This is a genomic window from Vibrio sp. 03-59-1 (assembly GCF_013114135.1).
In the GTDB taxonomy this organism is placed as follows: domain Bacteria; phylum Pseudomonadota; class Gammaproteobacteria; order Enterobacterales; family Vibrionaceae; genus Vibrio; species Vibrio cortegadensis.
This window is the reverse complement of record NZ_VTYA01000005.1, coordinates 173,014-275,742: the sequence shown is the minus strand read 5'-3', so window position 1 is coordinate 275,742 and position 102,729 is coordinate 173,014. Positions and strand designations below refer to the sequence as shown.

79 protein-coding genes, 1 tRNA gene and 1 riboswitch (1 of these 81 only partly in view) are annotated in these 102,729 nt (G+C 42.6%); of the genes, 49 read left to right on the top strand and 31 right to left on the bottom strand.

Annotation, left to right across the window (positions count from 1 at the left end; all coding sequences use genetic code 11):
* Together F0249_RS07485 and F0249_RS07480 are read right to left on the bottom strand one after the other, a co-directional pair.
* Positions 1-183: helix-turn-helix domain-containing protein (locus F0249_RS07485; RefSeq protein ID WP_171756258.1), on the bottom strand; the 183-nt coding region annotated here is incomplete at its 3' end.
* A 365-nt stretch (positions 184-548) separates the two neighbouring features.
* Positions 549-1,829 carry a sodium:proton antiporter gene (locus F0249_RS07480; RefSeq protein WP_136994215.1) on the bottom strand — a complete coding sequence of 427 codons (1,281 nt, stop codon included), beginning with the start codon at positions 1,827-1,829 and terminating at the stop codon, positions 549-551.
* A 190-nt stretch (positions 1,830-2,019) separates the two neighbouring features.
* Here F0249_RS07480 and metH point away from each other — a divergent pair, with 190 nt between their 5' ends.
* Positions 2,020-5,697: a methionine synthase gene (gene metH, locus F0249_RS07475; protein ID WP_136994214.1), complete on the top strand. Its 3,678-nt coding sequence runs from the start codon at positions 2,020-2,022 to the stop codon at positions 5,695-5,697.
* Between the two features lie 63 nt (positions 5,698-5,760).
* Here metH and lysC read toward each other — a convergent pair whose 3' ends face one another.
* A complete protein-coding gene (lysC, locus tag F0249_RS07470; protein ID WP_171756263.1) occupies positions 5,761-7,134 on the bottom strand; it encodes a lysine-sensitive aspartokinase 3 in 1,374 nt (457 codons plus the stop codon).
* A 99-nt stretch (positions 7,135-7,233) separates the two neighbouring features.
* Positions 7,234-7,410: riboswitch (Lysine riboswitch) on the bottom strand.
* 165 nt (positions 7,411-7,575) lie between these two features.
* Between lysC and F0249_RS07465 the strand changes: the two genes are divergently transcribed.
* Entirely contained in the window at positions 7,576-8,694 is a 1,119-nt protein-coding gene (locus tag F0249_RS07465; protein ID WP_171756257.1) for an alanine--glyoxylate aminotransferase family protein, read from the top strand.
* Positions 8,695-8,751: 57 nt separating this feature from the next.
* On the opposite strand, the gene F0249_RS07460 is transcribed toward F0249_RS07465, so the two are convergent.
* From F0249_RS07460 to F0249_RS07445, 4 genes are all read right to left on the bottom strand, one after another.
* Positions 8,752-10,518, bottom strand: a complete 1,767-nt coding sequence (locus tag F0249_RS07460) for a PglL family O-oligosaccharyltransferase (protein ID WP_171756256.1) — start codon at positions 10,516-10,518, stop codon at positions 8,752-8,754.
* Positions 10,519-10,609: 91 nt separating this feature from the next.
* Positions 10,610-13,435, bottom strand: a complete 2,826-nt coding sequence (gene uvrA / locus F0249_RS07455; protein WP_171756255.1) for an excinuclease ABC subunit UvrA — start codon at positions 13,433-13,435, stop codon at positions 10,610-10,612.
* A gap of 140 nt (positions 13,436-13,575) precedes the next feature.
* The gene (gene galU, locus F0249_RS07450) at positions 13,576-14,448 is read right to left on the bottom strand and encodes a UTP--glucose-1-phosphate uridylyltransferase GalU (RefSeq protein ID WP_113799620.1); all 873 of its coding nucleotides are present in this window, start codon (positions 14,446-14,448) and stop codon (positions 13,576-13,578) included.
* Positions 14,449-14,555: 107 nt separating this feature from the next.
* A complete protein-coding gene (locus F0249_RS07445) occupies positions 14,556-15,206 on the bottom strand; it encodes a LuxR C-terminal-related transcriptional regulator (protein ID WP_136994211.1) in 651 nt (216 codons plus the stop codon).
* Positions 15,207-15,479: 273 nt separating this feature from the next.
* On the opposite strand from F0249_RS07445, the gene F0249_RS07440 reads away from it, so the two are divergent.
* From F0249_RS07440 to F0249_RS07305, 28 genes are all read left to right on the top strand, one after another.
* Positions 15,480-16,028: a single-stranded DNA-binding protein gene (locus F0249_RS07440; RefSeq protein WP_017051191.1), complete on the top strand. Its 549-nt coding sequence runs from the start codon at positions 15,480-15,482 to the stop codon at positions 16,026-16,028.
* A 195-nt stretch (positions 16,029-16,223) separates the two neighbouring features.
* The gene (csrD, locus tag F0249_RS07435) at positions 16,224-18,218 is read left to right on the top strand and encodes an RNase E specificity factor CsrD (RefSeq protein ID WP_171756254.1); all 1,995 of its coding nucleotides are present in this window, start codon (positions 16,224-16,226) and stop codon (positions 18,216-18,218) included.
* 11 nt (positions 18,219-18,229) lie between these two features.
* Positions 18,230-19,672, top strand: a complete 1,443-nt coding sequence (locus F0249_RS07430; protein WP_171756253.1) for an MSHA biogenesis protein MshI — start codon at positions 18,230-18,232, stop codon at positions 19,670-19,672.
* 35 nt (positions 19,673-19,707) lie between these two features.
* On the top strand, positions 19,708-20,328 hold the full coding sequence (locus F0249_RS07425; protein ID WP_136994218.1) for a type 4a pilus biogenesis protein PilO: 621 nt from the start codon (positions 19,708-19,710) through the stop codon (positions 20,326-20,328).
* Positions 20,321-20,647 carry an MSHA biogenesis protein MshK gene (locus F0249_RS07420; RefSeq protein ID WP_113799608.1) on the top strand — a complete coding sequence of 109 codons (327 nt, stop codon included), beginning with the start codon at positions 20,321-20,323 and terminating at the stop codon, positions 20,645-20,647. Before F0249_RS07425 ends, F0249_RS07420 begins: the two co-directional genes overlap by 8 nt.
* Positions 20,648-20,682: 35 nt before the next feature.
* Positions 20,683-22,332, top strand: a complete 1,650-nt coding sequence (mshL, locus tag F0249_RS07415; RefSeq protein ID WP_113799646.1) for a pilus (MSHA type) biogenesis protein MshL — start codon at positions 20,683-20,685, stop codon at positions 22,330-22,332.
* An 18-nt stretch (positions 22,333-22,350) separates the two neighbouring features.
* Entirely contained in the window at positions 22,351-23,196 is an 846-nt protein-coding gene (locus F0249_RS07410; RefSeq protein WP_017051185.1) for an ExeA family protein, read from the top strand.
* Positions 23,193-24,371 carry a lipopolysaccharide assembly protein LapB gene (locus tag F0249_RS07405; RefSeq protein WP_171756252.1) on the top strand — a complete coding sequence of 393 codons (1,179 nt, stop codon included), beginning with the start codon at positions 23,193-23,195 and terminating at the stop codon, positions 24,369-24,371. The genes F0249_RS07410 and F0249_RS07405 overlap by 4 nt, the downstream gene beginning before the upstream one ends.
* Positions 24,361-26,085, top strand: a complete 1,725-nt coding sequence (locus F0249_RS07400) for a GspE/PulE family protein (protein WP_113799602.1) — start codon at positions 24,361-24,363, stop codon at positions 26,083-26,085. Before F0249_RS07405 ends, F0249_RS07400 begins: the two co-directional genes overlap by 11 nt.
* Positions 26,086-26,093: 8 nt before the next feature.
* On the top strand, positions 26,094-27,317 hold the full coding sequence (locus F0249_RS07395; RefSeq protein ID WP_113799600.1) for a type II secretion system F family protein: 1,224 nt from the start codon (positions 26,094-26,096) through the stop codon (positions 27,315-27,317).
* A 1-nt stretch (position 27,318) separates the two neighbouring features.
* On the top strand, positions 27,319-27,777 hold the full coding sequence (locus F0249_RS07390) for an MSHA biogenesis protein MshF (protein WP_113799599.1): 459 nt from the start codon (positions 27,319-27,321) through the stop codon (positions 27,775-27,777).
* Between the two features lie 79 nt (positions 27,778-27,856).
* Entirely contained in the window at positions 27,857-28,432 is a 576-nt protein-coding gene (locus F0249_RS07385; RefSeq protein ID WP_113799597.1) for a prepilin-type N-terminal cleavage/methylation domain-containing protein, read from the top strand.
* Between the two features lie 35 nt (positions 28,433-28,467).
* Positions 28,468-28,956 (top strand): type II secretion system protein, encoded by a 489-nt coding sequence (locus tag F0249_RS07380; RefSeq protein WP_171756251.1) that lies wholly within the window; start codon positions 28,468-28,470, stop codon positions 28,954-28,956.
* Positions 28,957-29,100: 144 nt separating this feature from the next.
* Positions 29,101-29,646: a prepilin-type N-terminal cleavage/methylation domain-containing protein gene (locus F0249_RS07375; protein ID WP_171756250.1), complete on the top strand. Its 546-nt coding sequence runs from the start codon at positions 29,101-29,103 to the stop codon at positions 29,644-29,646.
* On the top strand, positions 29,643-30,227 hold the full coding sequence (locus tag F0249_RS07370) for a prepilin-type N-terminal cleavage/methylation domain-containing protein (protein WP_171756249.1): 585 nt from the start codon (positions 29,643-29,645) through the stop codon (positions 30,225-30,227). The genes F0249_RS07375 and F0249_RS07370 overlap by 4 nt, the downstream gene beginning before the upstream one ends.
* Positions 30,227-30,973: a PilW family protein gene (locus tag F0249_RS07365; protein ID WP_171756248.1), complete on the top strand. Its 747-nt coding sequence runs from the start codon at positions 30,227-30,229 to the stop codon at positions 30,971-30,973. The genes F0249_RS07370 and F0249_RS07365 overlap by 1 nt, the downstream gene beginning before the upstream one ends.
* Positions 30,963-31,391 (top strand): MSHA biogenesis protein MshP, encoded by a 429-nt coding sequence (locus tag F0249_RS07360; protein WP_171756247.1) that lies wholly within the window; start codon positions 30,963-30,965, stop codon positions 31,389-31,391. Before F0249_RS07365 ends, F0249_RS07360 begins: the two co-directional genes overlap by 11 nt.
* A gap of 3 nt (positions 31,392-31,394) precedes the next feature.
* Positions 31,395-35,843: a DUF6701 domain-containing protein gene (locus F0249_RS07355; RefSeq protein WP_171756246.1), complete on the top strand. Its 4,449-nt coding sequence runs from the start codon at positions 31,395-31,397 to the stop codon at positions 35,841-35,843.
* Between the two features lie 173 nt (positions 35,844-36,016).
* On the top strand, positions 36,017-37,060 hold the full coding sequence (locus tag F0249_RS07350; RefSeq protein WP_017051173.1) for a rod shape-determining protein: 1,044 nt from the start codon (positions 36,017-36,019) through the stop codon (positions 37,058-37,060).
* Between the two features lie 65 nt (positions 37,061-37,125).
* A complete protein-coding gene (mreC, locus tag F0249_RS07345; protein WP_171756245.1) occupies positions 37,126-38,082 on the top strand; it encodes a rod shape-determining protein MreC in 957 nt (318 codons plus the stop codon).
* Positions 38,072-38,560: a rod shape-determining protein MreD gene (mreD, locus tag F0249_RS07340; protein ID WP_017051171.1), complete on the top strand. Its 489-nt coding sequence runs from the start codon at positions 38,072-38,074 to the stop codon at positions 38,558-38,560. Before mreC ends, mreD begins: the two co-directional genes overlap by 11 nt.
* Before the next feature lie 4 nt (positions 38,561-38,564).
* On the top strand, positions 38,565-39,134 hold the full coding sequence (locus F0249_RS07335) for a nucleoside triphosphate pyrophosphatase (RefSeq protein WP_017051170.1): 570 nt from the start codon (positions 38,565-38,567) through the stop codon (positions 39,132-39,134).
* A 20-nt stretch (positions 39,135-39,154) separates the two neighbouring features.
* Positions 39,155-40,624 (top strand): ribonuclease G, encoded by a 1,470-nt coding sequence (gene rng, locus F0249_RS07330; RefSeq protein WP_017051169.1) that lies wholly within the window; start codon positions 39,155-39,157, stop codon positions 40,622-40,624.
* Between the two features lie 10 nt (positions 40,625-40,634).
* On the top strand, positions 40,635-44,510 hold the full coding sequence (locus F0249_RS07325; protein ID WP_171756244.1) for a YhdP family protein: 3,876 nt from the start codon (positions 40,635-40,637) through the stop codon (positions 44,508-44,510).
* Between the two features lie 38 nt (positions 44,511-44,548).
* The gene (locus tag F0249_RS07320) at positions 44,549-45,364 is read left to right on the top strand and encodes a carbon-nitrogen hydrolase family protein (RefSeq protein WP_171756243.1); all 816 of its coding nucleotides are present in this window, start codon (positions 44,549-44,551) and stop codon (positions 45,362-45,364) included.
* 17 nt (positions 45,365-45,381) lie between these two features.
* The gene (tldD, locus tag F0249_RS07315; protein ID WP_017051166.1) at positions 45,382-46,827 is read left to right on the top strand and encodes a metalloprotease TldD; all 1,446 of its coding nucleotides are present in this window, start codon (positions 45,382-45,384) and stop codon (positions 46,825-46,827) included.
* A 284-nt stretch (positions 46,828-47,111) separates the two neighbouring features.
* A complete protein-coding gene (gene rapA / locus F0249_RS07310) occupies positions 47,112-50,021 on the top strand; it encodes an RNA polymerase-associated protein RapA (protein WP_171756242.1) in 2,910 nt (969 codons plus the stop codon).
* Positions 50,022-50,145: 124 nt separating this feature from the next.
* Positions 50,146-50,883: a pseudouridine synthase gene (locus F0249_RS07305; protein ID WP_171756241.1), complete on the top strand. Its 738-nt coding sequence runs from the start codon at positions 50,146-50,148 to the stop codon at positions 50,881-50,883.
* 71 nt (positions 50,884-50,954) lie between these two features.
* Here the strand turns inward: F0249_RS07305 and F0249_RS07300 are convergent, their stop codons facing one another.
* The 4 genes from F0249_RS07300 to argR form a co-directional block, all read right to left on the bottom strand.
* Positions 50,955-51,395, bottom strand: a complete 441-nt coding sequence (locus F0249_RS07300; protein ID WP_136994197.1) for a universal stress protein — start codon at positions 51,393-51,395, stop codon at positions 50,955-50,957.
* A gap of 93 nt (positions 51,396-51,488) precedes the next feature.
* On the bottom strand, positions 51,489-54,068 hold the full coding sequence (locus F0249_RS07295; protein ID WP_171756240.1) for a TRAP transporter permease: 2,580 nt from the start codon (positions 54,066-54,068) through the stop codon (positions 51,489-51,491).
* A gap of 284 nt (positions 54,069-54,352) precedes the next feature.
* Positions 54,353-55,321 carry a TAXI family TRAP transporter solute-binding subunit gene (locus tag F0249_RS07290; RefSeq protein WP_171756239.1) on the bottom strand — a complete coding sequence of 323 codons (969 nt, stop codon included), beginning with the start codon at positions 55,319-55,321 and terminating at the stop codon, positions 54,353-54,355.
* A gap of 324 nt (positions 55,322-55,645) precedes the next feature.
* On the bottom strand, positions 55,646-56,116 hold the full coding sequence (gene argR, locus F0249_RS07285; RefSeq protein ID WP_017051160.1) for a transcriptional regulator ArgR: 471 nt from the start codon (positions 56,114-56,116) through the stop codon (positions 55,646-55,648).
* Between the two features lie 356 nt (positions 56,117-56,472).
* Here argR and mdh point away from each other — a divergent pair, with 356 nt between their 5' ends.
* On the top strand, positions 56,473-57,408 hold the full coding sequence (mdh, locus tag F0249_RS07280; protein WP_171756238.1) for a malate dehydrogenase: 936 nt from the start codon (positions 56,473-56,475) through the stop codon (positions 57,406-57,408).
* Positions 57,409-57,592: 184 nt separating this feature from the next.
* Here the strand turns inward: mdh and ispB are convergent, their stop codons facing one another.
* Positions 57,593-58,564, bottom strand: a complete 972-nt coding sequence (ispB, locus tag F0249_RS07275) for an octaprenyl diphosphate synthase (protein ID WP_017051158.1) — start codon at positions 58,562-58,564, stop codon at positions 57,593-57,595.
* Positions 58,565-58,832: 268 nt separating this feature from the next.
* Between ispB and rplU the strand changes: the two genes are divergently transcribed.
* The 6 genes from rplU to folA all read left to right on the top strand — a co-directional run bounded on the left by rplU (position 58,833) and on the right by folA (position 62,719).
* Entirely contained in the window at positions 58,833-59,144 is a 312-nt protein-coding gene (rplU, locus tag F0249_RS07270) for a 50S ribosomal protein L21 (protein ID WP_017051157.1), read from the top strand.
* A gap of 19 nt (positions 59,145-59,163) precedes the next feature.
* The gene (gene rpmA / locus F0249_RS07265; RefSeq protein WP_017051156.1) at positions 59,164-59,421 is read left to right on the top strand and encodes a 50S ribosomal protein L27; all 258 of its coding nucleotides are present in this window, start codon (positions 59,164-59,166) and stop codon (positions 59,419-59,421) included.
* A gap of 230 nt (positions 59,422-59,651) precedes the next feature.
* Positions 59,652-60,824 carry an Obg family GTPase CgtA gene (cgtA, locus tag F0249_RS07260; RefSeq protein WP_017051155.1) on the top strand — a complete coding sequence of 391 codons (1,173 nt, stop codon included), beginning with the start codon at positions 59,652-59,654 and terminating at the stop codon, positions 60,822-60,824.
* A 124-nt stretch (positions 60,825-60,948) separates the two neighbouring features.
* Complete coding sequence (locus F0249_RS07255) at positions 60,949-61,716, top strand: threonine/serine exporter ThrE family protein (protein ID WP_171756237.1); 768 nt, start codon at positions 60,949-60,951, stop codon at positions 61,714-61,716.
* Complete coding sequence (locus F0249_RS07250; protein ID WP_029203212.1) at positions 61,698-62,195, top strand: threonine/serine exporter family protein; 498 nt, start codon at positions 61,698-61,700, stop codon at positions 62,193-62,195. Before F0249_RS07255 ends, F0249_RS07250 begins: the two co-directional genes overlap by 19 nt.
* 38 nt (positions 62,196-62,233) lie before the next feature.
* Positions 62,234-62,719 carry a type 3 dihydrofolate reductase gene (gene folA, locus F0249_RS07245; RefSeq protein WP_171756262.1) on the top strand — a complete coding sequence of 162 codons (486 nt, stop codon included), beginning with the start codon at positions 62,234-62,236 and terminating at the stop codon, positions 62,717-62,719.
* A gap of 69 nt (positions 62,720-62,788) precedes the next feature.
* Here the strand turns inward: folA and apaH are convergent, their stop codons facing one another.
* From apaH to lptD, 6 genes are all read right to left on the bottom strand, one after another.
* Positions 62,789-63,592 (bottom strand): bis(5'-nucleosyl)-tetraphosphatase (symmetrical) ApaH, encoded by an 804-nt coding sequence (gene apaH, locus F0249_RS07240; RefSeq protein WP_017051151.1) that lies wholly within the window; start codon positions 63,590-63,592, stop codon positions 62,789-62,791.
* 20 nt (positions 63,593-63,612) lie between these two features.
* Positions 63,613-63,993, bottom strand: coding sequence for a Co2+/Mg2+ efflux protein ApaG (gene apaG / locus F0249_RS07235; protein ID WP_017051150.1), 381 nt, complete (start codon positions 63,991-63,993; stop codon positions 63,613-63,615).
* 71 nt (positions 63,994-64,064) lie between these two features.
* Positions 64,065-64,880 (bottom strand): 16S rRNA (adenine(1518)-N(6)/adenine(1519)-N(6))-dimethyltransferase RsmA, encoded by an 816-nt coding sequence (gene rsmA, locus F0249_RS07230; protein ID WP_171756236.1) that lies wholly within the window; start codon positions 64,878-64,880, stop codon positions 64,065-64,067.
* Positions 64,877-65,869 carry a 4-hydroxythreonine-4-phosphate dehydrogenase PdxA gene (pdxA, locus tag F0249_RS07225; RefSeq protein ID WP_017051148.1) on the bottom strand — a complete coding sequence of 331 codons (993 nt, stop codon included), beginning with the start codon at positions 65,867-65,869 and terminating at the stop codon, positions 64,877-64,879. Before pdxA ends, rsmA begins: the two co-directional genes overlap by 4 nt.
* A complete protein-coding gene (surA, locus tag F0249_RS07220; protein ID WP_171756235.1) occupies positions 65,869-67,158 on the bottom strand; it encodes a peptidylprolyl isomerase SurA in 1,290 nt (429 codons plus the stop codon). Before surA ends, pdxA begins: the two co-directional genes overlap by 1 nt.
* A gap of 74 nt (positions 67,159-67,232) precedes the next feature.
* The gene (gene lptD / locus F0249_RS07215) at positions 67,233-69,575 is read right to left on the bottom strand and encodes an LPS assembly protein LptD (protein WP_017051146.1); all 2,343 of its coding nucleotides are present in this window, start codon (positions 69,573-69,575) and stop codon (positions 67,233-67,235) included.
* Between the two features lie 152 nt (positions 69,576-69,727).
* On the opposite strand from lptD, the gene djlA reads away from it, so the two are divergent.
* Together djlA and F0249_RS07205 are read left to right on the top strand one after the other, a co-directional pair.
* On the top strand, positions 69,728-70,573 hold the full coding sequence (djlA, locus tag F0249_RS07210) for a co-chaperone DjlA (protein ID WP_017051145.1): 846 nt from the start codon (positions 69,728-69,730) through the stop codon (positions 70,571-70,573).
* 13 nt (positions 70,574-70,586) lie between these two features.
* Positions 70,587-71,123: a DUF924 family protein gene (locus tag F0249_RS07205; protein WP_171756234.1), complete on the top strand. Its 537-nt coding sequence runs from the start codon at positions 70,587-70,589 to the stop codon at positions 71,121-71,123.
* A 31-nt stretch (positions 71,124-71,154) separates the two neighbouring features.
* Here the strand turns inward: F0249_RS07205 and F0249_RS07200 are convergent, their stop codons facing one another.
* The 5 genes from F0249_RS07200 to leuA all read right to left on the bottom strand — a co-directional run bounded on the left by F0249_RS07200 (position 71,155) and on the right by leuA (position 76,854).
* A complete protein-coding gene (locus tag F0249_RS07200) occupies positions 71,155-71,934 on the bottom strand; it encodes a DUF547 domain-containing protein (protein ID WP_171756233.1) in 780 nt (259 codons plus the stop codon).
* 151 nt (positions 71,935-72,085) lie between these two features.
* Complete coding sequence (leuD, locus tag F0249_RS07195) at positions 72,086-72,688, bottom strand: 3-isopropylmalate dehydratase small subunit (RefSeq protein ID WP_171756232.1); 603 nt, start codon at positions 72,686-72,688, stop codon at positions 72,086-72,088.
* A 12-nt stretch (positions 72,689-72,700) separates the two neighbouring features.
* Complete coding sequence (leuC, locus tag F0249_RS07190) at positions 72,701-74,116, bottom strand: 3-isopropylmalate dehydratase large subunit (protein ID WP_017051141.1); 1,416 nt, start codon at positions 74,114-74,116, stop codon at positions 72,701-72,703.
* Between the two features lie 15 nt (positions 74,117-74,131).
* Positions 74,132-75,223, bottom strand: coding sequence for a 3-isopropylmalate dehydrogenase (gene leuB / locus F0249_RS07185; RefSeq protein ID WP_113799557.1), 1,092 nt, complete (start codon positions 75,221-75,223; stop codon positions 74,132-74,134).
* Between the two features lie 83 nt (positions 75,224-75,306).
* The gene (gene leuA, locus F0249_RS07180) at positions 75,307-76,854 is read right to left on the bottom strand and encodes a 2-isopropylmalate synthase (protein WP_113799555.1); all 1,548 of its coding nucleotides are present in this window, start codon (positions 76,852-76,854) and stop codon (positions 75,307-75,309) included.
* Between the two features lie 650 nt (positions 76,855-77,504).
* Between leuA and F0249_RS07175 the strand changes: the two genes are divergently transcribed.
* The 8 genes from F0249_RS07175 (at position 77,505) to F0249_RS20395 (ending at position 90,735) form a co-directional block, all read left to right on the top strand.
* Positions 77,505-78,155: a TetR/AcrR family transcriptional regulator gene (locus F0249_RS07175; protein WP_017051138.1), complete on the top strand. Its 651-nt coding sequence runs from the start codon at positions 77,505-77,507 to the stop codon at positions 78,153-78,155.
* Positions 78,155-79,495, top strand: coding sequence for an efflux RND transporter periplasmic adaptor subunit (locus tag F0249_RS07170; protein WP_136994192.1), 1,341 nt, complete (start codon positions 78,155-78,157; stop codon positions 79,493-79,495). Before F0249_RS07175 ends, F0249_RS07170 begins: the two co-directional genes overlap by 1 nt.
* Positions 79,492-82,605, top strand: a complete 3,114-nt coding sequence (locus tag F0249_RS07165; RefSeq protein ID WP_171756231.1) for an efflux RND transporter permease subunit — start codon at positions 79,492-79,494, stop codon at positions 82,603-82,605. The genes F0249_RS07170 and F0249_RS07165 overlap by 4 nt, the downstream gene beginning before the upstream one ends.
* A 493-nt stretch (positions 82,606-83,098) precedes the next feature.
* The gene (leuO, locus tag F0249_RS07160) at positions 83,099-84,058 is read left to right on the top strand and encodes a transcriptional regulator LeuO (protein WP_017051135.1); all 960 of its coding nucleotides are present in this window, start codon (positions 83,099-83,101) and stop codon (positions 84,056-84,058) included.
* Between the two features lie 198 nt (positions 84,059-84,256).
* A complete protein-coding gene (locus F0249_RS07155; protein WP_171756230.1) occupies positions 84,257-86,065 on the top strand; it encodes a long-chain fatty acid--CoA ligase in 1,809 nt (602 codons plus the stop codon).
* Between the two features lie 458 nt (positions 86,066-86,523).
* A complete protein-coding gene (locus F0249_RS07150; RefSeq protein ID WP_017051133.1) occupies positions 86,524-88,245 on the top strand; it encodes an acetolactate synthase 3 large subunit in 1,722 nt (573 codons plus the stop codon).
* Between the two features lies 1 nt (position 88,246).
* Positions 88,247-88,741 (top strand): acetolactate synthase small subunit, encoded by a 495-nt coding sequence (ilvN, locus tag F0249_RS07145; protein ID WP_017051132.1) that lies wholly within the window; start codon positions 88,247-88,249, stop codon positions 88,739-88,741.
* A gap of 134 nt (positions 88,742-88,875) precedes the next feature.
* Positions 88,876-90,735: a diguanylate cyclase gene (locus F0249_RS20395; RefSeq protein WP_171756229.1), complete on the top strand. Its 1,860-nt coding sequence runs from the start codon at positions 88,876-88,878 to the stop codon at positions 90,733-90,735.
* A gap of 477 nt (positions 90,736-91,212) precedes the next feature.
* Here F0249_RS20395 and F0249_RS07135 read toward each other — a convergent pair whose 3' ends face one another.
* The gene (locus tag F0249_RS07135) at positions 91,213-91,875 is read right to left on the bottom strand and encodes an FCD domain-containing protein (RefSeq protein WP_171756228.1); all 663 of its coding nucleotides are present in this window, start codon (positions 91,873-91,875) and stop codon (positions 91,213-91,215) included.
* 173 nt (positions 91,876-92,048) lie between these two features.
* A complete protein-coding gene (gene pykF, locus F0249_RS07130) occupies positions 92,049-93,458 on the bottom strand; it encodes a pyruvate kinase PykF (protein WP_017051129.1) in 1,410 nt (469 codons plus the stop codon).
* Positions 93,459-93,888: 430 nt separating this feature from the next.
* Between pykF and F0249_RS07125 the strand changes: the two genes are divergently transcribed.
* Both F0249_RS07125 and glmS read left to right on the top strand, forming a co-directional pair.
* A complete protein-coding gene (locus tag F0249_RS07125; RefSeq protein ID WP_017051128.1) occupies positions 93,889-94,650 on the top strand; it encodes a DeoR/GlpR family DNA-binding transcription regulator in 762 nt (253 codons plus the stop codon).
* A gap of 109 nt (positions 94,651-94,759) precedes the next feature.
* Entirely contained in the window at positions 94,760-96,592 is a 1,833-nt protein-coding gene (gene glmS, locus F0249_RS07120; RefSeq protein WP_017051127.1) for a glutamine--fructose-6-phosphate transaminase (isomerizing), read from the top strand.
* 241 nt (positions 96,593-96,833) lie between these two features.
* Here glmS and nagB read toward each other — a convergent pair whose 3' ends face one another.
* The 6 genes from nagB to dnaG all read right to left on the bottom strand — a co-directional run.
* On the bottom strand, positions 96,834-97,634 hold the full coding sequence (nagB, locus tag F0249_RS07115) for a glucosamine-6-phosphate deaminase (RefSeq protein ID WP_171756227.1): 801 nt from the start codon (positions 97,632-97,634) through the stop codon (positions 96,834-96,836).
* A 454-nt stretch (positions 97,635-98,088) separates the two neighbouring features.
* Positions 98,089-98,364 (bottom strand): hypothetical protein, encoded by a 276-nt coding sequence (locus tag F0249_RS07110; protein WP_017051125.1) that lies wholly within the window; start codon positions 98,362-98,364, stop codon positions 98,089-98,091.
* A 242-nt stretch (positions 98,365-98,606) separates the two neighbouring features.
* Positions 98,607-99,683, bottom strand: coding sequence for a TRAP transporter substrate-binding protein (locus F0249_RS07105; protein ID WP_113799526.1), 1,077 nt, complete (start codon positions 99,681-99,683; stop codon positions 98,607-98,609).
* Positions 99,684-100,055: 372 nt separating this feature from the next.
* Positions 100,056-100,131, bottom strand: a tRNA-Ile gene (locus tag F0249_RS07100).
* A gap of 174 nt (positions 100,132-100,305) precedes the next feature.
* Positions 100,306-102,159, bottom strand: coding sequence for an RNA polymerase sigma factor RpoD (rpoD, locus tag F0249_RS07095; RefSeq protein ID WP_113799515.1), 1,854 nt, complete (start codon positions 102,157-102,159; stop codon positions 100,306-100,308).
* Positions 102,160-102,258: 99 nt separating this feature from the next.
* On the bottom strand, positions 102,259-102,729 hold the 3' end of the coding sequence (gene dnaG / locus F0249_RS07090; protein ID WP_171756226.1) for a DNA primase. It continues 1,275 nt past the right edge of the window; only the last 471 of its 1,746 coding nucleotides appear in the window; its start codon lies off the right edge, out of view — the gene reads right to left on this strand; the stop codon is at positions 102,259-102,261.

Below are 102,729 nucleotides of genomic sequence, written 5' to 3'. Positions count from 1 at the left end.
TTCTTCCAAAAAAAGGCGAACCCATTTATTCACACTAGTACGACTGACTTGCAGGTCTTTCGCTATTTGAGTGCGGGATTTTCCTCGCTTAAAGTGCTCAAGAGTCAGTAATCGCATTTTCATTTGAATGGTTTTTTGTTGGCTCACAAGTTTTTTGAAATCAGTATTATCAAGGCTATCCATAGCAATAACCCGTAAGATGGCGACGCCCTAATTAGATCATATTTTTTCTCCAATTGGTATTAGGATGTTTCGAACGAGAAGTGATCCACGAAAAAACCATATGCTCAAGCAGGTAATAGATAGAATTAGGGTGGTAATGTTTATCAAAATGCTCAAGAGCCAGTAATCGTATTTTCATTTGAATGGTTTTTTGTTGGCTCACAAGTTTTTGAAGTCAGTATTATTAAGGCTATCCATCAATCGTTATTACAATAGTCTGGTAGCCTTAATTAGAGAATAAATTACAATTAGTGAATGTAGTGGAGTGTTTAAATTTATTCACGAACATGGTTTTTACAAAAGATCCAATCTCCATTGCATAATCATTACACGTTATTTTTCTCTTCTTTTTTCGCTTTCTCTATTAGTGGTGTAATCGTTGATCCCTGAATTAGAATTGAGAAAACAACAACGGCATATGTCATGACAAGTAGAATCTCTTTAACATCTATCATTTTATCTGGAATGACCATTACGCCCGATGGAATGGATAGTGCCATTGCAAGCGCAAGCCCTCCTCTGAGTCCACCCCAAGTCAGTATTTTTATCGACCATCGATTGTAAGTTCGAAAGCGACGAAAGCCTAAGTATGATATCCACACACTCAAATAACGACTGACAAGAACAAGTGGGATAGCGAATATCATTAAGAGCCAATCTTCTTGGTGAAATTCAAAAAGTAGCATCGACATACCAATTAATAGAAATAACACGCCGTTTAAAAACTCATCGACGAGTTCCCAAAAGTGATCGAGATGTTCTTCACTCTCTTTCGAAAAACCAATGTAGCGTGTCCAGTTGCCGATCATAATTCCAGAGACAACCATAGCAAGCGGCCCTGAAACGTGTATAACATCGGCAAATACATAGCCAGCCGTTGGGATGCCTATAGTCAGTAGCAGCTCCATAGAGTGATCATTAGTAGAACTGATGAGGTAGTGAAAAAGAAGACCTAAGGCGAAACCGTAGATTATGCCACCCAGCCCTTCTTGGATAAACAGCATGGTGACACTTCTAGCTGTTGGTTGTTCTGTGCCAAAAGCAATAGTGAATAAAGTGACAAAAATAACCAAACCAAAGCCATCATTGAACAGCGATTCGCCCTCGATCTGAGTTGATATCCGCTTTGGCGCATCAAGCTTTTTCACTATAGCTAACACAGCGATAGGGTCGGTTGGAGATATTAGTGATCCAAACAAGAGGCAGTAGACTAAGTCAAAATCAATTCCAAAGAGTTGACAGAATGTATATAGAATGAAGCCAATGAAAAATGTGGAGAATAATGTAGCACCTAACGCTAATGTCGTGATTTCCCACTTTTGATCTTTTAGATTCGGAAGTTTTATCCCCAAACCTCCTGCAAATAATAGAAAGCCTAAAATGCCCTTAAGTAGGAAATCTTCAAAGTTGATGGTTGCCATCGTATCTGTGGCGACTTCTGTTAATTGAAACCAATCATTTTGTCCTGCAATAATGATAAGCAAAGATAACATTAGAGCGCCAGCTGTTATGGCAATGGTGGTTTGCATCTTTCCTATCTTGCTGTTTATAAAAGCAATCATCATCGCAGCAGCGGATAAAAAGCAAAGAGTGTAATAGACAGACATTCACGGACCTATTTGTAACAAAATATGAATAATATTTTCAGCGGATAAAGCCCAAATAGCAAACAGTTTTTGTTAATGCTCTGTGAAGTTATTAGTTTCTTCTGAACAAGAATAAAGGAGTTATAGACGTCTAGATTTCTACTTTTTCTGTGATAGGATATTAGAACAACTAAAGGAATGAGGTGGTATTGTGGGAAGCAATATAAGAAAACAGATAGAAGCTCAACTTAAGCAGAGGATTTTGCTTATTGATGGTGGCATGGGAACTATGATCCAGGGCTACAAACTCGAAGAACAGGAGTATCGAGGGGAGCGTTTTTCTGAGTGGCATTGCGATCTGAAAGGAAATAATGACCTATTAGTACTTAGCCAACCTCAAATTATTAGTGAGATACATCATCAGTACCTAGAAGCGGGTGCTGATATTTTAGAAACTAATACCTTTAATGCGACGACCATTGCCATGGCTGACTATGACATGGAATCGCTGAGTCGAGATATTAACTTTGCTGCGGCTAAACTCGCTCGAACTGCAGCTGACGAATGGACTAAAAAGACACCTGATAAGCCGCGATACGTGGCAGGTGTATTAGGTCCAACTAACCGAACTTGTTCCATTTCGCCAGATGTGAACGATCCTGGCTACCGAAATGTTTCTTTTGATGAATTAGTAGAAGCTTACTCTGAATCGACGCTTGCCTTGATTGAGGGAGGGAGCGATCTCATCCTGATTGAAACTATATTTGATACTCTGAATGCTAAAGCATGTGCATTCGCGGTTGAAACGGTTTTTGATGAGTTAGGTTATTCGCTTCCTGTCATGATCTCAGGAACTATAACAGATGCATCTGGGCGTACTTTATCAGGACAAACTACAGAAGCTTTTTACAACGCACTAAGGCATGTACGACCTATATCGTTCGGTTTGAACTGTGCTTTGGGGCCAGATGAACTTCGCCCCTATGTTGATGAATTGTCGCGTATTTCTGAATGTAGTGTTTCTGCTCACCCTAACGCAGGCCTCCCTAATGCATTTGGCGAATATGATTTGTCACCAGAAGACATGGCTGAACATGTCAAAGAATGGGCTCAAAGTGGATTTTTGAACCTTATTGGTGGCTGTTGTGGCACAACGCCTGAACATATTCGTCAGATGGCTCAGGCTGTGGAAAATATTACGCCAAGAGCTTTGCCAGAGCTTCCTATTGCTTGTCGACTTTCTGGTTTAGAACCTTTAACTATTTCCAAAGAATCATTGTTTGTTAACGTTGGTGAGCGTACCAATGTTACGGGTTCTGCTCGCTTTAAACGTCTGATTAAAGAAGAACTTTATGATGAAGCTCTAAGTGTTGCGCAGGAACAAGTTGAAAATGGTGCCCAAATTATCGATATCAACATGGATGAAGGAATGCTTGATGCCGAAGCGTGTATGGTTCGCTTCCTTAATTTATGTGCTTCTGAGCCCGAGATATCCAAAGTCCCAGTGATGGTTGATTCCTCTAAATGGGAAGTGATTGAAGCCGGACTTAAATGCATTCAGGGTAAAGGTATTGTTAACTCGATCTCTCTTAAAGAGGGCAAAGAAAAGTTTGTAGAGCAAGCCAAGCTCGTTCGTCGCTATGGTGCTGCTGTGATTGTTATGGCATTTGATGAAGTTGGGCAGGCCGATACACGTGAACGTAAAATAGAAATTTGTACTAACGCCTATAACATTCTTGTCGATGAGGTTGGCTTTCCACCTGAAGACATTATATTCGATCCCAATATCTTTGCCGTTGCGACAGGGATTGATGAGCATAATAACTATGCGGTCGATTTCATTGAAGCGGTCGGTGATATCAAACGAACACTTCCTCATGCCATGATCTCTGGTGGTGTTTCAAACGTCTCATTTTCATTTCGCGGTAATAATTACGTTCGTGAAGCTATCCATGCTGTATTTCTATATCACTGTTTTAAAAATGGTATGGATATGGGAATTGTTAACGCAGGCCAGCTTGAGATTTACGACAATGTCCCTGAAGATTTACGCGAAGCAGTTGAAGATGTAGTCCTAAATAGAAGAGATGATTCGACAGAGCGTCTATTAGATATTGCGACAGAATACTTGGAGCGGGCTGTAGGAAAAGTTGAAGATAAGTCAGCACTTGAATGGCGAACTTGGCCTGTAGAGAAACGTTTAGAACACTCTTTAGTCAAGGGGATCACTGATTTTATTGTCGAAGATACTGAAGAAGCCCGAACAAATGCGAGTCGTCCTATTGAAGTGATAGAAGGCCCATTAATGGATGGGATGAACGTGGTTGGTGACCTCTTTGGTGAAGGGAAAATGTTCTTGCCTCAAGTGGTTAAGTCAGCCCGAGTGATGAAGCAAGCCGTTGCTCACTTAGAGCCTTTTATCAATGCATCAAAAGAAGCGGGAAGCACGAATGGTAAAATTCTTCTCGCAACTGTAAAAGGAGATGTTCACGATATCGGTAAAAACATTGTAGGGGTTGTGCTGCAGTGTAATAACTATGAAATTATCGATTTAGGAGTAATGGTTCCTTGCGAAAAAATACTGAAGGTCGCCAAAGAAGAGAATGTCGATATCATCGGATTATCAGGTTTGATCACGCCTTCGCTTGATGAGATGGTACACGTGGCAAAAGAGATGGAACGACAGGGATTTGATTTGCCACTATTGATTGGCGGTGCGACAACGTCAAAAGCACACACCGCAGTTAAAATTGAACAGAACTACAATCAGCCAGTTGTCTATGTCAACAACGCTTCTCGTGCGGTTGGGGTTTGTACTTCTTTACTCTCTAATGAACTAAAACCAGCCTTCATTGAAAAGCTTGATCTAGATTATGACCGAGTTCGAGACCAGCATAATCGCAAAACACCACGAACGAAACCTATTACACTTGAAGAAGCAAGAGCGAATCGAGTTGAGATTGATTGGCAAGCTTATACACCGCCAGCACCTAAAAAACCGGGAGTCCATATTTTTGATGATGTGGACATTGCCACACTGAAAGATTACATCGACTGGACGCCATTTTTTATGACGTGGTCATTGATGGGGAAATATCCTGCAATTCTTGATCATGAAGAAGTTGGTGAAGAAGCGAAGCGCTTGTATCAAGACGCGAATGAGTTACTTGATCGGGTAGAACGAGAAGGATTGCTCAAAGTTCGTGGTATGTGTGCACTTTTCCCTGCAAATAGTGTTGATGATGACATTGAAGTGTATTCAGATGAATCACGCACTGAAGTCTTAGATATCTTGCATAACTTACGTCAACAGACGGCTAAACCGAAAGGGTTTAACTACTGCCTGTCTGATTACATTGCACCAAAATCGAGTGGTAAAGCGGATTGGATTGGTGGCTTTGCGGTGACGGGTGGCATTGGGGAGCGTGAACTGGCTGACGATTATAAAGCTAAAGGCGATGATTATAATGCCATTATGATTCAAGCTGTGGCTGACCGTTTAGCTGAAGCTTTCGCTGAATATTTGCATGAGAAAGTACGTAAGGATATTTGGGGTTATGCGGTTGATGAGAATTTATCGAATGATGAATTGATCCGTGAAAAATACCAAGGGATCCGACCTGCTCCTGGTTATCCAGCATGTCCTGAACATACAGAAAAAGGGACATTATGGACGTTGATGAATGTAGAAGAAGCGATTGGTATGTCATTGACGTCTAGCTATGCAATGTGGCCGGGCGCGTCGGTTTCGGGAATGTATTTCTCACACCCTGATTCTCGCTATTTTGCGATTGCGCAGATCCAACAAGATCAAGTGGAAAGCTATGCCGATCGTAAAGGGTGGGATAAGTTGGAAGCCGAAAAATGGCTTGGGCCTAATATCAATTAGAAAAGTGTCTTAATAAAATGCCCGCTGATCATCAGCGGGCATTTTTGTTCGTGGTCGTATTAATTATGACTCTTCAAATAACTCTTGATGGAGTTTTTGAATGGCGCTTTTGGCAACCGACTCGTGGAGTAAGAAGCATAGATTATGCGGGCTGGCACCGTAACAAATCATGCGTAAATTAAAATCTTCCAGCGTGCTGAATACCTGTTTCGCGTATCCTTTACTTTCACTCATGTTATTACCAATAAGGGCAACAAGGCAGAGGTTGTGCTCTACATCGACGGTGCACAGTGCTTCAAGTTCTTGTTTTACAATGCTTGGTAATTGAGGTGCTCCGCCTGCGGTATCGGTTTGATCAAGAGTGAGAGAGACACTTACTTCAGATGTGGTGATTAAATCAACAGAGATTTTATGCTTAGCTAGAATCTGGAAAACATCGGCCAGAAAGCCGTAAGCATGAAACATGTTTGGGCTGCGCAGTGTCACCATGGTTTGATTGCAGCGTAACGCGAGAGCCCTAAAAAGAGGTGCGCTGGCGACCTCTTGACGAATCCATGTCCCTCCTTTCTCTGGTTCTTTTGAGGATCCAACAAAAACGGGGATCTGGTGTCGCAATGCAGGTAATAAAGTTGAAGGGTGGAGGATCTTGGCCCCAAAATTGGCCATTTCAGAGGCTTCACTAAAACTAATTTCTGGAATTGGGGAGGCTTTTTGCGCAATACGAGGATCTGTAGTGTAGATACCTGGGACATCTGTCCAAATTTCTAAACCTGATGCTGAAACTGCTTCAGCAATAAGAGCTGCACTATAATCACTGCCTCCTCTTCCAAGTGTAGTAGTTTGGCCGTTTGAGTCAGATCCAATGAAGCCTTGAGTGACAACAACATGTTCTTGGCAAAGAGGAGAGAGCTTCTTACTTGCGAGTGAGGAAATGATGTCTAATTGAGGTTCTGCTTTTCCAAACGCACTATTAGTTTTTAGTATTTCGCGAATGTCAAACCTTACTGCATGAATTCCACGCTCTCGCATTAGTTGAGTCAAAATGTGCGTCGACATTAACTCGCCACAAGCGACAAGACTATCGGTGAGTCTCGCGGAAGGCTGAGATGCCGATTCTTCAGCCAAACTTGCAACATCACTCAATATGGTATCGATTGATGGTTTAATCGACTGAGCGTCAGTTAATTGATTAAGTATTGCTTTGTGAATCTTATCAATCTTATTAATCAACTCTTGGCGACGTGTTGATTCGGTAACGCCATTCGCTAATTCAACTAATAGATTCGTCACGCCAGAACACGCACTGCTGACGATGAGTTTAGTGTTTGGGTTGTTTTCTACAACTGCAGCACAACGGCTCATTGCTTCAAAGTTAGCGACACTTGTCCCGCCAAATTTTGCAACGTTAAAGGAACCAGCTACATTCAATGTGCTCACGATATATCTCCCACGACTTCCTGATAAATAATTACGGATTGGTAATCCAACATCCAATGTTTGAAGAGAGAATTGAGCAGAGGCAATAATAGAATAGAACACCTCAGAAGCTCCTCATCAGATAGAACTGATGACAGTCGAAGGGATTCAGCCCGTTCAACCGACAACTCAAAGCCACAACTTTGAATTACCTCGGCATTGCTCCCCATGAATGGTTTGTATTGGAGTTGAGGCTCCACAAAACATCTGCCTGGGCAATGCTCCTCTTCTGCTAGATAGCTTAGACATTGAACGTTTTTAGGGAAGAAAAGTCAATTACTATGCATAAAATAAATTTAACATTTTTGTGACACTGGTTTGACCTCATACTTGAGTCGAATTGTTGTTCGCTGAAAATTCGATTAACCTATTCACTCATATAGCCATTCGCAAGGAGCGTTTATGCCAATTCAAAGTTTTTTTCCACCACATCGAACATTGATGGGGCCGGGACCATCGGATATCTCACCGCAGGTCTTACAAGCGCTTAGTCGTCCAACTGTTGGTCATCTTGACCCACTTTTTATTCAAATGATGGATGAACTTAAACAACTACTAAAGTATGCCTTTCAGACTGAAAATGAGTTCACTATTGCTGTTTCAGCTCCAGGTAGTGCGGGCATGGAAGCTTGCTTTGTTAACCTCATCGAGCCAGGCGATAAAGTGATTGTTTGCCGCAATGGAGTGTTTGGCGAACGAATGCGTGAAAATGTGATCCGTTGTGGTGGTGAAGTAGTCCTAGTGGACGATGAATGGGGTAAACTCGTTTCCATTGGTAAAGTTGAGCAGGCATTAGTTGAAAACCCGGATACGAAGGTTCTCGCTTTTGTCCATGCGGAAACGTCCACAGGAGCATTGAGTGATGCTCAAGCGTTAGGTAAGTTAGCAAAAGATTACGGTGCTTTAACGATTGTCGATGCTGTTACCTCTTTAGGTGGTGTGCCTTTGCTGGTGGATGAATGGCAGTTAGACGCGGTTTATTCAGGAAGCCAAAAGTGTCTGTCTTGTGTTCCTGGCCTATCCCCTCTGACTTTCTCTGCTAAAGCCATTGAAAAAATTGAATCGAGATCAACGCCGATTCAGAGTTGGTTTCTTGATCAAAGTTTAGTGTTGGGCTATTGGAGCGGAGAAGGAAAACGTAGCTATCACCACACGGCACCTGTCAATAGTTTGTATGCACTGCATGAAGCGTTAGTGTTGCTACAAAATGAAGGACTTGAGCAAGCTTGGAAGCGTCATAAACAGATGCATGAAAAACTGAAAATTGGCCTTGAGCGACTGGGTTTCACCTTTGTGGTTGATGAAGCGAGCAGATTACCTCAGCTTAATGCCGTGTTTATCCCAGAAGGTATTGATGAAGCGGCGGTTCGAGGGCATTTATTGAATGAGTATAACCTTGAGATTGGTGCTGGCCTTGGCGCTTTGGCGGGTAAAGCTTGGCGAATTGGTTTGATGGGTTATGCTGCACGCAATGAAAATGTGTCGTTATGCTTACGAGCGTTAGAAGAGTCGCTGACTTAAGCTGTATTGAGTTAGTGCGATTTAAAATGGCGAGCTATTAACTCGCCATTTTTGTGTCTATTGTTTCGCTGCAGGAGATTGAGAGACGGCTGACGATGGCGGAGTGTATTGAACCTTCGAGAAGTCTTTATTTGGAAACAAGAAACGAGCTTCAGCCCTGACTTGCTCAGCTCTACTTGGGTCGCTAAGCCCCTGATAAGCCAAAATAAGATTGCTGTAGAAAGCTGGACGCGGCTTGGTTTTAATAATATCTAAAGACCAAGATACATATGGTTTTATCAAAGCTGAATCTTCTGTGTATAACCCAATATTGAGATAAGTGCTGTAAACATCCCAATCAAAACGGTCCTTCCAAACTACGGGGTTTGTGACTTGCTTTAAAATATCAGGATCTTTGGGAGCTGAACGTTCAAATTGAGTCAGTATGTAGTTAGTGTGCAAAGCACTGAGCATATAAAAACTGGTCAGAATTGGGATAACCAAGCTCAAGACTCTGAATAATGTTTTACTGATTACTGAAAAAGGCTGAGTTTTATATTTGGATACGCGTTGATCAACCCAAAAAATGAGAATAATGAAAATCAGCCAATGCGCGGCTGAATGGTAAAACGGATATTCTAGCTGGGAGTGCAATACAATGGGAATAAATAGTGCGAACAGTGCCAGCCTTGTGCCTCGTTTTGCCGTATAAATTCGTGACAACACAAGCATTGCGGCAAGTAAAATACCAATAACTGGAACAACGCCACCTTCGACACCCCATAATAATAGTTCATTATGAGGGTGATCCATCGCTGGCAGGCCAGGAGCATAACCTTTGTTTAATTGATGCTGCCTTGCGGTATACAAAATATATTGGGATTCAAACTCACCATAGCCGTAACCAGTGAATGGCTTCTCTATCACCATATCGAGTGCTTGCGGAAAAATATAAGTTCTTGCTGTTTCTAAATCTGCTTTTGCGGTGATTACATCTCCAGTATCTTCAGACTGAATTAGCATTACACCGAGAACAAGGCCAATCAATACGGATATGCACCAACCAACGCAGCGTTTTAATGTGGAGAAGCGGTAAAGATAGGGAAGAATACATATCGTTCCGACAATTGCGCCTAACCAGCCAGTTCTTGACGCCAGTGCAATGAGTAGAGGAACGGTTAAAGACGGAACAATATAAAGCAGAGCGACTTCATTTAGTTTTTTGTTGTACTTGTGTGGCTGCGTAGTAATAAGGTAACCAGATAGAATCAGCCCTGTAGCCAGAAAACTGGCCATAACATTGGGTTGCTGGAAAATACCATATGGACGATTCGATAGAGTGTTATAACCAAAGATATTTCCCGGTTCTAACAGAAGGTATTGGTATAACCCAAAAATAGATTGGATCACGACAGCAAGAACGATAAGCCAGAGCAGTCGCTGTTTATGACGATTACTAAACATGAATTGCTGTAAGATCACAAAAAATATGAAGCCAGCCCAAAGGCCAAGTAAGCGATTACTAACACTTTCAATATTCGCATTGAGATAAAAGATAGGCACGGTTAGCAGAATGCAGCAAACAAACAAGCCAATGGTTAGCTTTGAATACCTTAGGACTCGATTGGTCGCAAGTTGGTAGAGCCCAATGGCCATGCTGAAACTAAACGCTATCCATGTGGTCGGGTTGAAAGATAGTGCTAACCCCGAACCTCCAGGGTTTGGCATGAAAAAGTGCATTGCCAATAAGAAAACGACACCTAGGGAGAGTGTGAAGATACGGTTCAAAGGAGCATTGACCATTTTCGTTTCTAATTGTGTTCCGCCTACATGCAATGTGGCCATAATGCTTTTATTCCAATCAATAAGAAGAAACCAACCGTCGCTTACTTATTATTAAGATAAGCGACTATTGCTCTTACTTTACCGTTTTTTTCTATTTCAACATAGGCTTAAGAAAGCGTGCAGTGTGTGAACCTTCGACTAGGGCGACATTTTCAGGTGTGCCTTCTGCAACAATTTCTCCGCCGCCTTGGCCGCCTTCAGGTCCAAGATCGACAACCCAGTCAGCAGTTTTTACCACATCTAAGTTATGCTCAATGACTACTACCGTATTACCTCGGTCTCTAAGGCGATGTAAAACGGTCAATAGTTGTTGAATATCATGAAAATGAAGGCCTGTTGTTGGCTCATCAAGAATATAGAGTGTTTTACCTGTATCTCGTTTAGAAAGTTCACGGGCTAGCTTGATACGCTGTGCTTCACCGCCAGACAGTGTCGTTGCCGCTTGGCCTAATCGAATGTAAGACAAACCAACATCCATTAGCGTTTGCAGTTTACGAGCAATAACGGGTACGGGTTCAAAGAACTCGCGTGAATCTTCAACCGTCATATTGAGCACTTCATCGATGCTCTTTCCTTTATATCTAACTTCCAGAGTTTCTCGGTTGTAGCGTTTACCGTTGCATATATCACAAGGAACATAGACATCAGGTAAAAAGTGCATCTCGACTTTGATAACGCCATCGCCCTGACATGCTTCGCAGCGACCGCCTCGGACATTAAAACTGAACCGTCCGGGCTTATACCCTCGGGAACGTGATTCTTGAGTCCCTGCGAACAGTTCTCGAATTGGGGTAAAGATCCCCGTATAAGTCGCAGGGTTAGATCGAGGCGTTCTTCCTATTGGGCTTTGATCAATATCGATGACTTTGTCGAAGTGTTCCAGCCCTACAATTTTCTTATAAGGCGATGGAACAGCCGTTGTTGCGCCATTTAATTGCGTGTGGGCGATTTTAAAGAAAGTATCATTGATTAGCGTTGATTTACCTGATCCTGAAACACCAGTAATACAAGTGAATAAGCCAGCTGGGATGGAGAGATCGACAGATTTTAGATTGTTCCCCGTAGCCCCTAAAAGTTGAACGGTTTTCTTAGGATCCATTGGTGTTCTTTCTACTGGTATAGGGATCTCTTTAACACCGCTGAGATATTGGCCTGTGAGAGAATTTGGGTTGGCAATGATCTCATCCATCGTGCCTTCTGCAACCACTTGTCCGCCATGAACACCAGCTCCAGGGCCGATATCAATGACATGATCAGCGCATCTAATTGCATCTTCATCATGCTCAACCACAATCACGGTATTACCTAGATCTCGTAAGTGAACCAGAGTTTTTAACAGACGTTCATTGTCTCGTTGATGTAGTCCAATAGAAGGCTCATCGAGAACATACATGACGCCCATTAATCCGGCACCAATTTGACTTGCAAGACGAATACGCTGTGCTTCACCACCAGATAATGTTTCAGAGCTACGAGAAAGGTTCAGATAATTTAAACCGACATTGACTAAGAAATGCAGGCGGTCGTTGATCTCTTTCATCACCTTATCTGCAATTTGAGCTCGTTGACCAGTGAGTGAAAGGTTTTGGAAAAAGTCCATCGCTTCGCTGATACTCATCTCAACGATTTCTGGCAGGGGAGTATCATTTAAGAATACATTACGCGCTTCAACTCTTAAGCGAGTGCCATGACAGCTTGAGCATGACTTGGTGGAGATGTATTTCGCGAGATCTTCACGAACCGAGTTGGATTCAGTATCGCGATATCGGCGCTCAAGTGTATTGAGTATGCCTTCAAAAGGATGGCGTTTTACTCGAATATCGCCTCGATCGTTGATGTACTTAAACTCGACTTCAGTGCGACCGGAACCTGACAAAATAATATCGCGAGTTTTCTTTGGCAGGCTTTTAAATGGAGCAAAGAGATCAAAGCCAAAGTGTTCTGCGAGAGAGTTCAGCATTTGGAAGTAGTAATAGTTTTTCTGATCCCAACCTTTTATCGCACCTTCGGCAATACTTAAGCTGTCATCTAAGATCACCCTGCTAGGATCAAAATATTGTTGTACGCCTAATCCGTCACAAGTCGCACATGCCCCTGCGGGGTTATTAAAAGAGAATAAGCGGGGTTCAAGCTCTTGCATGCTATAACCGCATTGAGAGCAGGCAAAGTTAGCAGAGAAAACAATATCTTCTTGAGTATCGTCATCCATCCAAGACACGGCAACAATACCGCCAGAAAGCTCCAATGCTGTTTCGAAAGATTCCGCTAAACGTTGCTTAAGATCATCACGAACTTTAAAGCGATCAACGACCACTTCAATGGTGTGCTTTTTATGGAGCTCCAGCGTTGGAGGATCGGTAAGATCACAAGTTTCACCATCGATACGAGCACGAATAAATCCTTGAGCAGCTAAGTTTTCCAATGTTTTTACATGCTCGCCTTTTCGCTCCTTTATGATAGGTGCAAGCAGCATCATTTTTGAACCTGATGGAAGCTCCAATACTTTGTCGACCATTTGACTGATGGTCTGTGCCGCTAGTGGTGTTTTATGTTCAGGGCAGCGAGGCTCACCCACACGAGCGTATAGAAGACGTAAGTAATCATAAACTTCGGTAATGGTACCGACAGTTGAACGAGGATTATGGCTGGTGGATTTTTGCTCGATAGAGATGGCTGGAGATAAACCCTCAATATGATCGACATCCGGCTTCTCCATCAAAGAGAGAAACTGGCGAGCATACGCAGACAAAGATTCTACATAGCGCCGCTGGCCTTCCGCATACAAGGTATCAAAAGCGAGTGACGATTTACCCGATCCTGATAACCCAGTAATTACGATTAACTTATCTCGCGGAATAGTAAGATTAATATCTTTAAGGTTATGAGTGCGGGCGCCTCGAATTTCAATTTTGTCCATCTTGAATGCTCATGTAATACCAAGTGAAGCAAGTATTACATAGTGTGAGATTTGTGCAAAGTTTTACTGGATAAAAAAACAGTATCTAAAAACAAATAATGCGGCATAAAAGCCGCATTATTTAGAATCAAATGGAGAGGTTAATCTTCTTTTTTCGTCGAGTGTTTATCCAGCTCTACTTTTTGAATGTCTTTCTTATATTGATGTTCAAAACAGTAGTTGGTTGCTTCAATATAGCCTTCTACACTACCGCAATCAAATCGTTTACCTTTGAATTTGTAGGCAAGTACGCATCCAGCTTTCGCTTGCTTAAGTAGAGCGTCGGTGATTTGAATTTCGCCGCCTTTACCTGGTTCGGTTTGCTCAATCAATTCGAAAATATCTGGAGTTAAGATGTAGCGGCCAATAATTGCTAGGTTGCTTGGTGCGGTGCCTTGTTCTGGTTTTTCAACCATATCATCAACACGGAAAAGATCATCTTTGATCATTTCACCTGAGATCACACCATACTTGTGTGTTTCATCTTCTGGCACTTCTTGGACGGCAACGATAGAGCAACGGAACTGCTTATATAGCGCAACCATTTGAGCTAGAACACCTTGATCTTCATTTACACATAGATCATCAGCAAGCACGACAGCAAAAGGTTCATCGCCGACTAACTCACGGCCAGTCAGGATCGCATGACCTAAGCCTTTCATTTCACGCTGACGGATGTAAGTGAAGTTTGCAGATTCGATCGTCTCACGAATATTAATTAACAGCTCTTCTTTGTTAGTGCCGCTAATCTGATGCTCTAATTCATAGTTTTTATCAAAGTGATCCATGATCGAGTGCTTGCCACGTCCTGTAACAATACACATCCCCGTCATTCCTGCTTGTATTGCTTCTTCAACGCCATACTCAATGAGTGGTTTATTGACCACTGGCATCATCTCTTTAGGCATTGATTTTGTTGCAGGTAAAAAACGAGTGCCGTAACCCGCTGCCGGAAATAGGCATTTCTTGATCATGGTAAAACCCTTTATCTGTAAGATTATATATTTTGGCCAACTGTAGCATGAATTGATATCTGAAATATGACGCTATCTAGAATTTGCTAACTCATAAGTGAGAATCTTTAGCATGATAAAAGATTTTGGTTGGCCCAGGCTATAGCTTGGACTCTATTTCTAACCGAGAGCTTTTTAAATATTTGATAAACGTGTGACTTTACGGTGTATTCACTAATAAAAAGGTCATCTGCAATTTGAGTATTTGATGAACCAGACTGTAAGCAACGTAGAATTTGAAGCTCTCTTAACGTTAGATCGACAGAGACTGGAGTGGTGTGAGAATGAACCATATGGCGATAGTAGTGTAGAAGTTGACTGCTCACTTTTCTTGGTAACCAATTTTGACCATTGATAATTTCGCCAAGACCTTGGGCTATTATTTTAGGATCATCATTTTTATAGAATACGCCCTTAAGGCTGCCAAAAGTGAGCAGCTCATCGGTCGTTAAGCGTTTCTCAACATTAATCAAAATAGTTTCGAAATTCTTGTTGGTTAATGGTAAACCCTGAACTTGTTGGGTAATTTGACGATGGGTTTGATAATCCAATAATAGAATCTTATGTTTATGGCTTTGAAAAGCTTCCATAAGCTCAATGGGGGAGATTCGTGGGATCGTCAACCTCAACTTCTGTGCTATGAGGTCAACATCTGGATGAATAAGTGTTGGCTCAAGGCATAGGAAGTAGATCGTTCTGGTGTAGCTGGTATTTTTCATAGGGAGCCTCCTGTTGACTTGTTTAAACAGTGGCACTTTTGATTTATGTGTTCTATTGCTTATATTCTGGTTTGCGTTAGGCTTCAAATTGATAAGTAACTAAGCGATTTGTTAGCAGGCAAAAAAGTAAGATTGCTCCGAAACTCAGCGACTTGATGGCGGCAAAATCAAATCAAACCGGGAAGTTTAAGCTTTGAGATTTGTCCTAGGGGTAAAGCGTGTTATTCTTGTGGGCTGAATTTTTAATACGTATGAATCTAGACGGAGCAAAACATGGCCAGCCGTGGAGTAAACAAAGTAATCTTAGTGGGCAACCTAGGTAATGACCCTGAAATTCGTTATATGCCAAATGGTAGTGCAGTAGCGAATATCACCATTGCAACGTCTGAATCATGGCGTGATAAAGCAACAGGCGAGCCGCGTGAAAAAACAGAATGGCACCGTGTTGCATTATTTGGAAAGCTTGCGGAAGTAGCAGGTGAGTACTTACGTAAAGGCTCACAGGTTTACATTGAAGGTCAATTACAGACTCGTAAATGGCAAGATCAAAGTGGACAAGACCGCTACACAACAGAAGTGGTTGTACAGGGCTTTAACGGCGTAATGCAAATGCTTGGTGGCCGTGGTCAAGGTGGCGCTCCTGCACAAGGTGGTCAGCAACAACAAGGTGGATGGGGACAGCCTCAGCAACCTCAACAACAGGCACCGCAGCAGCAAGCTCCACAAGCACAACAGCAACGTGCACCGCAGCAAGCGCCACAACAAGCTCAGCCTCAGTACAATGAGCCACCAATGGATTTCGATGACGACATTCCGTTCTAAACAGAACGGACGCTAAATCGTATTAGATAAAGTGGGTTCACCTGCATTTATGAAATAAAAAACCGCGCATGTCGCGGTTTTTTTCATTTTCTAGAGAGTTAGCGAATTCTGTTTCTAATTCATCGTTTACAATATTATTAAGATAATTATTTGTGTGGATTGATAATAAGTGAATAAAACAGGGATTCTGTATTCATGAGGTATACCCCTACTCTCAAGTTAAGTACTCGCTTAGTTGCTTTTGTGACGGTCATTGTGATCAGCGCAATGTTCATCCTGTTTATTGGTGGCACATTATCATTTAAACGTATTGGTCAAGATTATCTTAATCACTACCTTGAAGGTATTGTTGAGGTTGTAGATAAAGAGATGGAATCACCCGATGCTGCATATTCAATGCAGGGGTGGATGCCCAAAATGTTACAAGCATCTAATATTGTCGAGATGCAACTCTCCTCTTCTGCTGGTGTTGTTTACCGCTTTCGGGATACCTCCCCACAAGTCGCCGCCGATCGCCTCCATGAGCGTACATTTCAGTTGAAACGAAGCCCCGGTTATAGCATTACCTTTAAAGCGCTTCCTCCGTATCTTGGTCATAGTTATTCATTTGAAGCGATGTGGTCGATTACCTTAGCGGTGGGATTAGTTATATTTTGTCTGATCCGTGGCGTTCATTGGCTGAAAGCGCAGTTAGTAGGATCTGAGTTATTAGAAGAGAGAGGGCGAATGATCCTTGCCGGTCGTGTGGAAGAGCACGCAAAAGGTGACCATAAAGAGTGGCCTTATACTGCAAGCGAAGCTCTGGATGTTTTAATTGAAGAGTTACAAGATGCTCGGCAAGAGCGCAGTCGTTTTGATACCTTTATTCGAACTCAAACCTTCTTAGACAAACTGACTGGAACGGCAAATAGAGTACTTTTTGACAGTAAGTTAGAATCAGCACTGCACGAGAGTGGCGCTCGTGGCGGGGTGCTACTCATTCGCATCGAGGAGTGGGAGCAGGTACTTGAAGAGAACGAAAAAGAGGTATGTGATAATTTTATTATTGACGTCGGTAACGTACTTTCAAATATTGTCCAGCGTTTCCCTGATGTTATATTTTCTCGTTATTACGATGCTGATTTTGCCATATTAATTCCGCAAAAAGGTCTGAAAGAGATCTCCGTTGTCGCATCGCAGTGTATTCGTCAGCTAGAAAAAATCACACCACCAGAGCCATTAGAAACTGAAAACTGGTGTCATATTGGCGTGTCTATGTACATCGACGGTGAGCGACATAGCCAGATTATGGATGAAGCGGAAACCGCATTAAAAGGCGCTCAACTGCAACGAATTAATAACTGGAGTCGATTTAAAAAGCAAACTCAAGTTGAAGAAGAGAGAGGAAGTGTTCGTTGGAGAACCTTGTTTGACAAAGCTTTGTTACCTGAAAATCTTCATTTATTTAAGCAAGCTTGCTTCTTAAAATCAGATTCAGGTAAACAGGAGTTGCTGCATCATGAAATTTACTCCCGTATCACCGATCCTGAAAAAGGGATAATTAAGACCTCTCGTTTTATTGCTGCAATCGAATTAGTGGGCTATGAACAGCAAATGGATCAAGCAGTTATTACCTCAATAGTCAATTTTTTGAAAGCGTCAAAGGACCCAGTATGCTACTCTATTAACCTGAATGTAGTTCCATTTTCAAATAAACAGTATTTCAAGTGGTTTAGATATGAGCTATTACAACTCCCGACAGAGTTACGAAGTTCATTGAGTTTTGAGTTTGCTGAAGGTCGGCTTGTAAAGCATTTAGATTATATGCGACCAGTTGTTAAAATGTTATCTGGTTTAGGGTGTAAAATCATCGTCGGCCAAGCGGGTCGAACGATTGTGAGCACTCATTATATTAAAGATCTCAATGTCGATTACCTTAAACTACATCGAAGCCTCATCAAGAAAATAGATCAAAGACATGAAAACCAACTCTTCGTTAGAAGTATGATTGGCGCTTGTGCTGACACCAATGCTCAAGTTATTGCCGTTGGCGTCGAAAATAAACAAGAGTGGCAAACATTAGGTGAGCTAGGTGTGCATGGATTACAAGGACGCTATGTTGGTGTTGAAGAGTCTTTAATGCCCGCTAAAAGCGTTAAAAATGACACGACAGTTAAACCTGGTAGACGAAATCGTTGGCGACAGAAGTAACAGTATTCGATATGAAATTAAAGTCCTTATTAGAAAAATTTAGACCTGCTGCAGTTAATGAAAATCAGCTCTTTGCTGTCATTCAACCTGATGCAATTTATTTCTCAGCAGGCTCAAGCTCTGCCGCATCAGCGATCATCCCAATTGAAGGTTCAAATTGGGAAGGGGCATTTGAAAAAGCGCTTAAGCAAGTTGAGTTATCTGATGCCCCATTAAATGTGGTACTTAATGCGAATCACTATCAAACCTATCAAATAGAAAAACCAGAACTTCCTAAAGAAGAGTGGCCTGTTGCACTGCCATTTTTATTGAAAGAGCTTATCACTGAGCGAGTTACAGATATTGTAACGGATGCCATTGCTCTACCGACTGGCAACAAAGTGCAAGCTTATGTGTTGTCTAAAAAGTTACTGGACCGCTTGCTTGCATTGATTAACGCAGCAGGAGGAACGCTCAATGCGGTACTCCCTGAAGATGAATTATGGGGACACTCTGCGGGTGAGCTAGAAAACTTCATGCTTTTGCAGCGAAGTAAAAAAGGCAACTTTAAGATAGGTGCTTTTGTTAATCAGACGGTCTGTTTCCAGCGAACGATTCGAAGTGTGGCTCCGACATTAACGGGAGCGGCTTCTAGTTCTCTTCAGCTTGACGGTTTAGCTTTAGAGTTACAGCGTTCGATTGACTACTTGTCATCACAGCTGAAAGGTACTCAGCTCCATCAGTTAAAAGTATGTTGTGATGATGAAGATGAGGAGGAGCTTGCTCGAGAGCTTAACGATCGCTTAAGTGCTAAGGTTTCTCGCCTTATTGAGGGAGAGCAAGAGCTATCTGGCCACATCATTGAGCGCATTGCAACTCAGCTAAAAGGGTTCTCTGTAAACCTTTATCCAACTCACCTCAAGCCGAAAAAAGAGTATTTCAGCCTTGCTAACGTTGTCGGAACTTGGTGTGTTATCTCCGCTATTATGCTTGGAACATATGGCTACTATCGCTATGAAATCTCAACGTTGGAAGTTGAACTCGCTCAACAGCAGCAGCAAGCCGCGCAACTCAATAAACAAACCACTGAGCTTAAGAAAAAGCTTGAGCGTCATGTGCCCACACCCGAAAAAATCGCGGCTATTAATCGTTTAAAAGCTGAAATTTCTGCGAAACAAAGTTCTCTATCTGCGGTTGGAGAGTATGACCAATCGCAACAAGTAGGATACTCAGGAGTGATGAGCGCACTGGCAACATTAGGTCGCCGAGATATATCACTAAGTCATATTACCATTAATGCTAACACCCTAGATTTAAAAGGTGTCGCGAGAAATGCCAGCGTGATTCCAAACTGGATCAGTCAGTTCAAACATGAATTGAATTTGGTTGGACGTACCTTTGATAAACTTAAAATTGGTAGAAACGAACAAGATATTGTGACATTTGAATTGCATACTCGTGGAGGCACTAAATAGTGAAGCAACAATGGCTACTCCTAAACGATAAATTCATGGCGTTAAGCTCGCGTGAAAAGTGGTTGATTTTACTGTGTGGCGCGGTGGGTTTCTTCTTTGTGTTTCTGACTTTTCTAGTGGAACCTAGCCTCCAAGATTATAATAATTCAAAAAATCAGCTACGCCAGATAAAGCAAAACAATCAACTTGCTGAGAGTGAGTTAATGGTTTTAACCGCGAAATTAAGTAAAGATCCGGATCAAGAGATTGATAAAGAATATCAAAGCTTAATTGTTCAAAGTCAGGAGCTCTCTCTTCAATTATCTGAAATTATAGAAAGCTTAGTTGCGCCAACCCAAATGTCTCATTTATTGGAAAGTGTTTTAGTGAGTGGTAAAGATCTTAAGCTAATCTCGCTGGAATCACTAAATGCAGAACCAATTGTCAAAAATAACGATCAAAGTGAAGGCCATTACTCTGGCTACTTTGTACATCCTGTTCGGATAGAACTGACAGGAAACTATTTTGCGATAGAAAAGTATCTAAATGCTCTAGAAAACTTACCCGTAAAATATTACTGGAGACACTTTAACTACTCTGTAGAGAAGTACCCAGAAGCTCGTTTGATCTTAGAAGTTTACACATTGGGGACTAGGCAGGAGTTTATCGGTGGTTAAATCTATCATTGTATGTCTTATGGGCATTTCATTATCTGCTTTTGCTGCTCAAGATCCAACGGCTCCACTTGGTTGGATGGCACCAGCAGATAAGGTTGTTAAGAAAAAGAGGGTGCTCACATATCGTTTACCGACACTTCAAAGTATTGTGTGTAAAGATGAGGCTCCATGCTATGCCATCCTTAATGATCAAGTGGTCACTCAAGGAAATACAATTCGTGGTTACCGAGTGAAGCAGGTAAATGCAGAAGATGTCACTCTTCAACGTGGTAGCAAAACTTGGAAGTTAGAACTTTTCTCTCTAAATATTAAGCACTAAATATGAATCAGAACAAAAAAGGTTTGAGTGAGAATATGCGAAAAATCGTATTAGGAATTGTAGTGGCATCATTGGCTGGCTGTTCAATGGGGCATAGAGATCCTGTTGAAGTGAAACAAGCGCTGAATGAAGCGATTAATGAATCCAATAGTCGCAATTTGGAAGAGTTGCCTGATTCTGTTCAAGATGACCTCATGCCTGATCTGAATAACTCAGCGTTAGCGATTGGCGGACCAGTAAAACGTTTCCGAATTCAAGCTGATAATGTTGATGCCAAGGCCTTTTTTACTAGTTTAGTTAAGGGTACAGAGTTTAGTGCTGCTATTCACCCTAGCGTTAATGGCCGAATTACGGTAAACCTGACCGATGTCACACTGGATGAAGTGTTAAACGTTGTTCGCGATATGTATGGCTATGATGTTGAAAAGCAAGGCAAGGTACTTCAAGTATTTCCTGCTGGCCTGCGTTCAGTGACGATCCCTGTGGATTACTTGCAAATGAAACGTGCGGGTAGTTCATTAACTTCAATAAAAACAGGTTCAATTACTGAGAATGGCTCAAGTTCTTCTGGCAGTTCTTCTGATTCATCAAGCTCAGATTCATCAAGTTCAAGCTCAACAACAAGTGGTGGAACTGAAATTGAAACCACAAGTGAAAGCGATTTTTGGCCTCAGCTGGAAAAAGCCGTAGCTCAATTAATCGGTTCAGGTGACGGGCAAAGCGTGGTTGTTACACCGCAAGCCAGTGTGATCACCGTTCGCGCTTACCCTGATGAAATTCGTGAAGTGAGACAGTTCCTAAATATTTCACAACAGCGTTTGCACCGTCAGGTTATTCTGGAAACTAAAGTTCTAGAAGTCACGTTAAGTGATGGATATCAGCAAGGTATCAACTGGAATAAGATGTTCTCTTCAAACGGGACAAATTACAGTATTGGTACCGGAACGATTACTAAGAATGCGGCCGGTTCAATTGTTCCTGGTGCTTTACCTGGTTTAGATTCTATTGGTTCTTTGTTAGGTGGGCAGTCAAACATTGTCGTTTCTAGCGGTAGCTTCGAAGCTGTATTGAGCTTTATGGACACTCAGGGTGATTTGAATGTGCTTTCTAGCCCGCGAGTCACGGCGGCTAATAATCAAAAAGCGGTGATTAAAGTCGGTACCGATCAATACTATGTGACCGAACTTTCGAGTAATGCGGGCAGTGGTGAGAACTCTCAGGCAGTACCTGAAGTCACGTTGACGCCATTCTTTTCTGGCATATCTTTAGATGTAACGCCGCAGATTGATGATAAAGGCAATGTGCTACTGCATGTACACCCCGCGGTTATAGATGTGGAAGAGGAAAATAAAGTGCTTAACCTCGGTGGCGACTTTAACGATATTCTTCTGCCGCTAGCAAAAAGTTCAATTCGTGAGTCAGATTCAGTGATCCGTGCTCGTGATGGTGATGTTGTGGTTATCGGCGGTTTAATGAAATCAGCCACTGTCGATCAAGTCTCGCAAGTTCCATTCTTAGGTGATATTCCAGCTCTTGGTCACCTATTTCGCAACACATCAAAAATTTCTAGAAAAACAGAGTTAGTGATCTTATTGAAACCGACAGTCGTCGGTGTTAATTCTTGGCAGAAAGAGCTAGAGCGTTCACGCGATTTACTTCAAGAATGGTTCCCTGACGAAGAATAACCCCTGTGTGGAGATATCATGTATCAGGCGCACTTTGGTTTTAGTTGTCAGCCATTTAGCCTAACCCCAAATACTGACCTGTTTTATGGTTTAGCACCTCACTATGAGGCGATTCAAACTGTAATATCGGCAGTCCAGATGGGGGAAGGTGTCATTAAGGTGACAGGTGAAGTCGGAACGGGAAAAACCATGGTTTGCCGCATGCTAGTCAATCATTTGCAAGAGCATGTGGCATTAATTTATTTACCTAATCCTATTCTGACTGGTAGTGAATTGCGTCAAGCGGTCGCAAAAGAGTTAGGGCTAGAGAAAGTGCCTGATGCCACTATCGTTGATGAAATCCAAACTAAATTGATAGATATTCACTCCAGCGGTCGTCGCGCGGTTGCGATTATAGATGAAGCTCAAGCACTGACTGATGAAACTCTTGAAACATTACGTTTGTTTGGCAATTTAGAAACCGAACAGAAAAAGCTACTGCAGTTGATCTTACTTGGACAACCTGAATTCGATGACCGATTATCTCAACATCACCTGAGGCAGTTTAGGCAACGAATTTCATTCAGTGCAAAACTTCGACCTCTTTCGCTTGATGAAACGGTCGCTTATATCGATCATCGTTTAGAAAAGTCATCAGGCAGTACATCGCTATTTAGCTTAAATCAAAAAAAAGCGGTTTGGCACTCTACTGGTGGTATTCCAAGATTAATTAATCAAATCTGCCATAAAGCGCTCATCTTGGCTTGTTGTGATCAAAGTAGTTCAACACAGAACCACCACCTATTTTCGGCGATGCATGACACCTTCGATGTGCTTAAGCCTAAGTTTAAAAACCCATTGATTTGGGGCTGGAGTAAATCATGAGTGCAATGAACAATGCGCTGTCAGAGTTAGCGAATAAAGACCAATCACTATCGGCTCCTATTGAGAAGGCTCAAGTCAATAAAGTGAAGTCGAGATCTCCTATTGTTTGGGTTGCGTTAGGCTTCTCTCTAAGCTTAGCGGTCGGTGGATGGGCGGTATCTCAGCAATCCGATATGATTGTGACTTCCGAAAATACGGTTAATCTGCGTGACGACTCTAAATCAGGGAAAGAGAGTGATATTCGCACATTAGCTGAAAAAAAAGTGGCTGATAAAAAAGAGTCTGATTTCACGCCTGTGACGCCAGAAAAAACGATTCAAGCTGTGACCATTTTCGAACCCGTCAATGACGAGAAAAAGAAATCGGTGAGCGTTTCATCTCAAAAGCCTATTCATGTCGCAAAAATTAATCAGCCTCAATCAGTAGAGAGTCAGTCGGCAAAGGTTCAGCTGGTAAATAGCCAAATAGCTGAGCGTAAGTCATCTCAACCGACTCGTGCTGTTAAAGCTAATGAGTCAACGAAAGAAACCAATGTGAAAACCGCCCCAACATCGGCAATGGTAGTGGAGCAAGTTGAGCTTACTCCTGAAGCTTTGGCTCAAAATGCGCTGAGTCGTGCTAAAAAATCGCTAGACAGTAACGATATGAATGGGGCTTTGAGTAACTATTCCGAAGTATTGCGCTATACGCCAAAAAATGAAGTTGCTCGTCAAAAATTAGCGGCCCTATATTACGGTAAAGGTGATGCGCGTAAAGCGTATGATATACTTCAGTATGGAATAAAATTGTCACCGGATAGTGAAGATCTACGTCTAGGGCTGAGTAAGTTGCTGATTAAAGAGAAACAGCCTGACGTGGCATTAAGCCCGCTGATTCATTTACCACCAAACCCTAGTATTCGCTATCTTGCAATGCGCGCAGCGTTAGGGCAAAAGTCTAAGCAAAGTGAAGTTACTTTAGAAAGCTATCAACAGCTTGTCGGCCTTGACCCTGAAAATGGTCGCTGGTGGTTAGGCTTGGCGATTCAACAAGAACGCAATATGGATTTTGACTCAGCGTTTAATTCATATCAACAAGCATTATCTCTTATTGGAATTTCAAAACAGTCTCAAAATTTTGTTCGTGATCGCATGAAAGTTCTGCGCACAATACAGGAGTCAACAAGTGCAAATTAAGTTAAGAAAAAGACTCGGTGACTTACTCGTTGAAGAGGGGATCATTACCGAGCAACAAGTTGAGCAAGCTCTGTCAGCGCAGCGAAGCACAGGTCAAAAGCTGGGTGATACATTAATCGAACTTGGTTTCTTATCTGAACAGCAGATGTTGATGTTCCTATCGCAGCAGCTTGATTTACCGCTCATTGATTTGAGTCGAGCCGCGGTTGATATTGATGCAGTTCAATTACTACCAGAAGTGCATGCTCGACGATTACGTGCACTTGTTATTGGCCGAAACCAAGATACTTTACGGATTGCGATGAGTGATCCTGCGGATTTGTTTGCCCAAGAATCACTATTAGACCAACTTGGTCAGTATGGGCTGGAATTTGTCATAGCACCTGAAAGGCAGTTAGTTGAAGGCTTTGATCGCTACTATCGCCGAACAAAAGATATCGCATCCTTTGCCGAACAACTTCAAGCTGAGCACCAAGTTAATGAAGCCTTTGATTTTGATATCGGAGATGAAGACAGTGATGAAGTTACGGTTGTTAAACTGATTAACTCGCTGTTTGAAGATGCGATTCAAGTTGGAGCGTCAGATATACACATTGAGCCAGACTCTAACGTACTGCGCCTGCGTCAACGTATTGATGGTGTGCTCCATGAAACTTTATTAAATGAAGTGAATATCGCATCAGCGTTGGTGCTTCGTTTAAAACTGATGGCGAACTTAGATATTTCGGAGAAACGATTACCACAAGATGGCCGTTTTAATATCCGAGTGAAAGGCCAATCGGTAGATATCCGTATGTCGACGATGCCCGTTCAGTATGGTGAATCAGTGGTAATGCGTTTGCTTAACCAAACCTCTGGTTTACGTAAGTTAGAGGAGTCTGGTTTACCGGCCGATCTTCTTGCTCGTTTGCGGGATCAACTGCGTCGGCCACATGGCATGATTTTAGTAACAGGCCCGACGGGTTCAGGTAAAACGACAACGTTATATGGCGCACTGTCTGAGCTGAATGTTCCAGGCAAGAAAATCATTACAGCCGAAGATCCGGTTGAATATCGTCTTCCGAGGATCAACCAAGTTCAAGTGAACAGTAAGATCAATTTGAACTTCTCTACCGTACTTCGAACTTTTTTACGTCAAGATCCCGATATCATTCTAATTGGTGAGATGCGTGACCACGAGACGGTTGAAATTGGTCTGAGAGCAGCCTTAACCGGTCACTTAGTGCTGAGTACGCTCCATACCAATGATGCGATTGATAGCGCCTTACGTATGATGGATATGGGAGCTCCGGGTTACCTTGTTGCCAGTGCGGTTCGTGCTGTTGTTGCACAACGTTTGATCAGAAAAGTGTGCCCAGACTGCAAAGTAGACGACCAAATTGATGAGGCAAGAAAACAGTGGCTCAGCGTCCGTTTTCCTAACCAAGTTCATCAGACGTTTACTAAAGGTCGTGGCTGTCAAAACTGTAACCTGACAGGCTACCGTGGTCGTATTGGTGTTTTTGAAATGCTTGAGTTAGAGCAACATATGATGGATAGCTTACGCTCAAGCGATGCGGTTGCTTTCTCTAAAGCGGCACGAGCTTCTAAAAACTATAAACCTTTACTCGCCTCTGCAATGGAGTTGGCGATAGAAGGTACAGTCAGCCTTGATGAAGTCATGAACCTTGGTGAAGGTGACGCATCAGGTATGGCTGATGCTATCTTGATTTAGGAAAAAATATGGCTACATATCGTTATCAAGGTCGAAACTTAGATGGGAGTAAAGCCTCAGGTAAAGTTGACGCATCAACAGAAGAGCTTGCGGCGGATGTTTTGATGAATAAAGGGGTCATCCCTACATCGATCCAACCAGCTAAAGAGGGGGGCGGCTCCCTTAATGTTGATCTCTCTGTGCTTATGGGAAAGCCGGTTCCATTAGAAGTTTTAGTGATCTTTTGTCGTCAGCTGTATAGCTTAACCAAAGCAGGGGTTCCACTCCTACGTTCCATGAAGGGACTAAGCCAAAACTGTTCCAATAAACAGTTACAAGATGCGCTTGAAGAGGTGACCGCAGAACTGACCAATGGGCGTGGTTTATCGGCTTCAATGCAGATGCACCCGAAAGTGTTTAGTTCACTGTTTGTCTCTATGGTTAACGTTGGTGAGAACACCGGTCGTTTAGACCAAGCTTTGCTTCAACTTGCGGGCTATTACGAGCAAGAAGTAGAGACTCGGAAAAGAATTAAAACAGCGATGCGTTATCCTACGTTTGTTATCAGCTTCATTATGGTGGCGCTGTTTATATTGAACGTGAAAGTGATCCCACAATTTACCAGCATGTTCAGTAAATTCGGTGTTGAACTGCCTTTGCCGACGCGAATTCTTATCGGCATGTCCGACTTTTTTGTGAACTATTGGGGGGCGATGATTGGTCTGCTGCTTGGAATGATCTTTGCTTTTAAAACTTGGGTGAATACCGATAGTGGCCGAGAGCGATGGGACAAAATGCGCTTAAAAACCCCTGTCGTTGGTGGTGTGATTAATCGGGCACAACTGTCTCGTTTTTCACGTACCTTCGCCTTGATGTTGCAAGCAGGTGTGCCTCTAAACCAATCTTTAGCCTTAGCGGCAGAAGCCTTGGGTAATCGATATTTAGAGCTAAGAATTCTAGAAATGAAAGCGGCAATTGAAGCGGGTAGTACTATCTCTTCGACAGCCATTAATTCCGGGATTTTTACACCACTGGTTATTCAAATGGTGAGCGTAGGCGAAGAAACGGGTCGTATTGATGAGCTATTGTTAGAAGTAGCAGATTTTTATGATCGCGAAGTTGATTATGATTTAAAAACATTAACCGCCAGAATCGAACCCATTCTCTTAGTGGTTGTTGCTGGCATGGTGTTAGTGCTTGCTCTTGGTATCTTCCTGCCAATGTGGGGAATGCTTGACGTGGTGAAAGGTTAGCATGACCAATAATGAACAACGGTCTCGATTTGTGATTTGGCTACTGGCCATTATCATTATCGTGATGAGTTTTTTGATTGCTTGGAAGCCTGTAGAAGAAGAAGCAGAAAATACCGCTCTATTTTTGGCAAGTAAACGAATACTCGAAAGGGCGAATTATTATAAACAAGAGTGGCTACTAAAAGGGCAACTCGAAAAGTTAACCATTAATCGTCATGAGCTTACGTTTAGCGAGTCTGGTTGGGCATTGCCTATTCAGAATGGAAAACTTGATTGTGCTTATTGGTTAGACTTGCTTTATCCGGAACAACAATTGCTTGGGATAGATGACGCAGAAAGTAATATTTATAAAGAACAGAATGGTTACCGCTGCCAATATCGCTATGTGAGTAACATGAGTATTATCCTACAGCTAAAAAATGAACGCTTTAGTGTGAATGTCGAATTTTTGTCATTATGATTTTTTGACTCCAAGCCGATGTTCATCCTTAATTGAACGATGTATAATATGCAATACCGATAACAGAAGTGAGTTAAAAATGTACAAGAAACAGATGGGTTTCTCTTTAGTTGAATTAGTGGTTGTTATTGTTGTTGTCGGTCTGCTAGCAGCCGCAGCTTTACCTCGTTTTCTCGATGTGACAGATGAAGCAAAAAAAGCCAGCATTGAGGGCATTGCGGGCGGCTTTGCCACTGGTGTCCTTTCTGCTCGTGCGCAATGGGAAGCGGAAGCTCGCCCATCTGCAACCATTGGCAATGAACGCTATAATACTGTCGATTATGACGGCGTTGATTTTTGGCTAACACGTTCAAAAAGCAACAGCGGAGTGAGTACGGATTTTCGTGATGGTTACCCTTATGGCATCAACACGGATTCTAGTTCTTACCCAACAAGTGTGGATGATCAAGCGTGTGTCGATTTAATGGAAAACCTTTTGCAGAATCCGCCAAAGGTAGCGACATCAAGCACAGCGGCTAGTAATTCAAACAATAAATACTCAGCAAAAGCTGACAATACGAATTCGACGTGCACTTACACCCAATTAGAGGGTAGTACAGCGCACAATTTTATGTATGAAATTAAAACTGGTCGTGTGACCGTAACTTTGCAGTAGCCCTGCGATATTAACCAACATAGAGAGAAGTAACTATGAAAAAACAAGGCGGTTTCACCCTAATTGAATTAGTGGTTGTAATTGTAATTCTAGGCATTTTAGCGGTAACCGCTGCGCCACGTTTCTTGAACCTACAAGATGATGCTCGTGATGCGACACTTGACGGTTTGCGTGGTGCTGTTTCCGGAGCTATGGGGATTTCATATGGTAAAGCGGCTATAAAAGGGATTGAAACTTTAGAAGTTGATGAGGCCGATTTACCAGCATCATCTGTTGATAGTATTGTGTATTCTTTTGGGTATCCAACGGCAGCTGAAGATGGAATTTTATCTACAATAGATATCTCTGATGAATTTACAGTTTTAGATAGTACTGAAGATGACAAAACTGATCATACCAATGCAACGATTGATATTGGCATTACAAATTATACAGAACGATGTGTTCGCTACGCGGCAGCTACAGGAACGGATACTCCTGCGACCGTAACTATTGTCTCAGGTGCTGGGAACTGTGGAGTATAATTAGTCTTTGACTTATCGAAAGAGACCAGCTTCGGCTGGTCTTTTTTTTTGCCCCTCAAAATTCGAAACAAAGTGCTGTATAGCGCTCACATCGTTATCGCTTTCCTATATACTAGTCAGTAGGTTACTTCAAAAGGCTGAGTTATGCGTGGGAATCGATTGGGGTTTACATTGATTGAACTTATCGTGGTGATTATTCTGATCGGGATAGTTTCCTCTTATGCCGCCAGTCGTTATGTCGGGGTCGGTAGCTTTTCTACTTATGCTGCGCAAGAACAGATTATCTCGGTTATTCGCCAAATACAACTTACGCGTATGCAAGCGAACAATAAAGATCTCTATGGAGAGCTCGATAAACGTTGTAACGACGTCCCTCCCCCAAATAAAAACCTAAAAGACTTATGTCTACGTAGTCAACTGACGATACAGTCAGCAACCGCTAAGGCTCCAGCTTGTGTTGGCAGTTCATCTGGCTGTAGTGCTAGCGGTGATACTCGCAGCGACAGTGTACGCAGTGACGAGCTGACTTATACTACCGTTCCTAATGTTGATTTGATTCGATTCGATCTACTCGGTAACCCTACCGGAGCGGCCAGCAATGGCATCACCATTAATATTACGGCGAATGGTCAGAGCACTTCTGTTTGTATTAACCGTATCGGTTATGTAGGACGAGGTACGTGTTCATGAGTTTATTATTGAAGAACCAGCAACGCGGTATGACGCTTATTGAAAGCATTATAGCAATTGTGATCCTTGGCATTGCAATGGTGAGTTTAACTAGCCTGTTATTTCCCAATATTCGTGATTCAGCTGCCCCTCACTACCAAACTCGTGCGATTGCATTAGGGCAAAGTTTTATGAGCCAAATTCTCGCTCGTGGATTTGATGAAAACAGCGATTATGACGGTGGAATTGTTCGATGCGGTGAAAATGGAACGACATGCTCAACAGATTTAAAAGCGGAAGAGTTGAATATAGATGATTTCAACGATGTCGATGACTATATCGGCTGTTGGTATACCCAATCCTCTAAAAGTTATTGTGATGATAATTATGACGCAAAATATGTAAGGGCACTGTCTGATGTATTAGGCGCAAATATAGAAGAAGATTTCCCTAATTTTCGCGTTGAAGTCGATGTCTTCTATGACGCCAATATGGATGGTAACAACGATGGCGGCATTGGTGTTTTAAAACGAATCGAGATATCCGTGACTGCTGGGCAGTATGGCAGTTATCCACTCGTTGCCTATAAGGGGAACTACTGATGAAAAATCGTGGTTTTACTCTTATTGAAATGGTATTGACGATGGTGGTCGGTGGGATCATTGTACTTGGCATTGCTGGCTTTGTTGAGTTAGGTACCAAAGGTTATGCCGACTCGATTGATCGCCAAAGAATGCAAACTCAGGCTCAGTTTGTGATTGAAAAGCTTTCTCGAGAATTTCGTCATGCAGTGCCAAACTCGTTTGAAGTACCTACAACGATTGCTGATCTAAAATGCCTCTCTTTTTACCCGATTAAGTATTCCGGTTTTTATGTGAAGAAAAGTGGAAATATTGACATTTTAATTGCAAATGAAAACAGTGTTCAGAGTGTTGGAGTGTTAGGTGAAGGATTGCGCTTGGTCATAAACCCAACTCGCAATGATGATTTAAAGCTTGGTAGTTCTTCTTTAGAAGTTCCTGATGGATTAGCTCCGCTGTTTCCTGCCAACCCTTCTCGCTGGAATGAATACCGAATGCCGGAAAAGTCACTAACTAGCTCTTCAATCAGCAATCGCTTCTATATTTTTGATACCAATGAACGTGTAAATTACTGCATGTCACTCGCCGGACGTTCGATTGTTCGTAATGGTGTTCAAGTGGCTGATAATGTAAATTTTTCTAGCGGATTTAAATATAAAGACCCAACCTTACAGCGTGGCGGGTTAGTTTATATCGATTTATTGTTCGAACAAGATGGTGAGCAGAGTGCTTACAAACAAGATGTGCAGGTGCTGAATGTCCCATAGAAAATCAAAACAGTCAGGTAGTGTGCTTGTGGTCGCGATTTTTGTGATCGTTGTGATGGGGTTTCTCGCCTTGTCACTGACGCGCGTGAATTGGTCCAACAGTGATAATCAAACCCGTGAGCATCTCGGTACGCAAGCATGGTTATTGGCGCATTCCGCTAACGAATGGGCGCTAACTCAGTTATACCCGATTCCAGAGATAGCTACCTCTTCTGCTTTTCAAGCAATGTGCACTACAACGGTTAGTGGCAGTTCACCTAGTTTGTCAGTAGATATGCCATGTTCTTCTCCTAAATTAACTTGCAACAACGAAGGTGAGCTGGATGGTCAGGTTTTTTACAGAGTGGAAGCCACTGCTATATGTGGTAGTGGGAAATTACAAGTTCAGCGTTCGCAAGAAGTTTGGGTTAAGGAGTAGGGTATGTCGTTTCAGTATTCGTATTTAAGGAAGAAGACTCTAGAGTCGGCTAGAAAGATTAAGTGGCTCGGGATCGCTCTGTCTTGCTTTTGGAGTTTCTTTGCTAGTGCTTCCGATGACTTCTCTCTAGAGAACTGTTCCGACTTGAAGCGTCAGGATGGTTTTTCTATTACGTTCACTGTTCCGAACCCTAATCCGGTCACTGTAACACTAAGCTCAAATAAATTGCTGGTGGATCTTTGGTCAAGTGTGAAGGCTGCAACAATACAAGATACTGACGTAACACCGGGCCAACGTGTACTTTTGACATACACCCCCGAAGCAAGTGATGGTAAAGGTAAAGGTAATGGTAAAAGCGGAACTTTGTCCTATAAGCTTGACTCAGGATCTGGATTTAAAGATAAGAGCTCTGCTGAAATGGCTGTCAATGGTGGGAACGGAACGTTGATGGTCAGTGGCGATAATTCGGAGGTAAGTTGTGCTGACGGTGACGTTACTCCACCTCCACCACCTCTTCCTCCAATTAACACTAACCCTAAATTTGAGTTCGGCACAATAGACTCTTCAGCCTGTACGATCAACTCTTTGACTGGAACCGATCATGATCACAATGGCGATGGCAGCAATGACCACGATAATGCGACAGTGACCTGCGTACTGACATTTGATAAAACTTATACAGGTGAAACACCATTGGTTTTTGTGATGCCAACGATTGATGCATCCTTGTCAAATAAAGGAACAGAAACCAAAAAGAAAACCACAGAGTATCCATCTACTCTTCGAGTGCATGATGTCACAAATTCTCAAGCTGTTATCTCTCAAAAAATAGCGCCCCATCGGAAAGCAAGTTCATCGGTCAATTTTGTCCCTGCGCCAATGCAGAGTATAGATTATTTTGTAATTGAGCCCGGGGTTCTCGATTTAAGTAATGGTTCGCGAATCGTTGCAGGTAGCGTCAATACGAATACGGCTTGTGGTAAAAAGAACGGTTGTAATAAACAGCTAATTAACTATACCGACTTTGGAGCCCCCAACCCTTTTTCGGGGAGCGCGTCAGAGGCCCCCGGAGTATTGGTTGAGATCCAAACTCAAAATAACAAATTAGCGGATGGTGAGCCTCGCTGGATAACTGGAGCTGCGGATAACGTTTCTAAAAATTCGTTTAATTTGTTTCTTGAGCGTTCGGAAGTTGGGGCAAATATTGATATTTCCAGTGACGAAAAAGTGGCGTTTGTTGCGGGACTAGGTCAAGGCTATGTTTCGGGATTAAAGTTTTGGTTAGGGAGTGCGACGACGTTAAATACCACAGGGTTTACTGAAAAAGTGGTGCAACCCATCGTTGATGGCTGTGCAATTTATACGAATTTTCCAGACACCACTTCTTTTGACTCGGTACCAACATTAGTGGGAACTAAAAACTCACGCGATGGTAATGACGGTGGGTGGTTACGCCGATGTGACGTAAAAAAAGATAAAGTTGCCTTTATTGTTGAAGAAGATATGGAAGATGTAGAACGAAGGCATAAACAAGAAGTCGCTTCATTCTTCATGTTTGAGAAGCCACCAGCTCAAGCTGTATGTAATCTATTTCCTTCTCCAGCCCAAACATGGAATGGCAACTCATCAGCGTCTCTATTGTTAGATAATAACGCGAAAATAATTGGCGCTCCGGTGACGAGTGGTCATCGTAATGTTGGATTTTATCAGGCGGATATTACCGGAACTAACCAGGGCATAGCTTGTGATGGAAAGGCCTGCGTTGGCTCATCAGGGCTTATGGTTGAAAAGCCTGAATTAGAGAGTTTTCAAATTCCAACCAATCCAGCTCTCGAAAATATCTCACTGTGGGATGAACCCTCACCTCGCGTCTTTAAAAATAATGAAGTCATTGGCTCACTCGCTGTTGGTCGCGGCTCAAAAGTCATTTTTAAATCCGGTGTCTATTGGGTTAAAAAAATCGATATCAATAATGGTGGGATAATCGAAATACCGGATGGGGAAGAGGTACTTATTCATGTACAGCAACTCAATTTAAGTAGCCGAATTGAAAGGGATGCAAGTCCGAGTAAATTTGAAGAGACAGGTTCGGGCTCACTACAGGTATTTGTGCACTCATATACAGGTAGTCAGGTCGACTTTAACTCCCGCACTGAATTTACAGGGCTGCTATATAGTGAAGTTGCAGTGTCATTAAGTAACGAAGCGACGGTTAATGGTGCGGTTACTGCACGGTCTATCGACATGCATAATGACGCTCAAATTATTGCCACGGACAATAAGTGCTTCAAACCGTTTGATGACTACAAAGTCACAATAACACCAGATGTGGACCTTGCCTTAATGTGTGGTGATGATGTACCTGTATTTACCATTAACACTACCAACAATGATGAAACCGAAAGCCTTTCTGTTACCGTTGAGGTTGATCCTAATGCTAATCGATTTAATGTCACGGCAGAGCCTGATTTTGGTTCTGGCAGTTACCCAAACTTCACATCAAACAGTTCTGGCGTTCTTAAATTAAAAGTGACACCGAAAAATACGAGTAATACTAGCTTGTCGACGAATTATAACTTAAGCGTGACGATGGACGACGATACGAGTCAGAGCGTTAAAAGTCAGTTTAAGTTCGTGCCATTTAAGTTTGAAGTACCAGACCAAACGGTTATCGCGGGTAAAGATAATGACGTGACTACGACAGTTCTTGCTTGCAGTGATACCGGTAAAACCAAAGTTGAAACGTATAGCGGGACACCAAGCATTAGCTATGAAGTCAAAAAACCGGATCCAACGTTAGCTAAGAAAGGTGTGTTGACTTATGCGCCAGTCTTTACTTCAGGAGATAAAGGGGCTCGGGAAGATATGCTTAAAATATCGGAATCTGGAGAGTTCTTGGTCACGCTGACAGATGATAAATTTGACTGTACCGGATTATCAGGTTGCCCAATCGATGGCGGTGGCAAATTGACGGGTAGCTTTACTATTAAATCGCGCCCTTGGAAGATTGCGATTTGTGATGTTAAAGCCGCTGATGAGAGCAAAAACAATCCTGCCAAAACTAATGAAATCGGTGGATACTTTATCTCTGCTAATAGTGACTTTAAAGCCACCTTTAAACCGATTGTTCATTCCGATTTCTATACCACCCCACGTGATGAATGTAGCTATCAAACCACATACAACTACTTTACTGAGACTGGTCATGCCGCACCGTTCAAAGTGAGTTTTGATCTGACATACCCAAGCTTAGGAACATTAAGTAATCTAGCGAGCGATAAATTTTCTGGTGACTTTTCATTTTCGGCGAGTGATAAAGTAACAACAAGTAGACAGAAAACTATCAATTTCTCTTGGGAGGACGTTGGGTCACTATTAATGAAGTCCGACGCTGACTACTTAAGCATGAACTTGGAGCAAGATACTCAAGTTATCGGGCGCTTCTATCCCGATTACTTCAATATCACTCAATCGACGTGGACTGCTCCTGATAAGCAAGGTGGGTCTACTTATATGGGGCAACCTTTCCAGTCAGTCGCTTTTGAGGTTAAAGCCTATAACAGTACTGGCGATGAAACGAAGAACTACGGTAGTTTCGATGAAGTATTGAAAGCCAGTTTTTACCTTCGAGGAGATAAATCTGATCGGGTGAGTATTTTAGACTCAGAGCTAGACGCCAGTCATTGGGGTAATAAAACAGGTATATGGAGTCGCTCATGGACTGATGCTAAGTGGAATCGAATTGGAGCGGGAGCCAAAATTACCACACCAGATGGTCCATACAATTCAACATGGGTAGGAGATGTGAAGACCACCACTGAACTTAGTTTGTCATTAGACAGCTCAGGAGATGGAAACAGCAATCATACAGATCCAACGTTATTTAAGGTTACAGGTACAGATGGGACGATATCTAAAGCGGCCAGTCAGTTGTTAGCAGCACAACCCGATGTGCGTTATGGCCGGATGAGATTGCAAGATGTAGGTGGAAATCAGGGTTACTCGGTAAGGGTTCCACTCAGCATTGAATATTGGCGAGCAGGGAGCTTTGTTCTCAATGCTAAAGATAGCAATAGTCGTTTCGATACGAGTAATAATATGCAGTGTAACCATATTGAATGGTCTGAGATTACCCCTGCTGTCAGTGATGCTAAGTTAGCGAATACACTAAACCCTGTTTCTGATGATGGTAGTGTAGATAAGGGGGAGTCATTAAGTATCTACGCGAGGCAAGCGACCAGTCGCCGAGAGCAAGTCCGTTTGTTCTTGCGTCAAGGTAGTATAGCGAATCCTGATGGTGTAACTTGCAGTTGGTCTACGGGTATTCAACCTTGGTTAATTTACAATTGGCGAAATAAAGGTGATGAAGATCCATCTGCCGTTGTTACTTTCGGCATCAATCGTGGTAATGACCGGATTATTTTCCGCAATGAACCTGGGTTGACTAACTAATAAAGGGGGTTTAGGTAGGATAAAAGTTTAGATTTACCTATCTAAGTTAGGAATCTGTAAGAAAATGCGGGTTTCTGTCCATGTTTATACTTCAATGCCTTGCTGTGATGGCAAGGCATTGGTACATTTAGTGCAATTTTTGTCTTCTAATTCTTGCAGGATGAGCGAAGAATATGTTTAAAAAACTTCGTGGCATGTTTTCAAACGACCTATCTATCGATTTAGGTACTGCCAACACACTTATATACGTTAAAGGCCAAGGCATCGTTCTCGATGAACCTTCAGTAGTTGCAATTCGTCAAGACCGTTCAGGATCAGCAAAGAGTGTTGCAGCTGTCGGCCATGAAGCAAAGCAAATGCTAGGTCGTACACCCGGTAATATTTCAGCAATTCGTCCGATGAAAGATGGTGTGATCGCCGACTTCTACGTAACTGAAAAAATGCTACAACACTTCATTAAACAAGTTCACGATAATAGCGTGCTTAAACCAAGCCCACGCGTTTTGGTTTGTGTACCTTGTGGTTCTACTCAGGTTGAGCGTCGTGCTATTCGTGAGTCAGCACTTGGTGCGGGCGCTCGTGAGGTTTACCTGATTGATGAACCAATGGCCGCAGCGATTGGTGCTGGTCTTCGAGTATCTGAAGCAACAGGTTCGATGGTTATCGATATCGGTGGTGGTACAACAGAAGTCGCGGTAATTTCACTGAATGGTGTGGTGTACTCATCATCTGTTCGTATTGGTGGTGACCGTTTCGATGAAGCGATCATTAACTATGTTCGTCGTAACTACGGCAGCTTAATTGGTGAAGCAACGGCAGAACGTATCAAGCATGAAATTGGTTCAGCTTACCCTGGTGATGATGTTGAAGAGATTGAAGTGCGTGGTCGTAACCTTGCTGAAGGTGTTCCTCGTAGCTTTACACTTAACTCAAATGAAATCCTTGAAGCACTACAAGAGCCACTATCCGGCATTGTTTCAGCTGTGATGGTTGCATTAGAGCAATGCCCACCGGAGCTGGCTTCTGATATCTCTGAAAATGGCATGGTTCTAACAGGTGGCGGTGCGCTATTGAAAGACCTTGATCGCTTATTAACAGAAGAGACTGGGATCCCAGTTGTCGTTGCAGAAGAGCCTTTAACATGTGTTGCTCTTGGTGGCGGTAAAGCTCTAGAAATGATCGACATGCATGGTGGCGATCTGTTCAGCGAAGAATAACGGTTTAGTGCTAGGTTCTAGAAATGTTCTAGTGCCTAGGACCTAGATTCTAGGACCAAATATAAATGAAGCCAATTTTTGGTAGAGGCCCATCTCTACAACTGCGCTTGTTTTTTGCTGTAATTCTATCAGCCAGCCTTATGCTGGCTGATAGTCGTTTAGACACATTCTCAAGTGTCCGATATTTCCTCAATAGCCTTGTTGCTCCTATTCAATATACTGCTAACTTACCGCGAGTCATGTTTGATGGTTTCTATGAGCGTTTGAATACTCGTCAAGGTTTAATAGAGAAAAGTTACGCAATGAAGCGAGAGGTTTTGCGTCTCAAAAGTGATTTGATCTTATTGGATCAATATAAAGAAGAAAATCAGCGATTACGGAAATTATTGGGTTCTCCTTTCGTTCGAGATGAGCGCAAGGTGGTAACCGAAGTGATGGCTGTCGATACCTCTCCTTACCGACATCAAGTCGTGATCGATAAAGGTCGGATTGATGGTGTGTATGAAGGGCAACCTGTTCTGAATGAAAAAGGTGTTGTTGGTCAAGTGACGTTTGTTGCCGCACACAATAGCCGTGTATTGCTACTGACTGATGCCAATAATGCTATCCCTGTTCAAGTGGTACGTAATGACATTCGAGTCATAGCTTCAGGAAATGGAAAAGTTGATCAAATTCAGCTTGAGTATATTCCTACTAGTACTGACATTCAGAACGGTGATTTTCTGGTGACTTCAGGTTTAGGGGGTGTTTATCCTGAAGGGTATCCTGTTGCTTATGTGACTTCTGTTGAACACGATATGCGTCGTGAGTTTGCGGCCATTACCGCCGAGCCTGTAGTTGAATTTGATCGCTTAAGGTATTTACTCTTGATTTGGCCGAATGAAGAGCGCCGTCTTCAAGTTCAGCAATCTGCCCCAGAAAGTATGGCAAAGGAGCTGGTTAAGCATCAAGATGAAGCCGCAATAGCGAAAGATGAAGCAAAGAAAGATGATGTAAAAGTAGAGGCTAAAAATGGCGAATAGTGTATTAAGAAGCAAAATCGTGATTGGTACCTCTTTCATCTTTGCGTTAGTGCTACAAACTATTCCATGGCCTGGGCTCCTCGATTTATTACGCCCATCTTGGTTATTACTCGTGACGTGTTATTGGGTGCTCGCATTGCCACATAGAGTCAATGTTGGTACCGCATTAGTTTTAGGGCTACTTTGGGACTTATTGATTGGATCAACTCTAGGTATCCGAGGGATGATGATGTCGCTCATCATCTACATCATTGCATTGAACTTTCTTGTCATTAGGAATATGGCATTGTGGCAACAGGCCATAATCATCGGTTTATTAACGATTCTAATGCAAGTATTGATCTTCTTTGGTGAATATTTGATCCAAGATGTCGTGTTTAACCCATTATCTCTGTGGGCAGGTATGATTAACTGTATACTTTGGCCATGGATGTTTTTACTAATGAGACGAATTCGTCGTCAGTGGCATGTGAGATAGTCTAATGCACAATGAAATAAACCTAGTACTAGCATCAGGCTCTCCAAGACGTAAAGAGCTACTTGAGCAACTTGGCTATCAGTTCAGCATTGTGAATGCGGACATAAAAGAAGAGAAGCAAGCTCATGAAAGCCCATACGAATATGTTCTTCGTTTGTCTCAAGATAAAGCTCGGGCAGGGTTAAGTTTATCTGCACCGGACTCAATCGTGATTGGTTCTGATACTGTGGTTGTTTGTAATAATCAAGTATTAGAAAAGCCAGTTGATTATTCTGATTCTAGATCCATGTTGCTAAAACTATCGGCTAACCGCCATCAAGTGATGACAGCGGTTAGCGTGGTAACAGACACTAAACAATCGTCAGTAGTGGTGACTACTGATGTATGGTTCAAGCCCCTAACTGAATACGAAATAGAACAATATTGGTTGTCAGGGGAACCATGCGATAAAGCTGGAAGTTACGGAATACAAGGTTTAGGGGGGCGATTTGTCACCCGTATAGAAGGAAGTTATTACGCCGTTGTCGGTTTACCTTTATTTGAAACAGACCAGCTCTTGCACGAATTCTTATAAATTACATTGAGGTGCGCTTCATGAGTGCTGAGTTGCTATTAAATGTGACCCCGAGTGAAACTCGAGTGGCCATGATAGAAGGTGGAGTTCTTCAAGAAGTCCATGTCGAACGCGATGCTCGTCGCGGGATTGTTGGAAACATATATAAAGGCAAAGTAAGCCGTGTTCTGCCAGGAATGCAGGCTGCTTTTGTTGATATCGGCCTTGAAAAGGCGGCGTTTTTGCACGCTTCAGATATTGTTCCGCATACTGAATGCGTCGCTGAAAATGAAAAAAAACAGTTCCAAGTTCGTGATATTTCTGAATTAGTTCGCCAAGGCCAAGATATCGTTGTTCAGGTGGTGAAAGACCCACTTGGTACTAAAGGTGCTCGTCTTACTACCGATATTACCTTACCTTCTCGTTACCTTGTCTTTATGCCGGGGGCGAGCCATGTTGGCGTATCTCAGCGTATTGAAAGTGAATCAGAGCGTGGTCGATTGAAAAAAGTCGTATCACGCTATTGTGATGAGCACGGTGGTTTCATTATCCGCACCGCTGCGGAAGGGGCTGATGCGAAAGAATTGTCTCAAGACGCTGCGTTTTTGAAACGTTTATGGCAGAAGATCATTGAACGTAAATCAAAATATAAAACTCGTACTACACTTTATGGAGAGCTTGGTTTAGCACAACGAATCTTACGTGATTTTGTTGGCACTGAACTGGACAAAATTCAAGTCGATTCTCGTCAAGAGTTTGAATACTTGAAAGAATTCACTTCTGAGTATGTGCCTGAACTAACATCGAAATTAGAGCTGTATGAAGGTGACAAGCCTATTTTTGATATGCATGACACTGAGAATGAAATTCAGCGTTCACTGGACCGAAAAGTGGAACTTAAATCCGGCGGTTATTTGATTATCGATCAAACTGAAGCGATGACTACCGTCGATATTAATACGGGGGCATTTGTTGGTCGTCGAAACTTAGAAGAAACGATTTTCAATACTAACGTTGAAGCGACTCAAGCTATTGCTCGTCAATTGCGTCTGCGTAACCTTGGTGGGATCATTATTATTGATTTTATCGATATGATGTCAGAAGAGCACCGTAAGCGAGTATTGAATTCATTAGAGTTGGCATTAAGTAAAGATCGCGTTAAAACCAATATAAACGGCTTTACTCAACTTGGTTTGGTTGAAATGACTCGTAAACGAACTCGAGAAAGCATTGAGCATATTCTTTGTTCGAGTTGTCCTACTTGTGAAGGTCGCGGTTCAGTGAAAACTGTCGAGACTGTCTGCTTTGAAATTTTACGTGAAATAACGCGAGTAAATCGTGCTTATGATGCAGATAAATTTGTGGTTTATGCTTCACCTGCCGTCGCAGAAACGTTGGAAGGTGACGAGTCACACGCTTTGGCTGAGTTGGAAGTCTTCATTGGTAAGCAAGTCCGCATTCAAGCTGAGTCACTGTATATTCAAGAACAATTCGATGTTGTTATGATGTAATGAGAGTTTTGTGAGTTCAACTTTTACACGCTTATGGCGAATTTCATTGTGGTTATTAGTAACAGTGTTAGTGACTCTTGCTATCACTGTTACGGCCTTGCGCATTACTTTACCTCAGCTAAATCAGCATAAATCTGAGATAGAAGCTTGGGTGAGTAAAGGATCTGGTTTTGAATTCACCCTTTCTGGTGTTAGCGGCTTTTGGCGTAACACGCATCCCTCCATTTCCTTAAAAAATATCGATGCCAATTTAGCCGGGCAAGAGAATCATCTCTCTGTTGAGGAAGTCGAAATAGAATTCGATCTTATTCAATCGATGATTCACCTTAAGCCAGTTATCGCCGATCTCACGTTGAATGGGTTGAACTTAGATATTCGCTCGATCAGCTTGGTTCAGCAAGAGGGTAACAATCTTCCTAGCGATTCGACCAAAGCGCCGCAGTCCAATGTGATACAAAAACTGGATTCGTTGCTGCTCCGCCAATTAGAAGACTTCACCGTGACGAACTCTTTGGTGCAGTATCAAGCGGTTTCAGGTGAAGAGCGTCAGCTTGATATTAGTCACCTGAAATGGCGTAACCAAGGTAAAAACCACAAAGTGGAAGGCGAAGTGAGCCTCGCGGACTCAAGTCTTAACTCATTGTTGGTAAGTGCTAACTTTATTGATCATGGATCGCTGCAAGTTGTCTCAGGGGAGTTCTATGTCAGTGCTGAAAACGTATTAGTGACTCCATGGTTAACCCGTTATCTACAAACAGAAACGGGCATTGATCAAGGCAAAGTGAGCTTAAATAGTTGGATAACATTACATCGCAGTAAACCCGTCGATGCTTATGTTGAAGTACTTCCGTCAGAACTGTCATGGACGGAAGGTTCAAAGCACGAACTAATTATTGAATCTGGCATATTTAAATTGTCTCCGTTGAAAAAAGGTTGGCAAGTTAATGGGCACTCACTTCAACTTAGAACTGACGACACGCCATGGCCTGAACTGGATATTGCATTTGAGTGGCAACCCGAACAGTGGCGACTTAATGTTTCACAGCTTGATATTGCTACGCTAAGTCCTATGGCTAAATTGCTCCCTGATTCTACAGAAATGACGCAATTGCTAGATAAGCTTTCACCACGCGGTCGAATTGAAGATATACGTATTGCACAAGGGCAAGACGCCGATTCTTTAACCTATTCAGCCTCATTAGTTGATGGCGCGATTAAGCAGTGGGAACTTCTTCCTGGTGTTAACTATGCGAATGCCACCATTGCAGGTTCGAAAACTCAAGCGACAGCCAAACTACAAATTATCGATGATGAACTCCCTTATGGGGAAGTATTTCAAGCGCCATTAGTGATTAAGCAAGGTGCGGTTGATGTGGTGTGGCAACGCCAAGATGACGGCTGGAGTTTATGGGCAGATAAAGTCACCGCAGCGACTCCGGATTTACAAGTACTAGGTGCTTTCCGTCTGGATTTTCCGAATAACGCTAGTCCATTTCTCTCTTTTTATGCGGAAGCGGATGTGTATAACGCAGGACAAACATGGCGTTATTTACCGACTCTTGCTCTTGGACAAGACCTTACAGATTATCTCTCTGCTGCGGTTCAGGCAGGGAAAGCCCATACTGCGAAATTGTTGTGGTATGGAGAGTTGGGCGATTACCCATATCAAAAAAACGATGGCATCTTTCAAGCTTGGGTTGGTCTCGAAGATGCGAAGTTTAGTTTTGATACCGCTTGGCCACTAGTGACTAATTTGCAGTTGGACCTTCTGTTTGAAAATGCGGCAATGCACTTAGATTCACGTTCTGCAAAATTGATGGGAGTCAACGCGCAACGTATTACAGGGCGTATCCCCAATTTAGGAGAAGGCGGGCATATCGAAATTGAAGCGAAAGTCAGTGCTTCAGGAAATGCAGTACGGGATTACATGACAGCCTCGCCATTGGTTGACTCTGTTGGTGCTGCTCTTACCGCGATTCAAGTGAGTGGTAAGGTATCGTCCGAATTTAAGCTAAATATTCCATTTGATGAAGGCAAAGATACACGAGCATGGGGCTTTGCTGATTTAAACAATAATCACGTAGAAATGGCTGCGCCACCAATGACTCTGGAAAAAGTCACGGGGCGAATTAAATTTGATGATGATGTAATTATGGCTTCTGGACTGGGCGGTGAGATCTTAGATCAACCAGTATCCATTGATTTTACCGGTGAAAATGCAGGCCAAGGCTATGCCGTAAAATTGGATGCGGTAGGGGATTGGGATGTGAAGCCACTGACGCCATACCTTGGACAACGATGGTTAAAGCGATTGAGTGGCCACGCACCTTGGGAGCTTGGGGTAGACCTTCAACTTAATGATGTTGGATTTACTTATCAGCTAGATTTGCAATCAAACCTAACTTCTTTAGAGAGCCAGTACCCATATCCGTTAGCAAAATCTGCCGGAGATAAGGGTAAAGCTAGTTTACAAGCGTCAGGTAACCAAGAGTCCATAACCGCTCGTTTGCAATTGCCTAATACTAAGTACCAAGCAGAAATCGATATCACTCATGATACACCAGTACTCACCGCCACTAACTTAGTGCTCGGGAATGGCGGCTTTAAAATTAGCCCTGTTGTTGGGCACCACGTTCTTGTTCGTACTGATACGTTTGATTTGGATGAGTGGATTTCTGTGGCTGATGAGCCTGTCGTCGGTGCCAAATCGGTGGTCGATACCATGAATACCCCGATTATTCCGTTGCCTAAACGTTTGAAAGTACAAAGCCAAGCTTTAACATTTGCAGGCCTTGAATGGCATGATGTGGACTTTAGTGCTCGTAAAAAAAACCTCGGTTGGCAGATGGATGTTGAGAGCCAAGAAATTGAAGGTCGAGTGAATTATCTTGAACCTTACGATCTGAGTGTATCCCTCGATCGGCTGCACATCTATGTTCCTGCTATTGATAAAGTATTAGAAGAAAAAACGCCGGAAGAAGAAAAAGCAAAACAACTGAGGCCTTTAATCTCAGAGTTTGAACGGAAATTCCATAAAGCGATGCCGAACTTAACCTTAGTGATCAATGATTTTTGGCTGCAAGGTTATAACGTAGGTAAAGTAAACGTTGATCTCCAACGCCAAAATGATCGGCTTGAATGGAAAAAGGTTCAAGTGATCAGTGGAACGAATGAACTGAACATTGATGGCTGGTGGACACTCAAAGACGAGGTGAGCCACTCCAGTACAAATATTCATATTAAAGGCGAAAATAATAGCGATTTGATGGAGCGATTCGGTGTTGATTCCGGTATTCAAAAAGCTCCATTTGAGATAACCACTCAAGCGGAGTGGGATGGTTCACCTTGGTCAATGCAAGTGAATACCTTGTCAGGCAATCTTGATCTGACCTTTGGCGAAGGGGTGATTTCTGATGTGGGTGGTGCTGCTCGCCTACTCGGTCTATTTAGCCTTGATTCAATCATCCGTAAGATGAAACTCGATTTTAGTGACGTATTTGATAAAGGAATGGCATTTACGAGCATCACTGGTAGCGGGAAAATTCAAGATGGTGTGTTTGTTACCAATGACATTAATATGGATGCGGTCGCGGGTGAGATGAATATTAAAGGCCTTGCGAATTTGAACACTCAGTTGGTTGATGCTGAAGTAGAATTCACGCCCGATATTACCTCAGGTATTCCGGTACTGACCGCTTTCGCTGTGACGCCACAAACCGCGCTTTATGTACTTGCGATCACCACGGTAATCTCACCCGTTGTTGAGGTAATCACTCAAGTAAATTATGAAGTGAAGGGACCGCTTGATTCACCTGTGGTAAAAGAGCTTTCACGGAGCAAGGGCGAATTTAAGCTACCAGAGAAGCTGTTGGAAAAATTAAAATAGAGACTGAAATATAGGTTTGAATAGCAAAAGGAATCGCTATGAGTAACGTTGGAATCATTCAAATGACATCAGGGGCGGATCCTTGGGTTAACTTGCAGCATATAGAAGATCAGCTAAACAAGTTCGCTCAAGAGAAGGTTACTTGGGTCCTGACACCAGAAAATTCGATTATTTTTGGTAGCAAAGAGGATTACCATCGTTATGCTGAGCCACTGAATCAAGGACCGATTCAGGAGAAACTGCAATCACTAGCTCGACGATTTAAGCTATGGCTAGTGATTGGAAGCATGCCGATTCGAACGGAAAAAGGCATCACCACCACGACTTTAGTGTTCGATGATTTTGGTACGCTGGTGACACATTACGATAAACTGCATATGTTTGACGTGGATGTTGCCGATAAGCACCAATGTTATCGAGAATCTGAGACCTTTACTCCTGGTGATAGAGTGGTCACGCATGAGGCACCATTTGGGTGTTTAGGTTTGAGTATTTGTTATGATGTGCGTTTTTCACATCTATACTCAGAATTGAGGCGTAAAGGTGCTCAAATAATTGTCGTTCCTGCTGCATTCACAGCCGTGACGGGTAATGCCCACTGGGAGGTGTTACTTAGAAGCAGAGCGATTGAAAATCAGTGTTGGATAGTGGCTGCCGGGCAAGGTGGAGTTCATCCTTGCGGTCGAGAAACGTGGGGACACTCTATGGTGATAGATCCGTGGGGTGGAGTCACTCGTCAACTCGACCAACATGCGCAGAACTTAGTGGTTGAGATCGATCTATCTCAAATAGAACCGATTAGGCAACGAATGCCAATCCTCCAACACTCGCGTTTTAGTAATCAATTTTATTAGGATAATAAGAACCAAATATGACCATTAATCGTCTTGAAGAAGCACTACTTAACCCTACTGGTTTAACTGAGCAAGATATTGCAGATACCCTTGCGAGTATTGCGACTCGTCAAATTGATTACGCAGATATTTACTTTCAATCAAGCTGGCATGAATCTCTAGTACTAGAAGACAGCATCATCAAAGATGGTTCTTTTAACATTGATTGTGGTGTAGGTGTTCGCGCAGTCTCTGGAGAAAAAACGGGTTTCGCATACTCGGACCAAATTCAGCTTGATGGCTTAAAGCAGAGTGCCATTGCGGCACGTGGTATTGCTCAACAAGGTCAAAATGGTCAGGTTCAAGCATTTAAGCGTAGCTCAAACCAAGCGTATTACGGCGCAACGAACCCATTAGAGTGTTGGCAGAAGCAGCAAAAAACAGAGCTATTACAAGCGTTAGATGCGTATATCCGTACTAAAGAACCGATGGTTCAAGAGGTTTCAATTAGTTTGAGTGGTGTGCACGAGCAGATGCTAGTTGCCGCAACTGACGGGACTTATGCGGGTGATATTCGCCCACTAGTTCGTTTGTCTATCAGCGTGTTGGCGCAAAAAGGTGATCGTCGCGAGCGTGGTAGCTCAGGCGGTGGTGGCCGCTTTGGTTATGATTTCTTCTTAGGTGATGAAAACGGAACTCAGATCGCTTATCAATATGCTGATGAAGCGATTCGTCAAGCGCTAGTGAACCTTGAAGCGATTGCCGCACCAGCAGGCGCAATGCCAGTGGTATTAGGTTCTGGTTGGCCAGGTGTCTTGTTACATGAAGCGGTGGGTCACGGACTAGAAGGTGACTTTAACCGCAAAGAATCATCGGTATTCTCTGGTAAAGTTGGCGAACAGGTCACGTCAAAGCTTTGCACGATTGTGGATGATGGCACGCTGAAAGATCTTCGTGGATCACTAAATGTGGATGATGAAGGTGTCAATGGCCAATACAATACACTGATTGAAAACGGCGTACTCAAAGGCTACATGCAAGATAAATTGAACGCTCGCTTAATGGGTGTTGCACCAACAGGTAACGGACGTCGTGAGTCTTATGCTCATCTACCAATGCCGCGCATGACAAACACATACATGTTGCCGGGTGAGCACAGCCCAGAAGAGATCATCTCGACAGTGAAGCGAGGCATTTACGCTCCGAACTTTGGTGGCGGTCAAGTGGATATCACTTCAGGTAAATTTGTTTTCTCTGCATCAGAAGCTTACATGATTGAAGACGGTAAAATTACTCACCCAGTCAAAGGTGCGACGCTTATTGGCTCTGGTATTGAAGCAATGCAGCAAGTCTCTATGGTTGGTAATGATCTGAGCTTAGATCGCGGTGTAGGTGTTTGTGGTAAAGCAGGTCAAAGTGTACCTGTCGGTGTCGGTCAGCCAACATTGAAACTGGATTCATTGACCGTTGGTGGTACCGAGTAAGATTTAGCTAAACAGTAAACACCATAAATGATGATAATGAGCGCCTAGGTAACTAGGCGCTCATTTTTGTAAATGCGTAAGAAAATAGACAGAAAAAGAGTCAAGATAATGAGTGTTTGGGCGTGACCTAAATCACAGCATCAAGTAAGATTAGCGACCTTTTTCTGTTCCTATAACATTCGTGCTGAATTATTGAATGTTGCCTTTAAAATGGGCAACAGAAAGAAGATTTATAGCTAAAATTAATAGACCAAATTCCATTTAATAGATGAGGTAGTCAATTCATGACATTTGCTTTGGGGCAACGCTGGATTAGCGATACGGAAAGCGATTTAGGTTTAGGTACCGTCGTAGCATTGGATGCTCGTACAGTGACATTAATGTTTGCCGCTTCAGAAGAGAACCGTTTGTACGCACGAACTGAAGCACCCGTAACCCGAGTAACATTTAACGTTGGAGATGTTGTCGAAAGCCAAGAAGGTTGGTCTCTCAATGTTGAACAAGTCATCGAAGACAAAGGATTGTTTATCTATATCGGTAAGCGCGAAGATAATGGCGAAGAAGAGATCGCACTGCGCGAAATTTTCTTAAGTAACCAAATTCGCTTTAACAAGCCTCAAGATAAGCTGTTTGCTGGTCAGATTGATCGTATGGATAACTTTGTTCTGCGCTACCGAGCGTTGAGCAATCAGTTTGAACAGCACAAGAGCCCAATGCGTGGTCTGTGTGGTATGCGTGCAGGTCTGATCCCTCATCAACTTTACATCGCACACGAAGTGGGTCGTCGTCATGCTCCTCGTGTATTGCTGGCTGATGAAGTGGGCTTAGGTAAAACCATCGAAGCGGGTATGATCATTCACCAACAAGTGTTGTCTGGTCGTGCTGAACGTATTCTTATTGTTGTTCCAGAAACATTGCAGCATCAGTGGCTCGTTGAAATGATGCGTCGTTTTAACCTGCACTTCTCTATCTTTGATGAAGAGCGTTGCATTGAAGCCTTTGCTGAATCAGACAACCCATTTGATACCCAGCAATATGTTCTTTGCTCATTAGACTTCCTACGTAAGAGTCGTAAGCGTTATGAGCAAGCATTAGAAGGTGAGTGGGATCTATTAGTCGTGGATGAAGCGCATCACTTAGAGTGGAGCGAAGACAAGCCGAGTCGCCAATATCAAGTGGTTGAAGGGCTTGCTGATCGCACTCCAGGCGTACTGCTATTAACCGCGACGCCGGAACAACTCGGCCGAGAAAGCCATTTTGCTCGTCTACACTTGCTTGATCCTGATCGTTTTTATGATTATCAAACCTTTGTCACCGAAGAAGATCAATACGCACCAGTTGCCGATTCAGTAACGGCACTGTTTTCGGGTATCAAATTAGAAAATAGCGCGAAGAATCAGATTACAGAACTGCTATCAGAGCAAGATGTAGAACCTCTGTTCCGTATTATCGAAAGTGACAGTGACGAAGAAGAGAAAGCCGCAGCACGCCAAGAGTTGATTGACAACTTAATGGATCGCCACGGTACGGGGCGAGTACTGTTCCGTAACACTCGTGCGGCAATTAAAGGCTTCCCAGAGCGTAATGTTCACTTGCTACCAATGGATATCCCATCTCAGTACACCACATCAATGCGTGTATCTGGCATGATCGGAGGCAAAATGCCTCCTGAAGCTCGTGCAATGAAAATGCTCTACCCTGAAGAGATCTTCCAAGAATTTGAAGGGGAAGATGCATCTTGGTGGCAGTTCGATTCTCGCGTTAACTGGTTATTAGAGAAAGTTAAAGAGAAGCGCAGTGAGAAGGTGTTAGTCATTGCTTCTCGTGCAAGTACGGCATTACAACTTGAGCAAGCACTACGAGAACGTGAAGGCATTAGAGCGACCGTTTTCCATGAAGGCATGTCAATCATCGAACGTGACAAAGCGGCTGCATATTTCGCTCAAGAAGAGGGTGGCGCCCAAGTTCTGATCTGTAGTGAAATCGGTTCTGAAGGTCGTAACTTCCAGTTTGCTAACCAATTGGTGATGTTTGATCTTCCATTTAATCCCGATCTGTTAGAGCAGCGCATTGGCCGTTTAGATCGTATTGGTCAAGAGCGCGATATCGATATTTATGTGCCTTACCTAAAAGGGACTTCTCAAGCGATTCTTGCGCGTTGGTTTGATGAAGGCCTTGGTGCATTTTCTGAAACGTGCCCGACAGGACGCGCGGTATACGACAAATACGCAGCGACATTGATCGACATGCTAGCGACAGGTAACACTGAGCAGTTAGATGAAATCATTGATGAGTCGGCGAAGATGAACAAAGAGTTGAAATCTCAGCTAGAGCAAGGTCGTGACCGTCTACTTGAGATGCACTCGAATGGTGGCGAGAAAGCGCAAGAGATCGTCAATAAGATCGCGTCAACCGATGGCGATACAGGCTTGATCACTTTTGCTTTGAGCTTATTCGATACCATCGGCCTAAACCAAGATGATAAAGGTGAAAACGCACTGGTTGTGACGCCATCTGAACATATGATGGTGCCGAGCTACCCTGGACTGCCTTATGAAGGCGCGACGATCACGTTTGATCGTGAAACCGCATTGTCTCGTGAAGATATGAACTTTATCAGCTGGGAACACCCAATGATTCAAGGTGGAATCGATCTATTGATGAGTGAAGGTGTCGGTACGTCAGCGGTCTCTTTACTGAAGAATAAAGCGTTGCCTGTTGGTACGATCTTGCTAGAGCTTGTCTATCTTGTTGATGCTCAAGCACCAAAACGCAGTGGCATCAGTCGCTTCTTACCGCCAACGCCAATCCGTTTAATGATGGATGCACGTGGTAATGACCTGTCTGCACAAGTCGAATTTGAAAGCTTTAACCGTCAACTTAGCCCAGTCAACCGCCATTTAGGCAGCAAGCTGGTGGCATCGGTTCAAAATGATGTTTATAAGCTTATTTCATTAGGGGAAGCTCAAGTTGTAGAGCGTGTAGAAGCGATCCGTGAGCAGGCTCAGCAAGATATGCAGTCTAACCTTAATGGTGAGTTAGAGCGTTTACAGGCACTTAAAGCGGTAAACCCAAATATCCGAGATGAAGAGCTTGAAGCGATTGAAACGCAAATTCAAGAGTTAACGGGATACATTGGTAAAGCCCAAGTGCAGCTCGATTCATTACGCATGATAGTGGTAAGCCACAACTAATATTGTTTATTCTTGAGGGTGATATTGAGCGACCAATGAGCCTGATAAAGAGATAGCATGATAGAGCTCGATTTAGTTTTTAGACTAAATCGAGTTTTTCTTTTTTACTAAATGAGATGTCACAATGGCGATGATTGAATACATTCCCCCGACCGAACCTTGGATTGATATTGTGTATCAAGATAATGATATTCTGGTCGCCAATAAGCCATCGGGATTGCTTTCCGTACCCGGTAGGGCGCCTGAGCATTATGATAGTATGTGGAGCCGTTTAGTCGCTGAATACCCAGAGATACAGGTGGTGCATCGACTCGATATGTCGACATCGGGTTTAATGCTTTTCGCCATGCATAAAGAAGCTGAGCGTTCATTGAAGAAACAGTTTCAATACCGCTTAACTCACAAAATATATTACGCACGTGTATGGGGATTAGTCGAAGAGGAACAAGGCGAGATTGATCTTCCGCTCATCTGTGACTGGCCGAATAGACCAAGACAGAAGGTTTGTCATGAAGATGGAAAGCCATCACAAACGCGCTACCAAGTGGCGAAGCGTGAAGAGAAAACGACCTTATTGAGGTTACTTCCTATCACTGGTCGTTCACATCAATTACGTGTTCATGCGATGGAAATAGGGCACTCTATTGTCGGTGATGAGTTTTACTCGTCAGGTGAGGCGCTAACTTTCTCTGATAGATTAGCGCTGCATGCTTGTGAGCTGAGTTTTTATCATCCCGCCACCGAAAAATTGTTTACGGCGTTTGTGCCATGCGATTTCTATCCAGAGGTTGAGCCTCAAGTTCTGCAACACTTTGAAGCGAGTGAATGCTTACCAGACTACAAAACCTTGCCTAAAAATTAAAAAAACGGCCATTCATTGAATGGCCGTTTTCTATAGAAATCTGAATCGATCTTATATCGATAGAGATCATGTTACGAGTTCTGCGGTTTTACCACTAACACATTGATAGGTGAGTTTTGCACGACTTTACTCGCCACCGATCCTAGCACGACTTTGTCCATTCTTGACCGTTTATGGCTTGGCATAATGATTAAGTCGGCACCAAGTTTTGCTGCATACTCAAGGATGGTTGAGTATGGTTTTCCTTCAGCAACATGAACTTTGTAGATAACTTCATCATCGATATGTTGATCAGCAAAAGCTTTCAGCTGGCTTTTAACATCTAGCTTCATCTTGTGAGCCGCATCTTTAGGGAAGTAAGTCGCGACCATAGACATATGAATGCCAGGTAAAACATTCAATAGGTGAACTTCAGCGTTAGAGTGTTTCGCATGCCAAACCGCTAACTCAACGGCTTTATCTGAAAAGCCTTTATCATTTAAATCGACAGGAACAAGGATTTGTTTATACATTATTTATTCTCTTTAAATTGTGCAGCTAACGCTAATCGCTAGCTGCCGCCAATATCCTTTCCAGTAAGAAAGCCGATAGTACCACTTTCTCTATTAAGCGCTTAGTTCATCCTTACGAGCGCGTCTACGTTGGTTTAAGCCTAGTCCAATAAGAAGAAGTAGGGCTGGAACAAAAACCCATTCTTTCATCGGTCTATCTGCATCTTGAATAATGGATTTAATCTCCCAATCGAAATCAATACCAGAAGACTCCGCAGGGCTACCAAACTCAACCATATCAACAATCATTTTGCCATCAACCTGATTTAGCATTAGGCCCATTGACGAAATTCGCTCTTCTGCGCTTACCGCGTAATCATCAAATGGTAGGCGAACCGTTTTCTCAGAGTAGTCGCCTTCAAGGTTTTCACCAGCAACTCTCAGCTCAAGTGATTGTCCTACATTTAGTTTTTCAGTAATTTGAGCTATCTCAACTCCTGGCGAAAGAACTTTTGCAGGGTAAACCATGTCCCACCAAAAACCAGGGCGGAAGAAGGTAAAAGTGAGAGCAAGAAGTAGCACTGTTTCCCACCACTTGTTACGAGTGAACCACCAACCTTGCGTTGCCGCAGAGAAGATGAGCATTGCAACGACAGATGAGAAGATGGTTAGCGCTAAATGCCACCATGTATCAATACCCATTAAAAGGAGTTGCGTATTAAACACAAACATAAATGGAAGAATGGCCGTTCGAATATCGTAGGTAAAACCTTGAATACCGGTTCGAATTGGGTCTGATTTTGCAATCGCAGCAGCCGCGAACGCAGCTAAACCTACAGGTGGCGTATCATCGGCTAATATCCCGAAATAGAACACAAATAGGTGGACCGCAATGAGTGGAATGATCAGCCCGTGAGCGGCACCTAAAGTCACAATTACTGGCGCCATCAAAGTAGACACAACGATGTAGTTTGCCGTGGTTGGCAACCCCATACCCAGCACTAAGCTAATAACCGCAGTAAATAGCAGCATTAAAATGATGCTTCCGCCAGATATGAACTCAACAAAGTCGGTCATGACTAAGCCGATACCAGTAAGCGTTACAACACCGACAACCGTACCCGCAGCGGCAGTTGCGACACCAATACCGATCATATTACGAGCGCCAGAGACTAAGCTTTCGAGTAGATCGATGAATCCCGCTTTTACTTGCTCATTGATATCACCCGTTTTAGACATCAGAGCAATCAATGGACGTTGAGTGATCAAAATGAAGATCATGAACACGGTTGCCCAGAATGCAGATAATCCAGGAGAAAAACGCTCAACGGTTAAACACCAGACTAGAACAACAATAGGTAACAGAAAGTGCAAACCAGATTTCACGGTTGGGCCTGGTTCTGGTACTTCAGTTAATTCGGCGTTCATATCCATGCCGCCTTCCGCTGCATACTTTGCGGATACGCGGATCAGAGCCACATACGAGAGTAATAAAGCAACGGTCACAATCGGGGTTGCTGCCGCACCAAATACATCTTTCGTCCAACCGACGCCGTAGTAAACCGCAGCACTTATTACACATAAACCAAGGATGGTTCCGGTGAAAGAGAGCAAGCTTTGGATAATTGTTGGTGTGTGGCGACGAGGTAGCCCGGTCATGCCGGCTTTACAGGCTTCTAAGTGAACAATGTAGATAAGCGCAATGTAAGAAATTAGTGCTGGAAGTAGAGCTGCTTTGATCACTTCTACGTAAGAAATACCCACGTATTCCACCATTAAGAATGCTGCTGCACCCATGATTGGTGGTGTTAATTGCCCGTTTGTGGATGCGGCAACTTCAACTGCTCCCGCTTTTTCGCCAGAAAACCCGACACGTTTCATTAATGGGATCGTAAACGTACCAGTGGTGACTACGTTTGCAATTGAAGATCCAGAAACAAGACCGGATAAACCAGAAGCGACAACGGCCGCTTTTGCTGGTCCGCCACGCATATGACCAAGTAGTGAGAAGGCCACTTTAATGAAGTATGCACCTGCACCAGCTCGCTCTAGCATCGCGCCAAAAAGAACGAATAGGAATACAAAAGAGGTTGAAACACCGAGCGCTACGCCAAATACACCTTCAGTGGTTAGCCATAGGTGAGACATTGCTTTATTCAAGCTTGCCCCTTTATGAGCGATAACATCTGGCATGTGAGGGCCGCCAAATGTGTACAGTAGGAACACAGCCGCTACCACCATTAACGGTGGACCTAAAGCTCGACGAGTTGCTTCTAAAAGTAGAACCATTCCTGTAACGGCAGCAACGATATCAAAAGTCGTCGGTGCGCCTGAACGGTCGGCTAATTCGCTATAAAAAAGGTAGATATAAGCCGCTGAAAAACTACCTGCTAGGGCTAGTAACCAATCGACCGCGGGAATGCTATCTCGCGGTGAATTTTTCATTGCAGGGTAGGCGGTGAACGCCAAGAAAATAGCAAAAGTGAGATGGATCGAGCGTGCTTGAGTGTCATTAAGCACGGCAAAATCAAAAATAAATGGCAGTGGCGATGCGTACCAAAGTTGGAATAGCGACCAACAGAGTGGTACAAACCATAAAATTCTCCCAGAAAGACCGCTCGGATTTCGCGCTCCGGTGTCGGATTGGGCCACCATTTCTTGCACATCTGGAGACGGTGTGTTTGTCTGCGTCATGTACTTTATCCTTATTTCTTGATGGTCTAGACTCATCGTTCTTCGACTTAGAGTTCTATTGAGCACCTATCAGTGTAGTAAATAGATGAAAACTTGCTCTGAGTATCGACTTGTCTTGGGTTATTACGAAGGTTGGTTTTTCAAATTTAGAAAACCAAAAGTGGTTATGTTTTGCCGTTATAGTAATTGGGATTGAATTGGCAAAAACATCTCAGCATTCATCATGCGGAGTAAACAAATAAGGAGGCTGGAGCCTCCTTATATTAGACAATAGTTTGAAACAATTATTTCAAAAGACCGACTTCTTTGTAGTATTTAACTGCACCTGAGTGAAGAGGGATAGATAGACCTGCTTTAACCATATCTTCTTTCTTCAGGTTTGCAAACGCAGGGTGAAGGCGTTTGAAAGTGCTAAAGTTTTCAAATACTGCTTTTGCAACATTGTAAGCAACTTCATCAGGAACGTCCGTCGTTGTTACCATCGTAGCGGCAACACCAAAACTGTTTACGTCATCTTCTGTACCGCGATACATACCTGCAGGTACATTGCTGTAGGCGTAGTAAGGGTTGTCAGCAACAATCTTGTCAATTTGAGGACCCGTAGCTGGAACTAGCTTCGCATCACAAGATGTTGTTGCTTCTTTGATTGATCCGTTCGGGTGGCCAACCATGTAGATGAATGCGTCAATTTTATTATCACATAGAGCTTGTGAACGCTCAGAACCTTTAAGTTCAGACGCTAGTTTGAAGCTGTCGTTTGTCCAGCCCATCGCATCCATGACAACGCCCATTGTTGCGCGATCACCAGAACCTGGGTTACCGATGTTTACACGCTTACCTTTTAGATCAGCAACGCCTTCGATACCAGCATCTGAACGAGCAATGATGTTGAATGGTTCTGTGTGAAGAGAGAACATTGCACGCAGTTTTTTGTACGGACCTTGTTCTGCAAATTTACTTGTACCGTTGTAGCCGTGGAACTGCCAGTCAGACTGAACAACACCAAAATCAAGCTCACCCGCACGCATAGTGTTAACGTTGTAAATTGAGCCACCAGTAGATTCTACTGAACAACGAATGTTGTGCTCTTTACGACCTTTGTTCACTAATTTACAAATAGCACCGCCAGTAGGGTAGTAAACACCAGTTACTGAACCTGTACCAATTGTGATGAACTCTTGTGCGTTAACTGCACCAGCACCAATTACTGCAGCTGCAATAGCGCTGACTTTAACAAGTTTGTTAAATGCCATGAATTTTCCTTCCTTATTCATTGTTAGTCCTGAAACAAGTGTAGCTGCTTCTGGAGTTTCCTATCTAAAAACGGCACCTTTTTCAATCCATCGGTTGAAAAAGAGGCTGAATAATAGCAAAAAATTGGTAGATAATTACAAGAATGTTAAAAGTTATAGCTAAATAGTCTAAGTGTATAACAAGAAAATAGCAGAAATGAGATGTTGAAATTCGATGAAAATCAATAACTTGAATTTAGCATGAGACTAGGAGATGAATAGCGTAAGATGTGAGCTAGGTCACAGCGAAAGAGTCTCACAGTGACCTATATAAGAATCAAATAGTTAGCCTGCGTAATCAAACAGATCGCATACTGAGTCGAATAATTGCTCAGTGGTAACGTTGAGAGTTGGAGTAATGAAAATAGTATCATCTCCAGCTACGACACCTAAAATGCCTTCTGACTTACCTAAAGAATCAAGTAAGCGTGCGATAAGTTGAGCTGCACCTGGTCCGGTATGAATAACAACAATCGCATTGTTATGATCAATATCGAGAACAAGTTCACGTAAGGAGCTTGATACCGTAGGGACACCCAACTCAGCAGGTAAGCAGTACACCATTTCCATTTTGGCATTGCGTGTACGAACTGCTCCAAACTTGGTAAGCATCCGAGATACTTTCGATTGGTTGATACTCTCAAAACCTTCATGTTTTAGAGCGTCTACGATCTCACCTTGTGAGCCAAATTTCTCTTCTTTTAGTAAGGCTTTGAAAGCTCGAACTAAGTTATCTTGTTTTTCTGTATTGCGCATAGTTCTGTCTTATATCCCGCTGAGAAAACACATATATCCACAGCCGCGCATTCTGACATAGATATGAGGGATTAACCAAACTATCCCTGAAATCTGTTATTAATATCACTGTAAAACCTTTATAAAATGCTTCTTTCCGTTCGGTGGTATTCCGTTGTGAGATTATTAATTTAAGTTCATAATCTCGTTCTTCTGTGTAGCACGTTTTTATTGCCTATATATTGGTTTGAGCGAGGTCGCAAAGCTGAAGTTAATTGATTGTAATCAGTATGTGATTACTATAATTTTCTATTCATCCAATATACAAAAAACCTACAAATATATTTATAAGAGATCCATTCTCAAGGAGAACTATAATGAAAGTTGCTGTTATTGGTGCCGCTGGTGGCATCGGTCAAGCTCTAGCCCTACTACTTAAGAACCGTCTTCCTGCTGGTTCAGATCTAGCCCTTTACGATATCGCTCCGGTTACACCTGGTGTTGCTGCTGATCTTAGTCATATCCCAACTCCTGTATCGATCAAAGGTTATGCTGGCGAAGATCCAACTCCTGCTCTTGAAGGGGCTGATGTTGTATTGATCTCTGCTGGTATCGCTCGTAAACCTGGGATGGATCGTGCGGATCTTTTTAATGTCAATGCCGGTATCGTTAAGTCTCTGACTGAAAAAATTGCACAAGTTTGTCCAAAAGCTTGTGTTGGTATCATCACAAACCCTGTAAACACTACGGTGCCTATTGCCGCTGAAGTGCTTAAAAAAGCGGGTGTTTATGATAAGCGCCGTTTATTTGGTATCACGACTCTTGATGTGATCCGTTCAGAAACTTTTGTTGCAGCACTGAAAGATAAAGATCCAGGCGATGTTCGTGTTCCTGTTATCGGTGGCCACTCTGGCGTAACGATCCTTCCTCTTCTTTCTCAAGTAGAAGGTGTGGAATTTAGCGATGAAGAAGTGGCTGCACTGACAAAACGTATCCAGAATGCGGGTACTGAAGTTGTGGAAGCTAAAGCGGGCGGTGGTAGTGCGACACTTTCAATGGGACAAGCGGCTTGTCGTTTTGGTCTTGCTCTTGTCAAAGGCTTGCAAGGTGAAGAGAATGTCATCGAGTGCGCTTATGTTGAAGGTGAAGGCGAACATGCTCCATTCTTCGCACAACCCGTTAAGCTAGGTAAAGAGGGTGCAGAAGCAATCTTAAGCTACGGTGAGCTGAGTGAGTTTGAAAAAGCAGCACTAGACGGCATGCTAGAAACGTTAAATGGTGACATTACGACGGGTGTTGAATTCGCTAAATAGCACTAAAAGATAGCTTTCTATATTGGAAGGCAGTTATTGAATTGAAGTCGGCCTATGGTCGGCTTTTTTATTTTGTGTACGCTAAAAATAAAAAAGCCTATATGACCTCACTGGTGAGAGGTCATATAGGCTTTTTTGTATTTCGAATGACAAAGGAGCGTTTGGTTACGCCTCTTAACTGAACTTACTTGGTTCGATTCACGGCTAAATGAGCAAGGGTAATTAACGCCTGCTTATATTCAGACTCAGGTAGAATCGAGAGTTCAAGAATCGCTTTGTCTGCTTCTTCATGTGCTTTATCAGTGGTGTATTCCAAAGCGCCGGTTTGCTTCATTGTTTCTAGAATTGCATCTAGCTTATCTATGCCATTGGATTGCTCGATAGCTTCTTTAATCATTTCAGCTTGCTCTGGGTTTCCGTGGCGCATTGCGTAAAGCAAAGGAAGAGTAGGTTTGCCTTCTGCAAGGTCATCCCCCACATTTTTTCCCATATCTTCGCCATCAGAGGTGTAATCCATCACATCGTCAATCAGTTGGAATGCAGTGCCTAGGTATTTACCGTAGTTTTGCAAGGCGACTTCAATTTCAGTAGAAGAATCAGTCAAAATGGCCCCAATCTGAGTCGCGGCTTCAAAGAGGCGCGCGGTTTTAGAGTAGATGACCTGCATGTAACTCTCTTCAGTGGTATTGGGATCGTTACAGTTCATTAATTGCAGAACTTCCCCTTCCGCAATGACATTCACCGCTTCACTCATGAGTCCAAGGATCTTTAGTGATCCTAGCCCTGTCATCATCTGGAATGAACGGGTATAGATGAAGTCACCGACTAAAACACTAGCAGCATTACCAAAGGCGGCATTAGCGGTTGCTTTGCCACGTCGCATGTCTGACTCATCAACAACATCGTCATGCAGCAAGGTTGCTGTATGGATGAATTCAATAAATGCGGCCGCTGTCGTGTGCGCTTCTCCCTGATATCCCAAGGCTTTTGCCGATAGTATCGCAAGCAGTGGGCGTAGGCGTTTGCCACCGCCACTCACAATATAAAAGCCTAATTGGTTGATTAAACTTACATCAGAATTGAGTTGAGCTTGAATTGTTTCATTCACTTTTGCCATATCATCGGCAGTAAGCGTTTGGATAGCTTTAAAATCCATTATATACCCGGCTGAGGTTAGACCCTGTAAGGTTTATTTGTTCTATTTAATTTACGAATAGTACACTAAAAAACGTTGATTAATACATCACTAAAGGGCATGATTGCCGCACTTTTCTTTGGCGATTAGCTTTTCGCCAATTATTTTAAAATATGGCTTGTCATAGACGTATGGTTCACGTAGAATCTGCGCCCTATTGATTAGTTTAGCGCACACCCGAGTTGTTCAAATAACAACCATAGGCTGTGCGGAAAAAGCGGAGTAAAATATGTACGCTGTTTTCCAATCTGGTGGTAAACAACACCGAGTAAGCGAAGGTCAAACCCTTCGTTTAGAGAAATTAGACGTTGAAACTGGCGCAACAGTTGAATTTGATAAAGTTCTACTAATTGCAAACGGTGAAGAAATCTCAGTTGGCGCACCTCTAGTAGAGGGCGGTAAAATTACTGCTGAAGTAGTACAACACGGTCGTGGCGATAAAGTTAAAATCGTTAAGTTCCGTCGTCGTAAGCACTCTCGTAAGCAGCAAGGCCACCGTCAGTGGTTCACTGAAGTGAAAATCACTGGCATCAACGCTTAAGTATTAGGAGAGTTCTACAATGGCACACAAAAAAGCTGGCGGTTCTACTAATAACGGCCGCGATTCAGAAAGCAAACGTCTTGGTGTTAAGCGTTTTGGTGGTGAATCTGTTCTTGCAGGTAACATCATCGTTCGTCAACGTGGTACTAAGTTCCACGCTGGCACAAACGTTGGCATCGGTAAAGACCATACTCTTTTCGCTCTTACTGAAGGTAAAGTGAAATTTGAAGTTAAAGGTCCTAAAAACCGTAAATTCGTAAGCATCGATTCTGAGTAATTCTTAGTTTCAAGCTGAATTCAAAAGCCCTGCCTTTAGGCGGGGTTTTTTATTTATAGAGAGAACAAAAAGTAAGATCACTGTTCATAATAATGAGCTTATCTTCCTTTTTGTTCCTTTCGCAGGTGAACAATAGTTTTGAGGTGATCGATCTATTATTCTCGGATCTGCTAGAATTTATATCATGCTTAGTTGGGTGATATTGCAACGCACAAAATGCGGAGTAAAAGATGAAATTTGTTGATGAATCGACAGTAAAAGTAGAAGCGGGCGACGGCGGTAGCGGCGTTGTTAGTTTTTGGCGTGAAAAATTTGTTGCTAAAGGCGGCCCTGATGGCGGCGATGGCGGTGATGGCGGCGATGTTTATATCCAAGCTGACGAGAACCTAAATACTCTTGTTGACTACCGTTTCGAACGTTTCCATAAGGCTGAGCGTGGCACTAATGGTAGCGGCGGTAACTGTACTGGTAAGCGTGGTAAAGACAAAGTATTACGCGTACCTGTTGGTACTCGTGCTGTTGATATCCACACCAATGAAGTGGTGGGTGAAGTTGCTGAACACGGCAAAAAAATCATGGTTGCTAAAGGCGGCTGGCACGGTCTAGGTAACACTCGCTTTAAGTCGTCAGTGAACCGAGCTCCTCGTCAGAAGACTTTAGGTACTAAAGGTGAAGTTCGCGAACTGCGGTTAGAGCTATTGCTACTGGCTGATGTTGGTATGCTAGGTTTGCCTAACGCAGGTAAATCAACCTTTATTCGTTCTGTATCAGCAGCGAAACCAAAAGTTGCCGATTACCCATTTACTACGTTAATTCCAAGCTTGGGTGTGGTGAGTGTCGTTCCTGAGCGTAGCTTTGTTGTTGCCGATATCCCGGGTCTAATTGAAGGCGCTGCTGACGGTGCCGGTTTGGGCATTCGTTTCTTGAAGCACCTTGAACGTTGCCGCGTTCTTCTGCACATGATCGATATCATGCCAATTGATCAATCAGATCCTATTCAGAATGCACTGACGATCATTGATGAGCTAGAGCAATACAGTGAAAAAGTGGCAGAAAAACCTCGCTGGTTAGTGTTCAACAAAGTTGACTTAATGCCTGAAGAAGAAGCTGACAAGATCATTCAAAGTGTTCTTGATGCTCTTGGTTGGGAAGATGAGTACTTCAAGATTTCAGCAGTAAACAAGCAAGGCACTAAAGAGTTGTGCTTCAAGTTATCTACCTTCATGGAAAATCTACCTAAAGAAGCATTAGTGCTAAGTGAAGACGAAAAAGTTGACTTCATGTGGGATGATTACCATAAAGATGCGATGAGCGGTAAAGACGTCGTAACGGAAGATGACTGGGATGATGAAGATTGGGATGACGAAGAAGATGACGGCCATGTTGTCTACGTTCGTGACTAACTTCAGCTAGTTGACTAAAACCGCAATGTGAATTGCGGTTTTTTTGTATCTATATCATATCCCGTAAGCTATTTTTCATGCAGACTACTGCACTTATTGAATAATTGGCCAAATGGAAGGATTCATGGCATCAAAACAGAGAGCAACGTCGCGATTGATTGCTCAAGCAGGGCAAATGTTGTTGGCTCACGGAGCTGAAAGCGCATTAGTTGGTGACATTATGCGTCGAATTGGACTCGCAAGTGGAATGGATGAAGTGGAAGTCGCGCTTTCCGCTAACTCACTTGTGGTAACAACTATGATGGATGATCACTGCATCACAACAACCCGAAGTTGTCCTGATCGTGGGATCAACATGCGAGCGGTCACTCAGATCCAAAGGATCTGCATTATGCTTGAAAAAGGCATTGTAGATTACTCCCTTGCTCAGCAAAAACTAAATGAGATAAGTCCCGAGCGTTATAACCGCTGGCTTGTCGTATTCATGATTGGTTTATCTTGCGCTTCATTTAGTCATTTGGCCGGTGGTGACTGGTCTGTTTTTGCGATGACATTTCTTGCTTCTTCCTCTGGAATGATTGTTCGTCAAGAGATCGGGCATCGACACTTTAACCCTCTAATGAACTTTGCCGCGACGGCTTTTGTGACCAGTGCTATTTCAGCCCAAGCGGTGTTGTATAACATTGGTAATTTGCCTGAGATTGTCATGGCTTCTTCTGTATTAATGCTTGTTCCCGGTTTTCCGCTGATTAATGCCGTTGCCGATATGCTTAAAGGGCATATTAATATGGGCATTGCACGATTTGTTATGGCGAGCTTATTAACCTTAGCCACAAGTTTAGGCATTGTTGCAGCAATGAGTTTAACCGGAGTATGGGGGTGGGTTGGATAATGGATTATCAATTGATGGATTTACTTCTCGGACTGCTGAACGATATGTTTTTTGCCGCTATTCCTGCCGTTGGCTTTGCACTGGTGTTTAATGTGCCGCAGAAAGCATTAATTTACTGTGCGCTTGGTGGCTCTATTGGTCACGGAAGTCGCTATTTAATGATGCAGTTCGGTATTCCTATTGAGTGGGCCACCTTTTTCGCAGCCACCATTGTCGGCATGGTAGGTGTCCATTGGTCGCACAAATTTTTAGCTCATCCTAAGGTGTTTACCGTTGCGGCTTTGATTCCTATGGTTCCAGGAGTCTTCGCATTTAAAGCGATGATTGCTATGGTTGAAATTAATCATATGGGGTACACCCCAGAACTCGTCGCCACTTTAATGGAAAACTTTTTGAAGGCGATGTTCATTATCGCAGGTCTTGCGATTGGATTAGCGGTACCAGGGTTGCTATTCTATCGTCGCAGACCCATTGTGTAGCCTATCGCTAACCATGAACTCACTAAAATAGGATTATGATGATCATCAGTATGATTGCCGCTATGGCTAATGAACGTGTTATTGGAAAAGATAATCAGATGCCATGGCACTTGCCTGCTGATTTTGCTTGGTTCAAACGCAGTACTTTAGGTAAGCCTATTGTGATGGGGCGAAAAACCTATGATTCTATTGGTCGCCCTTTGCCAGGCCGTAAAAATATTGTGATCAGCCGAGATCCTGACTTAAAGATTGATGGTGTTGTGACCGTGACATCTATGGAAGCGGCGAAAGAAGCGGCCGGTGATTGTGCAGAGCTAATGGTTATTGGTGGTGGCTCCATCTATGAAACTTACCTCAATCAGGCAGATAAATTATATCTAACATTTATCGATACCGATATTGAAGGTGGTGATACTCAATTTCCTGAATGGGGACGGGGTTGGATTGAGTCATACTCAGAAAGCTATGCAGCTGACGATAAAAATGCTTATGACATGAGATTTGTTACGCTAGAGCGTGGTTAATCGCTTTTTATGCCCTGTGAGTCTACAGGGCATCATTATCATCTTTAGGACGCTATATTCACGGCGAAGTTATAGTGCTGGCTGAGTAAAAAATTGTTTATCTTCCCATCTGATCATAGTTAAGTGACCACCCCAAACACAGCCTGTATCTAACCCGATGACATCCTCCCCAGAGTATCCCTCAAGTGCAGCCCAGTGACCAAACAGAATAGGCTTTTCAAAGGCGACTCGTTGTGGAAGTTTGAACCAAGGCATAAGCTTGTCGTCATTGAGTTCATTAGGGGGGAGTTTACACTCCATATCTAAACGCATGTCATTAAAGCAGAAACGCATTCTGGTATAAGCGTTAATAATGTAACGGTAACGCTCTATTCCTGCCAGGTTGTCATCCCACAAATCGGGTTTGTTATCGTACATATTCGTGAGTAACCAACGCCACTGGGCACTAGACAATACCTCTTCAATCTCTTTGGCTGCTGCTCTTGCCTGTTCCAAATTCCATTGTGGTGAGACGCCAGCATGGCACATAACAAATTCATCATGTTCAGCTAAAAGAGGCTGTTTACGTAGCCAATGGAAGAGCTCATCTTTATCAGGGGCATCAAAAATATCGGCTGTTCTATCTTTTTCCTTGATCGGATGTATACCAATTGAGATTGCGAGAAGGTGGAGATCATGATTACCAAGCACCACTTTGGCTGCGCTACCTAGTGATTTTACGAATCGCAATGTTTCAAGTGATTTTGGACCACGAGCCACAAGGTCACCCGCAAGCCAAAGCGTATCTTGATTCGTGTCAAAAGAGACCGTATCTAAAAGCTGACGTAATTCATCGTAGCAACCCTGTATATCTCCAACGACATATGTGGACATAAATGGCTCTCTATCTGGCGTTAATTTAGGATGTTGGGAATCGCTAAGCGGAATGGATCAATTTCAGCAGCAAACTCTTGCCCGTGCTCATCACGCATGATGTATTTTCCTTGCATGACTCCAACAGGGGTTTCAATTGCCGTTCCGCTGCTATAGCTATACTCGTCGTTTGCATCAATAAATGGTTGTTGGCCAACCACACCATCCCCTTCAATCACAAGCTGCTTTCCATTGGCATCGGTGATCAGCCATTGACGGCTAATAAGCTGTACCGTTTGAGTGCTGAGGTTTCGGATGGTCATTAAATAAGCAAAGACGTAGCGTTTCTGTTCTGGCTGAGATTGCTCTTCAATGTATCTGGTTTGAACTTGGCACTTTATACAAGGGATGGATACGTCCATGTCATTCTCCTATAAAGGGGATTGCTAGCCGATAGAAAAAGGGTTCTAAATCTAATTTAGAACCCTTTATTTTAATTTGAAACGGCGTGATTATCTTCAAGCCAGTTTGCCATATCAACAAACTGTTTTAGCGTTAAATTCTCTGGACGCATGCTAGGGTTAACGCCCAACTCTTCCAAAATTTCTGTACTAAGAAGTGTTTTGTAGCAATTACGAACCGTTTTACGACGCTGGTTGAAACCTTCGCGACATACGCGATCTAACCATTTTAGGTTCTTCGCAGGGTAAGGTAACACTTCGTATGGCATTAAGCGCACGACAGCTGAATCCACTTTTGGTGGTGGGATGAATGCCGTTGGCGGCACTTCCAGAACCGGAACCACTTTACAAAAGTATTGTGCCATTACGGTTAAACGACCATAAGCTTTACTGCCAGGGCCGGCCGCTAAACGGTTCACCACTTCTTTTTGTAGCATGAAGTGCATATCTTGAATATCTTTATGAAACTCAAAGAGATGGAACATTAGAGGCGTTGAAATGTTGTATGGCAAGTTACCAAAAATACGCAGTTTGTTATTTGGTTTCACTAACTGTTCAAAATCGAAACGCATAGCATCACCTTCATGAATGGTCAGTTTATCTGCCAATTCAGGGTGGTTGCGAAGGCGTTCTGCGAGGTCTCGGTCAAGCTCGATAACTGTAAATTTCTCAACTTCACGGCCAACAGGCTCAGTGATGGCACCAAGTCCAGGACCAATTTCCACTAGGTTTTGACCTGGAAGTGGGTTGATAGCTGATACGATACCGTCAATGATATAAGGATCATGAAGGAAGTTTTGACCAAAACGTTTACGCGCTTTGTGTCCTAAGTGGACATCATTTCTCATTGTTTATTCTCTACTAATTCAATCGCGTGCGTGAGCGCTGTTCTAAAGCTCCCTGTATCCGCTTGGCCTGTCCCAGCCAAATCTAAAGCAGTACCGTGGTCTACCGATGTTCTGATAAAAGGCAGTCCAAGAGTAATGTTTACTGAGCGACCAAAGCCTTTGTACTTCAATACAGGCAGTACTTGATCGTGATACATTCCTAAAACAGCATCTGCATCTTGCAAATACTTGTCATTAAAGATGGTGTCTGCTGGTAATGGACCAATCAAATTTATACCATCTTGTTGTCGAATTTTATCTAGCGTTGGAGTGATCGTTTCGATCTCTTCACGTCCTAAACAGCCATCTTCTCCTGCATGCGGGTTTAAGCCACACACGTAGATTGATGGGTTTTCTATAGCAAACTTCTCGACTAAATCTTGATGTAAAATCTTGATGATTTTCTCAAGACGTTCTTCCGTGACCGCTTTCGAGACGTAAGCGAGTGGGATATGAGTTGTAACCAGAGCAACTCGTAATCCTTCGGTTGCCAACATCATCACTACTAGTGGTGTATTGGACTTTTCAGCAAAAAACTCAGTATGGCCGCTAAAAGCAACGCCAGCTCGGTTAATTACTCCCTTGTGAACAGGGCCGGTGACAATAGCATCAAATTCATCATTCATACAGCCTGTCGCGGCTCTTTCTAATGTATTTAATACGTAATGTCCATTCGCTTCATCTAAAGCTCCGGCGACGACAGGTGCCGCCAAGGGTAGATGATCAACAATCAAAGAGCCTGCTTTTTGTGGCTGAGCGGCTAACGTTGAGTCATAATCGATGAGTTCAACATCAATATTTAGCTCACGAGCTCTTTGATTTAATAAGTTTTTATCAGCACATACGACAATTTGATGAGTCCAAGATTCTCGTGACAATGCAAGTACGAGATCTGGTCCTATACCTGCTGGTTCACCAGCGGTTACGACTATGCGTCGAGTAATTGCCATTATTGCTCCTTAGCTTCAGCCATTTCAACAAATGCACTAGCACGAATTTCTTGCATCCATGCCCCTGCTTCTTCGTTAAATTTGCGATTGAAAAGGATGCGGTATGCTTTGTTTTTCAATGCTGCATCGGTTTTGTCGACTTCTCTGCGATCAAGAACTTCCACAATATGCCATCCATGAACCGTTTTAAATGGTTCGCTGATTTTGTTGACTGGCAATGTTTCTATTTGATGTTTGAATTCTGGAACATAAAGATCTGGCGTTTGGTATCCCAGTTCACCATTTTGAGCAGCAGAACCAGGGTCTTGGCTATATTGTTGAGCAAGATCCGCAAATGTAGCTTCTCCAGAATTGATACGTTGCGTGATGTTTAATAGCTCTTTCTTAACACCTTCATCGCTAAGGATTAAGGTCGGCTTAATCAATATATGACGAGCATTCACTTCCGTAACGGCAACAGTCTCTAGCCCTTTAATGTCTTCAATTTTTAGGATATGAAAGCCGACACCACTTCTAAATGGACCGATGATGCTGCCTTTATTTTGCAGTTTAATTTGATCGGCAAAGATCGTTGGCATCTCTTCTTTACGCATCCAACCCCAATCACCGCCTTGTAGCGCTTTTGGGCCTTTAGAGTAGGTGTAAGCCATTGTGCTGAAATCTGCGCCATTCGCGAGTTTTTCTGCAAGTTGATTTGCTTGTTCTTCGATCTCTGACTTCTCTTGCTGGTCATTAAATCGTAGCTGAATATGGCCAATTTTGTATTGTACGGTTGCATTCGTTTCTTGAGCTAGGATATTCGCAAGGTTATCCACTTCCGCTGGAAGAATGTTAATGCGGCGGCGAACCAGTGCATTACGCGCTTCACTGGCTGCGATTTCTTTACGAACTTGCTCGCGAAACGCAGGGTAGCTCAACCCTTCAGCCGCAATAGAAGCGCTGAGTTGTTCAATGGTTTGGTTATTCTCTTTTGCAATTTCAGCAATCGCTTCGTTCAGACGGTTATCATCAATACGAACCCCAATACGATCGGCTTCTTGGGTTTGAATTGTATCGAGAATGAGTTTCTCAATAACCTGTTCACGTAATACAGCTTCGCTTGGTAACGTTTGGTTGTTTTTCTTCGCATTGGCACGCAGTGTCTTCAGTGATGCATCAATATCGCTCTGCAATACGACACTTTCATTGACAATAACCGCCACTTTATCAAGCTCGACAGGGGCAGCATTCGCTTGTGCCATATTAAGAGTTGCCAATAGACTCAATAGAGTACATTTCCACGATTTCATTCAAAGTCTCATTTTGTTGGGGCTTACCTCATTAGAAGTAAGCCAAAATAGTAATTTAGTTAATACTTAGAGCATTAATTGTTTAGATAAAAAGGTCTACCGTAAGTGATCGCATTATCTGAAGTATCAATATCTCTTAATTCAGTTCGGGCTGAGCTGTTGGTTGCAAAACCTTCAATACCAAAGTTGATGCCAATGTTGTTTTCATAATCAGGTTTTGAGCCTTCAGAGCCAATGACTGCTTTATTCCAGCCTCGAATCTGATTTGAGTAAGTGAAGGCGATATACCAACAATCAGAGCGGTAACGCAAATTGGCTAGCCACTCAAGTTCCACATCTTCAGTTAGATCATGGTAATACTGACCGCTAATCGTCCATTTAGAATCAATATTGTAAGCGCCTAAGATCCCAGCTTGAGATATACCATCTTTTGTCACTTTGTTTAGGTCAGTAAACTCAATGGTATCTTCAATGTATTCTTTGGTTACGTAGCGATAGTTTGTCTGGATAAAGCCCTTTTTAAATTGGTATTCAAAAGTGCTGTTAGCCAGTTGCATTGAACCTAAGTCAATGTCGTACTGCATGCCACCATGATAAAATAGGAAGTCATCATAGTTAAAATCGGTTTCAATCGCCCATGATGAATAGTTGGATGATGACTCTTCATTCGACGCGATTTTAGTGGTCTTATCGATGTAGTAAATCTGACCAAATGAGATGTTCAGACGCTCTTTGTAGCTCTCATCAAAAAAGCGAGTACTTGCGCCATAGCTGACTTGGTTTGCTGGTGCGACTTTATCAACACTGCTGTATTTACGACTGCGGAACAGTCCGTAATAGTCGGTTTGTAGCAGAGTTGTATCGTAGTTATAAATATTGGTTTGATCTTCATCTGGTACATATAAGTATTGAACTTGTGGCTCTAAACTTTGTACATAGCCATCAAATATTTGAGTTTCACGCTCTAGATAAATTCCGGCATGAGTTCGAAACTCTGGAATAACGCGAGAAACTCTCTCATCTAAGCTATTTTTTAGATTGTTGGTATCTTGTGTGATGCTATCTAGATCTTGCTGATAGTAGGTTGCTAAGACTCGAGCTTCGGTTGTCCAACTCGCCCATGTATTTGATAGGGGAATGGTAATTCCGGGCTCTATATGAGCACGAGTAGCTGATGGCTTGGCTTTGTCATTAGTATCAAAGCGGCTAACTTGACTCTTTAGATCAAAGTTAACGTAGTTCCCCCAAAGAGGTGTGTAATAATTGAAGCCAACCTGCGGCAGTAGTCGGTAGGGTGAACTATCGTCAACTAAGACTTGGAAGTCACGAACTTGCAGTGACATATCCCAAAATTGTGAGCGATAAAATACCGCGCCTTCTTGCATGAGTTGACCATCTTCACGCTTACCAATATCAGAGTCTAAATCACGGAAATAATCGTTATCACTGACTTGAGAGTAGTCTGCCATGACCCTCCAGTTGCTATTGATGATACCGTCGTGTTTATATTGAAAAGCCCAACGCTCACCTGGGTCGGTATATTTTCTATCTGAACCTAAATATTCGGTTTTAATCTCACCTTCACCAAATCCATCGGTTAGGTAGCGGAAGTCAGCATCAAACTTTGTTCCACGCTCTTGCATATAAAGCGTGGTAATGGTGGCATCATAATCCGGAGCAATATTCCAATAAAATGGCATCTCAAATTCAAAACCATCACTAGAACCATAAGCGATGCTTGGGAATAAGAAGCCCGTCTTTCTTGTATTACCGATGGGTACCGTTATATAAGGGGCATAGAAAATAGGGACATCGAGCACTTCAAATCTTGGGTGATAGAATGTGGCGCTCTCTTCGTTTTGATCGACTTTGATTTCAGATGCAACCATGCGCCATGAATTGTCACCATCGGGACATGAGGTGATAGAACCATCTTGTAATTGGTAAACCGCTTTACCTGTTTTTGAGATATAAACGGCATCCCCACGACCTTGTTGGCAAACAAAGTTATATTGAGTATTTTCTAATTCAAACTCATTGCTGGCTAAATCGCTAGTTACGCGGGTCGAATTGGCTTCAAATTGCCCATCAGTAAAATGCACATTACCTTCAGCTATTGCAATGTTATCTTGTTGATGCAGTGTGATTTTATCGGCAGAAATAACCTTCTGACCCTGAGTTATTTTGACGTCACCAGAGTATGAAGCTTTATCGCCATTAATCGCTTCTAAGCTATCGGCAGTGACAACAATAGGCTCTTGATTCGCATTAGAATTGACAGAAGAGTCGATCAAACATTGATCTGTAGAGGGCATTTCCTGCACACTATCAGTTGCGGTAGTTTCTGCCTGGGCGGTTGGCACTAACAAAGCGGCGCTAATAGAAGCGGCTAAAAAGGTGCGGGAAAAACATTGCATTGAATTGAACTATCCTTTGTCACTAACTTAGCGGTTGTTTAACATACAACCGAAATGAGAAAAAATTATCTCCCTTATGATAAAGGAAATAAATGCATCCAGCACTATAAGACCACATTACTCCTAAAAAATTCATAGATAGAGAACACATAATGCAGATTTTTGGCAAAATTCTTGGCGCCTTTTTTGGTTTTTTATTTGGTGGCCCGTTGGGCGCCATGTTCGGACTTTTTCTAGGTCATCAATTTGACAAAGCTCGTCGCTTAAATCAGGCCGGCTTTAGAACGGCTGGTTTTGGTTCAGGGCCAAGCCAAGTGGAACGTCAGAACGAGTTCTTTAAAGCCGCATTTTCGGTGATGGGACATGTAGCAAAAGCAAAAGGCCAAGTTACACGTGAAGAGATCCAATTAGCTTCAACCATGATGGAACGCATGAATCTTCATGGCGAACAACGGAAAGCGGCGCAAGATGCATTTCGTGATGGTAAAGAGTCAGATTTCCCTTTAGATGAAGTGCTACAACGCGTCCGTGTTTCGACGGGAGGGCGTTTTGATTTAATGCAGTTCTTCTTAGAATTACAAATCTCCGCCGCATTTGCAGATGGTCAACTAGATCCGAGTGAGCGCAGTGTTTTACATAAAATAGCGCAAGGTCTTGGGTTTTCTGCGGAACAACTAGAACGTCGTTTGCACATGCAAGAGGCCGCGTTTCGTTTTCAGCAGGGCGGTGGTCAACAAGGTGGGCATGGCCAGCAAGGTAATTGGCAACAAGCCTCACAAGCAAGTCAATTGGCAGATGCCTATAATGTACTAGGTGTGAGTGAAGATACTGAGCCAAAAGAGCTTAAACGTGCTCACCGTAAATTGATGAACGAACATCATCCGGACAAGTTGATGGCGAAAGGCTTACCACCAGAAATGATGAATGTTGCAAAAGAGAAAGCACAAGAGATCCAAAATGCTTATGACTTAATTAAAAAAGTGAAAGGTATTAAATAGCAAGGAGCTATCTATGTATAAGGATGTACTGACGTTTTGGTTTGAAGAGTTGACTCCCGCAGATTGGTTCAGTCGTAGTGATGAACTGGATTCTTGTATTCAGCAGCGCTTTGGTGGTTTGTTGATTCAAGCTGCTCAAAGTGAGTTGTTTGACTGGAGGGATAGTGCGGAAGGGCGTTTAGCAGAGATCATTGTTCTTGATCAGTTCTCGCGCAATGTATATCGAGATACTGCACAAGCGTTCTCTGCTGACCCACTTGCATTAGGATTAGCTCAAGAGGCGATTGCGCAAGGCTGTGATCAACAACTGACGGCGATTCAGCGTAGTTTTTTATACATGCCTTTCATGCATAGTGAATCATTAAAAATTCATCAACAAGCGGTGGCGCTGTTTGAATCGAATGGCCTTGAAGGGAACGCTGAATTTGAACATAAACACAAAGTGATTATTGAGCGTTTTGGGCGTTACCCTCATCGTAATGATGTTTTAGGTCGCCCTTCAACGGCTGAAGAGGTTGAGTTTTTAACCCAGCCGAACTCTCGCTTTTAATGGTTACAGTCGTACGCTCTTCCTTTCGTGCTTACTTTTTATTTAGGTTCCAATCGTAGTCGTAAGTGATCTTTCCTTTAAAATCGGCAAGACCATTTCGATAGGAACCTAAGTGCTTAAATAATACCTCTTCTGAACCAAAATCCTCAATGAACCAGTCATATATCGAAGAGAGCTGTAAGTTCTTACCTTGTCGCAAGGCACCTTTGTCACTATTAATGTATTGATTCGCTGCGAGCTCAAGCAGTTGTTCGGTATTGTCGGCACGGAATGCTGTAGCTTGTAAATTTGGACAACCTAAACTGGCGCAATTAACGGCATAATGGGTGCGTGGATCTTGCCAGATTGGACGCAAGATTCGGTGTTCAATATCATTTAAGGTCAACGTTTTTCCTGCAACCGTCGTGATGTCCTCTCCCCAAGGTCCAAAACTGAAGAATCCACCAAGCTTGGTTATTGACTCTATCGGGTAATTTTCGATGATGATGTTGACGGTTAGGGCGTTATAGAAGTTGACCCAATAGGCATATTGTTCGTTTTTTGAATAGTGGCGAGGATCCAGCGACGCGAGTTGCTTTAGATAATTCGTGAGTTTGTTTTGATCGGTTCTGGTCACTTTGTCATACGCAAAAAGGGTGTTTTCACCTTCAACGCTCAAATATTGATTTAAAATCTCCTGCCAAGATTGATGAGATATTTTGGCTGTGTTTGTTTCGTCACTTTGATTCCAATAAGACCATAAGTCAGATTTTGGCGCCGCAAGGCTAGAGGTGGAGAAGAGAATGATGAGGAAGGATAAAATGTATTTCATTGAAGGCTCCACTAGAAATTTGAATGATACAGCTTAACTTATCAGACCTTGTCGCTTCGTATTATATTTCAAGTTAAACAAGGAAAAGGTGAGCCACATACATGACTCACCTTTATCGCTATTCTTACCTTTAAAACGATGACTGAATTATCTATTTTAAAAAGTTGGGAATAGTGGTTTCGTATTGAGCAATCTTATCCGCGTGTTGCAGCGTTAAACCAATATTATCTAACCCATTTAATAAGCAGTGGCGACGGAATTCATCAATCTCAAAAGAGTATTGCTTACCATTCGCTGTGACTAACATGGCTTCCAAATCTATTGTAACTTTAGCCCCTTCGTTTGCTTCGATAAACTGGAAGATCTCATCGACTTCAGATTCCGTTAAGCGAACGGGTACCATTTGGTTATTGATGGAGTTGCCGTAAAAAATATCAGCAAAACTTGGGGCGATCATCACTTGGATGCCATAATCCGCGAGTGCCCAAGGTGCGTGTTCACGCGAGGAGCCACAACCAAAGTTTTCACGGGCAAGCAGAACCGTAGCGCCTTGATAGCGAGGGGCATTCATCACAAACTCTGGATTAGGTTGTTCACCTGCATCATCAAGAAAACGCCAATCGTGAAATAGGTGTTTACCAAAACCAATGCGATTTACTTTTTGTAAAAATTGTTTTGGTATGATGGCATCCGTATCAATGTTTGCCGTATCTAAAGGAACGACTAGACCTGTATGTTGCTTAAAACCTGACATAGTGAATTCCTTTTATGCGTGTTCAGTAATGGTGCGAATATCAACAAAGTGACCCGCAATTGCGGCAGCCGCAGCCATCGCTGGACTGACTAGGTGAGTTCGACCATCACGGCCTTGGCGACCTTCAAAGTTACGATTAGATGTTGATGCACAACGCTCTTGGGGGCCTAGTCGGTCGTTGTTCATAGCAAGACACATAGAACAACCCGGTAGACGCCATTCAAAGCCAGCTTCTTTAAATATCACATCCAAACCTTCTTTTTCTGCTTGTGCTTTTACTTGTTCAGAACCTGGAACAATCAGAGCTTGAACATGAGCCGCCACTTTATTGCCCTTGGCTACAGCCGCCGCCGCGCGCATGTCTTCAATACGTGAGTTAGTACATGAGCCAACAAATACTTTATCGACATTGTAATCAGACAGAGATTTACCTGCTTCAAGTCCCATGTAAGCTAATGCTTTTTCAGCTGAAGCTTTTTCTACTGGGTCAGCAAAACTCTCAGGTGCAGGGATTGGTTGATCAACGGCAATCACTTGACCCGGGTTTGTGCCCCAAGTCACTTGCGGTTTAATCTCTGAGGCATCAAGGGTGACTACCGCATCAAATTCTGCGTCATCATCCGTTTTTAGTGAAGACCAGTACTCGATAGCTGCCGTTAAATCTTCGCCTTGAGGTGAAAATTTACGGCCAGTGATGTAATCAAATGTGGTTTGGTCAGGTGCAATTAAACCGGCTTTAGCGCCTAGCTCAATTGCCATGTTACATACCGTCATACGACCTTCCATCGTTAGATCGGTAATGGCTTCACCGCAAAATTCAACCACGTAGCCTGTACCACCCGCAGCGGTTGTTTTGCCGATGATGGCAAGAACGATATCTTTTGCCGTAATGCCTTCGGCTACTTTGCCTTTAACTTCGATTTTCATGGTTTTAGCACGCGCTTGTTTTAGCGTTTGTGTCGCTAATACGTGCTCAACTTCAGAGGTACCAATACCAAAAGCCAAAGAACCAAATGCGCCGTGGGTTGCTGTGTGTGAATCACCACAAACAATCGTCATACCCGGTAAAGTGATACCAAGCTCTGGCCCCATAACATGAACAATACCTTGGTATTTATGGTTGAGATCGTAAAGGGTTACGCCAAACTCTTCACAGTTTTTAGACAGTGTTTCCATTTGGATACGAGCCATTTCACCAGAGGCATTAATGTCTTTGGTTTGGGTCGATACGTTATGATCCATGGTTGCGAAAGTTTTACCGACTTGGCGAACTTTACGGCCTTTTTCACGTAGGCCATCAAACGCTTGTGGTGACGTTACTTCATGCACCAAATGGCGATCGATGTATAAAATTGGGTTTTCACCTTCCGCTGCAACGGCAACATGGGCATCGTAAATTTTTTCGTATAATGTTTTTGCGTTAGACATTGCTTCTTCCTTGAATTACGAATTCAAAATGTATTCAGCGATTTTATCGCCCATTGCTGAGGTCGTTAGGGCTGGCTTATCACCGGCTAGATCCGCCGTAAGTTCACCGGCTGACAGCGCTTTAGATACGGCAGCTTCAATGCTTTGTGCTGCTTCTTCTTCACCTAGGCTGTAACGTAACATCAGTGCTGCAGATAAGATCTGAGCTACTGGGTTTGCGATGTTTTTACCTGCGATATCTGGAGCTGAACCACCTGCTGGTTCATACAAACCAAAGTTGCTTTCATTCAGGCTTGCAGAAGGAAGCATGCCCATTGAACCTGTGATCATCGCGCACTCATCAGAGATGATGTCACCAAAGATGTTTGAACACAGCATCACATCAAATTGAGAAGGGTCTTTAATTAGCTGCATGGTCGCGTTATCAATATACATGTGGTTTAGTTTTACATCTGGGTAATCTTGAGCGATCTCTTCGACCACTTCACGCCATAAAATTGAGCTTTGTAGAACGTTGGCTTTATCGATTGAGTAGACGTTCTTATTACGTAGGCGAGCCGACTCAAAAGCAATTTTGGCGATACGTTCAATTTCATAACGGTGATAAATTTCAGTATCAAATGCTTTCTCGTTTGGCCCTTCGCCTTCACGACCTTTTGGCTGACCAAAGTAGATACCACCAGTCAGTTCACGAACCACCACGATATCAAAACCACGCTCTGAAATGTCAGCACGCAATGGAGAGAAGTTTTCTAATCCTTTATGGATCTGGGCTGGACGAAGGTTACAAAACAGTTGGAAATGCTTACGTAAAGGCAGTAGAGCACCACGTTCCGGTTGATCATTTGGTGGAAGATGTTCCCACTTAGGACCACCAACAGAACCAAATAATACGGCATCAGATTCTTCACAGCCTTTCACAGTACTTTCAGGAAGTGGACAGCCGTGGTTATCAATCGCAATACCGCCAACATCATGTTGTTCGCGAGAGAATGAAATCGCGTGTTTTTTCTCAATGGCATCCAGTACTTTATGCGCTTGTTCCATCACCTCTGGGCCAATACCATCGCCCGGTAAAATGGCAATCTTGTATGTTTTATTCGTCATGTTAATCCTTTAATCTTTTTATTTAACTTGGTCAGTCAGGGGAGAGTTTACTTCCTCTGACTTAAAATTATTGTCTGCTTCTTCTAAACTGCGGCAATCTTCTTTTGTTTCATTTCAGCAATTTGATCGGCTCGGTGAATGCTATTGATTACATGCAGTAGTGCTTGGCCAGACGCTTCGATAATATCGGTCGCTAAGCCAGTACCGTGATATTTACGACCTTTATAGTTAGCAATGATATCGGCTTGGCCTAAACCATCCTCACCCTCACCTTTCGCGGTTAGGTGGAACTTGTCCAATACGATTTCGTAACCCGTTAATTTGTAAATACACTGGTAAAGAGCATCAACGGGACCATTTCCGACAGCGGCTTCGCATTTTTCTTCATCACCACATAATAACTTGATGCTGGTGGTCGCCATTACACTGCCTGATTGCACACTTAGATAGTTCAGCTTATAGAAATCATCTTCATCACGAAGGTTAGCGAAATGCATCAATGCTTCTAAATCATAATCAAAGACTTGGCCTTTACGGTCGGCCAGTTTCACGAAATCAGCGTAAAGCGTATCGAGGTTATACTCTTCTTCTTTGTAACCCATCCCATCCATGTGGCTCTTAACAGCTGCACGGCCAGAACGACTGGTTAGGTTCAACGCTTGGTTTTTCAGACCAATCGACTCTGGAGTCATGATCTCATAAGTATTTTTATTCTTAAGCATGCCATCTTGGTGGATACCAGAAGAGTGGCTAAAAGCGTTCGCCCCAACAATGGCTTTATTGCTTTGAATTGGCATATTGCACAGTTGACTGACTAGCTTGCTGGTGCGGTGGATTTCATCATTTTTAAGCCCTGTTCGAACCCCTAAAAACTCTGAACGGGTTTGAAGGATCATTGCAATCTCTTCTAATGAACAGTTACCCGCACGCTCACCAATGCCATTGATGGTGCCTTCTACTTGTCGAGCCCCGGCTTGAACCGCCGCAATAGAGTTAGCAACCGACATGCCTAAATCATCATGACAGTGAACCGAAATGATGGCTTTATCGATGTTCGGTACGCGGTTGAATAGCTGCTGGATGATGCCACCAAACTCATTAGGAACCGTGTAGCCAACCGTATCTGGAATGTTGATGGTGTTAGCGCCTGCATTAATCGCCGCTTCAACCATGCGGCAAAGGTTATCGATCGGTGTACGACCAGCATCTTCGCAAGAAAATTCCACATCATCCGTATAGTTACGAGCGTGTTTCACCGCCTTGACGCCCATTTCGACAACGTCATCATAGCTGCGACGAAGCTTATCTTGAACATGAACGGTTGAGGTTGAAATAAAGGTGTGAATACGGAACGCTTCTGCCACTTTTAACGCTTCGGCAGCGGCATCAATATCTTTGGCGACAGCACGAGACAAACCACAAATACGGCTGTTTTTGATATTTCTTGCGATAGTTTGGACGGATTCAAAATCGCCAGGTGAAGACACTGGGAAACCGGCTTCGATTACATCGACACCCAGTCGTTCAAGCGCATAGGCAATTTGCAGTTTTTCTTTCACTGTCAAACTGGCGGAGAGTGCTTGTTCGCCATCACGTAATGTGGTGTCGAAAATGATGACTTGATCGTTCATGAGTGCTTCCTTCTTCCGATGTAGACCGTTTACTTCCATAGAATAATTTTAAGGTAATCGTTGGTTTTATATGCGTAGCACGCTTAAATTTTTACCGTTATAAAAAAACCCGCATCAAGTGCGGGTTTCTAGAAATTGTGTACATATTCGCCGTTCACAACCTACCCGCGTGCATTGCTCACGATCAGGAGGAGGTTCAGTAGAAGTGGCGAAGTTAACATCATTACACAAGTATCCTTAAAATTTGTTAACCACATATTTACCGTAAATTTCATTAAGCGTCAAACAAGAAAATCTATTATCCTCCTCACACTTAGAATGGAATCTTTGCAATTAACTCTTGTGGGTGCTTTATTTGGTGTTTTATGCTGATTATTCCAACATCTTCCTGCTGATGATGTCACGTGATTTTATATATGCAGGTTAATATCTTATATGTAGAGTTGGTTTATTGTTAACAAGAGAAAGAAAGGAAAATAGACGATAGGCGTGTTGAGTTAATGACCACTAAATTAACATTTTTACGTTTCTATGAGCTTGGTTCGATTAATTAATCATTTGATTGATTAGTGTTGAATTAATCTCCTGCTTATTTGATTCATTTCTACCTATAATTAATCGCATGATTAATTGAGTAGAGAAGGGCGGCCGTGACAACGAGAAAAGCAGGGAGACCTCAGCAAGATGTGGATGTTAGAGCGCTGTTGATTCAGCATGCTCGTGATCTGTTTGTGGTTCAGCCTTATGACAAGGTATCAACTCGCCTCATTGCAGAACGCGCGGGCGTCAACATCGCAATGATCCGGTATTATTTTGGTAATAAGGCGGGGTTGTTCGAAACCATGTTGCGAGAAACATTACGCCCGATGCAGTTACAGATGAATAAATTAGTTCAAGATAGCAACCAAGAGAACTTTCTAGACTTGATGCGAACTTATTATAAAGAGATGGTTAAGGTACCGAAGTTTCCCCGTTTGATTGCCCAAGTGATGAATATGCCGCCCTCTGAAATGCAAAGGGAGTTACTAGAAAAAGTATTCCTTGATGTGACGAAACCGGCTCAAGATGTCATTTTTGACAAGCTTGTTGAACGTGGTGTACTGAAACCCGGAATGGATCCCAAGTTATGTCGGGTCTCTTATATAAGCTTAATGGTTTTTCCCTTTATCGCTCCTCCCCCTCTACTTGCTTTTCATGGCATCGAAATCAATGAAGAATTTCTAAATCGATTACTCGAACATAACATCAAATTGATGACTCATGGTTTTATCCAAAAAGATAATATTCAAGGACCAGAATAATGAAAGTGAACCGCAAATTTCTTTTCTTCCCTGCGTTAGCGGTAGGTGTTGTCGTTTTAGTACTGGCGATTAATTTACGCCCTGATTTACCGACAAACCCTGCCACCGATAGAGCCCGACTCGTGGATACGATGCCGTTAGAACTTAAATCCATGGCTCCTGTTGCTATTGGTTATGGCAAAGTGACGCCTAAATTTGAATGGAAAGCGATCGCAGAAGTCACAGGAAAGGTGGTGTATCGTCACCCCAATTTAGAGAAAGGTCAGGTACTTCCGAAAGATACTGAAATTATCAGAATTGATCCCTTAGATTACGAATTAAAGTTGACCCAAGCTCAAGCGGATCTGAAATCAAGCCAGACTCAATTAGCGAAACTGTCGTTAGAAGAGCGAAACTTGCAACAAACGCTTGGAATCGAACAAAACCGTTTGTCATTGAGTAAACAAGAATTAGGACGTATCGAAAATTTGCGTAAGAAGGGTCTCTCTTCTCAGTCTGATGTGGATCAACAGACGCAAAGCTATTTATCCCAGCAAAAACTCGTCCAAGATATGAAGAATCAACTACAGCTTTTTCCTGACGAGCAGAAAGTTGCGCAAGCTGTTGTTAGAGTGAATCAATCGAAGGTCCAAGAAGCCCAGCGTTCATTAGATAAAACATCGATCCGCTTACCTCGTTCTTTACGAATCGCCAGTGTGGATATCGAGATAAACCAAGTGGTGAACTTACAGCAAACGATGGTGGTAGGGCATGGAATGGATGTAATGGAAGTAGAAGCACAACTTTCGATTCATGACATGCATACCCTTGCTTCAAGTGTTGGTTCGTTTACTCGCGATGATGCAGGTATTCCTAAACCGGATATGGCGTTCATTAACGCAGAAATTGAATTGAACAGTGGTAATTTAAAAGCTATTTGGCCTGCGAAAGTTGCACGTATCAGTGAAACGGTTGATGTGAATCAAGCGACTGCTGGTGTCATTTTAGAAGCGACGCAAAATTACGCCGATCTGACGCCGGAAAGTTTACCGCCTTTAGTCAATGGGATGTTTGTACAAGCGACCATTGAAGGTCAGCAGCAACCAAGTTGGGTTATTCCTGAAAGAGCATTGCATGGCAATCGCATCTACCTTATGAGCCCTGAATCTCGATTGGAAATCCGAACGATTGAAGTGTTGTACCGCAGAGATAACCAAGTCGTTATCAATGGGGATATCGAACAAGGAGAACGCTTGGTTCTGAATGATCTTCTTCCTGCGATTGATGGAATGATGCTACGCGAAGCGACGGTGAACTCAGTTAATAGTACAGGAGCGAATCAAGTAGGAGACGAGTCATGATCCGTTTTTTCTCTCGCCATCCAACGGCCGCAAACTTATTGATGCTGGGTTTGCTCGTACTTGGTATCACATCTTTATCGACGATCAAACGTGAAACCTTTCCAGAGTTTGATCCTCCATACATCATGGCGAGTGTGATCTATCCCGGAGCCTCCCCTCAAGAAGTTGAGGAGAGCTTATGTGTACGTATGGAAGATTCGGTGGATGGCTTAGCTAATATTGAAGAGACTCAGTGTGAAGCGGTTGAAGGTTCGGCTCGGTTGATCTTAAAGTTGAACGAGAAAGCAGACATCGGGCGAATGCTGGTGGATGTTCAAACTCAGATCAACTCAATCAATGATTTTCCCACTGAGATCGAATCACCAATGGTTCAAGAGCTTGACTGGAATGAGCCCGTTGTTGATGTTGCGATCACAGCCGATACCAGTTGGCCAGAGTTAAAGGCTTATGCTGAAGATCTTAAACGTACCATGAAGCTTGATTATGGCGTCTCTTTGGTGTCGGTTAGAGGCTTTTCAGATCACCAGTATCGTGTAGAGCTCGATACTCAAGCTATTCGTCAATTAGGGTTAAGCGTCGGTGATATCGCGGAACAGATCGGGCGTCAGAACGTTAAATTACCGAGTGGTAGCATTGAAACTCGAGATAAAAACTTTTTAATCCGTTTTGATGAACGTCGAGTGACGCCTGAAGAGTTGGAATCGATCGTCGTAGCATCGGGCGCAAATGGATCCTTGATCCGTTTACGAGATATCGCCACGATCACCGATCGTTTTGAGTTGGATGAACAGAAAGTATTGTTTGATGGTAAGCCATCTGCGTTACTGAAGATCAGTAAAAACAAAGAAGATGACGCGCTGAGAATCAAAGATCAAGTCACGCGATTTGTGGAAGACCAACGTAAAATTGCACCGGATGGCGTAACGCTACAATTGACCAATGATCTCTCATCTGTATTGTGGGATCGTCTGACCATGATGGTCAAGAACGGGTGGCAAGGGATCATTCTTGTGTTTGCTACCATGTGGCTATTTTTTAGTTTCCGCTACTCTTTTTGGGTAGCGGCAGGTTTACCCGTCGCATTTTTGGGCGGTCTATTCTTGATGGCTAATATCGGTTTATCGATCAACATCATGTCACTGGTTGGTTTGCTAATGGCAATAGGGATCATGATGGATGATGCGATTGTGATTGCTGAATCGATCGCGTCCCACTTAGACAGAGGGCAGAATATTGACGATGCGGTCTATAATGGCGTTCGAAAAGTATTCCCTGGCGTGCTCTCCTCATTTTTAACCACAGTATGTATTTTTGGTAGCTTGCTCTTTTTAGAGGGTGAAATGGGGGCCGTGTTAAAAGCGGTGCCGCAAGTACTGATTTTAGTCTTATCATTAAGCCTAATCGAAGCGTTTCTAATTCTACCCAACCACCTTGCTCATTCATTGCATAAAGAGAAGAAAGAGAAGGCTCCGCTAAAATTCAAACGTGTTTTGCTAGATAGATTTGAGCAATTTCGTAATACCACGTTGGTTAATGCCGTTGGAAAAGTGGTTCAGTTTCGTTATGCCTTCTTGGGTGGTGTAGTTGCGCTGATGCTGATATCCATCTCTTTAATCGTAGGTGGTGGGGTGAAATTTGTTCCGTTCCCTGATCTTGATGGTGATACTGCTGAGGTTCGCATCATCCTGCCTCCCGGCACATCACTGATGCACACTGAAAAAGTCGTTGAGCAGGTGGTCTCATCAGCGAAGCGACTTAATGAAACGTGGTCTAAAGAGGTTGAGAATGGGATCCCACTCGTAGAGCATATTACCAGTAAGTTTAATGTTAATGCGGATGCCAATGAATCTGGACCACATCTGGCGACAGTGCGCTTAGATCTCCTTGGGGCAGAGAGCCGTAACACTCGAATCGATGATTTTGTTGATGCATGGCGCAAAGATGTCGGAGATCTTGCGGAACCGATCTCCATGGTCTTCAAGCAACCAACTATGGGGCCTGGTGGCCGAGCTATTGAGATCCGAGTAAAGCATGATGATTTGGATGAACTAAAACAGGCATCCATTGATATTCAAACCTATTTGAACACATTCGATGGTGTGACGGGTGTGCTTGATGACATGCGAATGGGTAAAGAGGAGATTCTCGTTAAGCTCAGACCCGGTGCGGAAACGTATGGCGTGAATGGGCAGATGATCGCGGCACAGCTAAGGGCTGCATTTTTTGGTCAAAGTGCCGATGAAATACAGCTTGGTGTTGAGAATATTTCGATTGAAGTGCGTTTAAATAAAACGGAAGCGGGTGATCTTCAACGCTTGTCTAACTTCCCCATTATTACACCAGATGGAAGTCAAATCCCACTGGCCACACTGGCAACATTAGATTTCCAGCGTAACTATGTACGAATTCAACGTATTGATGGTTTAAGAACGATCAGCGTATATGGTGACATAGATAATAAGAAGGCCAGTTCGACTGAAATTGTTCGCCAGTTTCAAAGTGATGAAATGCCGAAATTGTTAGATAAGTACTCAGGACTTCGATTTGATTTTGAAGGCGAAGCAAAAGACTCCGCGAAAACGGGAGCCTCAATGGGGAAAGGTTTCTTACTTGGATTGTTTGGTGTATTTATTATCTTAAGTTTCCAGTTCCGTAGTTACTTAGAACCTTTTGTCGTGATGCTTGCGATCCCATTGGCTTTCATTGGTGTTGTGTGGGGGCATTGGCTATTAGGACACTCTTTAAGTATGCCGAGCATCATGGGGTTTGTATCGTTAGCGGGGATAGTGGTCAATGACTCTATTCTATTAGTGCAGTACATTCGTCACCATGTGGATGAAGGTGATAATGTCCATGATTCAGTCGTAAAAGCGAGTCGAGAAAGATTCCGCGCAGTGTTTTTAACTTCGATGACAACCGCCGCTGGGTTATTACCACTGCTAATGGAAACGAGCCTTCAAGCGCAGGTGATTCAACCTCTAGTCATCTCCATCGTCTTCGGGATTTTTGCTTCTACATTATTGGTGTTGTTCATGATACCAGCCGCTTATGCGGTGTTGGCTGACTTTGGCTTAATTCATAAACATGAGCCAATTGATATGGAAGCCTAATCTTCGTTCGTTTGATTCTGTGATACAAAAAATAGGCCCTGAATGCTTGATGCGTTCAGGGCTTTTTAGTCTCAATGTTTCTCAACTACCCGGAGTTTGATTTGTGCACAACAGCTAAATATCAATGTTATCTATTTTAAGGCTGACCCATTTACGCTGTTTTTAGGTTTGGGTTGTTACTCATTCATAGCGGGAATGAAATGTAACAAATGTAACAAAACCCATAACTCACCATGATGTTTAATGTAAAAGTGATAAAAAGGTGGTTTTTATAGTTTTTTATAAAACTGTAATAGTCTGTTTTAAAAGATAAATTATATAAATAGGGTAAAATTAGCTGATTCTTTCTCAATCTTGTTGGTGTCGCTAGATTGATTGGTTAATAGTTGTGTTGTTCCTAGATATATCTGAGTCGTCAATATGACAATTTCTGGTTATCTATTACGACTAACTTTAAGCAAATACTATTGACTACCAGTAAGAGGCGTCCCCTATGTTAGATAAGAAAAATGCAATGAGTGCCATTGCAAGCTACCGAATGGAAAGTACTTTACGTGGAGTTGATTTGAACCTTCTGACAGTGTTTGATGCTGTTATGCAGGAGCAAAATATTACCCGTGCAGCGCACAATTTAGGGATGTCTCAACCAGCAGTCAGCAATGCTGTTGCTCGGTTAAAAGTTATGTTCAATGATGAACTCTTCATGCGTCAAGGCCGTGGTATTCAACCCACTCAACGAGCTCGTCAACTATTCGGACCGATGCGCCAAGCGTTGCAATTAATTCGTAATGAACTGCCAAGTTCTGTATTTAATCCTGAGTCTTCAACTCGACTGTTCAAGCTGGCGATTTGTAGCCCTTGCGACATGCGTTTTGCACCGAAAATCATGACCAATATCCATGAACAAGCACCCGATGTTCAACTTCATATGGATGCGGAATTTGACCGTAAGCTTTCTGAGCGTATGCGTTACCAAGAGATCGACTTTGTGATTGATTACGCCCGTTTTGATGAGCAAGGCTTCTCTAGCACTGAAATATTCCAAGATGAGTTAGTTGTTGTTACTTCAAGTTCTCACCCGCGTATTCAAGGTGATGTGACGGCAAATCAGCTGCTGAATGAGAAACATGCCAAGCTCTCTAAAATTCACGGTCAGCGTAGTTTCTCTGAGCAAGCGTATCGAGACTTAGATTGTCCTGCTTACTATGAAGGGACGAGTTTAAGTAATGTATTGTACGTTGTGGGGCAGTCAGAATTAGTGACCATCGCACCACGCTGGATGGTTGAAAATGCGGCAAATAAGGATCAACTGAATATCATCCAGTTCCCATTTGATAATGCATCTATTTGCGGCTACTTGAGCTGGCATGAGTCGAGCGAAAAAGACAAAGGCCATATCTGGTTACGAGATCAGCTGATGATGATCTGCGGTGAAGTTGTTGCAGTGAAATAACGGTCCGATAGCTCTGTTGCTTTAACCCTAAACCGTGAATCACTGTTTAGGGTTTTTTTATGGTTTTAAGACGAGGTATTATTTTAGGGTATAGCAAACTATTAGTGATAACTTTGACACTCGTCAGTTGCCTTTTTTTACATCGAAGGTACACTTGTGCGCTCAAACGCTTACAGGTGTAAGCCAAAGGTAAGAGACATGGCCAACTTAGATTTTCACATCGTAAAAAAAATCCGTGAGCAAGTAGCAAAAGGCGGAGACCGTGCAGCCCTAAAGCATAAAAAAAATAATGCTTGGCAAGATATTAGCTGGAAACAGTTTGGTCAGCAGATAGACACACTTTCTTTAGCTTTACTCTCTCGAGGTTTAAAAGTTCAGGATAAAATTGGTATCTTTTCGAACAACATGCCTGAATGGAGTTTCGCCGATTTTGGTTCGCTTCAGGTTCGTGCTGTCACGGTTCCTATTTATCCGACCAACACACCAGCACAATCGTCATACATTATTCAAAATGCAGATGTTAAAGTTCTGTTTGTTGGAGAGCAGGCTCAATTTGATGCTGCTGTTACTCTTTATGAAGAGTGTGAGCAATTAGAGTTAATTGTTGCAATGTCGGCAACGGTCGATCTTCAAGGTCATGAGTTTGCGATGTCATGGGCTGATTTCATGGCAACGGCGGATGAGGCTCATCAACCAGAACTGGATAAACGTATTGCTGATGCCAATATGGATGACTTGCTGACGTTAATCTACACTTCTGGTACCACAGGGCAGCCTAAAGGTGTGATGCTTGATTACATGAATATCGGCTCTCAGCTTAAAGCACATGATGAGCGATTAAGCTTAACGCCTGATGATGTCTCTCTTGCATTCTTACCACTATCACATGTATTTGAACGTGCATGGAGCTTCTACGTATTGTACAACGGTGCGACTAACTGTTACCTGCAAGATACGATGCAAGTTCGTGATGCGCTAACTGAATTACGCCCAACCGTGATGTCAGCTGTACCGCGTTTTTATGAAAAAATATTCTCAGCTATTCATGAAAAAGTGTCTAAAGCCCCGTTTATCCGTAAAGTGCTCTTTACTTGGGCGGTGAACATGGGTGCGAAAATGTCGGTGTGTCACCAAGAAGGTCGTACTCCGTCATTTATGTTACAGAGAAGCCATCGCTTGGCGGATAAATTAGTTCTGTCTAAGTTACGAGCACTGCTTGGTGGTCGAATCAATTTCATGCCATGTGGTGGTGCGAAGTTAGATGAAACGATAGGCCGTTTTTTCCATGCTATCGGTATTAACGTCAAGCTTGGCTACGGCATGACTGAAACGACCGCAACGGTATCTTGCTGGGATGATAAATGCTTCAACCCAGATTCTATTGGTATGTCGATGCCTGGCGCACAAGTTAAAATTGGTGCGAATAATGAGATTCTTGTTCGTGGTCCTATGGTGATGCGCGGCTACTACAAGATGCCAGAAGAGACCGAAAAAACGTTTGATGAACACGGTTTTTTGAAAACAGGAGATGCTGGTCATTTTGATGAGAATGGCAATTTATTCATTACCGACCGAATCAAAGAGCTGATGAAAACATCAGGTGGTAAATACATAGCACCGCAAGTGATTGAAGGTGCGATCGGTAAAGATCACTACGTTGAACAGATTGCGATTATTGCCGATACGCGAAAATTTGTGTCTGCATTGATTGTTCCTTGTTTCGATACGCTAGAAGAGTACGCGAAAGAGCTTAATATTAAGTATCACGATCGCTTAGAGCTGATTAAACATAATGAAGTGGTTGAGATGTTTGAAAAGCGAGTGAATGGCTTACAGACTGAGCTAGCGAAATTCGAGCAAGTGAAGAAATTTAAGTTGCTACCGAAAGCTTTTTCGATGGATAAAGGTGAGTTGACACCAACTCAGAAATTGCGTCGTAAAGTCATTAACGATAGGTATCAGGACGAAATTGAAGAAATGTACACAGAAAAGAAGAAAGATAAGTAATTTTCTGTGAGATAAATTTTCAGTTGCTTAAAAATCCCCCATTTTAATATTGGATTATTAGTGGGGGATTTTTGTTGCAGCTTACAAATTGAAATCTGTTTTATCACACACTTTTATTTCGTATTTTGATGACGATTTAGCGCTTTCTATTAAAATATTATCCTCTTTTATTTACCCACTATGAAAGTTAAACCTGATCTGAGCTTACTAGTTGGCATCTTCATCTTTTATTTTTACTAACGATAGAATATTTATAAAAACCTTTCAAACCCCCCATTAGACCCAATGATAATAAAGGGTTACAGTTGTTGCGTACCCTCTCTTTTTGTTATGACAAAAGGAAGGCATAGCCGAAAAGTGGAAGTATTTCGATTTAGGCTAAAAATAAGACCTAGACTATGGAAAACCAGAGCCAACCGTATTACCAATACAGATGGTTTCAGGTAAGGAGAATATAGATGGAAATGTTATCTGGCTCAGAGATGATCGTACAGTCTTTGATTGATGAAGGTGTTGAGCAAATTTTCGGTTATCCGGGTGGTTCAGTGCTTGATATATACGATGCTTTGCACGCAAAAACGGACGATATACAGCATGTTCTTGTTCGTCATGAACAAGCAGCGACACACATGGCGGACGGCTATGCGAGAGCATCGGGTAAACCGGGTGTGGTACTTGTCTGTTCTGGACCTGGAGCGACGAATACAATTACGGGTATTGCGACTGCTTATATGGACTCCATTCCTATGGTTGTGCTATCAGGAAACGTGCCTAATAACCTTATCGGTAATGATGCCTTCCAAGAGTGTGACATGGTGGGGGTTTCGCGCCCTGTCGTGAAACATAGCTTTTTGGTTAAGAAAGCAGAAGACATTCCAGAGACCATAAAGAAAGCCTTCTATATTGCATCAACGGGCAGACCTGGACCTGTGGTGGTCGATTTGCCAAAAGATGTCATGAATCCACAAATAAAATTCCCTTACCATTATCCTGAGTCGATTAAGTTGCGTTCATACAACCCAACAACGACAGGTCATAAAGGACAGATAAAGAAAGCCTTGAAAGCGCTTTTAGAAGCTAAGAAACCCGTACTTTATGTTGGGGGAGGTGCCATAATTTCGGAAGCGGATCGTCAAATTATGCAGCTATCTGAAAGCTTAAATCTTCCAGTGGTAAGCACCTTAATGGGTCTTGGCGCTTTTCCTGGCACCCACAAAAATGCGTTAGGCATGCTAGGTATGCACGGCACCTACGAAGCCAATATGACCATGCATAATGCGGATCTTATTTTCGGTATTGGTGTTCGTTTTGATGATCGTACGACCAATAACCTTGAGAAGTATTGCCCCGATGCAAAAGTAATTCATATCGATATTGATCCGTCATCGATCTCTAAAAACGTACATGTTGATCTTCCCATTGTTGGTTCTGCTGAAGTTGTACTTGATTCAATGTTGACACTGCTTATCGAGCAAGGTGGATCGAATGATGAAACCGCGATAGAAAGCTGGTGGAAAGATATTAATCAATGGCAGTCACGTAACTGCTTGAGTTATGACAAGTCGAGTGAGCGGATTAAGCCTCAACAAGTCATCGAAACTTTACACAAACTAACAGGTGGTGATGCCTTTGTTGCGTCAGATGTTGGCCAGCACCAAATGTTTGCCGCTCTCTATTATCCGTTTAACAAACCACGTCGCTGGATCAATTCTGGTGGCCTCGGCACTATGGGGTTCGGTTTTCCTGCCGCTTTAGGCGTTAAATTTACTCATCCAACGGAAGAGGTGGTATGTGTGACGGGGGATGGCAGTATTCAAATGAATATTCAAGAGCTGTCTACGGCAATGCAATACGATATACCCGTGAAAATAATCAATTTGAATAACCGTTTTCTCGGTATGGTGAAACAGTGGCAAGATATTATTTATCAAGGTCGTCACTCTAACTCTTACATGGATTCTGTCCCAGATTTTGCGGCCATTGCAGAAGCGTACGGCCACGTTGGTATTCGAATTAACACACCTGATGAGCTTGAAGCAGGATTGAAAAAAGCATTGGATATGAAGGACCGTTTGGTTTTTGTAGATATTAATGTAGATGAAAATGAACACGTTTACCCTATGCAAATAAAAGGCGAGGGCATGGATAATATGTGGCTAAGCAAGACGGAGAGAACCTAATATGAGACATATTCTTTCACTATTATTAGAGAACCAACCGGGTTCATTATCTCGTGTTGTAGGGCTATTTTCGCAGCGTGGTTACAACATTGAATCGCTGACGGTTTCACCAACCGATGACGAAACACTTTCTCGCCTCAACATTACCACTGAATCTGATTCATTAGAGCTTGAGCAAATTCAGAAGCAACTGCATAAACTGATAGATGTACTTAAAGTTCAAGAAATATCTGAATTTGAGCACATTGAACGTGAATTGATGATGGTGAAGGTAAAGGCGGGTGGTTTTGCTCGCGCGGAAGTTAAGCGCACCGCTGATATTTTCCGAGGGCAGATTGTTGATGTCACAGCGTCCCAATATACCGTGCAGCTAGCTGGTACAAGTGAAAAGCTTGATGCATTCATTCAAGCCATTTCTGAGGTTACCGACGTAATCGAAGTCGCTCGAAGTGGCGTAGTAGGAATTGCTCGTGGAGAGCGTGCCTTAAAAGCCTAACTATTGATCGCGGTAATTAATTGACCACTTATTGATTTGAGCCACTTATTTGAAGTGGCTTTATCGTTTTTTAAAGTATGATGGGTGGTATAATGTTTTTTCATTAATTAGTGCCGTGAAGTGTAGGAATGGTAGTGAGATATAAAAAAGAAGCGGCTGTTATTCTAGCCGTGAGTTTGTTCTTGGGATCATTACTTTCGCTTTACTATCACCAACGGGCTGATTCAATTTATACAGACACGGCAAGGCAGATCGCCAATCAAACACTTGACCAGTTAGAGTTTACTGCACGTGAATCTGAACATCTGCGTTACCAAATGAAATCAGTGGTGAGTTTACTTAGCCACAGTACTGTTTTACTGGACTATACATCCTCTCCTGAGCCTGATAAGAAGAAATTTCTCGAAGATAATTGGAAATCCATAGCGTCGAAACAGAAGTGGTTCACACAGATCCGCTTTTTGGATCTTAATGGTATGGAACAAGTCCGAGTTAACTATGATGTCAAAAATGATCTTGCGAGTACTGCCGCAGAGTTGCAAGATAAATCTCAAAGAGATTATTTTAAGTTATCTCAAAATATAGAAAGTGATGAAATCTTAACAACTAAGATAGGTCTTGAAGTTGAACACGGGAAACTTGTCCAGCCTTATATCCCTACATTACGTTTAAGCATACCGGTGAGCAGTAGCTCCGGTAGAATTGGCTTTTTGATCACTAACTTAGATCTCTGGTATATCGCGGACCGATTGAGCTACTCGACAGATAAAAATCTTAACTTAGAAATTTTAGATGAGAGTGGTTTCTTTCTTTCCAGCGATGACAAAGACAAATTATTCGGTTCGGTTTTATCTCAGCGCAGTCAGTTTAATCTCCCTTATCAACATCCTAATATATGGCAATTGATGCAAAAGAAAAAAAGTGGTTATACCTACGAAGATAACAACTTATTTGTCTTTAACCGGGTTGAATTAAGAGGTGAAGAGACTCTATATTTATTGGTAAAAATTGAACCTCATCGAATACAACATTATGCATTGCCACAAATTAAATCGTTAGAAAAACAGGTCTCTTTTGTTTTAGGGCTCGTGCTGCTTTTTTCGATACCATCTCTATTTTTTAGTCTGTACTCACGACGAAGAAGTATGGAAAGTAAACTCGCTCAAGCAGCGCTAAGTGGCATGTCTGCTGTCATGATCACCGATCTCTCGTATCGAGTCTTAATGGTGAATCAGGAGTTCGAAAATATAACCGGTTATAGCTCGGGGTCAATTGAAGGGAGAGGGATCCTTCGACTTCTTTTTCGTAATAAAGCTTCAGATGAAGCCTTCTCTATATGGTCAAGCTTGGCTAAAGATCGCCGATGGGAAGGGGAGGTAGAATGTCTCACACAGATGGGCTCTCCTTTTATCGGATTGATTCGAATTCATGGTGTATTGGATCATTCAGATAAAGTCAGTTATTACATAGTATCGATTGTGGATATTACTGAGCGAAAAGAGTTAGAAGATAAATTCCGAAACTTAAGTGAAAGAGATGCATTAACTCAGTTATGGAATCGTCGTAAATTTGATGAAACGATAGATCATCATACGGCTCTTTTGCCGCCTGGTTCTGAAAGCAGTCAAACTTGTTTAGCCTTGATTGATATTGACCATTTTAAGCTGATTAATGATAACTCAGGACATGATGAAGGCGATCGAGTGATAAAAGTGGTGGCCTCTTTATTGGCAGAGAATGTCAGAGACTCGGACTTTGTCGCGAGAGTTGGCGGAGAGGAGTTCGCTATCATTATGCCTTGTATAGGCCTTGATAATGCGGAGTTGTTGCTAAACCGATTACGACGATTGATTGAGGGCTCTATGGAGGCACCTGTGACGATAAGTATCGGATATAGCAACATTACTTTAGATAGCCGTGAAACTTATAAGAAGTCAGATATTGCACTTTATGAATCAAAAGCATTGGGTCGTAACAGGGTGACATCGGCTTAATGTAGGCTTTCTAAGCAATACTTTGCCATTTAGCGGTGATTGGTGGTTAGACTAAAGTCTAATGCTTAACCAATTTTAGGCTAAACTTGGTAGAAGGTAAGTGGATATATTTTTGAATTGACCATGCTTCATTCAAAAATTCTTATCTTTTTGAGAAAGGATTCGTGCAGTAAAGCAAAAAATAATAAGGAAATCATACAGTCTAGTTACAGAGGCATCGTATGTTAAGCCATTTTCTAGTGAGGCTCACGATAGGTATTTTGGTGGTATTGGGTATTCAATTAAGTGCTCTCTACTTTTTACCTATGGTTTTGTTACTCAACACACACCATAAAGAATTTTTTGGATGGTGAACATTGAAGACATTAAGCAATGTTAGTAGCACTATTCATATTATTCTAAATAGCAAAAAGTCGGGATTTAACCCGATTTTTTGTTTTCAGCATGGCCGCTCTTTAGCCTGTAACCGCCATCAAATTAAGCGGCGTTAATGATGGTCTCAATTTCTTTCATTGAACCAGCAAGGTGCTTATCAAGTAAATCAAGCGCTTGATCGGTGTTCTTTGCTAAAACAAGCTTCATGATCATTTCGTGTTCATCAATGTTGAATAGCTCGCTTGAGCTATCTGGGTTCGATGTCATGGCTAAGTAGCGATAGCGTTTAACTTGATTGATTAAGTCGCTGAAGAATTCAAACATATTCTTTGAGTCAGCCCCTTCTAATAGAGCGACATGAAATTGGTGATGTCTCTCTTCCCATTCCGTATAGTCAAAATGGTCTTGATTATTCTTCACACGTGAAAGCTTATGGTAAGACGTTAATACATCAAGCTCCCAGTTTTCATCTCCGGAGTTAATCGCTTTCTTCAGTAAAACAGAAGAGACGACACGTAGGCTTTCATACAAGTCATGAAGTTCGACGACAGATACCGATGCAACCCAACAGCCTTTTTGTGGTGCTAACTTCACGTATTTGCTCCACGACAATTGAACCAGCGCTTCACGAATTGGAGATGCTCCAACATTATATTTGTCTTTTAATTCAGCAACGACCAATTTTTGGCTAGGAAGTAGCTCACCGTTAAGAATATCTTGGCGAATCATTTGGCAAACTTTATCTGTCAGAGTTGGGCTAGACACGTTGGAACCTCATTTAATAGTCGTGTGGAGTCGAGACACGATGATAATTAATTTAACGGTACGAAGTACTAATGAGATCGATAATACAGCGTACTGATTAATTGGGCAAGTAAGATTCATAAAAAAAGAGAGCCGAAGCTCTCTTTTATATTTTTTTGATAAATACGTTGTTCTTATAGAACTTGTACAGATACTGTGTTTGTGCAAGAAGATACTAATGCACCAGATACCATTACAACGATATCGCCTTTATTACCTAAACCAGACTCAAGAGCAAGTTTCTTACCGTTGATGTAGAAGTCATCAGTGCTGTCTAGAGAATCAACAACAACAGGAGTTACACCTTTAGTAAGAACAAGCTGAGCTGCTGTTTTAGTGTTGTTTGTTAGTGCGATGATGTTTGCTGTTGGGAAGTACTTACGTACTGAACGAGCAGATTTACCACCTTCAGTTGAAACAACGATTAGCGGAGCTGCTAGTTTCTCAGCTGTATCTACAGCACTTTTACATACTGCTTCAGTGATACGTAGACGTGGGCTATCTAGACGAGAGCTTAGCTCTGCTTTTAGAGCGCCATCTGTACGGTTACAGATTTGAGCCATGATAGTTACAGCTTCAACAGGGTATTTACCTTTAGCTGTTTCGCCAGAAAGCATTACCGCATCAGTACCATCCATAACCGCGTTTGCAACGTCGCCAGCTTCAGCACGAGTTGGACGTGGGTTGCTGATCATAGAATCAAGCATTTGAGTTGCAGTGATAACCATCTTACGAGCACGGTTACACTTCTCGATCATCATTTTTTGAGCGAAGATTACTTCTTCAGCTGGGATTTCAACACCTAGATCGCCACGAGCAACCATGATGCCGTCAGAAGCTTCAAGAATAGAATCGAAGTTATCAACACCTTCTTGGTTCTCAATTTTAGAGATGATGTGGATGTTTTCGCCGCCGTTAGCGTTTAGAAGCTCACGGATTTCTTTAACGTCTTCTTCTTTACGGATGAAAGAAGCAGCAACGAAATCTACGCCTTGCTCACAGCCAAACTTAAGGTCTGCTTTGTCTTTCTCAGAAAGAGCAGGAAGTTGAACAGAAACGCCAGGAAGGTTAACACCTTTGTTTTCGCCTAGAGCACCGTTGTTAAGAACTTTACACTTAACTTCAGTTTCTGTTGTTGCGATAACTTCCATTTCGATTAGGCCGTCATCAACAAGGATAGTGTTACCTGCTGTTAGGTCTTTAGCGAAACCTAGGTAAGTTACTGCTACTACGTCTTTGTTACCAACAACTGTTGCGTCAGTTGTGAAAGTGAACTCTTGACCAGCTACTAGATCTACGTCGTTACCATCTTCAAGTTTGATAGTACGGATTTCTGGACCTTTAGTATCTAAAAGGATAGCAAGTTGCTGACCTTTTGCTTCCATAACAGAACGGAAGTTCGCGATGCGAGTGCCATGTTCAGCGAAGTCACCGTGAGAGAAGTTTAGACGCATAACGTTCATGCCTGCATCTACAAGTTCAGTTAGTTTCTCTACAGATTCTGTTTTAGGGCCAATCGTACATACGATTTTGGTCTTTTTCATGGAAGGTGCTCTCCGGTAAATATAATTTAAATTGAAATTTTTGTATTGGTATCTGAAGGCTACTCGTTCAATCACTTTTCATATCAGCAATCGTCTCATCTTGAGCAGTCTTTAAAGCCATCAGATCTGAAAGTCTTTCATCAACTTTAGTCATTTTATGACCAGTTGGTCTGTCTATTTTGGCTGTTTTTTGTGACTTACTCGACTATATCGGGAGAAAGTGGCAAAAAAATGACAGCTAATTTTGTAATTTATTTTCTTTTCGGAGGCGGATTCTAGCATTGAATTGATCTTATTTCACTGGTTAAGAATTGTCTTAGGACAAGGTTTTTGCGCTATTTATTAATTTTTTAGGTCGAAATAAATAGACCTTATTGTTTCGACTTGATTATAATAAGTTCTGAAACGAAACTTTGTTTAAGAGTATTAAATGTCGAAACGAAACACTCAGTTAAGAAGGCACACAATAGCCAATCTGGTAACAGAGAAAGGTGAAGTGAGTGTTGATGAGTTATCTATCAAATTTGGAACATCGGAAGTCACCATTAGAAAGGATCTTGCCTCTTTAGAGAAGAATGGTCAGCTCCTGCGTCGTTATGGTGGTGCGATTGCTTTACCAAAAGAGGTAGTGAATGATGAGTTGAGTCAAAATGTTTCGGATCGAAAGATAGCACTTGCAAGTGCCGCAGCTGAACTGATCAGAGACCATAACCGGATCGTGATAGACAGTGGTAGTACGACTGGGGCATTAATTCAGCAGCTTAATCATAAGCGCGGCCTAGTGGTTATGACTAATTCATTGAATGTTGCGAGTGCTCTCAATGAATTAGAAAGTGAACCTACACTTTTAATGACAGGCGGAACTTGGGACATGCATTCGGAATCTTTCCAAGGGCAAGTCGCTGAGTCTGTATTAAGAGCTTACGATTTTGACCAACTATTTATTGGTGCTGATGGAATCGATTTAGAGCGTGGCACGACGACATTTAATGAGTTAGTTGGGTTAAGTAAAGTCATGGCAGAAGTGTCACGTGAAGTGATTGTCATGGTGGAATCTGAAAAAGTAGGGCGAAAAATCCCGAATCTAGAACTGTCATGGGAAAGCATTGATGTATTAATTACCGATGCTGAGCTCTCTGAAGCCGATTTACAAACAATAGAATCAAATAATGTTCGAGTTATTCGAGCATAAACAAAATGCAATTAATTTCTTATCACTATACTGAATAGATTCAGTACCAGTGGGTTTGCTTGCCGCCGATAAGAAATAATCAAAAAATTAATAATATTGGAGACGTTTTATGTGTGGGATTGTTGGTGCAGTAGCACAGCGTGATGTAGCAGAAATTTTAGTTGAAGGTCTACGTAGGCTTGAGTACCGTGGATATGACTCTGCGGGTGTTGCTGTTGTCGATCAAGATTCAAAACTAACTCGAGTTCGTCGCTTAGGTAAAGTGAAAGAACTTGCTGCGGCAGTGGAAGAGCAAGAAGTGCTTGGCGGCACTGGTATTGCACACACTCGCTGGGCAACGCACGGTGAACCTTCAGAAGTGAATGCACATCCACATGTTTCTGGTGATATTTCATTAGTACATAACGGTATTATTGAAAACCATGAAGAGTTACGTTCTCTGCTTAAAAGTCGCGGCTATGAATTCCAATCTCAAACAGATACTGAAGTTATTGCTCATTTAGTAGAGTGGGAACTGCGTACTTCTGAGACTCTTGTTGAGGCACTACAAAAGACAGCTAAGCAGCTAGATGGCGCATATGGCACCGTAGCCTTTGATCGTAAAGATCCTAGTCGTGTTGTGGTTGCTCGCTCTGGTAGCCCTATTGTTATCGGTTTTGGTGTTGGTGAAAACTTCCTTGCATCTGACCAACTTGCTCTTTTAAGTGTGACACGCCGCTTTATGTACCTAGAAGAAGGTGATGTTGCTGAAGTTACTCGTCGTGACGTAACCGTTTATGATCAGCAAGGTGAACAGGTTGAGCGCGAGATTGTTGAGTCTAATATCGAACAAGATGCTGGAGATAAAGGAAAGTTCCGCCACTTCATGCAGAAAGAGATTTTTGAGCAACCAAAAGCTCTTATTAATACGATGGAAGGACGAATCACTGATAAAGCCGTGATCACAGAAAGCATAGGTGTGAATGCGGTTGAGATCTTAAACAAAGTTGAACACGTACAGATCATCGCTTGCGGTACTTCTTACAATGCAGGTATGACGGCGCGTTACTGGTTTGAATCTCTTGCGGGTGTGAGTTGTGATGTTGAGATCGCATCAGAATTCCGTTATCGCAAATTTGTCACTCGTCCAAATAGCTTATTGATTACGCTTTCTCAGTCAGGCGAAACCGCAGACACGCTAGCCGCGCTTCGATTAGCGAAAGAGAAAGGCTACATGGGAGCTATGACGGTTTGTAACGTTGCTGGTTCATCATTAGTTCGTGAATCTGATTTTGCCTTCATGACTCGTGCTGGTGCAGAAATTGGCGTTGCATCGACCAAAGCATTCACGACTCAATTATCAGCTTTACTTATGCTTGTGACAGCCTTAGGTAAGCAAAAGAACCTGATCTGTACTGAAAAAGAAGAAGAGATTGTAAAAGCGCTGCATGAATTACCTGCTCAAATTGAAACGGCACTTTCATTCGATAAAGAAATTGAAGCGTTAGCACCAGACTTTGCCGATAAACACCACACGTTATTCTTAGGACGTGGAGAGTTTTACCCAATAGCGGTTGAAGCATCACTTAAGTTGAAAGAAATTTCTTACATTCACGCTGAAGCTTACGCTGCGGGTGAATTGAAACATGGCCCACTGGCTCTGATTGATGCGGACATGCCTGTTGTTGTTGTTGCTCCAAGTAATGAATTACTAGAGAAATTAAAATCGAATGTAGAAGAAGTGCGTGCTCGTGGCGGCCTACTATATGTATTCGCTGATGAAGAGGCTGGTTTTGAAGCTGATGAAGGAATGAAAATCATCACAATGCCGCACGTTAGTGAGATCACCGCACCAATCTATTACACAGTGCCAATGCAACTGCTGTCGTATCACGTTGCACTGATTAAAGGTACGGATGTCGATCAACCTCGTAATTTAGCTAAAGCAGTGACGGTAGAGTAATTCACTTAGCTTTAAAATCCTCATAGTAAATGGCGATGTGTCTTTTGGTTGCATTGCCATTTTTACCCCTTCCTTTTCTCCAAAATCCATTACTACTCACTGCCAATATTCGAAATCTCGATGGCTAATAACTCGAACTATTGAAAGGCTACTATTAGTTTTCGTTGGTATTCAGTGACGCGGAAAATAAAAAACCACTTTAATATAAAGTGGTTTAAGTTGTTATTAAGTGAACGGTAACTTATAGATCTTGAATGTTCTCAGCTTCTAGATCTTGGAAATATTTAAGCGTTTTCACTTTTAGTTCTTGCTGTGCTGGTTCATCAGCAACGATAACGGCTTTTGGATGCATTTGAAGCGCAGTAACCGTCCACATGTGGTTCACAGAGCCTTCGATAGCCATTTGAAGCGCTTGAGCCTTGTTATGACCTTGCGAGAGGATCATGACTTCTTCAGCGTCGAGTAGTGTTGCTACACCAATGGTTAATGCAAATTTTGGTACCTGATTCATATCATTATCGAAGAAGCGTGAGTTTGCGATGCGCGTATCTGGCGTTAGAGTTTTGATACGAGTGCGAGAAGATAGAGAAGAACCTGGTTCATTGAATGCGATGTGACCGTCGATGCCTACCCCACCCATGAACAGGTTGATTTTCCCGTAAGAACGAATTTTTTCTTCATATGCAGCGCAATGTGTATCGATGTCTTCTGCTAAGCCATCAAGTAGGTTGATGTTCTCCTCTTGAATGTCAACGTGATTGAAAAAGTTGTCATACATAAAAGAGCGGTAAGACTCTGGGTGGTTTGGATCGATACCGACATATTCATCCATGTTGAAAGTTACAACATGCTTGAAACTAATGTCGCCAGCTTTGTAAAGTGCGATCAGCTCTTTGTATGTAGTTAAAGGAGTACTGCCTGTCGGCAAACCAAGAACAAATGGACGGTCTGCTGTTGGGTTGAATGCGTTGATCTTGCTTGCAATGTGACGAGCTGCCCATTTACCAACTTGTGCAGCATTACTTAGAGGAATTAGTCTCATTTGTCTTTTCCTATAGAAATAGTATTGGATGTAATTCTTAATTTTCATTATAAAATAAGATTGAAATGTTGGCTAGTTTTTTCGCGATTTAAGCTGTACTTCAACGATAGTAAGATTTGATTATTGTCACCATTGTGAATTTTAGAGAAAAAATCATCCTGTTTTTTAGTTTGATTAAAAAAGAATGAGAGACCCGTTTGATTACGAACTATTGGCTTGCAAGCTCGCTAGGAAATCTCATCTCTTAAGATATAAGTAGGGTTCTTGTTACTGAGGGCGAACTATTGGGAAAATCTTGCAATCGTGAATGTGGTATTAAGTCGGCAGTTCTTGGATAGAGATGTTTTTAGAAGTAAGAGCCCATCGGTATCAGGCTCTTCTGCAAATACTAACTTGGAAAACTAGACATTATCGCTATTTAAGAAAAATGTAAGATATGGCCTATCAGTCGTACTTAGAATTGTTCATTCTTACTTTTGTTTAATTGGTATTCTTGAACAGCCACAATCAATTCTGGGCGATTGATAAACTTCCAAATGAAATACGGTGGAATAAGGAAGGCTATGAAATACAAAGATTCATGGAAGAAGGTACTCGCGATGATATCTTCATGACTGAAATATGCGATGCCTCCCATGATATCGAGCAGGAAACTCAATACAGCAAACGCAGTTGAAACGATTAGAGCCAAGCCCAGCAAGTCCCTTAGAAAATTTTTAGACGCTGTCATATATATTCTCCTCAATATGAACGCCAGTAAAAATACGCCTCTCATCGCTATCTTTATTTGATCTCCATCACTATTTTTTTGTAAGTAATAAGAATAGATTTTATATGCCTGTATTTACATATTGGATGGAAATTACTGCATTGAATAACATGATTTTTTAACAAATTAGCCCACTAAAATCATAGTGGGCTAATGTGCTGGTTTAAGGGTTTAAGGGTTTAAGGGTTTAAGGGTTTAAGTATCTAATTGTTATTCAAATATGCCTTTGTTGAGATATCTGTCCACCCACGGACTTTTTGTAGGTAGTTTGCCTGTGATTCGATGATTTTTCTGGCTAGAGGATCTTGGCTTGCTTGCTCTTCTAATAGTTGCTCTGTCGCTAAACGCATGGTACTCAAAACTTCAGGCGGAAAATCTCTAATTTTAATATCAGGATATTCAGCAAGCATCGAACTCCAGCTATTTGCATTTGCATCTATGGCTTGTACGTACATATCAAATGCCGCAACGCGGAAAGCGGTTTCTAAAATTATCTGTAAATCTGCTGGTAATTTATCCCACGTTTTCTTATTCACTAGGAACTGGGTTTCTGAACCTGGTTCATGCCACGCAGTATAATAGAAAGGAGCAATTTTCTGAAAGCCCATACGAAGATCAAAAGCGGGCCCAACCCACTCTAAGGCATCTATTGTTCCACGTTCAAGAGAGGTAAAGAGTTCTCCTGGTGCAATGTTGGTTGGCTTTGCTCCTACCTTTGCGAATACCTCGCCAGCAAAACCTGGAATGCGCATTTTAAGCCCTTGTAGGTCGTCGATAGATTTAATCTCTTTCTTAAACCAACCTCCCATTTGGATATCAGAGTTACCTCCAGGGAAGGAGAGTAAGTTATGCGGTGCGTACACCTCTTGCATTAGCTCCATGCCCCCACCACGATAAAACCACGCATACTGCTCTGTTGTCATCATTCCGAATGGCATTGATGAGAAGTATAGGGTGTTTGGAACCTTGCCTTTCCAATAGTAAGAGCTTGAGTGGCCTAGATCGTATTGCCCTGACTTCACCATGTCGAAAATACCCAACGGCGCTTTGTGCTTGTTTGCGGAATCAATGCGGATCTGTAAGCGGCCGTTAGACATTTCATTGGCAAGCTTCGCCATATTTTTAGTTGCATCGCCAAGGATAGGGGTATTTGGTCCCCAGGTTTCAGCGAGTTTTAATCTATAGGTTTTCTCTGCGGCATGTAGTGACAAAGAGAGTGTGGCAATCGCTGCCATAGCCATTGTTTTTAAAAGTAATAGGACTTTATTGTTAGTTTTCATTCATTCCTCTTTTCTAGCTTTAATTATTATTGGCAAAGCTAGATTCACGGGGTATGTGTGTTAGGTCAAATGAGTTATAGGTAATCTTGGGAGATAAAACTGATCGTATATTCTAGAGGTAGGAGAGAGGTGATTGGTTATATGTTGGAATATTCATATATGGATGGTTGTTAATTCTTTCTTGCTTAGTGTAGATGGTGGTTTATCGTTATTGTTTAATTGATGCTCTTATCACGTAGTTAGCTGTGATCATGCATTCGAATGTAGGAATCGCTAATGGTTCGATGCTGAATTGTGATTTGTCTTAGAGAGTCGTTAATACCCAGAAAGCAAAAAGCCAGAGCAGCGTAAACTGTTCTGGCTTTTCTAATTTGGTGGCCCCTCCCAGATTTGAACTGGGGACCGAACGATTATGAGTCGTGCGCTCTAACCACTGAGCTAAGGGGCCGAATAGGGGATAGATTATAGGGGATGCGGCTTAATGTGTCTAGATACTAAATAGGGCATTTGCGCTTAGTTTTTATCCACTTAGACTAGTAGATACAAAAAAAGGTGAGCCAACGCTCACCTTTTTTAAATGTTGCTTATAAATCGTTCAAACTGTCGATTTCTTTACTAACGATTATTCGTCTAAGAAGCTACGCAGTGTTTCTGAACGACTTGGGTGACGCAGTTTACGAAGTGCTTTTGCTTCGATCTGACGGATACGCTCACGAGTAACGTCGAACTGCTTACCAACTTCTTCCAAAGTATGGTCAGTATTCATATCGATACCAAAACGCATGCGCAGTACTTTAGCTTCACGAGGAGTTAAGCCAGCAAGAACGTCTTTAGTTGCGCCACGTAGGCTTGTCGCCGTCGCAGAGTCTAAAGGTAGCTCTAGAGTTGTATCCTCGATGAAATCACCTAGATGCGAATCTTCGTCGTCACCGATTGGTGTCTCCATTGAGATTGGCTCTTTAGCAATTTTCAGTACTTTGCGGATCTTGTCTTCTGGCATCTGCATGCGTTCAGCAAGCTCTTCCGGTAACGGTTCACGGCCCATCTCTTGTAGCATTTGACGCGAGATGCGGTTTAGTTTGTTGATCGTTTCGATCATGTGAACTGGAATACGGATAGTACGCGCTTGGTCTGCAATAGAACGAGTAATTGCTTGACGGATCCACCACGTTGCATAAGTTGAGAACTTATAACCACGACGGTATTCAAACTTATCAACCGCTTTCATCAGACCGATGTTACCTTCTTGGATTAGATCCAGGAACTGTAGACCACGGTTGGTGTACTTTTTAGCAATTGAGATTACTAGACGTAAGTTTGCCTCAACCATCTCTTTCTTCGCACGACGAGCTTTAGCTTCACCGATAGACATGCGACGGCTGATGTCTTTAATGCTTTGAACCGTTAACGATGTTTCACGCTCAATGATGTTCAATTTTTGAATCGAACGGCGGATTTCGTATTCGTTACGCTTCACTTTTTCTGCGTATGGTTTACCAGAAGCAAGCACTTCATCTAACCATGCTTCACTAGATTCGTTACCAGTGAATAGCGCAACAAAAGATTTCTTCGGCATTTTTCCGTATTCAACGGTTTGACGGATGATCAAACGCTCTTGAGTACGAACACGGTCCATCGACGTACGAAGTTCTTTTACTAGGTAATCAAACTTTTTAGGCGTCAGACGGAATTCGCGGAAAACGTCTTGCATCAATTCTGTGGCTTTAGCTGCTTTTGCGCTGTCAGCACCATGTTCATTGATAGCAAGTTGACGATTCTGGTAGCTATTTCGAAGATCGGTAAATTTCTCTAGAGCAAGCTCTGGATCAATACCTGTATCTTCTTCTTCCTCATCCTCTTCGTCGTCTTCTTTATCTTCGCCTTCTTTATCTGCGTCTGCTAAATCTGTTTCAGCTAATTCAGAACCGATGTGAGTCGCGGTTGGAGCCGCAGTGCCATCGTCATTTGGATCAACGAAACCAGAGATAATATCGGTAAGACGAAGTTCTTCAGCAAGGACTTTATCAAACTGTTCAAGAATGTATGGAATAGTACCTGGGTATTCAGCCACAGAGGATTGAACTTGGTAAATACCATCTTCAATACGCTTTGCAATATCGATCTCGCCTTCACGAGTCAATAGCTCAACAGTACCCATTTCACGCATATACATGCGGACTGGATCAGTTGTACGGCCAATTTCGCTCTCTACACTAGATAGTGCAGCAGCGGCAGCTTCAGCTGCATCTTCATCTGTGACAGATTCGTCATCATTCAATGCAAGATCATCAGCATCAGGAGCAGTTTCAACTACCTTGATACCCATGTCATTGATCATTTGAATAATGTCTTCTACCTGCTCTGAATCAACGATCTCTTCAGGTAGGTGGTCATTTACTTCGGCGTAGGTCAGATAGCCTTGTTCTTTGCCTTTAATGACAAGTAATTTTAGCTGTGACTGCGGACTTTGATCCATAGACGATATCCAACTTCAAGTTCTGGTGGCGGAATTAGTATGCGAAATGCAAACCACTAATATTAACAAATTTATTCACTGCTGACTAATCAATCTGGGTTACGCTTTTAAATCTAGCATTAGTGCTAGTAGCTCCCGTTTCTCTTCGGCTGATAAACCGATACTTCTTGCTTTAGCCTGCAAGTTTTCAATTTGTTTTTCTACGCATTGGGCAAGAATTTTGTCCAATGAGTCTAAGAATAGATCTTCTTGGTTGTCTTCATCGAGTGGGATCTCCCAACTCGCAAGACGAGACAGAAGTGCCTCATGTTTGTTATTGCGCCAATGTTCTAATAATTGACCCGTGCTGATATGGGGATTCCCTCGACATTTATCAAGGACTTCTATCAATAAACTTAATCCCGGTAGTGTTAATTCTATGACACTGGATAAATCCGGTACCATATCAGCATAGCTTGGATTTTGAATAAGCAAAGCAATAACTTCGCGCATTGGAGTTCGCTTGATCTCTTTATGCGGTTGAGCTGTAGGCCGATTCTGCGGTTTTTTATGGGACTTGTTTTCCATAAA

What these genes read in the sequence shown, in the direction of transcription:
- F0249_RS07150 (WP_017051133.1), top strand. Translation starts at nt 86,524, where the DNA reads ATGGAAATGTTATCTGGCTCAGAGATGATCGTACAGTCTTTGATTGAT.
- mshL (WP_113799646.1), top strand. Translation starts at nt 20,683, where the DNA reads ATGCGAAAAATCGTATTAGGAATTGTAGTGGCATCATTGGCTGGCTGT.
- F0249_RS07290 (WP_171756239.1), bottom strand. Translation starts at nt 55,321, where the DNA reads ATGGCATTTAACAAACTTGTTAAAGTCAGCGCTATTGCAGCTGCAGTA.
- mdh (WP_171756238.1), top strand. Translation starts at nt 56,473, where the DNA reads ATGAAAGTTGCTGTTATTGGTGCCGCTGGTGGCATCGGTCAAGCTCTA.
- F0249_RS07375 (WP_171756250.1), top strand. Translation starts at nt 29,101, where the DNA reads ATGCGTGGGAATCGATTGGGGTTTACATTGATTGAACTTATCGTGGTG.
- F0249_RS07385 (WP_113799597.1), top strand. Translation starts at nt 27,857, where the DNA reads ATGTACAAGAAACAGATGGGTTTCTCTTTAGTTGAATTAGTGGTTGTT.
- leuD (WP_171756232.1), bottom strand. Translation starts at nt 72,688, where the DNA reads ATGTCAGGTTTTAAGCAACATACAGGTCTAGTCGTTCCTTTAGATACG.
- F0249_RS07360 (WP_171756247.1), top strand. Translation starts at nt 30,963, where the DNA reads ATGTCCCATAGAAAATCAAAACAGTCAGGTAGTGTGCTTGTGGTCGCG.
- F0249_RS07205 (WP_171756234.1), top strand. Translation starts at nt 70,587, where the DNA reads ATGTATAAGGATGTACTGACGTTTTGGTTTGAAGAGTTGACTCCCGCA.
- rapA (WP_171756242.1), top strand. Translation starts at nt 47,112, where the DNA reads ATGACATTTGCTTTGGGGCAACGCTGGATTAGCGATACGGAAAGCGAT.
- cgtA (WP_017051155.1), top strand. Translation starts at nt 59,652, where the DNA reads ATGAAATTTGTTGATGAATCGACAGTAAAAGTAGAAGCGGGCGACGGC.
- F0249_RS07370 (WP_171756249.1), top strand. Translation starts at nt 29,643, where the DNA reads ATGAGTTTATTATTGAAGAACCAGCAACGCGGTATGACGCTTATTGAA.
- leuA (WP_113799555.1), bottom strand. Translation starts at nt 76,854, where the DNA reads ATGAACGATCAAGTCATCATTTTCGACACCACATTACGTGATGGCGAA.
- F0249_RS07365 (WP_171756248.1), top strand. Translation starts at nt 30,227, where the DNA reads ATGAAAAATCGTGGTTTTACTCTTATTGAAATGGTATTGACGATGGTG.
- uvrA (WP_171756255.1), bottom strand. Translation starts at nt 13,435, where the DNA reads ATGGACAAAATTGAAATTCGAGGCGCCCGCACTCATAACCTTAAAGAT.
- ilvN (WP_017051132.1), top strand. Translation starts at nt 88,247, where the DNA reads ATGAGACATATTCTTTCACTATTATTAGAGAACCAACCGGGTTCATTA.
- pdxA (WP_017051148.1), bottom strand. Translation starts at nt 65,869, where the DNA reads ATGGCAATTACTCGACGCATAGTCGTAACCGCTGGTGAACCAGCAGGT.
- F0249_RS07355 (WP_171756246.1), top strand. Translation starts at nt 31,395, where the DNA reads ATGTCGTTTCAGTATTCGTATTTAAGGAAGAAGACTCTAGAGTCGGCT.
- F0249_RS07395 (WP_113799600.1), top strand. Translation starts at nt 26,094, where the DNA reads ATGGCTACATATCGTTATCAAGGTCGAAACTTAGATGGGAGTAAAGCC.
- F0249_RS07305 (WP_171756241.1), top strand. Translation starts at nt 50,146, where the DNA reads ATGGCGATGATTGAATACATTCCCCCGACCGAACCTTGGATTGATATT.
- F0249_RS07335 (WP_017051170.1), top strand. Translation starts at nt 38,565, where the DNA reads ATGCACAATGAAATAAACCTAGTACTAGCATCAGGCTCTCCAAGACGT.
- nagB (WP_171756227.1), bottom strand. Translation starts at nt 97,634, where the DNA reads ATGAGACTAATTCCTCTAAGTAATGCTGCACAAGTTGGTAAATGGGCA.
- F0249_RS07445 (WP_136994211.1), bottom strand. Translation starts at nt 15,206, where the DNA reads ATGAAAAATACCAGCTACACCAGAACGATCTACTTCCTATGCCTTGAG.
- folA (WP_171756262.1), top strand. Translation starts at nt 62,234, where the DNA reads ATGATCATCAGTATGATTGCCGCTATGGCTAATGAACGTGTTATTGGA.
- mreC (WP_171756245.1), top strand. Translation starts at nt 37,126, where the DNA reads ATGAAGCCAATTTTTGGTAGAGGCCCATCTCTACAACTGCGCTTGTTT.
- mreD (WP_017051171.1), top strand. Translation starts at nt 38,072, where the DNA reads ATGGCGAATAGTGTATTAAGAAGCAAAATCGTGATTGGTACCTCTTTC.
- glmS (WP_017051127.1), top strand. Translation starts at nt 94,760, where the DNA reads ATGTGTGGGATTGTTGGTGCAGTAGCACAGCGTGATGTAGCAGAAATT.
- lptD (WP_017051146.1), bottom strand. Translation starts at nt 69,575, where the DNA reads ATGCAATGTTTTTCCCGCACCTTTTTAGCCGCTTCTATTAGCGCCGCT.
- F0249_RS07390 (WP_113799599.1), top strand. Translation starts at nt 27,319, where the DNA reads ATGACCAATAATGAACAACGGTCTCGATTTGTGATTTGGCTACTGGCC.
- F0249_RS07425 (WP_136994218.1), top strand. Translation starts at nt 19,708, where the DNA reads ATGGCGTTAAGCTCGCGTGAAAAGTGGTTGATTTTACTGTGTGGCGCG.
- rpoD (WP_113799515.1), bottom strand. Translation starts at nt 102,159, where the DNA reads ATGGATCAAAGTCCGCAGTCACAGCTAAAATTACTTGTCATTAAAGGC.
- F0249_RS07350 (WP_017051173.1), top strand. Translation starts at nt 36,017, where the DNA reads ATGTTTAAAAAACTTCGTGGCATGTTTTCAAACGACCTATCTATCGAT.
- csrD (WP_171756254.1), top strand. Translation starts at nt 16,224, where the DNA reads ATGAGGTATACCCCTACTCTCAAGTTAAGTACTCGCTTAGTTGCTTTT.
- rng (WP_017051169.1), top strand. Translation starts at nt 39,155, where the DNA reads ATGAGTGCTGAGTTGCTATTAAATGTGACCCCGAGTGAAACTCGAGTG.
- surA (WP_171756235.1), bottom strand. Translation starts at nt 67,158, where the DNA reads ATGAAATCGTGGAAATGTACTCTATTGAGTCTATTGGCAACTCTTAAT.
- F0249_RS07105 (WP_113799526.1), bottom strand. Translation starts at nt 99,683, where the DNA reads ATGAAAACTAACAATAAAGTCCTATTACTTTTAAAAACAATGGCTATG.
- apaG (WP_017051150.1), bottom strand. Translation starts at nt 63,993, where the DNA reads ATGGACGTATCCATCCCTTGTATAAAGTGCCAAGTTCAAACCAGATAC.
- leuO (WP_017051135.1), top strand. Translation starts at nt 83,099, where the DNA reads ATGTTAGATAAGAAAAATGCAATGAGTGCCATTGCAAGCTACCGAATG.
- F0249_RS07440 (WP_017051191.1), top strand. Translation starts at nt 15,480, where the DNA reads ATGGCCAGCCGTGGAGTAAACAAAGTAATCTTAGTGGGCAACCTAGGT.
- apaH (WP_017051151.1), bottom strand. Translation starts at nt 63,592, where the DNA reads ATGTCCACATATGTCGTTGGAGATATACAGGGTTGCTACGATGAATTA.
- F0249_RS07460 (WP_171756256.1), bottom strand. Translation starts at nt 10,518, where the DNA reads ATGGCCACATTGCATGTAGGCGGAACACAATTAGAAACGAAAATGGTC.
- rsmA (WP_171756236.1), bottom strand. Translation starts at nt 64,880, where the DNA reads ATGAGAAATGATGTCCACTTAGGACACAAAGCGCGTAAACGTTTTGGT.
- djlA (WP_017051145.1), top strand. Translation starts at nt 69,728, where the DNA reads ATGCAGATTTTTGGCAAAATTCTTGGCGCCTTTTTTGGTTTTTTATTT.
- F0249_RS07320 (WP_171756243.1), top strand. Translation starts at nt 44,549, where the DNA reads ATGAGTAACGTTGGAATCATTCAAATGACATCAGGGGCGGATCCTTGG.
- galU (WP_113799620.1), bottom strand. Translation starts at nt 14,448, where the DNA reads ATGATCAAGAAATGCCTATTTCCGGCAGCGGGTTACGGCACTCGTTTT.
- F0249_RS07300 (WP_136994197.1), bottom strand. Translation starts at nt 51,395, where the DNA reads ATGTATAAACAAATCCTTGTTCCTGTCGATTTAAATGATAAAGGCTTT.
- F0249_RS07410 (WP_017051185.1), top strand. Translation starts at nt 22,351, where the DNA reads ATGTATCAGGCGCACTTTGGTTTTAGTTGTCAGCCATTTAGCCTAACC.
- rpmA (WP_017051156.1), top strand. Translation starts at nt 59,164, where the DNA reads ATGGCACACAAAAAAGCTGGCGGTTCTACTAATAACGGCCGCGATTCA.
- ispB (WP_017051158.1), bottom strand. Translation starts at nt 58,564, where the DNA reads ATGGATTTTAAAGCTATCCAAACGCTTACTGCCGATGATATGGCAAAA.
- F0249_RS07380 (WP_171756251.1), top strand. Translation starts at nt 28,468, where the DNA reads ATGAAAAAACAAGGCGGTTTCACCCTAATTGAATTAGTGGTTGTAATT.
- leuC (WP_017051141.1), bottom strand. Translation starts at nt 74,116, where the DNA reads ATGTCTAACGCAAAAACATTATACGAAAAAATTTACGATGCCCATGTT.
- F0249_RS07405 (WP_171756252.1), top strand. Translation starts at nt 23,193, where the DNA reads ATGAGTGCAATGAACAATGCGCTGTCAGAGTTAGCGAATAAAGACCAA.
- F0249_RS07250 (WP_029203212.1), top strand. Translation starts at nt 61,698, where the DNA reads ATGGGGGTGGGTTGGATAATGGATTATCAATTGATGGATTTACTTCTC.
- F0249_RS07430 (WP_171756253.1), top strand. Translation starts at nt 18,230, where the DNA reads ATGAAATTAAAGTCCTTATTAGAAAAATTTAGACCTGCTGCAGTTAAT.
- F0249_RS07255 (WP_171756237.1), top strand. Translation starts at nt 60,949, where the DNA reads ATGGCATCAAAACAGAGAGCAACGTCGCGATTGATTGCTCAAGCAGGG.
- argR (WP_017051160.1), bottom strand. Translation starts at nt 56,116, where the DNA reads ATGCGCAATACAGAAAAACAAGATAACTTAGTTCGAGCTTTCAAAGCC.
- F0249_RS07480 (WP_136994215.1), bottom strand. Translation starts at nt 1,829, where the DNA reads ATGTCTGTCTATTACACTCTTTGCTTTTTATCCGCTGCTGCGATGATG.
- tldD (WP_017051166.1), top strand. Translation starts at nt 45,382, where the DNA reads ATGACCATTAATCGTCTTGAAGAAGCACTACTTAACCCTACTGGTTTA.
- F0249_RS07170 (WP_136994192.1), top strand. Translation starts at nt 78,155, where the DNA reads ATGAAAGTGAACCGCAAATTTCTTTTCTTCCCTGCGTTAGCGGTAGGT.
- pykF (WP_017051129.1), bottom strand. Translation starts at nt 93,458, where the DNA reads ATGAAAAAGACCAAAATCGTATGTACGATTGGCCCTAAAACAGAATCT.
- rplU (WP_017051157.1), top strand. Translation starts at nt 58,833, where the DNA reads ATGTACGCTGTTTTCCAATCTGGTGGTAAACAACACCGAGTAAGCGAA.
- F0249_RS07465 (WP_171756257.1), top strand. Translation starts at nt 7,576, where the DNA reads ATGCCAATTCAAAGTTTTTTTCCACCACATCGAACATTGATGGGGCCG.
- F0249_RS07165 (WP_171756231.1), top strand. Translation starts at nt 79,492, where the DNA reads ATGATCCGTTTTTTCTCTCGCCATCCAACGGCCGCAAACTTATTGATG.
- F0249_RS07200 (WP_171756233.1), bottom strand. Translation starts at nt 71,934, where the DNA reads ATGAAATACATTTTATCCTTCCTCATCATTCTCTTCTCCACCTCTAGC.
- F0249_RS07295 (WP_171756240.1), bottom strand. Translation starts at nt 54,068, where the DNA reads ATGACGCAGACAAACACACCGTCTCCAGATGTGCAAGAAATGGTGGCC.
- F0249_RS07110 (WP_017051125.1), bottom strand. Translation starts at nt 98,364, where the DNA reads ATGACAGCGTCTAAAAATTTTCTAAGGGACTTGCTGGGCTTGGCTCTA.
- F0249_RS07125 (WP_017051128.1), top strand. Translation starts at nt 93,889, where the DNA reads ATGTCGAAACGAAACACTCAGTTAAGAAGGCACACAATAGCCAATCTG.
- F0249_RS07155 (WP_171756230.1), top strand. Translation starts at nt 84,257, where the DNA reads ATGGCCAACTTAGATTTTCACATCGTAAAAAAAATCCGTGAGCAAGTA.
- leuB (WP_113799557.1), bottom strand. Translation starts at nt 75,223, where the DNA reads ATGACGAATAAAACATACAAGATTGCCATTTTACCGGGCGATGGTATT.